We start from the raw sequence: 115,343 nt of genomic DNA, 5'->3' as shown, positions 1-115,343 counted from the left end.
AATCCGTGAGTTTTTTATGACTCACGGCAAACCAATCAAACTTAAGAAAAAAGAAGTTTTTGCCAAAAAGGGAATTCTTTCATATAGCGTTGGTTTGGTTGTTTCAGGCGGGTTTAAACTCATTTATAAACATGGGAAAAAGGAATGGATCAAATCCTTTATTTTTGAGGATGGACTTTTGGGAAGTATACCAAGTATCTTTGAAAACCAACCCATTCCTTATTCTATCATTGCAATAGAACCAAGTCAAGTGATTGTATTAATGGCAAACGAATTCAAATCAAAAATGGAAAAAGAAAATGGATATCAAAATTTTCTCATTCAATTTCTTTCCCATTTGTATTTAAAAAAAGAAGAACGGGTCGCAGATTTTTTACTCCTGGAACCGGAAAAAAGATATAAAAAGTTCATTCAGGAATATTCCGATGTTTTAAATCGTATTTCCCAAATAGACCAAGCTGCCTATTTAGGAATCACAAACGTGGCACTCAGTCGAATCAAAAAGAGGTTTTTTTTAGAGAATCCTTAAGTGCATCTAAATATAGTTTGGTGAACTCTTCTCCAGAAAATGGATTTTGTGAAGTGACTAAGTTTCTATCTCTTATGGCAAATCCACTGGCTGGAAAAATAGAAGATTCATACAACATTCCACGTTCCCTTAGTAGCTCAGAAATTTTTCGAACTTTAGGTTTTCCATTCATCACGAAGGTTTCGATAAACCATTCTTCTATTTTAGTAACAGAGTTCACACGATAACCCTGGAACAAAAATCCTTCTCCCTTAAAACGGGAAGGAAGTGTGAGTAACAAAGCCGGTGCATGGCAAACCAAACCGATTGTTTTTTGTTGTTCTTGAAATTTTAAAAGTAAAATAGTAAGATTTGGATCATACAACAAGTCAGTCATCAGCCCTTGTCCACCAGGAATGAGTAAACCCATATAACTTTGATTATTTTTAATGGCCAATTCGAGTGAGATTGGTTTTTGAAACGAAGGGAGTGAAGATAAAAAACGAATGGCTTCTTCTTTTTCTTCTTTCGAATTCCAATATTTATCTTTTAAACTTTCTGGATCCAGTGTGACTTTTTTGCCATTGGGAGTGGCAAACTCTAATGCAAAACCTGATTGATACAGACGAATGGCAGGATGGAAAAGTTCGTTTAAAAAAACTCCCGTAGGATGGTTTTGATTTTCATCTAACAAAATTATATCGGCAGCACTCATAACGATTAAAACTTTTGGTTTCGGTTCTGAGTTTGCAAAGATGGATGATTGGTAAAATACGATTGAAATGATCACAGCCATTAACAGCGTGATCATTCTAAAAAATTTTGAACGGCCGGGTTGGTATCGTTTTAAAATTTGGCAAGGGGAAAGAACAAAATGATTTTGGTTCCAAGTTGAATTCGACATGGTGATGGCTCGCGTAATTTAGATTGAATGTGTCCATTTCCAAAATGATAGGGACACTTCTAATCTAATAGAGTTCAGGAATCCTTAACTAATTTTTAACTTAAGTTAAAAATTCTAAAAATGTAAACCAATACAACTCTAGAACAAAAAATGCGATGTAAAGGATGCCTATAGATTTCAAGTATCTCTAAAACAAATCAATGGATTCAAAACCTTGTAATAACTTGATTTCAATTTTCTGTCCTTCCGATCTTTTTAAAATGGATTTCATGTTGGCATCAAAATCATCTCCCAATTGAAGATTGGGTTCCAGTGGTTCCGAAAGTGGTTTAAAAAAATTATCCCAGTGAATCGGAATTAATAATTTGGGTTTTAAAGTCTGTACGGTTTGTTTGTAATACTCATCTTGAAAGGAGATTGGCTGTAGAGAAATTTGTGCAATTCCTAAAAACAAAACATCCGCATTGAGTTTATCCAAAGCTCCTTCTACAAAGTTTGTACTACTTTTGATTAAAATTTTATTTTTTCCATGTTGGATGAAAAAATCAAAAGTCCCACCTTCGATAAAATCCATAACTTTTACAGGTTGTACGAGGGGAGAATCTATATTCGGATGATTTGGATCCGTTGCATTTGTTTTTCCAAGGATATGGAAAGCGGGGGTATGTTTGGATTCCAAAACTGTGATTTTAAACTTTCCAATGGAGATAGGTTTTCCAGGTTCAAATTTTTGCATTTGATCTATGGTAAGCCCAGCGCCCGTTCCTACATTGAGAGTAGAAGAAGAACCATATAATATCGCCTTCGTTTGTTTGGCGACAAATGGTGCATCCATAACATGATCATAATGAGAATGGCAAACAAAAATTGCCTTTAGGCGTTTGATTTTTGCTCTTTCAATAACTGACAATACAGTCTTTGGTTCTGATTCAATTTTGGAAAATGCTGTTTTCCATATAGATGGTCTTGAGAAAAATCCATCAGTTAAAATTTGAGTTTCTCCATCATCTAACAGGATAGAGGAGGTACCCAAAAACGTAGCTCTGACTTTTCCTTTTGATATGGGATTTGTTTGATTATCGTGAGGAAAGTAGGATTCGTAATTGGTTAGATTCCCGGAAGGGCGAAGAACACAATGAGAACAAAAAATCAGGAGTAAGAGAAGGATTCCAATTTTAGAAATTTTTCGAAGTTGAAATGGATTCGATTTTTGCGTCATTACCGTCAAAAATCAAAAAAACAAGTGGCGATGGCAAACCTTTTCTAGTTTGATAAAAGGTTGGATGCCAAGCGAGAGGGATTTGCAGGACTTGGTCTCTGGTGGGCACAAAGTGCACAACCAGAGACGGGAGCGAACGCGGACTCCGAAAAAGCCCGGGCCCTCTTGGGCCTCGCCCAGGCAAAAACAAACAAATCATTGTTTTGTTAGGAAAAGTTTATTTAGGATTTATATATATCTTTTAAAAAACTCAGAGTCTAAAGTTCAATATGAAATCGATCAATCCAGAATCACCAGTTGTTGTTACAGGAGGATCGGGATATATTGCGTCCTGGATCGTCAAATATTTGTTAGAAGATGGTAGAACAGTAAGAGCTACCGTTCGTAGCTTAAAAGATAATTCCAAAATTCAACATTTGTTAGATTTAAAAGAAAAGTTTAAAGATAAACTTAGTTTATTTGAAGCAGATCTAATGTTAGATGGAAGTTTTGATAAGGCAATTGAAGGTGTCGAACTTGTGATCCATACAGCGTCTCCGTTTTTTGTGGCTGGGGTCAAAGATCCAAAAAAACAATTGATAGACCCAGCATTACAAGGAACCAAAAATGTTCTTGAATCTTGCAATCGTATTTCTACTGTTAAGCGAGTTGTCCTAACATCCAGTGTTGCAGCAATTCATGGCGATAATATAGACTCGTTACAAGTTCCAAACCAAACGTTTACGGAAGAACATTGGAATATTACAAGTAATCTTACACACCAACCTTATGCTTATTCCAAAACTTTGGCTGAAAAAGAAGCTTGGGAAATTCAAAAGAGGCAATCTCGTTGGGATTTAGTTGTGATCAATCCATCTTTTGTAATGGGGCCTTCCGTTTCCAAACGAATGGATGGAACGAGTGTAGAGTTTATGAAAAATATGTTGAAGGGAGTTTTTCGCACTGGTGTCCCTGATACAAAAATGGGATATGTCGATGTGAGAGATGTTGCAAAGGCACATATCTTAGCAGGGTTTACTCCAAAAGCCGAAGGAAGACATATCACTTCTGCGGAAGTTATACCAATGTTAGGTGTCGCAAAAATCATTAAAGAAAAATTTGGGAACAAATATTCTGTTCCCACCGGAACTTTACCTAAGTTTCTCGTATATTTGATTGGACCATTTTTTGGATTATCTTGGGGATATACAAAAAATAACATAGGCCAACCGCTACACTTAAACAATGAGTATAGTAAAACGAATCTAGGTTTAACCTATCGACCGTTAACTGAAACTTTTATAGACCATGTAAATCAAATGGAAAGTGCAGGATTGTTATAAGATTTGTTTGTGAATCGATTGAAGATTTTGGCGAAACTGCGAAGTTTTCTTTAGAATTTTTGGCGAGATTCGATTTCCAAGAGACAAGAGTTAGATTTTATGGTAGGCGTTGGGCCGGGAATGAACCCCCACAAGCCCGCCTCCACCACCCATTCAGGGTGGGGGCCGAGACCGAGCGCACGAGACATAATATGCAATCCTTGCTTTCCCACCCGTTCCAACAAATTGAATTTTTACAATCGGGGAATCACAAACAACAGGACTTAGCAAAGGATTTAGACGAATGGAAAATTCTAAAATCCTTACATGGTTTCAAACCAACTCTTGCAGGTACGATTCCATTGGATATCGATACAGATTTTAGCGATGTCGATATCTTAGTGAAATTTAATAACCCTGCCCATTTACAAAAGATCTGTTATGCTAAGTTTCGTAACATGCCAAATTATAGTTTTTCTGAAAAAAACATTGCACTATGCGTCACATTAATTTGTCGATTTGAAACAAAGAAGTTTAGTTATGAAATCTTTGGGCAATCAGTAGAACCAACAGACCAATATGCGTGGATTCATATGATGGTGGAAAATCGATTTTTATCATTTGCAGATCCAACATTCCGAGAAGAAATCCGTAATTTAAAAAAACAAGGGATCAAAACAGAACCAGCATTTTGCAAAGTATTAGATTTAAAAGGAGATCCCTATCAAACTTTACTGCAATGGAATGAAAAATCGGAAGACCAGTTTCGAGAACTACTTGTTCAAAAAGGATTTCATATAATTCCAAATTGACGAAATGTTAAATTGATTCTTGGTCGTTTGATCTTCATCGCCTTAGGAAGGGAATGCAACCAATGCCTTTGGATGACATCTTTCATTAACAGCAAACTTCCATTTTCTAAATGTAATTCCACCTGCTCATTTGATTTTTTATGTTTGAAACGAAAGATTCGTTCTGCTCCCAAACTTACGGACGCAATGGTAGAATTGGGACGTAATGACGTTTCATCATCGCTATGCCAAGCCATCCCTTCACTTCCATCATGGTATAAATTCAAAAGACAGGAATTGAATTTTTCTTTGGAGGCAAATTCCACTTTTGTTTTTAATTCTAAAAGTGCAGGTGACCAAGGTAAGGCAGTTTTGGTCGTTCCCGAATACCGATAAGAAAATCCTTTTTCCGCATACCAAGCCACACTCCGTTTGGTGGTAATGTGTTTTCCATAGAGAATGGCCTCATCAGGTTTCCATACGATCCCGTCCATTAGGGAAAAATATATATCTTTGGCCTCTTCTGTGGGGAGAAAATTCGGGATGTACAACAAAACTCCGTCGTAAGGTAAAAGATTTTCTGATTCAGTTCTTTGAAATAAGTGCATGGATTTCGAAATGGGTTGCCTGAAAAAAGTAAGTCACTGTAATTTTTCACCGACTTGCCAAAGAAATCCAATGAAAATCGACACCGACTGTCAAAACCGTCTAAAATTTTAGTTGGTTTCCCTTGGAGACCAAAGAATCTATACTCGTATGACCCCAACACGCACGATTCAATCTTTCATCGACGCTAAAAAGGAAAACCAATCTCCTTCGGAAGAAGTCTGGAACTCACTCAAAAGTTATAGAAAGTGGAACGAACCAGAACTCATCGGTCTAAGAAATGCCTCTGGTTATTATCCTGATATTTATTTTGAAGAAGGGATGGATGAAACCATAGCCAAACTACTTGCAAAATTCAAAGAGAGAGTTGTTCCTCATAAATTTTAATGAATCCAAGCACCCCTAAAGTTTTATACCAAGAAGCAAATCCTTACGGTTCTTTTACTGCCTTTTTAGAAGATGATGGAAGAACCATTTACTTATACTTACAATCACATAACAACCCTGAGTGGCCGATGAAAACACTTTGGGTGCGTAACTTAATTGATGCACCTGATGCCCGCATAGATGAAGATTTTGATGTTGGCCTTGCGCCAGTTTTAACCAAATCAGAAATTACCGATCCCAAAGCACAAAGTTCACTCAGAGAAGATCAAATTCATTTCATTTGGTCAGAAGAAGGTGATGCAGTGGCATTGTTTGTGGAAGAAGAACTACAAGCTTACCTTCCCTCTTGGTCTGGGATCAAAGGGATTCATGGGTATGCGAAATTTGCAAAGGAAGAAGCTCCAACGGCATCCCCACTTGGTGATCCAGATAATGGAGTGATTGCCGAACGAGTGAAGACCAATCGTAAATTTTGGGAATCTGTTGCGGAAAAAGATCATTGGAAAAAAGCACAAAAGCTTAGATTGGAGTTTTTAGAATCAAAACTAGGGAAACATGAAAAGTATTGGTCTGCTGATGGAGGAAAGTATCCTTCACTCGGAATTGCTTCCTTTTTACCAAAGGAATTTCCTGGAATCAAAATCTTTTCTACCATAGGGATGAGTGTACAAAACCAACCATCCATTGAACTCTATCATAAAGATTATGAAAACTTTTCAAGAATCGAACTCGTATTTGCCATCCAACTTTTAAAAGATACAGAAGATAAATCAGAAACATGGATCCAACATGTACTGGGTGAGATGGTAAAGTTTCCTTGGAACACAGGAATTTGGTTTGGTCATTCTCATACGATCCAAAATCCTAGAAAAGATCCCGACCAACTCTATCTAGACTTCAACTGGTTCGTTCTACGTAACGTCACAGAGGAATTAGAGCAAGGTTTAAAGGAATCACTACCAAACCTTCACGGACTCATCACAGAGAATGGGAAACGCGCTAACTTTCTTATATTAACTCCCATCTCCACAGAAGAACGAATTTGTTTTATGCGAGAAGGTTCTGCAAAATTTTGGGAGACATGGAAAAAAGAAGGATATAGTTTCTTTCACGACAGCGAACGAAGGATGTTAGAATTCTAATTTTCTAGAATTTAATTTTAAAAAAATCCGATTCAAACTCTAAAATCTGACCGTTACTCTAAATGATATGGCAGAGACGTATACAAAGTACTTCAATTTAGAGTTTGAACCCTTTTCGTTAGAACGAATCCTCGAAGAAAGACAAGATTCTTCTGGTTTTTTCCTCTCTACCGTATTCCAAAAGCGGTTTTCAGAAGAAGTAAACCTCAAACGTCACGAAGATCAGAAACTTTGGATCCAAACAAAAAATCTGCGTTACGTTGTTTTAGATGGGATTCAGAAAATTTCTGATGAAAATGGAAGACTCGAACCAACCAATATCCTCTACTTACTTGTATTTTTTGATTTTAATTCTATTACAGAGTATGGTTTCGAAGATGTTTGCAACGTACTGATGAAACGATATGATCTGCCTTCTCTCATTTTAAAAATGCCTGATACAGACCATTTAGAGATCTGGGGTAAGGATCATTCGCGTAAAAGTTATAAAAACGTAGTGCATCCTAACATTGAATCACTGATGAAAGCACTCTTTGATTCGATCAATAAGAAGGATCATTTTCAGTTTATTGGAATGGAAAGAGCCAATTCAGATAAAAAATCGGGATTTTTGATGAGTCGCAGGGGTTTTACAAGGGCAATCGCCTAATTTTTCTCCTGTATTTACCTCTATAAATGAAAAAACCCGCAGGTTTTGCGGGTTCACACAATCTTACTTCGATAGTTTCGAAGGAAGAATCGAATCTAAGTTATTTCTTAGATTTTTTCTTTGCAGCTTTTTTCTTAGCGGCTTTCTTTTTTGCGGCTTTCTTTTTAGCAACCATTGTGATCGTCCTTATCTTTTGATTTCAAAACACGGCTGTCCTTGGCAAACAGAGAGTGAATTGATACGACATAATTAAATCATATCAATTTTAATGTAAAGAAATTTTATTTTTTGCATGAATTTTTATTCAAAATAAAAAAACAGACTAATACACATTCTACGGAACTTTTATAACAATCTTACCAATTGTTTGTCCTGATTGAAATGTACGGAGTGCATCGTGTATCGAATCAAACGTAAACTCATGCCCAATAGTTTGTTTTGGTAGTGATAACATCATTAAATCAGAAAAATGTTTTCGAAGTTCATCAATTTCATTCCACAACCATATTAAATTGAATCCCATCACTGATTTATTGTCTGAAATCATGGATAATGGATCAATTTTTGGTCTTGTGAGGTAAGAATATGCGATGGAAAACCAATTTCGGAATGAATGTGATGGTGTGAAGTTTGCACTTCCATAGGTAACAAGCCTTCCCATCGGTGCTAAGAGATCATAACTGTCCTGAAAATAATGACCACCTAAACATTCTAAAACTATTTTTAACGGATGTTCTGATAAAATTTTCTGCATCTCTTGTTTAAAATGAGGAGACCTAATGAGAAAATAATCATAACCTACGTCTTTTAAGATAGAAAACTTAACGGAATCACCTACAAGACCGATGGTGATTGCTTTTTTTTTCTTCGCAATCTGTCCTGCCATGATTCCCACACCACCAGCAGCACTATGAATGAGAACATGATCTCCTTCTTTCACTTGTCCCAGTGGGACAAGTGCATAGTATGCAGTGAGCGCTTGTACAACAAAAGCTGCTCCATCTTGCATCGACCAATCCTTTGGAAGAGAGAATACTGTTTTTTCTGAAATGTTAAGATGTGTTGTATAAGCACCAAAACGAGTCACACCAAACACAGAGTCGCCAACTTCAAAATTCTTCACTTTTTCGCCTATTTTTACGATTTTTCCCGCAAATTCCAAACCAGGAATGAAACTTCCTTTGGGTGTTGCTGAGTATAAACCATAAATCGAAAATACATCTGCGAAGTTAAGACCAATGGCTTTTACTTCAATAGTCACTTCATCACCTTCGGGCGGCCTGAGTAGTTCCGATTTCCTTAGTAGATGATCAATGGATCCGGTTTTTTCGATGCGATAGACTTCTCTTAACATAATATCTTAAAAAAAATTCAATTCCATAACGATGAAACCATTTTTCAATGGTTCCAGAGTCTGATCGAGAGAAAGCCGTGGAACTAAAACAAACCCCTTTACATAGTATTCATAAAGAAATGGGAGCCAAGATGGTTCCTTTTGGCGGATGGGACATGCCAGTACAATATACTGGAATCATCCAAGAACATTTAGTCACAAGATCAGCTGCGGGACTCTTTGATGTATCCCATATGGGTGAAATTTTTGTCACAGGAAACGAAACCGATGTTCTTTCTTTCCTAGAATCAGTCACTTGTAACACCATCACTGGTATGAAAGTGGGCCAAGTGCAGTACAATGCAGTGGTGAATGAAGCTGGTGGACTTGTGGATGATATCACCGTTTATAAATTCAGTGATTCAAAGTATATGATTTGTTCCAATGCATCCAATTATCCAACAGTCACAAAACATTTAGAAACATATAAGAAAGGGAACGTAAACATCGTTGATGATAGTAAAAACTGGCATCAAATTGCATTACAAGGCCCAAAAGCAGATGAAATCTTTTCTAAATATCTTGGTAAAGATTTAAGTTCTATTCTTTACTATCATTTTGAAGAAATGAATTGGAAAGGAGAAACCATCATCGTATCTCGCACAGGTTATACGGGAGAAGATGGATTTGAAATTTATACATCGAATGCACTCGGTGTCACTCTCTGGAAAGAATTATTAGAAATAGGAAAAGAGTTTGGTTTGGTTCCTGTAGGTCTTGGGGCACGCGACACACTAAGATTGGAAGCAAAGTACCCATTGTATGGTCATGAACTGAATGCAGAATGGACACCTGTAGAATCGGGAATCAACTTTATCGTGAAAGAAAAACCAGTCCCTTACTTGGGATATCAGCGCATCATTGCGGATAAAAAGAATGGTCCCAAACAGAAAGTTGTGGGAATTCGCCTTTTAGAACCCGGTGTTTTACGGGAAAATTTCCCCATTTTCTCTAGTGATGGGAAAGAAATTGGCAAATCTACCTCGGGAACCCACTCGCCGAGCAGGAAAGAATCTCTAGGACTTGCCATTCTCGACACCGAATTCGCCAAAAACCAGATGGAAGTATTTGTGGAGATTCGTGGGCAGAAGAAATTGGCAAAAGTGGAGACTGGCGCTTTCATCCAAGGCAGTGTTCGAAACAATCGCTAATCGAAAGTAAAAAAGAAGAGGAAAAATCATGGCAGATACACAAGCAAGAGACGGATATTATTATACTGAAAAACATGAATGGGTCAAAGTCGAAGGGGAAGTGGCTCTCATCGGAATCACTGACTTCGCACAAAATGCACTCGGTGACATTGTATTCATCGACCTCCCTAAACCAGGAAAACAAATCAAAGCAAAAGACAGTTTAGGTACAATTGAATCAGTCAAAGCAGCAGAAGATTTGTATTCACCAATTTCTGGCGAAGTGGCAGAAACAAATGCAAGTCTTGGTTCCAACCCAGCAGCAGTGAATGCGGAACCATTTGATACTTGGATGGTCAAATTAAAAAACATCCAAACATCTGAACTCGGAAATCTTTTATCCGCAGCACAATACAAAGAATACGTATCTAAATTAGATTAATAGGAGTTTTCTAAAGTGAGTTCCGCAAAACCTACATTACCTATCCATTCCCCTTACGAAGAAACATTAGAACCAAGTGATACCTTCCTCCGTCGCCATGTCGGTGTGACTGAAGAAACAGTTTCTTCGATGCTTAACACAATTGGTTACAAGGAATTGGATGCCCTGATTAATGATGCGGTTCCGGAAAACATTCGGTTAAGAAAAGTTCTAAACTTGCCAAATCCAATTGGGGAATTTGCTCTCCAAAGAGAACTAAAGAAAATTGTTTCTAAAAACAAAATCTACAGATCCTATTTGGGACTAGGTTATTATTCTTGTATTACACCTGCAGTGATCCAAAGAAATATTTTGGAAAATCCAGGTTGGTATACTGCGTACACTCCGTACCAAGCAGAAATTGCCCAAGGTCGTATGGAAGCTCTCATTAACTTCCAAACTATGATCACTGATTTAACAGGAATGGAAATTGCCAACGCCTCTCTTCTGGATGAAGGAACCGCAGCGGCAGAAGCGATGAATATGCTCTTCTCTTTAAAAGAGGATTCACAAGGAAAATCATTCTTTGTATCGCAATCAGTTCATCCACAAACTCTAGATGTGATCCGCACTCGTGCGATTCCACTCGGAATCAACATTGTCGTGGGATCTTTTAAAAAGATGGTTCCTTCCAATGATTTTTTTGGAGCGATTGTGCAATATCCATCTACCGATGGAACCATTTACGACTTTAGTGAATTTATAGAAAGCCTCCATAAAGTAGGAGCAAAAACAGTAGTAGCTGCAGATCTTTTAGCACTTACGATTTTAAAAGCACCGGGTGAGATGAACGCCGACGTAGTTGTGGGAACTACACAACGATTTGGATTGCCACTTGGATTTGGTGGACCACATGCCGGATACTTTGCTACCAAAGAAGAATACAAACGAAATATGCCAGGCCGTCTCATTGGAGTATCCAAAGACTCACAAGGAAAACCTGGTTACCGCCTAAGCCTCCAAACACGAGAACAACACATTCGAAGGGACAAAGCGACATCTAACATTTGTACAGCACAAGTGTTACTTGCCGTTTTATCTTCTATGTATGCAGTGTATCATGGGCCAAAAGGTTTAAAACAAATTGCATCGCGAGTACATCGTATGACTACGATTCTTGCCACTGGTCTTGAAAAACTCGGATACAAAATTATTTCCAATCCCTACTTTGATACCATTCGTGTAGAACTTTCTAAAATTTCTTCTGCAGAAATCATTCATTATGCAGAAGAAAGAGAAATCAATATCAGACAAGTTTCTGGTCATGTGATCAGTATTTCCCTAGATGAAACTACGAATCTAAAAGACATCAAAGATCTGTTAGAGATTTTTAATGAAAACAAACCTCTCCATTTTGATTTAGAAGATCTGACAACCAAAGAAGAATGGAAAATTCCAGAATTATTAGAGAGAAAATCACAATATCTGACTCATCCTGTCTTCAACAGTTTCCATACAGAAACAGAGATGTTACGATACATCCGTAGACTGGAATCCAAAGATTTATCTCTGACAACATCCATGATTGCACTTGGGTCTTGCACTATGAAACTCAATGCATCCACAGAGATGTATCCTGTCACTTGGCCAGAACTTTCTAATATCCATCCTTTTGTTCCTGAAAATCAAACGGAAGGGTATAGAACTCTTTTTAGCCAATTAGAAAAATGGCTTTGTGAAATCACCGGTTTTGCGGAGGTCTCTCTCCAACCTAACGCTGGTTCGCAAGGAGAATACGCAGGTTTACTAGCGATTCGTAATTTCCACCAAAGCCGTAATGATATGCATAGAGACATTTGTCTCATACCAATTTCTGCACACGGTACCAATCCCGCATCTGCTGTGATGGCTGGATTCAAAGTGGTTCCTGTGAATTGTGATTCTAATGGAAACATTGATGTAGATGACCTAAAGAAAAAAGCTGTTGAATACAAAAACAGTTTGGGTGCACTCATGGTAACCTATCCATCTACTCATGGAGTGTTTGAAGCCTCAATTAAAGAAATTTGCCAAACCATCCATGATAACGGTGGGCAAGTGTATATGGATGGAGCCAATATGAATGCGCAAGTTGGACTCACAAGACCTGCAGATATTGGTGCCGACGTTTGTCATTTAAACCTACATAAAACTTTTTGTATTCCGCATGGTGGCGGTGGACCTGGCGTTGGACCTATTGGCGTTGCCGAACACTTAGCACCTTTTCTTCCAGGACATAGTCTTGTGGAAAATGGATCGAATAACAGCCAGTGGGCGGTCTCTGCTGCTCCTTGGGGATCTGCATCCATCATTGTGATCTCATGGGCATACATTGCCATGTTAGGATTTGAAGGTTTACAATTTGCAACAAAGATTGCCATTCTCAATGCAAACTACATCGCTAAAAAATTAGAATCTTCCTTCCCTGTTTTATATCGTGGGAACAAAGGTCTAGTAGCACACGAATGTATTTTAGATATGCGTGGATTCAAAAAAGGAAGCAGTGTCGAAGTAGAAGATATCGCCAAACGGCTGATCGACTACGGGTTCCATTCACCCACCATGTCTTTCCCTGTTCCAGGAACTCTAATGGTAGAACCTACAGAATCGGAATCAAAAGAAGAACTTGATAGATTTATTGATTCTATGTTGGCCATTGCTGGAGAAATCAAAGACATTGAGTCAGGAGTTCTTTCCAAAGAAGACAACCCACTTAAAAATTCTCCTCACACGGCAGATATGGTCATCAGCGATTCCTGGAACCATGCTTATCCAAGAGAACGAGCCGCTTACCCATTGCCTTGGTTACGCACACGTAAATTTTGGCCAAGTGTGGGTCGCGTGGACAATGTGTACGGAGATCGTAACTTAGTTTGTTCTTGTATTCCCATGGAAGACTACGCGGTTTAGAAAATTAAGGAAAAGAAAAACCAATGTTTTATGAAAAACATGTTTTTGTCTGTGAAAACCAAAGGGCACCCGGCGAACGGGTGTCTTGTGGGAACCAAGGTTCCATAGAACTATTAAAACTCCTCAAACAAAGAGCTGCCAAAGCTGGAATTGAATACAAGTTTCGAGTTCAAAAATCTGGCTGTTTGGATCGTTGTGAACTTGGGCCCATCCAAGTTTCCTATCCAGAAGGCAAGTGGTTTGCTATGAAAACCGAAGCCGATGTAGAAACTATTTTAGAATTTTATCTGAAAACCAACCAACCTGAAAAGTACAACCATCTAATTGTTGCAGATGATGCGGTGGGAGAAGAGAAATAGAAAAAATAGATACTGGTTCATTGTCAGAGTTTCTAGACTACATTTAGAATCCAAAATATAGGTTAACCTTTCTCTGTTATGTAAAAGAGGAGAGTAACTGCTCCACCCACTTTTTATCCATTACCTTTAACCGATTCTTTTTTAAATTTTCTTTCACAATCCATTTGATATGTTTGTTATTACATTTTGCAATTTTTTCAAATGCGATTTTCCCCTCTTTGGGAATAGGCACAATCGCAACACTCCATCCATAACCGAGCGTTTTTCGTAAAGTAGTTTGGTTTTCAGAAAGTTTTCCATCAATTTGGTCGAAGGCCATTGTAAGCTCATAGAGGATTTTTATTAATTCAATATTAAAAGTTTTTTCCTTTAAAAGTTTTGGTTCACATAAAGCTGCCACAATTGTTCGTTTTTCTAAATCATTTCCATTCATCCATTTCTTAAGGTTAGTAAGTATTTCCACCTTGTTGTTTTCTGCAATTTCTTGGATACCAATGGCAACTGATTCTCTAATTCGCCAGCTACTATGAGAAACATATCTCCTTATGGTAGTTAATGTTTTTTTAATATTCTTTTTATTTAATATGCAATAACCTACAATTCCACACATGACCACGAATTCTTCTGGAGAATTACTCAAATCATCATTATAAAAAGATAAACATTCATTAACTTCACTTTCGTTTGTATTTTTTGAAAATGAATACAAAAGTTCCAAATTACCTCTTGGACCAGGTAGATGAGAATTCTTTAAGAGATATTCAATTTTTTTAGTCATATAGATTTAAAGGAAGCGAAACCGATTGATTATTTTTATCATAAGATGGCGATGACTCTTTAAATTCTAAGGCACTCAGGAAAACAAAACAAGTAAGATTATCTATTTAATTCCTAAGTTTGATTCACTCATTTAATTGTTCTAAAATTCAAACTATGCCATTGACTCTGCAGAGTCACTATTTGCAGTAATATGAACTTCCTTTGAGATTTTTTTTGTAAGTGATCGATGTGCTCGCAAAATTGACTGAGGTATGATAGAAGGTAGTCATTGGGTGGCGGGTCTAGTTCCCCACCCTACAATCGGGCGGGGATACAAATATCCAATCTGTACCCGCCCCAAAAACTCCCTCAAATCTCCCTTGACCAAAAACATCTTCTTTTGTCTCTTTGCTCCACCTATGAAAAAAATTTCGCGTATCCTTACCGTTACCTTTCTATCCTTAGCGAGCATTCTTGTAGTGTTAGTCACCACTATTTATACATTGAGTTCCGCTCGTATGAACAAAACGTACAAAGTGAATTCTGTATCTATTCCTAAATTTTCCAAACCAGTTGATATCATGGAAGGAAAACGTCTTTACCAGTCGCGAGGTTGTGGCGATTGTCACGACGCTAATGCAAGTGGCAAAACATTCATAGAAAATCCAGCAATTGGCACTTTATCTGGCTCCAACCTAACAACTGGTAAGGGAGGAATTCTTTCAGATCGAACTGACGAAGAACTTGCCATCGCTATCCGCCATGGAGTGGGAAAAAATGGAAAAGCTTTAATATTTATGCCTTCTACCGACTTCCAAGGTATGACCAACGAAGATGTCGGAAAGTTAATTGCCTTCTTACGTTCTTTACCTGGATTAGATAAAGCCCAAGGAGAAGTTAGCCCAGGACCATTAGGTAGATTTCTATTTTTAATTGGAGAAATCCCAGTTTTAGTTTCTGCAGAAATTATTAATCATGAAGCAACTCACCTAGCGAACATTACACCATCTGTATCCTTAGAATATGGAAAATATGTTGCATCAACATGCACAGGTTGCCATGGATTCAATTTAAAAGGAGGCCCGATCCAAGGTGCTCCTCCAGAATGGCCACCAGCACAAGACATCAGCAAAAAGGGATTAACGAATTATACGGAGTCAAACTTTATCCAAACCATCAGAACAGGAAAACGTCCCGATGGTTCAGAAATGAAATTTCCAATGCCTTGGAAAAGTTTAAGCCAACTGACAGACACCGAACTTAAGGCACTTTGGTTGTTTTTACAATCTATTGAATGATGTATCAAATTAATTGATACAATCTTATTTCTCTTTCGTAAAACTCAGTTCCACGCCGTTCTCAAAGTCTTTAACTGATTGGAACTGAGCTAAAGAATTTCCTTCTAAAGACTTAGATATTTCAAATAAAAATCCATTAGTCTTAATCGTTTGACTTCCGGGTGTCCAGGTACCGGAGAATTGACGAACATCTTTATCGTTTAACTTTAATCTTGCGGAAAAAACTTGTCCATTTCCAACAATTTCAATTTCTACCGTTTGTGGTCCTGATTTTGGATTCCAATACATAGAAGTCCAAGTTCCTACAAAGGAACTAGGTAATTCTTCCAATGAAATTGCTCTTTTCTTTACTTGGGTTTTCGGTTCATTCCAAAAGATTGAAACAAAATTGGAATCTTTCGATTCAGCACCAAATTCCGATTTAGATCGGACTGTATATAAAAACAAATCACCTCCGTTTCCTGGAAAAGTTTCACTATAGGAATTTTTTTTACCTTCTACGCTAGCAACAAATTCAAGTTTTCCAACTTTCCCTTTTCCTTTTAAGTGTTTGCGATAAATATAATATTCAAAACTATCTTTAACAGAATCCCACTTCAAAGTTACAAGTTTATCTTTACCAATAGGATTTGATGTCAACAGTTTCGGAGGATTTAGTGTCACACCACCCGCTCTTTTTGTTAGACTAGGATCTGTTTTCCCAAACACCACTTCACTTGGTTCCGCATACCCAAGATCATTTGCAGAAATGATTGTATATAAAAATTGGTCACCATTTTGAATGGATTGATCTGTATCCGTAAATGTTGTTCCTGAAATTTCAAACTGGCCGGAAGGTTCGGCTCTTTCATCAAATCGATATAAATAATAAATCTTTGCCCCAGGAGCTGCATTCCAATTCAAAATAATTTTATTAGAAAAATCTCCGTTTGTTGCTGTTAAATGAGTTACTTGATTAGGCAATAAATTTTGGTCTGCAACGTCAATCACTGCTGCGTCACTCCAAACACCAGCTTGTTTTAATTGTACAATGGCACTCACTCGATAATAATTTGATTCACCAATTTTTGGAGAAGGATCAATGAAATGGGAAGTTTTACTTGTACCTATATTTTTCCATTTTAAAGATGAGTCTGCACGTGCGATTGTATAACCACTGGCTCCATCCAATTCAGACCAACTTAAATCTACATTCGGTAGGGTTCCACTCACATAAACCAAACCAGTAAGACCTACGACTTGACCGATACTCCCGTTTGGATTTGGTTCAGCAGATGTAAATCCTTCCACATCGAAGGATACGTCAGATACTTCTTCTGTACCTATCGATACAAGTCTATACACATAGGTAGAGTTAAGTGAAACGTTTACATCGATAAAACTTGGTTTATCAGAATAAGCTAGATCATAAAATTCAGATTCATCTTTTCTTTGAATCAAATAAGCAACGGCTAAATCTTGATTTTTCCAAGTTAAAATAATCTTTGAGTCAAATTCTCCTTTTGATACTTTAATTTCATCTGGAGGAAGGATTGGTTTTTTTGTTGGTATCGTATTAAGGATTGGTGTACTTTGAGTTGGTGGTTCATCGATAATGGCATAGGTTTCTTGACTTACTTTTGCAAGCATTGAATAAGAAACCCAACCGAATCCTTTATCACCCCAATTGGTTCCCCAAGAGTTTTGTAATTTAAAGGCACCTTTTTTTCCAGATTTTGATTTTTTTTGATCATCGTATCCAACAATTGTCATGGCGTGCCCGCCATAACTTTGGCCACCATTCTCGTCATAAATTGTAGATCCTTTTAATTTATAAAAGGCATCATCTATGATCATACCTACCATCACAACATTCTTACCAGCTAATACCCGTTTAATCTCATCTGGATTTTTATAATTTAATCTAGAGAAGGATTTAATTTTGTATTTAAGTGCTTCTTTTTTTGAAGACTGTGAAGGTTGCGTGAGATAATCTTTATCAGAATAAGGCATACTACTCCAAGGAGCAGCTCCATTAGACTTTAAAAATTCCATAGTTTTATAATAGTACAAACCTTTGTCTTCTCCACCATTTTGTTGGTTGTAAATAAACGCTGGAGAAAAAACAAATTTTCCCTTTCCACCAGCAAATGGAGGATCATATTCTGGTGCCTGTCCTTTGTTTTTTAACAAATAAGATTTGATCGCATAACCAGTGGCCCATGCTACACAACTATTTTGTCTACCTTGGTTTCCGACAGGTGGCATCTGTGAAGACAAATCAATGGCTTTGGGTAATTCTTCAAAGGAATTAAAATCTCTTTTAAGAGGAATACTATCTTGGATTTCTTTGGAACTAGGAATGTATCCACATGAAAATGTTCCCGGCTGACACCCAGGCGAACGAACACTACTTGGATCAAATTCCTCTCCAAAAACAGCACTTGTCAGTAATAAACAAAGTCCTAGCCAATTCCAATTTCGTTTTAGATTCATGGTTTCATCCTCTCTATGATTTGTATGATACTATTTTTTTGTTTCCAATCCGGATTTTTTCGGTCTTCCAACTGGTAATAAAACTTTGATTTGGCGCCTCCAAATAAAAATGAGACGTAGTTATAACTTACACCTGTCAATTGTTCTTTAGGAATTTCTTCCATTGGAAGATGATTGATTTCCAATTGGAAAAGTGAATTCATCCATTTCTGATATATATGCGGTGAAATTTCATTCGAATCATTTACAATCAATTTTCCTTTCTCCACTACTCGGCGCGATAGGATGATCTTCTTTTTTTGTGTTACTAATTGGTATTGTTTTGCAAATCGAAACTCAGGAGCTACTGCACCCGAACTTTCATCCCAAACAAGTTCCATAGGTTGCCAATAGCCTTTTTGGTTTTTAAGGTGTAAAGATCTGTTTGGTTTATGTTTTGATTTCGACTCAGTTATTTTTTTTGTTTTATCTTTCTTATCTGAATTAGAAACATTGGAATGGTTTGAATCAACCTTTGGATTTGGATCTGCTTTTAAGTTTTCCCCTAACAAAACAAAGAAAACCAAAATGAGAAATATATTTACAAAAGAAAACAAAGTGGATCGATCTCATCTTGTTTTCAGAAGAAAACAAGACTTTTTTCTTATTAAAACAGTGTTCGAAAGTTTTAAAGAAATGCTTTTTTGGATAGTTTAACTATTTCCGATTTCTGCTTTCAGCCATTTTTTTTCACCAATCGACTTCTTCATATTTTCAATGAGTGCCACAGTAATGTTGGTATTCAGTTTTATCATATCAGGATCTTGTGCAACAAGAATCATTTCATCGATGATATAATCAATTAAGTTCTCAATTGACTTTCTTCCTGAAGGATCTGTCGCCATTGCTACCGTCGCTTGTGAAACCGCAGAATAAATCGTTAAACTAATTTGTCTGGTAAGATTTGCCTGCATGTCTTTGGGAAGTAACGATATTGGTTTCATATTTGCAGAAACACGTTCCGAAACTTCTGTCACTAAATTTTGAATTAACGCTTGTAAGTTTGGATTCTGAGCAGACTTAGCAATATTTTTGATCGCTACTTTTTTTAATTCATCACGGTTTTGGTCAATGGCATTCACGAGTTGGTCAAGAGAGTTACCCGACTTCACTTCATTTTGTGTTTCTGTAAGGATCTGAATCGTTACAATATCAGAAATTTCTTCTTTGATGATATTGGAATAATAGCGCAATGTTTTACTTATCAAATCATTTCCTAAAATACGGGTGAATTGATTGGTTTGTAACATCAAATAAATTTTATACACCCGAACCAAACGGAAAAAACGAAATGTTGCGATGGGAATGAGTCCCAATACATCGTACCAATGATAAATGGGATATAAAAACCAAGCGATATATGTTTTATTACGAATGGCAATCAGCCAACTAAGGATAAATTCAGCCAAAAAGAAAAATAAAAACGGTGCATCTAACAACAAATAGTTGTTAACAGGGCTTCCATCGGAGGCAATGGCTCGGTAGTAATTCAAAGCAAAATATTCTCTAAAATGAGAATTAAAAAAATCAATTTTTTGTTCGAGTGATCTATTTTGGTCTCTCCAAAACCAAGCAAAGGCCACCACCGTGGATGGAATTCGATCCCTGTTTAAAACTGGATCTAGTTCTTGTCTGAGTTTGAGATCACGAGCCTTTGTTTTATGAGTTTGGTATTCGCTTTTAATATTGGTTTGGATTTCATTCAAAAATTTTGTTTGGCCTGACATCGCAAATGGATTAGTTTCTACAATCTCTAACATCCGTTTGTCCATCTTTTGGAAAATGGACAAAATTTCTTTGGATTCGTTCGTCTCAACACTCAACCGGTTGATAAAAGCATATTTTTCTGATAGGTCACCAAGAGTTGTGATTTCATCGGTTTCTTCTAAAACGTTAAAAAAATCATTGAGTTGAACAAGAGTATCTTCTACTTTTTTTCTGCGGACTTGAGCATCTTCAATTTGAATGGCCGATTCAAAAGTAAGATATAAGAAATCAAACTTTTCACTGGATACTTGTGATTTTAGGGAAGTAAGTGTTTTATAAATTTCTTCTCTAGTAATTTTTCTTTGGTTTTCTCGGAAACTATCATCACGTAGTTGCGTTAAATATTTTAGATCATCCACCAAATCAGTGTAAGCCGTTGTTGTCCTGTGAGTTTCAATTCCTAAAATTGGTTTGTCGTAAAGTTCCAAAATTTCTGGAAACTTATGAAAGTAAAACGGTCGTAAACTCAAATAACTCAAATCAAAAATGATGAGAGCTAAGTTCCCAAGGACAACAAAAACCATCGTTATGTCCCAGAGTAATGGAATCCCCAGTTTGTGTTTTTTGATTAAATCCCAAGAAATCATAGAGTTACCAAGGATAGTTGCCCTACCCTTTCCTTTGTTTACATGTTACGGCGGTACTGACCTCCCACTTCGTACAATGCGTGAGAGATTTGCCCTAAGGACGCCACTTTCACCGTTTCCAGTAACTCTTGAAAGATATTTTCTTTCGCACGAGACACTTGTTTTAATTTTGTAATCGCAAGCTCTGTTTTGTCTTCATTTCGTTTTTGAAACGCCTTCAAATTTCCAATTTGTTGCCTTTTCTCCTCATCTGTCGATCGAATGACCTCACCTGGAATGACGGTAGGCGATCCATTTCGATTGAGGAATGTATTCACACCAATGATTGGATATTCACCTGTATGTTTTAAAGTTTCATAATGGAGGGATTCTTCTTGGATTTTATTCCTTTGGTACATCCTCTCCATCGCACCAAGCACCCCGCCTCTTTCTGTGAGTCGGTTGAATTCGGTTAAGATGGCTTCTTCTACCAAATTGGTAAGCTCTTCAATGATGAAAGCACCTTGTAAAGGATTTTCATTTTTCGCAAGACCTAACTCCCGATTGATGATGAGTTGGATGGCAACGGCTCTTCGAACGGACTCTTCTGTTGGCGTTGTGATGGCCTCATCATAAGCATTGGTATGAAGAGAATTACAATTGTCATAAATAGCATATAACGCTTGCAATGTGGTCCTAATGTCGTTAAAATCAATCTCTTGTGAGTGAAGTGATCTACCCGATGTTTGGATATGATACTTTAACATTTGGGAACGTTCATTGGCTCGGTATTTGAACTTCATTGCCTTCGCCCAAATCCTACGAGCCACACGTCCAATCACGGAATACTCAGGATCAATTCCATTGGAAAAAAAGAAAGATAGGTTCGGAGCAAACTCGTTGATATCCATCCCACGACTTAAATAATATTCTACATAAGTAAATCCATTGGCTAATGTGAAAGCAACTTGAGTGATAGGATTAGCACCAGCTTCTGCGATATGATACCCGCTGATTGACACCGAATAAAAATTGCGAACTGCATTTTGAATGAAATGATGTTGGATGTCTCCCATCATCTTTAAGGCAAATTCTGTGGAGAAGATACAAGTGTTTTGGGCTTGGTCTTCTTTTAAAATGTCTGCTTGCACCGTGCCTCTCACTTGGGACAGGGCATCATTTTTTAATTTTGCATACACATCTTTAGGTAATACTTCATCACCCGTCACACCAAGAAGCATTAGCCCCAAACCATCGTTAGTTTCTGGTAGATCTCCACCAAAACCTGGAACCCCTAGTCCTTTAGCCGCATAAATCTTTTGGATTTGAGACTTAACTTCCTCTGTTTTCCCTTCCGCACGAATGTACTTTTCACAAGCCTGGTCAATGGCAGCATTTAGAAAAAATGCAAGTACCATTGGTGCAGGACCATTGATGGTCATGGAAACCGAAGTGGAAGGATCACATAGATCAAATCCTGAATAAAGTTTTTTAGCGTCATCCAGTGTGGCAACGTTCACACCTGAGTTTCCAATCTTTCCATAAATATCAGGTCGAATGTCTGGATCTTCCCCATACAATGTCACGGAGTCAAAGGCAGTTGACAGTCGTTTGGCGGGCATTCCCGAACTCAAATAATGGAAACGGCGATTGGTTCGTTCTGGTCCACCTTCTCCTGCAAACATACGAGTTGGATCTTCCCCACTTCGTTTGTAAGGATACACTCCCGCCGTATAAGGAAAAAAACCGGGAAAGTTTTCTTGGTAAGACCAATGTAAAATATCACCCCAATCTACAAAACGAGGAGTGGCAATTTTAGGAATTTTTAAATGGCTTAAGGATACTGTATAATTATCAACTTTGATTTCTTTCCCACGAACAAAATAGGAATACTGTTCCTTACGGAAGGATTCGATTTTTTCAGACCATGTATCTAAAATGTTTCGTGAATCAAGTGACAAAGAATCCCATAACAATTGGTATTCGGATTCTAAGTCAGAAGTTGATTTTCCTTTTTTGGATAAAACAGAAATGGCACCTTTTAGTTGGTAGGCGGATCTAGCGATTTCCGCTTCTTTCGTGATCCAATCGGCATTCCTATCAATTTCTTCTTTGATTTCTGTGAGATACCGCACACGATCCGGAGGAAGCACAACAGAGGCTTCTCCACCTTTTTGATTTTTAGCTGAGTTTGTTTTCCAATCTAATTGGCACTTCTTTATCACAACGCCAATCAGATGGGCATAAAGTTCATCTGTCCCTGCGTCTTGGAACTGCGAAGCAATGGTTCCATACACAGGCATCGAATCCACGGTATCATTGAATAAATTACGAGATCTTTGGTATTGTTTTTTAACATCGCGAAGCGCATCAAGAGCCCCACGTTTGTCGAACTTGTTGATGGAAATCACATCAGCATAATCGATCATATCAATTTTTTCCAATTGGGTGGCCGCACCATACTCAGGTGTCATGACGTATAACGAAACATCGGCTACTTCCGTAATTTCGGAATCACTTTGCCCAATACCAGCAGTCTCTACAATGACGAGATCATATCCGGCAGACTTTAAAATTTGAATGGCACCTTTCACACTGCGATTGAGAGCAATGTTTGCTTCTCTTGTCGCAAAACTTCTCATATACACTCGTTCGTTAAAAATCGAATTCATTCGAATCCTGTCTCCGAGGAGTGCCCCACCGGTTTTTCGTTTAGATGGGTCAACTGACAATATCGCTATGGTTTGGTTTGGAAAATCATGTAAGTACCGACGAACGAGTTCATCAGTCAAAGAAGATTTACCGGCACCACCAGTTCCCGTAATCCCAAGGACAGGAATGTTTTTATTCGGTGGAGGAAATTCTAAATTGATGGAATAATTTGTTTTTTCTTGCAGGAGAGAAAATTCCATCTGAGTGATGGCTTGTCCTAGTGCTAAATAATTTTTATTTTGGATTTGAGACGCCAAATCTCCGTTAAATGAAAGTGGAGTAGGGAAATCAGATTTTTTGACCACATCATTGATCATCCCTTGCAAACCGAGAGTCCTCCCCTCATCTGGGGAATAAATATGTGCCACACCGTATTTATGAAGGACTTCAATCTCAGATGGAAGAATGGTTCCACCACCACCACCAAACACACGAATGTGACCTGCCCCTTCTTTTTTCAGAAGATCAATCATGTATTGAAAATATTCCACATGCCCACCTTGGTAACTGGTGATGGCAATTCCTTGTACATCTTCTTGGATGGCACATTGGACAATTTCTTGGACACTTCGATTGTGGCCCAAATGGATCACTTCCACCCCACTTTGTTGCAAAATCCTCCGCATGATATTGATGGAGGCGTCGTGCCCATCAAAGAGAGAGGCCGCCGTCACAAAGCGAATTTTGTTTTGGGGGGTGTAAGTTAAGATTTCGGTGGTCATAGAGAACAACGTTCTAGAATGATTGGTGGAGATTCAATTGTAAAATGTGACGGGAATGACATAGCTTTTGAAACTATGCCATATTTTTTCGAAAGGTCGAGACTAAAGTATGGATTCTGCCTGTTTCATTAGCTCCCTGACGCGATTTTCCAGAACTTCTGTCAGCTCTTTGGCCGCTTTTTTCTCTGGACCCGTTGGGAACTCGGTAGGAAGGATGGGTTTTCCTATCTGGTAACGAATTTTGGTTTTGAAAGCGTCTCCGGTTAAAAATGCCTTAGGTTTGGACATATTCGTCGCACCCACAATTCCGGACGGGATGATAGGGACTCCTGCGCGGATGGCAAGTTTAGCCGCCATTGCACGAAAGGACTGCAATTCACCCGTTTCCGAACGAGAACCTTCTGGATAAATGGAAAGAAGTTCCCCTTCTTTCATGAGGTCCACCATGTAGGTTTCCAGTTTTTCGTAGTAGTCCATGGCCGCCCGTTTGTCCATTTCCGAATCCTTGGCGGCGTTCCGAATGATGGGCATACTTCCCCAGTTGATTAGGTTTTTTTTCACCACACTCCCCAGGGAATTCAGTAACACCTCAATGACTGGTTTGGTTAGGCTTAAAGGGGGGTAATTAAATGGAGAGTTTTTATGATTGATTACGGCCATAATCTCTTCTTGGGGGTGAAAAAGTTCATATTTGCCTAAATAAACGATCTTTCGGTCAGCAAATGCCCCTTGCACAGGTATGTCCAAATAATCCGTATGGTTGGAGATAATGAGAGCCCCACCGGATTCCGGAATGTTTTCTGATCCAGCCACTTTGACATCGTAAATGAGCTCCAGGAGGTTACGAAGGATGGTTTTGGGAACTTCCCTGGGAATGACAAAGAGACTTTCTAAAATATCTGCGGGGTTTTGGTTAGAATCCATAGAAACATCACATATTTCAAAATAAAACTTTATGAAATCAAGTTGGATTTTCATCTTAGATGGAAATTCCTATGAAAGAACTCCTCCTCGCACAGACCTCCCTTTGGTTTTCCCCCCTTCCGCTGGATTCTCTCCATATTTGGGATCCAAGTCTCGGTGGAATCGTCCTTACTATTTCTACGATCTGCCATTATTTAGGAGGGAGTAGTTTTTTCCTCGGTCTCATTTCCTTCGTTTACATCTACTACCGGCCCAAACTCGCTTTTGAACTTTCTTTGGGACTACTCACTTCCGCAGTGATGGTATCTTTATTAAAATTTTATTTAGAAAGCCCAAGACCTTTTCCTTATCCAGAGGCATTTGATGAAAAAGCTTTTGGTTTGCCTTCCGGTCATGCTTATTCGGCAGTTGTCGTCTGGGGACTGTTAGCTTATCGAATTCCCAAACTATGGTTTCGAGTACTGTCTGCTTTGATCATTCTTTTTATGCCATTTTCCAGAATGTATCTCAAAGTGCATTACTTAGGCGATGTGAGTTTGGGTTTTGGATTAGGAGTGGTTCATTTACTGATTCTTTTATTTTTACTCGAACGATTTTATAAAAAAGATTCTGTACCAGCATTTCTACTAACTAAAAATTATCGTACACTTAGTCTGTTAGGAATCGTAGTCACTTTGTCACCGATCTCATTAGACTCTCCCTTTCTTTCCATAGAACATCACCATAGTTTGTCGGGAGTTTTAACTGCAAGTGGTGCCCTGGCAGGTTTTTGGCTTGGAATTCTGTTTTATCCAAGATTTAGTAAACCAGAGTTTTTAGATTGGTCTCTTCCTAAATGGGATTTCACTATCGGAACTAAAAATTTTAACAATTTTTGGATTACGGTTCTTATACGATTGATAGTATTAGGGATATTGATCTTATTACTCTATATAATCCCAGGAATAGTAATCAAAAATACTATATGGAAAGATGATTTGTTTTTAAGATACATCCGTTATTTAGTAGTTGGATTTACATTGGTGTTTTTTGTTCCATTGGTTCTGCAAAAAATCCAAAAAGGAAAGTTTTTGCAAAACTAATACATGCAAAAATTAAAAAAAATATTTCAACTTTTAAAAGTAGAGTTATTAAAAGAAGGAGTTCTCAAAAACTCTTTTTTTGTTAGTAGCTCAAAAGCTTTATCCGCCATCACCAATTTAGTGTTTATGATTTATTCCGTAAATTTGTTAAGCAAAGCGGAAAATGGAAAACTCCAATACTTTTTAGGTTTTTTGCCAGTTGTTTTGGCTGTCGCAGAATTTGGACTACCCAATGCACTCATCAAATACATTTCTCCTATGGCAGAGAAAAAAGAAAATCCAGGTGCCATACTGAGTGCATCATTAAGAATCAAATTTTATTCGTTTTTATTTTTATCGATAGTTTGTTTAATCACTTATCTCACCAGTGATGAAAATTTCTTTGTCTTATTACTTTTGTTATTTGGTGGGATTATCATTTCATTTATTTCCTATTTCGAAAGTTTATTTGTTTCGTATAGAAAATACAAATCTCTTTCTCTCTGGAATCCGCTTCCAAATGTAGTTCGACTTTTATTGTTAATTTATTTATCTGAGTCCAGTATCCATCCGCTTACATATATGGATATACTAGCAATTTTTTGTATCGCACCTATATTTGTTTTATTTTTGTTTTTTTTCTTTTTTGGCAAAGAAGAGATCTCTTTCACCGCAGAACCTGCGGAAGTTCGAACTAATGAAAAAAAACTATTACTCTTTAATCTTTGGGCCTTTGCAGCATCAATTTTTGCTATCCTTTCTGACCGATTGGAAATTTTCTTTTTAAACCAATTTCATCCACCAGAAATTGTTGCCGATTACGGAACCGCCTTGCAATTGTTTAGTGGATTCATCATCATTCTTGCTACTTTTAATTCTATTATTTTTCCAAAACTTGCTCGACTCGCCGAAACAGATGAATTCCCGAACGTCCTAAAAAAGTCAGTATTTTTAGGTGGAATGATAGCAATCGCCTTATCACCCGGAATTTTACTCGCAGAACCCATCTTGACACTGTTATTTGGAACAAAATACACTAACTCAATATCAGTATTTAAAATTTTATATCCAAACTTTTTACTTCAATTGGTTTTTGCACCATTAGGGACGGCGCTGTTTGCTTTGGGATTGCCAAGACTTCTAGCTGGCCTTGCTTTACTTCGTTTGTTATTCGGAGCTATATTCGATTATTGGATCATTCCTGATTGGGGCGCCAACGGTGCCGCCATTTCATTGTTTCTTGGTCAAATAGTATCTTGGCTGTTATTAACCGGTTATTTTATGGCTTATTTTCGGAAGTAACAAACTCATATATTTTTTTGTAATTAGTTTCTAACAATTCCCATTCATTTGGAGATGTATCACCTTCATATATTTTCAGATAAGACTCTTTAACAGATTTTCCAGCTGCCAATGATTCTTTTAATTTCAAAATGACCATCTTCAATTGGATCGAATCGTTTTGGATGTCATAATTCCGATTGATTTTAGTACCTGAAGACATTTCAAATTCACGAACAAACATTTCAGACAAACTCAAAATTCCATATCCACGTGATAAATTAGATTGGAACTCCGATCTGGTTTTTGCCCATGCTAATAAAAACAATGATGAATTTGGATGGTATCCACCTAACAGAGTACCATCGGGGAATTGTAATTTTTGTGAGAATCTAACAATGGCTCGCGAAAGTTCTTTTCTTCTACGAACAGAAAATTTCGTTTTCTCCGCTTCGGTCAAATAAACATAAATGACTGCTTCTTCTTTACTATGATCAGTCTTTTCAAAAAACCGACTCAAATCATGAGAAAAACGAGTGTCAGCTTCCCCATAAGAAAAAATAACCAACAAAAGAGGGAAAATGAGAAGAAATCCATGTCTGTATTTCAAAAGTATTTTCTTCATCCCTACAAGTATCGGGATACTTTCCCTTCTCTTAGTTTCTTTTTTTTCTAATCTTTTTGCTGAGTCCTATTCTGACTCTATTTTTGATGATGACCGGGCCAATCGACATTTCGGACGAGTGGTAGTCAAAGAAAGATCCCAATCGATTCCAACGGGACCAGAGGCGAAGGGATTTGGTTTCCAATCAAATCTCATATCTGGAGGCAAATTCCAATCTCAAAAAGGAGGGTTAGATTCGGAAAAGGCAAATCGTTATTACACACAAGGAATCCTAACTACTCCCAGTTTGTTTTATTATTTGAGCCAAGGATGGAATTTAGCAGTCCTCGTTGCACCAAGGGTGGGAGTCTCCGAAGGAAGGATTGTTGGTAAGGAAGTGAGGACAATTTATGATTCCGAAATCACTGCCCTCGCCTCAAAAGAAATTTCAGGTATCCAAGTGGCCTTGGAAGCGGGTCGTGGATTCAATCGGTTGGACCGGTTTGGATTCTTTTTTGTGGGAATGGCAAATTATGGATCCGTTTCCTTTTTTCATTCATCCGGCCTTCGCATAACAGGGATTCGTTTAAATGCCAAACCAGAATGGGAAAACTGGTCTGCACCTCCTTGGAGCGGATACCGTAGAGAAATTTATGGAGGTCTTCTCAGTTCTGAAAAAACTTTATTTTGGGAAGAGTTTCGTTTTTTTCATTATGTATATACAGATCCCAACCATAATACAAACGGACAAATTCTTTCTGGCCAAAGGGTCTTTGGCCGTTATTCCTACAGTGGAATGGAGTTCCTATCTAAAAAATTTTGGGAAACATGGGCTTTGGATTTGGTGGGCATTCGGCTTCTTGGCGAGTCAAAATCATCCTCGGCTCCCTGGTCTGAAAAACAAATTGCAACGAATTCTTATTTGGGGTATTTGTCTCTTCACTCCCAAGGTGAAAAATTTAGTTTTGCTTTATCAGGCCTTGTGACCAAAAAAGATTCAAAAGATAGGTTAGATTCAAATAGCAATGGTTATGCGTCCAATTTCGCAGAACCAAGAGTTCTCGGTGGATATTCTTCATTTTTATTATATCAGACTTTGGATTTAGTAAATCCACCTCAGTTTCGAGATGTACCCACACGAGAAAATCCCAACTTTGAAAACAAAGGAAATCGAATTTATGGAATCCAAATGGGTATGGATTGGAATTCTTTTTTCCGCACAGATTTATTTTTAAATCGGTCCGATTCTGCATTAGGAAAAGGAAATGAGATCATCGGGAAAGTTAGTTTTTTATCGAATGAATTCGGTAAGTTATTTGCACAAGCGAGTGCTTCTTATGCGGTGATGGATCCTCGCAAAACCCGTGTATTGATTACAGAACCATTTACAGAGGAAGAACCAAAAAAAGAATACCTTCGGTTTTACCTTTCCTTAGGGATCCAGTTTTAATTGGATTACATTAGTTTGTACCAAGTTTTGAAAAACCTAACTTCATTACCTTTTTCATTATAAACAATAGAATCAATATTCATCTTTGCAAGAAAGATCCCCCTTCCACTGACTAAATTGGCAGCAGGATTCACTACAGGATTTGGTATTTGGCTAACAGCAAATCCAGTCCCTTCATCACGAATCACAATTGTAATTCCAACGTCATCCATTGAAATTTCTACAAATACAAAAGAATTGTTTTCTGCGCAGCGTGCATCGACTAACTTAAAATAGTCTTCGTTGGCTTCTAGACACTCTTGTTTTTCAGCATAACTCACACCAGCTACACCGTGTTCTATGGCATTTGCCAATAATTCATATAAAACAATTTTAATGGAAATCAAATCCTCATGAGTCGCTAAGGGAGAATTTAAAATTTGTTTTACGATAAAAGCAATATAGGAATTTAATTTTTTAATTTGTGGGCGAAGTTTGATTCTACAATCAGCACTAAACTGAATGATTTCACCACTATTAAAGAGAAGACTTAAATCAATGTCTGCATTTTCAAATTTTTTGATCCGTGAACGAAGCGCTTCCATTCGGAAAGGCTTCAGGAAAAAGTCAACTGCTCCCATTCTAAATACGTCGATAGCAATTTGAATGTCACTATCGCCTGTAATCACCAAAAAAGGGGTTTGATTCCCGTCCGCCCTCAGTTTTTGAATGAATTGAATTCCATTTAATTTTGGTAAGCTGATATCAGAAATAATGAGATCAAAAGTATTCTGATTCGAAATCGCAAGTGCCTCCAACCCATCGGAAGCAAGGGTGACATTAAATTCATCTTTGAAGTATTCCCAGAACAATTCGCGGATTGTATCTTCGTCATCAACAAAAAGGATTTTCATAGAGTGGAGTCTTAGAGTAAAGGGAACTCCAATCTATAACAATTGTAAATCTATTTTTAAGTTTTAGTCTTCTAAGTTGTAGGCACGGCCCAATTTATAAGTCAGTTGCAATTCTTGTTGGAGATCCAAAATTTCCCTACGCGTAAAAAATGCGATTTTTCCACCGGACAGCTCAAACGCATAATAGGTGGTCTCTTCCGACTGGAGCAGGGTTTTTAATTGGCTAAGAGACGTAACTCGTGTTCCATTTACCTTCTCTAATACCAAATCCTGAAATTCTTGGTATCCTAGGTTCCCTTCTAGGGGAAAAACACGACTTAAAATCACGATCTTTTCCCGAACAGGGTGCACTTTCTTCTGGTAGTAGTCGGAAAGATAAACTAGTTTTTTTTCCGACTTCACTCGGTATTCGGAACCAAACTCTTTTAAATACGCATTCGTAAGTTCCGTAAAGAAAAATCCACCAACAATCAAATACAATGGTTTTCTTTTTTTGGCTTCTTCCGGAATTAAAAAATCATTCGAATCGTAAGCTCTCAAATCATAAATTACATTCTGGTTTTGGAAATTTCTATGGAGTTTCAACTGAACAGTTTCACCTAACTCACGCAAAGTGCCATTTGGTTTTCGCAAAATCAAATCATATACTTTATCTGTACGATCCCAATCATCAATCTTTGAAAGAGGACTTGAATTGATTTCTGTGATTAAATCACCAGGAAACAAATTGTAAGCAGGGCCAACACCAGGTACCACCTCAGTCACTAAAAGTGGGTTGGTATTATTTTTTGAATAATACTCACGTTCTGATGGAGTTAAATTCACATCAAATACCAAACCTGGGTGTGGAAACGGTTTTCCCTCTGTCCGGTAAAATGCTTCCACATATTCTGTTGGAATTAAAAATTCAGCAACAGTTACACCACATAACACTTGATTTTTGAAAAGAAAGTCAGATTCTTCAGATGTTTTTTTCTCAAGTAAGAATACTTTGATTGGCGTTTTAGAAAATGGGAGAAATACATAACGAGACTTACCCGTTGGGCAATGTTTGGCGGCTGATTTGGAATCCAAAACCACAGATTTAGGGAGTTTAGGAACCTCTCTGGTTTCCAAAAGAATAAAACCTGATTCTTCATCATAAGATTTGATTCCTAACTTGGGAACTGAATAATCGAAAGATTCAAATTCAGCAAATACGGGATTTTGTTTTGGTAACGTAACTCCAAAAAAAAGGCCTTTGCCTAAATAAATTAAATTTAACTTTCTAGAAAAAGGTTCTCCTACAAGCCAAGGATTTTGGTGGCTTGTTTTTTGGAATGTAATCCTAGATTCGATAACTCGTTTATCTTCGAAATCCTCAGCACCAAGCGAAAATAAGGTGGTAACAATCGAAAAAATTACAAAAATAAATTTAAAACTCTTCATAATTTGCACCATATCTTTTTTTCACACGTTGGTTCATTTGGTAAATAGACTCTGGCCTAAGCACAATGGGCAAATCCATCCCTCGAAACCTGAGAACAATAAAACCTTTTTTTTCATTTTTCCAAATAGTTTTAAATTCATTTAAATCTTTCGGTACTTTTCCGTTAATCGACTCAACAACTTTGTATTTATACTTTTTATACTTTGAAGTTTCAGGATCATTGAATGTATAACTCAACACTATATCCCGAGTGGTATATCTGTATAATAAATCTTGAATGAAATAACTATAATGATATTTTAAAGAACTATCCAAGTCCCCATCTTCCGAATGAAAAAAAGACCTCGTAATTGGCTGAAAAACAAATCCAGCCTGTAAAAAATAATCTTCCGTAGAGTCCCGATATAAATCCAAAGCATAGTTTTTCTGAAGGTTCACTTCCGCATCGTAACGTTTGCCTGCTCTGTAATAGCTTACCGCCACTTTGGTATTTAATTGTTTGTTTTCGATCCAATCGATAATGAATTCTTTTTTATTTGACTCAGTAATTTCCCCATCATTCGAAAGAGATAAATTATCAACTGCAAAGACAAAATCCTTTTCTTTTAAAACCTTTGAAAACGTAGAAGAAGGATAAATTCGATTCACAAAGATTCCGGTTTGGTTGGCAGGAACCTTCATGGCTTGTTTCAAACTTTTTGGATTTCCATTTTGAAAAGTAAATCCTATGTTAGGAAAGCCATCATATTTTCCGTCATTGATATCTTCTAAAAAATGACGAATGATATCATTTGATATCAGATAAGCAATTCCTTGTTCTAAAGTACTAATTTGAAATACAAGACCAACCACTTTTCCATTTTGAACGGCAGGGCCACCTGAATTTCCTGGTTGGATATTTGCGTTGATCTTTAAAACATTTCGATAATCTAACCCAGAGTAAGTATAACGATTTTTTTCAAAACGAAGGATAGATCCTTTTTCAACTGACAAACTATCATTTCCATTTGGAAAACCTAATAGTAATACATCCGAACCTAAATTTGGAATTCCTTCTAAAAAGGAAAGAGTAGTGGTTTGTTCCGAAAATTCAGGATCGTTTACTTGTAACAAAGCCAAATCACAATCATAACCAATATATTTAACATCAGCTATATATTCTTTTTTAGTAAAACTGCTTCTGATTAAAATTCGTTTGGCATCGCGAACGACATGTGCATTTGTCAAAATGGTTTGGTTTGGTAAAACTAATCCAGATCCAAACCCCGTGTACAAATTCTTTTTCATCCATGGTTGAGTTTTATTTTCTGTATTAAATCCTTCATTACGAATAAGAACCACGGAACGAAAAATAGAATCAACAGCTGGTTCAGGATCTACCTGTGCCAACAAAGAATAACTCATAAGAAAAAAGAAAAAACTGAATTTAATTAATTTATTCATAATACAAAACGATTTTCTCCCAAAAGGTTTGCGTTTCGGTAATTTTTTTCAAAACGGCATTTCCTAAAACTCGATCACCAGGTTTTGGATCTTTCCAAATCGTATTTGAAGTTACCAAATCACCAGATGAAGTTGATGGCACGCGAATCAAACTATATACTGAATCGCGAATACACGTAATACGAAACACATAAGATACCGTTTGGTCCCAATAAAAACTCTCATCCTTTTCGATAAACTCCAGTGGACAAGAAGAATCAAAAAACACTTCAATATTGGAAGGAACTTCTTTTCTTCTTTTGGGATTTTGAGATATAGATTTAAAATAAAATAAATTAGGATTCTGAATGGGTTTGTATGAGTTGATCGTTTGTTTGTTTTCCGTGACAACAGGGATCTCTTTTTTTGGAGGATAATCCAATTCGGTATCATCCGTATTCAATCTGGCCAGTGTTTTTGCTTCACCCACTACAAGACCGGTTTCAATTTCTAAATACTGTTTTTTTCCGATATGATGGATGGCTCTCAATTGAAATTTCCCAACTTCAAGTTTCCTTTTTTGATTGGATTGGAATTGGATGAGTAGAGGTTCCGAATCAGTTTGACAACTGAATCGAAAGTATGTGACGGATGAAATACGGGATGCAGGTACAATTTGACAAGTTCCATCATCCATCAGAAACCTTTGATGCGAACGTATTTGTTTTTTGATTTGGGAGGATGGTTTTTTTTCCTTCCATGATTCCACTTCCATCTTTAGCGATTGCAACGAAAGATAAGTCTTTGTGCGGTCCGCAAAAACAACTTCTGTTGCCAAAAAAAACAAAATCAATCCAAAGTATATGTGCAGCTGCCTAATCATGAAATACCGATTACAGTGATTATCGGCTGGTCTACCCAGTAGAATCAACTGGCATCCAATTGATTTCTTTTCTCATTATGTCTCAAACCAGAGATGAACTTTTTTTTTGGTTTTCAGACTTTCAAAAATTCGAGGGGTGGAAAAGTAATGTAAGAAATAGGAGAATACTTTTTTGAACTGGAACTTTCTAAAAACCGAAATAGAACCTGGTGACTTCCTCATCGATTGTCGTTCCCAATCAGCATATGAAGAAGAAACTTTGGAAGGTGCTTACTACTATCCATTTATCAAAAAAGCATTCGGATCTGATCCAGAATCACAAAAGAAATTGTACGGACCAATGGTAGCCGTAGTACAAGAATTTCAAAAATCAAAAAAAACACGAATCATCGTTTTCGACGAGGGAATGGGAATGTTTTCCACTCGGATGGTGTATTTACTTCGTGGGATGGGCATCAAGGATGCCTATGTTCTTGGGCAAAAATGGCCTGCCACTGGAAAAAAGGCCAAAGGCGATCTAAAAATAGAACCTCCGATCGCAGACAAAGTAAAACCCATTGAAGGCGTTGTAGACAAAGCCTTTATGGAACGAAATCTTACTAAACTCCAAATTTTTGATGCGAGGACCATGGACGAATATGAAGGCCGATTGCCTCGCCTCACTGCTCCAGAAGAAGGAACTCTTTGCGGACGTTTGCCTGGGGCATTTTTATGGGATTGGAGAAACTTATACGATGGAGAGGCAAATCTTATCGAACGCTCTCTTTTCAAAAAACGCCTGAATGGATTTCCTTTTATGCCAGAACGACCTACTGTGATTTACGATTACAATGGCGCTCGCTCTTGTTTACTTGCTCTGATGTTACGTGAAGCCGGTTATATTGATGTCACTACTTACCAAGGTTCTTGGTTTGAATGGAGAAAATCTAGCCTACCAAAACAAGCAGTGGCTGTTTTTGGCGCCAAACAAGGGGCGGCGGCGGCACCTCGTGTTGGTGGAGTCGATCGCAAGAAAGTTTAAAAAAGAATTTACGAAACCTCAAACCATCGATCCACTAATCTCTGCTCCTGGAGGGGTCGATGGTATTTCGTTTGATTTCTTTATCTCTATCACTGTTCTTTTTGGAATGTGCCTCTCGCATCATTTCTAGTCTTCCGATTTCAGAAGAATCTTATTCCCTCACTCAAAAAGTCCAATGGATTCAATCAAGAAATGAATTCACATTAAGAAACCAATCGCAGGGAAGAGACTTTATCAAACTTTCCCTTGAAGAGCCATTTCTTTTGTCATACACCAAAGAAACGATATCCAAATACCGAATGGCTTCCTTTCAATTTAAAGAAAGTCTACTAAAATCTTGCACTAAACAATCCATAGACGAAATCAAAAAAGAACCTGGGAGAGTTACCATTAAAGGGAAGTTAAGTGGTAAAGACTGTTCCACTGATTACCAAATTCTTTTCCAAACTAAATCGGATAACGAAGTGGAATTTAAAATCTCGCTTTCTGATCCCACCTTAAACAGAATTCAGTTCCAATACGGTTCTTCACCTGATGAAAAAATCTTTGGTTTAGGAGAACAATTCACTTATGATGAACTCAAAGGAAAAACTCCCTTTTTATTTACAGAGGAACAAGGAGTAGGACGGGGAGACCAACCGATCACTGCCGGAGCAAATCTTATGGCTGGTGCCGGTGGAAACGCATACACAACTTACGCTCCCATCCCCCACTACATCACTTCCGAAAACCGTTCGGTTTTTTTCGAAAACAGCGGTTATGCGAATTTTGATTTTACTAATTCTAAAAAAACAAAAGTGGAATTTTGGGATTTCCAATCCGAAAAATCACTAACCGGAACCATTTGGATTGGAACCTCTTCTAAATCACTCATCGAAGCATATACTAAAAAAACAGGTAGATTCCCAAAACTCCCTGATTGGGCTTACGGAACTTGGCTCGGTGTCCAAGGGGGAACAGAAAAAGTTTCTGCCATCGTCAAACAAGCAAAAGATGCAGGTAATCCTGTCACGGCTCTTTGGATCCAAGATTGGTGTGGACGCCGAGTTACCAATTTTGGCGACCAACTCAAATGGCGGTGGTATGCGGATGATTCTTTGTACCCTGATTTTAAAAAATTTGTAAAGTCAATGAATGACCAAAACGTACAAGTATTAGGTTATATTAATTCCTTCTTAGCCGATACCGATCCTAAAAAACCGGGAGATGATTTTACAAACCCGCTTCTAGCAGAAGCAAAATCAAAAGGATACTTGGTCAAAAATTCCAATGGTGAGGATTACCTTATCCAAACCGTTGGGTTCCCCGCTTACCTCATTGACTTGACCAATCCTGCGGCCGTTCGTTGGACGAAGGATCTCATCAAAAAAAATATGATCGGAATGGGTCTATCTGGTTGGATGGCCGATTTTGGAGAATGGTTACCGTATGATGCAAAATTGTATTCTGGAATTGATGCCAAAATCTATCACAACCGTTATCCAGTAGATTGGGCAAAAATCAATCGAGAGGCCATAAAAGAAGCAGGAATGGAAGGAAAAATTGTTTTCTTCACAAGAGCTGGATACAGTTATTCCAATGCCCACTCCACTCTCTTTTGGGAAGGAGACCAAATGGTAAGCTTTGGTACCAATGATGGCCTTCCTTCTTCCATCATCGGACTCACAAGTTCGGGTATCAGCGGTTATGCGTTAAATCATAGTGATATTGGTGGATACACAACCATTTCCAATCCACTCAGAAATTACCATAGATCCAAAGAACTTCTATTACGATGGGCAGAAGCCTCAGCTTTCACACCTGTTTTCCGCACTCATGAAGGAAATAAACCTCTCAAAAACTGGCAAGTGTATACTTATACCAAACCGGATGGAACCAAATCTCTTAGTGATGACGATACAGTTGCCTTATTTGCAAAAATTGCAAAAATCCATTTTGCTCTAAAACCATATATTCAAAGTTTGGTGGAAGAAGCTTCAAGAACAGGAATCCCAGTAGTCCGACACAATTACCTAGTCGAACCAGAAGATAAAAATTTGTTAAAATACAAATATCAGTTTTTTTTAGGAGACGATCTTCTCGTGGCTCCTGTGGTGGAAAGTGGAGAAATTGTTCAGGAAGTATATCTTCCTCGTGGAAGATGGTTACATCTGTGGACTGGAACGACTTATGATGGCTACAGAAAGATCCAAGTTTCGGCACCCGTTGGAAAACCTCCTGCATTCGTACGTATTGGTGGAAAGTCAGAAGACCTCATTCGTAATTCCATTAGTTCCATTCGCAATAAAGATTAAATAAGGAGACAAACTCAAATGAAATTTGCATTGATCGGTGACATCCACGGATATTGGAACCAAAAAGATATCGCATACTTCAATGCTTCTGATTATGATTGTTTGTTTTTTACAGGAGACCTTCGTGGAAATCCAAAACTTGGAAAACTTTCTTTCCAAGGTCTCACCAAACGTGCGTATATGATACCGGGAAATTGGGACGGGATGAGTTTAACATCTATCATTGGAGAAGTGATCCAATCCAAACTCCTGATCCAAAGTGGGCAAATTGGCCAAATCAGAAGGATGAAAAAACTTTCTAACATGGTAAAACCAATCAGCTTACTTGGATACAGTTCCCTAGTGTTGTCTCAAGAATTGGATTTGAGTCTTATCGTTGGTCGACCTCATGCGATGGGTGGGGGACTCAGTTTTGCACCTTATATGAAAAAAACCTATATGGTTTCTAATATCGTAACATCGATCGATAAATACAAACGTCTGATCGATGGAACCAAAGAAAAAAATTTATTCTTTCTTTCGCATAACGGGCCCTTTGGTTTGGGTGCTGCTAAAAATTCAATTTATGGAGCAGAATTTAAAAAAGAAGGTGGGGATTGGGGAGATATGGATCTCACAGAAGCCATTCATTACGCAAAATCCATTGGGAAAAAAGTTCCTTTGGTTCTTTCGGGTCATATGCACCACTCCATTAGCAAAAAGAAAGAACGAGAAACCCATGAATACGCAGGCGGAACTTTTTATGTAAATGGAGCAAAAGTCCCAAGGATCCAAGAAGGAAAAAATTTCCATACAAAGATCGAATGGGACGGTGGTTCTGCCACAGTCATCCCACTTTGGGTTTAGCAATCATTCACTAACCCAGAAAGGTTTGAATTTCAATTTTTCCCGAAAGAATTTTATGAATCGGACAAGCATTGGCAACCGCAAGTAACCTTTCCCTTTGTTCTGTGCTTAAATTTCCAGAAAGAATCACAACTCTTGTAAATTGATGGTCTTCGGACGATCGTTTATCGATTGTTACATGAACTTCCACAGAATCCAAAGGATATTCTTTTTTATCTGCATACATTCTTACTGTGATGGAAGTGCATGCACCTAAAGAAGAAGCAAGTAATTCTGTAGGCATTGGCCCGAGGTCCGTACCTTCTTTTTCTTTTGGCTCATCAGAGATCCAATGATGTTTTCCTGCGCTAATTTTAGTTTCATACTTTGTTTTGGCTGTGGATACGACCACCTTATCTTCAAACACTGCTGTCATTGGGATTCTCCTTTATGAATTCTTTCTGCTTCCAAAATCGCACGGTTCCGATTGTTTAGCATAGCATCTTCCACCTTTAGACGTATCTGTTCAAACTCTTCTTCATTTAAATTACGAGGAACAGAAATGGGTTCTCCATAAGATACGACAAAGGTTGTGAAGGGTTTAGGAACTCTATGTTTGTCCCAAGCTCTTTCTAAAATCCACTGCCTGCTACATTCATAATGAAAGGGAACAATGGGAACTTGAGTGACCTGCGCTGCTGCAATGATTCCTGGTTGGAGAATGAAGGCGGGTCCACGCGGGCCGTCAGGCGTAAAAGCTGCAGGTAGTCCTTTTTTTAAATGTTGGATCACAGCCTTTAATGCTTTTGATCCACCTTTGGAACTACTACCCCGAACACTTGTGTTTCCAAACCTATGAACGACTTGGTTGATATAATCCCCGTCTTTGGATTCAGAAATCAAAACAGCAACGTTTTTCCCCCGATGCAAATACGGAGAGTACAAAACGTTCGTATGCCAAATGGAATAGATAAAAGGTTTTTTGTTTTTGAATAAATCTTCGTATTGTTCGTTTGTCAAAAAACGAAACCTGGAAGTAAGGCCAATCAAACGTTGGAACCATACTACGATGAGTGGCAACAACCAAACTAAAATTTTACGTTTCAATGATAGTGTGACTCCCTAGAGCTTGGCTCCAGAGAAACTTAAATCGAAAGAAAGATCAAGTTAAGTTTTCTTTTTGAACAAATCACCAAGTTTACCCAAATCTTCTGGTTTGATATTGGTTCCGGCTGCTTTTTTGTTTTCTTCCTGAATTTCTTTATATACTTCTGCACGATGGACAGAAACATTTTTGGGAGCTTTGACACCAATCTTGACTTGGTCACCTTTGATATCGACAATCACGATTTCGATATCATCACCAATCATAATGGACTGGTTGCTTCTCCTCGCAAGAACTAACACGAGCTATACCTTTTCGGAAGACATCTCTTCCATAGATTCAATGATGTTTTTTCGAATGGGATGATTTTCGTCCCGAGAAATACATTGTTTGCCCTTCCCCTCTTTTCCATTCAAAATGATAGGGCCCTGCAAATTAGCGGTCATTCCTTTGGGATTGTCATGAGGAATGGTAACAATCAAAAAAATGAGACCTTCCTTCCATGAGGTAAGACCAATGTCGTGTAATTCCTCATCAGAAACGGCTGGTTTATAATCATTCATAAACAGTTCTGGTTGGATGACGATAAACGCAAGGCCTGATTCCTTAGTGGATTGTAACCATTTGAATGGACTTTCTGGACTTTCTTCGATGAGAGCATATTCATCAAATTCATCAAATCCAAGTAACCCTTGTGGGAATTTTAGAATTTGTTTAGAGTCCACTTGGATAGTTCCGAAAGGTTTTGTGTGAATCGTTACCGACATTCTAGTTCCTGTACTTTCTATTCTTTCTAATATAACCGTCATTTAGTTTCCGTTACCGAAGGAAATCCATAAGAGTTGGTTTGATGATTTTAGAACCGACATTGAGCGCATAACTATGAATTGTTTCTAACCACTTCATATTCATAATTGTTTCCGGGAAATCGATTCCTTCATTTTTAGCAAGAAGTTCTGTCATATACATCTTATCGTAAGAAACACGTTCTTCATGTTGTTCCAAACGATTCATACGAGCACCAATGGTTGACCGGTGGCGGAGGATATTTTCCAAAGCCAAATCCAAATCACCCAAATCCCTACCACCAATTCGTTCTTGGTCTTTTTGGATTAAGTCATTTCTTAGTTGGATGAGAACATCAAATACAGAAAGTCCAGTGACTGTTGCCGACTTAGAAAAGTTATTCGGTGGTTCGCTGGCACTTGGTTCAATCAGACCAATGTCACGAAGTACAGTTCCTCCATCCACATCCTCCAACCAAATTTGGTGAGGTGCAGTGGAAGAAATCGAAATGTTATCTTGGGCCAGTTTACTTGCTTTGACTTCGAGTGGAGAGTTATTGATTTTATCAATCACATCATCAATCGTATCACCGACAGAGATATGAATCTCCACCCCATCAATTTTGAACTTTTGGTCGGAAGTGGCTTGGTAAGCCGAGTTATCCACTTTGGAAGTGACACTGACGTTGGTTCCCCAAAACACTTTATTTCCAGGAATCGTGATGGGAATGTATTCGCCCTTTTCGATTTCACGGAGTTGTTCACCGATATCACCGCGATACTCAACGCCCACATATTGGTTTTTGAGTTCTAGGCCTTGCAGACCCTTAATTTTAGATTCAATTGGTTCAAAAGGTGGTCTTTCGATCACATGACCACCAAACAAAGGTTGCCCGGTAGCATCACGAGCATTCGCAAGATCCACAATGGCACGTAAATGTTGGTCGATCTCTTTACCAATCGCCACTTCCAATTCAAATCCCTTGTCCCCTTGATAAATTCCGTTTCCGGCCTGAACTGTAAGGACACGAGCCCTTTGGAAAATTTCTCCCATTTTGTCTAGAACACCATCAATCTGTTGTAACCTTTGGTATCCGTCCCCAATGTTTTCTTCATATTGGGAAAGTTCGTTCAGGCGAGAACGAAAGTACATTTGGTTTGTGGCCGCACCCGGATCATCGGATGGTTTCCGGATTTTTAATCCTGTACCGAGTTGGGTTTGGGTTTCGTCCATCGCCACTTGGTGGCGGTTTAAGTTCCGCACCAAGGAATTATTTTGCATCATGTTAGTAATTCTGATCATGATTATACACCTAACCTATTGATGACGAGATCCAACATTTCATTGAGTGTGGAAATCATTCTTGCGGAAGCATTATAGGATTGTTGGAACTGAACCATATTGGCCATCTCCTCATCCAAGTTCACACCCATCACCGACTGACGCATGTTTTCTAGTTCCACCATCAGTTCATTTTGAGTGGTATACTCTTGTTTTGCTTCTCGTGCCTCTGTTCCAAGTCTTGAGATGAGTGAGTTATAAAAATCATCCGTTGTTTTGGAATAATCAAACATCACCGGTTTTTCACGTAGGGCCGCTGCGATGAGAAGGGCATTCGATCCATCTTTTTGCCCATTAGGCGAATTGTAATCGCCAGATCCATTTACATCTTTTCCACGAGCGGCCGCAATGTTTGCCGGATTGTTTCTCACATCCTCAGACATTTTGAAGAATGAAGAAGGATGATACATCGGTGTGAGAGTGATGTCCTGGGCATTAGCTTGGAATTTGTTGATCTCACCTACTTTTCGGTAATCAAAAGATCCAGCCACTCCCGTCGCCGTTAGAATTCCTGTAAGGCCCACAAGAAGTTCCCCTGAATCTTCCAAGTGACGAATCATAAAGTTTTCTTTTTTATCCAGCGGGTTCGTGGTTGCTTTTAGCGCCAACTGGTTGTCATGCGACATATAAGCCACAACACCAGTTTCCGAACGATTGATTCGTTTGATGACTGCATTCAAAGTATCATCTTTGGAGTAAGGAACTAAAATTTCAGTTTCTCCCCCAGGACTTGCTTTTAGAAAACGCATGGTTCCGGAGATTCCAATCGGACGATCGGCATCAATTGATGTGCGACCTGTCACACGAAACACAGCCGTTTTATCATTTAATCCATCCCCATCGGTATCAATTTCACCAAAGGTATTGGTGGCAAGGGCTCTGCTTTCAAAAAAGTTAAGATTGGTTTTTCCATTCAAACCAAATCCATCTTTATGGATTTCGTTGATCACATCCATCGCATTGATGGCAAGGGCATCCACCGCATTGATTTTTTCGACAAGGATTCTGTCTCTGATTTCGTATAAAGCTTGGATACTTCCCTTTCGAAGAAGGACTGTATCACCAGTCTCAGACCATTTTAAATCCAGAAGGCCATCGTTATTTGGATTTCCGACCAAATCAATTTTATGAACCTTTTGACCTTGGACAAGAATCTGTTGGCCAATAAAAACCATTAGTTCGTCTTCATCACTGCGACCAATGGTAATGTCTGCCATTCCCGCAAGTTCTTGCAAAAGTTCATCCCTTCTGTCTAAAAGGTCATTGGGATTATCACCTAATGCTTGTGATTTTGTGATTTTCTCGTTCAGAGATTTGATATTCTCTGCGACTGTATTCAAATGATTTACTTTGGATTCGATCTCACGATTGGACTGGTCACGTAAGAGAGAAAGTTTGCGATACACATCTTCCATTCTGGAACCAAGGGCTTCCGCCTTTTCTTGGACCACGGCTCTATGTGCGGTTTCTTCAGGATAGTTAGAAAGATCTTCCCAAGAAGACCAAAACTGATCCATCATAGAACGAAGTGTTGTTCCTGTTGGTTCATTAAAAACAGTTTCTACTTGGTATAAATAATCATTCTTTTTTCCCCAATATTCTTTGAGAGAAGAAGAATCAATGATACGGTCATCAATGAAATTATCACGAACTCTTTCGATTTCGGAAACTTTGACCCCTTGTCCAATTTGTCCCGGAACCTCAGCTCTGTTGAACGCAGGTTCATAAAGAGGATCCATACTGTTCATGACGACTCGTTGGCGAGCATAATGTTTGTTATCCGCATTGGATATGTTATGACCTGTAGTTTGGATCGCTTGTTGGTGGACCGAAAGTCCTCGTTTTCCTATTTCAATTCCTTGGAATGTTGATCCCATACGATTCTCCTAGGCAGTCGCGTTCAAAATGATCGCGCCTTTTTGGCCCTGCCCACGCCTTGTCGGTTGTTTGTGTGAGGTATAAACTTTTTCTCTGGATAACTCTTGCAAAGAGTCAACTGTTGTTTGCAAAAACTCTTTTCTTGTTTTTAAGAGTTTATCGTTTGTGATGATGGCATCTTTCAGATCCGCCACGACCTTCTTTAATTCTAAAGCAAAGGTTTTGAGTTTAAAATTGGATTCACGATCCATTTGGTTTAAAAAACTAGTAAGTGTGATGGAAGATTCGTCTTTTGTGAATTTTTCCTTTTCGTACACATCTTCGATGGCCTTCATTCGAATTCGTTCCAATTCGGAGGCTTCTACCATAATATGATAACTATCTTTGACAAGGGACTCGAGGGCTTTTCCGTCCGCAGAATGGATGGCCGCTCTTTTTTTGCCTTCCAATTCCAGAAGGCGCTTGTAACAGTCTATTTCATTAGTAAATAAACTTCTAAGTGATTCTACCCAATCCAACATGCGAATTCCTTTTCCCTTATGGGAAGGATCGACGGATTCCCAAACTAGCTTAGGAAAATTTATAAAAATTTACTATTTTCAGGCCTATGTCACTAAAATCGCCTTGTACCAAAGTTTGTATGATGGACCCAGATTCAGGGCTCTGTGCGGGCTGTTTTCGAACCATCGAAGAGATTGGAAATTGGTCTAGGATGACCGAGGAAGAGAGAGAAATAGTTTGGAGTGAGCTCCCGCATAGAAAGGCGGGAAACTCTCTCAAATAAATCGGTTACTTAGAACCTTTATCAATCTTATTGCGGTGTTCTTCGCACAATCTATAGAGTTGGTCTGTAGATGGATTCTTCTTTGTGACTTTTTTTCCGCATACAATACACATCCCTTGGGCTCTTCTTCGTTTGTATAACAACTGAACTCGCTCGGCACCGGAAAGATTGTATTTACTGATTTGAAGGCGAACCCCTTTGACCAAATAGCTTCCAATAGCAGACTCTTCGCCTTTTTTAAGTTCGGCAAAAATCTTGCTCAGCTCATCCGGTTTAATCGATTTAGGTTTCATACATTCTCCTGCTTTCTTTGTAAAATTAACTCTCTGTTAGATTCTAAATGTTAATGCACATTAGTCAGTACCCACTAACGCGCAACACAAATTTGAAATCATATCCGAATTATCGAATATAGACGAAAAAACTAGGGATAAACTCTAAGATTAGAATCATTTTTGTCTTGGCAAAGTACAATTATTGATTAAGATCAAGTGTAAGGAGTCATACATGGAAAAGAAATACAAAACACTCAAAGATTTTTTCCCTTTTTATTTAGAGGAACATAGCCATCCGTTCAATCGTGCACTTCACTTTGTTGGATCAAGTCTAGCGTTAGGATGTATCCTTGGATTTTTATCTACAGGTAAATTTTATATCTTAGCCTTTGCTCTTGTTAGTGGGTATTTCTTCGCATGGATAGGACATTTTTTTGTGGAAAAAAACCGTCCAGCTACCTTTACCTATCCATTTTATTCTTTTATCTCCGATTGGATCATGTATTTCAAAATGTTAACCGGTCGCATTGATGTAGAATTTGCCAAAATTAAGTCAAATAAAGGATAAGATGAAACTTGTTCTCAATTTATTTGTAACTGTTGTTTTGTTCATTGGTTGCCAATCGAAAGATGTTTCTAAACAAGAGATCACATCACTCCGAGATGGGAACCATGAAAATTTACCTAGTTTTGCGAATCTTGTTTTACCAAAAATATTAGGACAAGAATTCAAACGATTCGAAACAGAAATAGACAAAGACCAAAAACACGAAGCACAGATCATCTATGGAAGTAATTCAGCACTCACATTCAATGATGCATCGGATTACAGAAAAACAAATACTGAATACCATAGTTTGGTGCTCCTTCGTATTGGTTATGCTTTGGCACTCCACCAGTTCCACAGACTTTCCTTAAGTCTTTCTAAACCTTTTTTCATTCAGGGAGAAAACAATCCTGATGCAGAAATCCAAGAAGCCGAAATTTTTAGAACCACCATTTCCAAAGCTGATTTGGATCTTTTTTGGGAAAAGCATCCTAATTTTGATCCCTATCGCGCTCCGAAGTTAGGTGAAAAGGAATGGAAAAGTGTTACCGGCGAAGTTCAAAAATTGTGGAAAGTGGAGTTGGATGAATTTAGTCGTGTGAAGGTGGAATGATCCAAGGTTCACATTCACCTAATGCACGTTCCAATCGATCCAAATAAGATAGTTTAGGAATTTCATACGCACCCAATTGCCAAGTTACATGATTGAGCTGTTGGGTGTCAAAAAGTTCAAATTGTGACTGGTTTAATTTTTCGAATAAATGAAATAAACCCACCTTTCCTGCATCGGATTCAAAGGAAAACATACTTTCCCCTGCAAAAAATTTGCCGATTGCAACTCCATAAACTCCACCAACCAAAACATTCTCTGAGTTCCAAACTTCTACTGAATGCGCCCAACCTAACCTGTGTAACTCTGCATAACCTTCGATAAAACCAGGTGTGATCCAAGTATTATCTTTTTCTCTATATGAACATGCTTGCATCACAATCGAAAAGGCTTCGTTATAACTGATGCGAAACTTATTTTGTTTTACTTTTCTCTGAACGGTTTTAGAAAAATGAACTCTTTTTAAATCAAAAATAGCACGAGGGTCTAAACAATACCAGCGGACAGGATCTTCCGACCAGGGGAAAATTCCGTGTTTGTATGCATATAACAAACGTTCTACAGAAAAATCCCCACCGACTGCCACTAAATCATCTTTCCAGGTCCTTGGGTTTTTAAAAAATTGATCGAAAGTCCTTTGTGTCAAGGTTCCAAAACTTCCTTAGGATAATCATAAACGATTTTTACTTTCAAACTTTTACCATTCTCATCATTGATATTGGAAAGTCCTTCAAATTGTAAAATCCTCCTGGTCCTGACATCATAAACTAAAAGAAAAGGTTTCACAACCTGTTTCAAAAGAAAATTATCAACCTCTAGTCGTAGATACAAAGCTGATCTTCCTTTCCATTCTCCATCTCGAATTTTTTCCACTGCGAACTTATAATCATCCAACTGAATGGGAGCAATAAAATGAAATGCCATCCTTTCTCCTTTTGCGAGAGGTTCCCAATTGTTTCTTACAAAATAATCAAAACCACCATCCATCACCGCAGGAGACTTTGGTGTGTAGGTTCTTTCAGAAAGAGAATCTTCTTTTTTCCGTTTGGAAAATAAACGAACTAACTTTCCTTTTACATCGGCACCTTCTATATATCCATCTCGAAAGTCCTCGGTTTTAAAAGTAGGTACTTCGGAGTTTTTATCGAACTCAATATGTTTCGTCCCAAAAACTTTTCCTTCAGCATCTTTGTACTGGATATCTGAATAGATGTGTTTTCCATTATTATAATATTCTTTATGATTGTCTGAATATATATACTTCCCATTACTCAGATCGTATGCCTTTCCGTAGTATTGGTATTTAGCTTTTTCTGCCCATAAAGGCAAAAATGATGGAAAAACTATGGCAAAAAATAGAATTTTACGTATCATACTGCTTAGACCATGAAAAAATACCGACTGACCGACCAAAGGACTGTTTTGGGAATCGTTTCCAAACTAACAACAACAGTTCTCCAAGACAAGGATACCAAACAAAAGTTTACTCTCCAAAATCCTATGGCTGTCAATGATATCCTCAAATCGGTCCACATCACAATCTCTACTACAGAACCGATCCTGCAGAAACCAAAATCCCTAGTTTGTGTTCTCAAAGAAAATAGAGTCGAACTCCGAGTCAAACCTGTCAATCCCTACCAAGATGATTTACTTCAAGTCTATGAAATTCTCATCGAACCACTAGAGAGGTCTGCCAAACGAGCATCCATCGAAGACATTTCCGCTTATGAATTGAAGATGGCACTAACCGCCGATTTGGGGACAGTAATTTCAATTTACGGAAAAACATCAATCATCAACCAAACATTGAACCAATGGCAAATCCACCTGGAACAAATTCTAACAAACAATGGCTACTTTATCAAAAAAATTCAAATTGGATTTTATTATGCAGCTGACACCCAACTTATGGAAGCCCTTGCTACTTCTAAAGCACCATATTACGTGCGTGATGCGAATCGTAGGATTTTTTATACAGACAGAGGTTTTTTTAGTCCCAAAAAACTTAGCGAAATTTATATTCGATCCTACTTAGATTCACTTCTTTTGAATAATGCAAAATCTACTTTGATTTTTCCCTTTTTCTCAAATGCAAAAGTTTTGCTTGGTTATTTTGAAATTATCAGTAATTTACCAGATTTAGGGAATGCTACTTTACAATCTAATATCGAAGGCCCAGAAGGAATTGGTCCCTTACTTAATTTTTTAGACCAAAAAGCAGAAGAATTCGTTTTTCAATTGGAATTCGCCTATGCGAAAGATTGGGAAACGATCATTCGCACAACACCCGTTAGAGATATTAGCCAGGATGGGCGTGGAATTGGGATGGCCTTACCTGTTGGAACTAATATTGAAAATCGAACATTAGGTTCTCCTGTGTCTTTCCAGATGGTCATCAATTCTTCACCTTATACTTTTTACGGAAGTCTCAGAAGTCTAAAAAAAGGTGATTCCGATACAACAAATATAGGATTACAAATTTTCCAATGTGACAAACCAGAAGGGATGTCTCTACTGAGTACATATGCATCTAATTTAATCGGAGAAGCTGTGTATGACTCCAGAACAATATGAAACAATTATAAGTTTATTAACAGAAATCCAAAAAGCTGGGGGATCCGATCCTTACCGTTTGGTTTTGTATTTAGTTCCCAATGTGGGAATCATCTTTGGTACCACACTTTTGTTTTTTTTGTTTCAGTGGTGGCATAAACAAAAAATGGCACTCATTCAATCAGGTCAGTACAAACCTTGGAGTTTTGACATCAGATTGTATTCATTTTTCCTAGGTCTTTTGTTGACATTCACTGGTTTTGCCTTATCGTTTGTATTTATACTCGTCTTAGGAAGTTCTATGGCGATGTTAGGAGGGTTAATCCCATTCGCAATTGGACTCGGTCTATTGACCTTCTACAAAATGTACCGGTAGAGTCGGTGCAACGAATCTGCAATGAGGAAGATTGGAATTCTATCCAATCGATCTTACGAGGAGACGTGTCCCAATTCGAAGTTCTAATGAAACGATACCAAGGTATGGTATTTTCCCAAGCCAAAAAAGCCTTCCTCACCGATGAAGAAGCTGAGGATTTCACTCAAGAAGTATTTTTACAAACTTATGAATCTCTCAGTAAGTTTCGTGGTGAATCACAATTTTCCACTTGGTTATTTCAAATTGCAAGATTTCGCCTAACAAAAGTTTTTAAAAAGAAAAAACTACCAATTGTCGACTGGCAAGAAGATATCTCAATTGTTGCAGATAAGACCGGACCTTCTGTTATTGAAATTTTAGATAAAGAAGAAACAAGCCATACTTTACGTTCACTCATTTCGAAATTGCCAAAATCTTACCAAATGCCGATTCTCCTACATTACTTTGAAAACAAACCTCTCAAAGAAATCGCATCCGACTTAAATATTAAACTTGGGACAATCAAAAGCCATATTTCTCGAGGGAAGGATCTTTTAAGGAAATGGTGGTCACATGAAATCGAAGTTTGATTCCAAATCGAAAAGCGGAATCCAAGTATTTCGCCATCCAGATCCATTTTTAAAAAATTCCGATGCCCCACAGGTAATCCGCTTGCGAGTGTTAGGACAAATTTTGCCTCTTAAGTTTTTATTTTCCTCTGTTGGTCTTTCTATTTTGTTATTTATGATCCCAATGGGAACTATGTTTTTATCTGTTTTTTATCATGAAAATACAGGATTACTTTTACCAATTTTGATAAGTTCCAGTTTGTTTTTCTGTTTTTATTCTCTGGTGCTTGGCTTTTTACTCCTCAACACAAGAATTCCTTTTCTGAATGAATGGAAAGAGAAACTTGGATTTGAAGAGGTCTAAAGTATTCGTGAAAGGTTTATTGGTTCTCCCATTTCTTATTTTTGCCGTTTCTCTTTCTGCCGAGGCGTTGCCATCTGCGGATGAATTTTTAAAAATGGATTTGGATAAGGCACTCCCTCTCATCGAATCCCTATCAAAAGAAGATTCAAAAGTCCTGGTTTCAGACCTCCGTACAGAAATTAAAAAATCCTACCCCAAGGCAGACCATTTTTACTTTCTCATCTCCCACTTGGAAGAAATCCAAGCCATCGAAAAAGAACAATCCCGACTTCGCTCCCTACTTTGGGTGTATGGACTGGCCTTCTTTTTGTTTTTTGGATTCCTAGGTTTTTTGTTACTCAGACAGCGCCAGGCCATCCGAGACATCAACCAAATGCTCGACAAGTAGATATATCGTTTCTTTGTAATCATTTTGTATTCTTTTTGTAATGAATCCCTGTTACTTTTGGATTAATTCATGAAAATACTAATTGTAGATGACGAAGAAGACATTGCAGGACTCATCCAATTCCATTTAGAGGAAGAAGGATTTCAGACTGAAGTTTGTCATAATGGGATGGAAGTCCTCCCACGTTTAGAAAAAAACTTACCCGACGGAATCATCTTAGATTTGATGTTACCAGGAATTGGTGGGATGGATCTTTGCAAACGGATCAAAGAAAAATACCCTCATATTCCTATTTTAATGGTAACAGCAAAAACTGGAGAAACAGATGTAGTTCTTGGCCTTGAGCTTGGTGCAGACGATTACATTCGTAAACCATTTAACATTCGCGAACTTGTTGCTCGAGTAAGAACCGTTACTCGAAGGACTACGGAACCTGGCCAAGAAGTTCAAGGAACCATTTCCACAGGAAAAATCCAAATCAATCCAACTGCACACAAAGTATTTGTGGAAGGCACTGAAATTGATCTTACTTTAATCGAATTCAAACTTTTACAACTATTCGCAGGAAATCCTGGAGTTGCTTTTTCTAGGGACAAACTTCTGGATCGAATTTGGGGAAAAGATGTTTTTGTAACGGACAGAACTGTTGATGTGAATATCAAACGTTTACGTGACAAATTGCTTTCCGAAAAAGAAAGATTAGAAACCATTCGCGGGGTCGGTTACCGATTCCGAGATGCGTAGTTTTTTTTCTACATTACTGTTACTCAACTGGGGTCTTTTACTTGTTTTACTGACCCTAGCCTTGGGTGTGTTTTATATCTACGATCTAGTTGTACCCGCAGTTCGCCCGCTCATCCTTTTTGGTTTTGTTTTAATATCTATTTTTGGTACTTTCTATATTTCGACTAACATTGCGATGCGAATCACAGATCCGCTGGCAACTGTCGAGAAAAAAACAAAGGAAATCAATGCGGGAGATTTTGGTGTTGAACTTTCTTCACCTGACATTCGAGAACTTGCAACTTTAACTTCTTCTATCAATGAAATGGCAAGACGACTCAAAGTGCAATTTTTGGACCTGACAGTTGAAAAAGAAAAATTTAATTATTTATTACAAAATTTAAAGGAAGGTGTATTTGCGATTGATCGAAATGAAAAATTTTTATTTTTAAATCGTAATATTTCTGACACCTTAATCCAGAAAAATTCCCAATTCAAAGACTATGTTCCTGCCATCAAAAATAAAGAACTCCTTAGTTTCATTAAGGATAAAATTCATCATGGTGTAGAAGGTAAAACAGAGTTCCAAGATGGACTTCATTTTTATACAGCTCGAATTTATCCAATCAAATCGGATTCTATGATCCAATTGTATATAGGAGTTTTGTCTGACATTACTGAAGATAGGCAAAACCAACTCATTAGAGAACAATTTTTTCAAAATGCTTCACACGAATTAAAAACCCCCATAACATCGATTAAAGGTTATGCAGAAACTTTGGAATATAAATTAAAACTTCCACAAGATTCAAACGAACGAAAATTTTTAGATGCCATACTCAGAAATACAGACAGGCTCATTCGAATTGTAGAAGATATGTTGACTGTTTCTCGGTTGGAAAATCATAAAACCGTTCTAAATCTCACTGAGTTTTCACTTTTTGATTTAGTAAAAAATGTATCAGAATCCTTAGGTGTCATTTACTCCCAGAAAAAACAAAATTTAGTTTTAGACATTCCTTCCGATTTTCGAGTAAAAGCAGACCGTCTCCTACTTGAAGATCTTTTGGTGAATTTGATATCCAATGCCTCTGCGTATAGTCCGGAAGGTTCCAATGTCGTTGTAAGGTCTTCTTCAACAGTTGATAAAAATCAAATCCAAGTGGTGGACCAGGGAATTGGTATTTCGGCAGAAGACGCCGAAAGAATCTTCGAACGTTTTTTCCGTGTGGATACCAACCGTTCCAGAAAAGAAGGTGGAACAGGCCTTGGACTATCTATTGTCAAACACATAGCTAGGCTCCATTCCGGAGAAGTTTCTGTAACTCCCAATCCCAAGGGTGGTTCTATTTTCACCTTTGAATTCCCCAAAAAATAGATTCTCGTAAGAGAAATCACTGGATAGAATATTGGTATCCGGTAGGTATTTATGAAGTTTCCATTGGGATTTTATTCCTTCGGCAAAAACATAGGGATCAAAGACACAAGTTTAGATTTTGCAGTCATTTATTCAGAAAATCGATGTCAGGCGGCGGCTGTGTTCACACGGAATAATTTTCCTGGTGCACCCATTTATGTTGGCCGTGACCATATCAAAGATGGGTATTTGCAAGCCATAGTCATCAATTCTAAAAACTCCAACGTTGCTACAGGTGAACAAGGAATCCAAAATTCCTACCAAATTTGTACGGAACTTGGCAAATCTTTAAATATACCACCAAAGGACATTCTCCCTTCCTCAACAGGAGTGATTGGAGTTCCGCTTCCTATTGAAAAAATACTTAATGCTTGTTCTACGGCAAAGGCAGATTTAAAACCAGGAAATTTAGATGAAGTGGCGGAAGCCATTATGACAACCGACACTCGTAAAAAAATCTCCTATCGCACGATCACAAACCAAGCTGGTGAAGGAGTGATGTTTGGAATTGCCAAAGGGGCAGGCATGATCGAACCGAACATGGCTACCATGTTGTCATACATTCTTTGCGATTATCTTCCTGAATCTGGTGACCTCCAAGGAATTTTGAAACGAGTAGTTGATGTAACCTATAATTGTGTTACCATCGATTCTGATACTTCCACAAGTGATACGGTAGTTCTTATGTGCTCTGGTGTACTTGGATCGATTCCTGATGATGTGTTTGAATCACACTTAAAAGAAATTGCAACTGATCTTTCCAAAATGATTGCCCGCGATGGAGAAGGTGCTTCCAAACTCATTGAACTAACTGTTTCCCATGGAAGAGATGATGGACAAGTGACAAAAATTGGGAAGTCTATCCTCAATTCTCCACTTGTAAAAACAGCAATTTACGGGGGAGATCCTAATTGGGGAAGGTTCGTAATGGCAATCGGAAAAGTATTCGATGAACCAATTCCATACGATTCTTTAGAAATCCAACTGGGCGGAATTTCAGTGAAAGGAGCAGACACAGACACCAAGTCAAAGTTAGCTGACTATCTAAAATCAAATGAAGAAATTCATATCTCCGTAATTTTAAATACGGGATCCTTTCAAAAAACTTTTTGGAGTTGTGATTTTACCGAAGGTTATATCCAGGAAAATGCTTACTACACAACATGAATTTTAATAAGTTCAAAAGTGCTTTCAAATATTTTTTACCGTCGAGTTATCAATTAAAACTTTCGGTTACAAATATCTTTACACGCACTTTGTTTATTTTTTTAGTTTATGTTTCGTATTTTCTAATTTTATCACAAATTCCTGATCAAATGTCTTATCATTTGGAACTGGCATTACTATTAACAAGTGCATTTGCACTTATCTTATATCTTCCTATTATTGAAAGACTCACTCGTTACATTCGCACCCGATTTTTATCAGAGTATTTAACAGAAGACGCTGAATCCTACCGACAGGCAATCAAACGGTTTAACTTTGATGCACTCATCAAAAACGTTTTTCCCGATATGGTAAAAATCACGGGAAGTCATTCTGGAACTATGGCTGTTCTCACACAAAATGGAACCTTTGCGTTCCACTCGTACTTTCGGGGCCGTCAAAAAAAATTAAGTCCAACAAAAGACATTATAGTCAAAACTAGTTTCCAATCCTTTTTACTCAGCAAAAGAAATGGGGCTTCGGTTGCCGAAACCTTTTCGCACGAAAATATAAACAATGACTTTATGGAACTACATGCGAATTACATTTACCCATTTATATTTAGGGAAAAATTATTTGGATTCATAGCCGTTTCAAACATTCCAAATGCAGATGCAACCCATAGTTTGTCCCTGCTAGCTGGACAATCGGCATTAACCATTCACAATCATATCCTTTCCTATCATATTTCAGAGAACAAAAAATACCAAAAGGAAGCTGCATATGCGGTGCGCGTACAAAACCTTTTAGAAACAGGAACCATTCCACAATTGATGGGTTGGAAAATTACTGCGTTCAAAAGAACCAACAGAAATCTAATCGAGTTTTTTCAAGTAGAAGATGGAAGTTGGTTTTTTGTGATCCTTAATACAGGAAAATCCTACCAACACATTGGTATTATACTTTCATATATATTAGGCGTTGTTTATTCACAGTCAAGACTTCGTATCTTAAAAGGTTTTTCTGATATAAAAACCTTAATACAATCCACCTTTCAAAAGTTAGATTGGAAAGAAAATTACGAAATGATTATAGGAAAAATTGGATATTCAGAACTATATATAGTTCAGGAAGGAAAACAATTCCGAATTACCAGAAATTCTGAAGAAGTTGTGGCCAGTATGGGTTGGAAAAATATGATCAATATGGATAAGGGCCCAATCATCATCCAACAACGCGGCGAACCTGTACTCAAATTTAGTTTCGAAGAGCCTGAAATCAAATGAGAGAACTTGCAATCACCATACTATCTTCTCTTTTGTTTTTTTTGATTCTTCTATTTTCCTTTATAGGGTTTCAAAACAATACAAAACGATTGCCGTTTTATCATTATCCATCAGGGCTCATTGTAAATATTGGTGATGAGAACCATACCCACTGGGGAAACTCGGTGATCCAGGAAGATTTAGAAAAATTTGAATCAATCACCGATTTCTCAAATATAAGTACCTTTCGGTTACATATCAAAGACCACAAAGGTGAAATTTATGAAGAAGAATTCAAACTAAAAACCATTCGCAAAACAGATGTTCTTGGAGTATTTTTTTCTGATTTATTTTTGGCATTTTTTAGTTTAGCCATCGCAGTTTATTTTTATTATTCCACAAGAGATGCATTAATCTTTGGTTTTTTCTTTAATTTTGGACTCGTGATTCTTTCTAATGTTTTTGTTTTAACATTTAATAATTCAATTTTCTTATTTGTTTTAACCTTATATTTAGGTAGTTTTTTACAATACCACTTGATCTACAGACTTCGAGGAAAAGAGATCAACTCAAAATGGCTTTTGCCTCAAATACTCATTTCCTTTATTATGGCAATGATCGCATCACAAGAAAAATATGATACGTTGCTAATTGAAAGAGTAGTTTTGGTAGCACATGCAATCACAGTTTTATTTGGCTCCATTAATATCTTTGCCAATGTTTACGACATCATCAAATCAAAACCGCAAGAAGAAGCTCTAGTCAAAAGAATTGTTTTGGTGTTTTCGATTTTTCTCTATGTAGCTCTTCCAATCAGTATTCTGTTTTTTGATGGTTATCCTTGGTTTTTTGTACATAGATCATTTTTTATCATTACATATCTCTTGTTTATTCTCTCTTTTTTTTATGGGACATACCGCTATACTTTTGTCCCTTCATTGGTCATTTTTACTCCGAGTATTGTCACTTTAATCCTAGTTTCTATCATTTTAGGAACTTACATCGGCTCTATATTTATTTTAGATTATATTCTTCCCATTCGATACCTAAAAGATCGTTGGGTTTTTAACCTCATTTATCTTTTTTTGGTTACTGCTTATTTGATTCCACTCAAACTCAGGGTGAAGGAATTATTTGATTACTGGTTTTTTGAACAAAATCCAAAACTCAGCGAAGGGATCAATAAAATCACCGGGCTTTTGTCTTCGCCACTTTCCATGCGAAAAACAATTCTCACTATCAATCGAACGGTAAAAGAAACTGTTAACATTTCTAATATAATTATTTTGATTCCTGGTGACCAATTCGCAAGTACCGATTTAAAAAACATCAACTTCGTAAGGATCTCTCCTCAATCAGAAATATGGAATTATTTCAAAAGTACAGATCGAGTCACTGTCACTTCCCATCTCGAATATGGAATTGGATTACGTGAAACCTTGTATAACTTTCTAAAAGGTTTAAATGTTCAATTAGCATTTCCGGCTTACGATTCTTCTTCTAACAAAAAGAACATCCAAGCAATGATTCTCATTGGAGAAAAGTTAGATAAAAAATATTTTTCAATTGGAGAACTTAAATTCATCAATGAAGTTGTAAAAATTTCCGGAATGTTACTCGAAAACTATAGTTTGTTAGAAGATGAAATTCAAAAACGAAAAATCGTTAGAGACATCCAAACGGCATCCATTGTTGACAATACACTCAGACTCATTTTACCAAGTGAAGTTAAGGGAATTGATTATGGATATATATCTAAACCAGCGGTTGGAATTTCTGGAGATTATTTAGATATCATTCCTGTTTCTCAAACAAAAATGATCGTTTTGTTAGGTGATGTTGCTGGACATGGACTCGGTACTGGTTTTTTAGTCAGTGCTATCAAAGGAATTGTGAGAGAACAACTTAGAAATGGTACTTCCCTTGAAGGATTATTTCGTGAGATCAATTCGTTTTTTCGAGCACGTTATAAAGGAAATGAGTTTATGACTCTGCTCGGTGGAATTTTTGATTCAAAAGAAAATATTTTTAAGTACGTGAATGCCGGTCACCTTTCGTTAATCGAAATGCGGGCCGATGGACAAATCAAATTACATTCGAAAACACAAAGGGTACTTGGAATTTTAGAAACCGATTACCACGCCCAAGAACTCAAATTAATCCCCGGAACTAAGCTTTTTCTTTATTCCGATGGAATCACGGAAGCATTCAGTGAAAGAGACGAAATTTTTGGTGAAGAGACGTTAATCGAATTTTTACATTTCAATGCGCAAAAAACCGTTAAGGAAATCCCGGCACTATTAGATGCCAAGATGACAAATTTTCGTGGGAACCGCGAACAATCGGATGATATTACATTTATTGGTCTTTCTTTTACACCCAATTAGCCGATATTTAAATCGATGATGGCAGAAAAACCAGTTAAGTTTGTCATTTTTCTTTCTTTGATTTTGAGTTTGGTTGCGTTTTGGGATCACCAATTCACATCTTACCTCAAAGAATTTGTCGTACTCATTCATGAAATTTGTCATGCCACGGCAGCTTTGTTTAGTGGTGGAGTTGTCAAAGGAATTGCCCTCCACGGAAATGAAGGTGGGGAAACAATAGCTGTTCCTGCTTCTTTTCGCGGTTCTTTCATTCTAGTTGTTTCTGCCGGATACATTGGTTCCTCCCTTGTTGGAGCATTTTTATTACGGCTTGGTTTTCAAGGACGACATGCTCGCCAAACAATGATTTTGTTAGGATTGTTTTTGATCTCCGTTAGCGTATTGTATTCCAAATTAGGCGAACTTGCTTACCTTACCGGAATTTTTTGGGGAGTGGGAATTCTTGTCACAGGAATGTTAGGCGAAACAATTTCAATTCTTTCCTTAGTTTTTTTAGGAACCAGTATTTCTCTCTATTCTTTATATGACCTCTCTGATTTTGCAGAAAGACTGACGGAAACTGATGCAGGAATTTTGGCATTTTGGATGGCTGGCCTTGGCCCCGAAGACTTACAAAATCAAGAAGTTCCGACAGTAGTTGTGGTGCTAGGATATATGATTGCCACCCTTTGGTCTCTTCTCAGCATCGGGATCATATTTATGTCTCTCCGAAGTTCTCTCAGCCACGAAGAGTCGCATGATTATCCACCGATGGAAGAAACATTTGAGAGGTTCCCCGGCGACCTTTCTCCAGAAGCAAAACTCTGGTTGGAAAAAAGGGGTGTCGATCCTGAAAGTGGCATCGTTTTGCCCCCCAATTTGTTCCAAGACTTCCCTCCCAAAGACAACAGTCCCTAGGCCTTCTCGCAAATTTTCATTTGCCGAGGACACAGACTTCATAAATATAGAATCTCAATGGCAAAAAGAATCCTTATCACAGGTGGAGCCGGATTCATCGGTTCCCATCTTGCAGAAACACTTCTAAATGAGGGAAACCAGATCATCGTGTTGGACAATTTCCATACCGGACGAAAGGAAAATCTGACACACCTTTTGGTTAATCCGAATTTTGAACTGATCCGCCATGATATCACGGACCCCATCAAATTAGAAGTAGACGAGATCTACAATATGGCTTGCCCAGCTTCGCCCGTACATTACCAAAGTAATCCCATCAAAACCATCAAAACAAATGTTTTAGGTATGATGAATATGCTTGGTCTTGCCAAACGAGTGAAAGCACGGATTTTGCAAGCCAGTACTTCCGAAGTTTATGGAAATCCACTTGAGCACCCTCAAACAGAATCCTATTGGGGAAATGTAAATACCATTGGGATCCGAAGTTGTTATGATGAAGGAAAACGTGTGGCAGAAACTTTGTGTTTCGATTACCACCGCCAACATGGAGTAGACATTCGAGTCATTCGTATTTTTAATACATATGGACCAAGGATGATTCCTGATGACGGTCGTGTGGTAAGTAACTTTATCGTACAGGCATTACGTGGAGAGAACATTACCATTTATGGTGATGGAAGCCAAACCCGTTCTTTTTGTTATGTGGATGACTTAGTTCGTGGAATCATTAAAATGATGAACACGGAAAATTTTATTGGACCAGTCAACTTAGGAAACGAAGGCGAATTTACCGTAAAGGAATTGGCAGAACTCGTGATCAAAGAGACAGGAAGTAAATCCAAAATCATTTACCTTCCTCTTCCACAAGATGATCCTACAAGAAGAAAACCAAACCTAAGTTTGGCGAAAGAAAAATTGAATTATTCAACGACCGTCCCGTTAGTGGAAGGCGTAAAAAAAACCATCGAATATTTTAGCAAAAGAGTATAAAATGAAAATAGGCGTAATCAAAGAACCATCTTATGAAAACAGAGTGGCAATCACTCCAGACGTAGTTGACCCACTTAAAAAGTTAGGTTTCACTGTTTCAGTGGAAACAACCGCTGGGGATAATGCATTTTTTTCCGATCAAGATTTTAAAGATGTTGGAGCAACAGTAGAATCAAGAGATTCAATCCTATCAGGATCAGACATTGTTGTTTCTATCCATGCATTGGATGAAGCAAGTGCCAAAAAAATTGGAAAAGATAAAATCTATATTGCTACACTATCTCCTCTTGCTTTTCCAAAAAAAGTAAAAGAAATCGCAAACGCATCTTTCAAAATTTTCTCTATGGATACGATCCCACGAATTACTCGTGCCCAGTCTATGGACGTACTCAGTAGCCAAGCAACTGTTTCTGGTTACAAAGCAGTTTTACTTGCGGCTTCTAATTACAGCCGATTTTTCCCAATGTTGACAACTGCAGCAGGGACGATCACCCCAGCAAGAGTACTCATCCTCGGAGCAGGTGTTGCAGGCCTTCAAGCCATTGCCACTTCTCGTCGGTTAGGCGCAGTCGTAGATGTATTTGATACAAGACCCGAAGTAAAAGAACAGTGTATGTCACTTGGTGCAAAATTTGTGGAAGTAGAAGGAGCAGCCGATGCTTCGAATACTGGTGGTTATGCGGTTGAACAATCGGAAGATTACCAACGCCGTCAAAAAGAAGCCATTGCCAAGTATGCAGAAAAAGCTGACATCATCATTACAACAGCTCTCATTCCAGGAAGAAAAGCTCCTCTACTCATCACAAAAGAAATGGTCGATAAAATGAGACAAGGTTCGGTGATTGTTGACTTAGCAGCTGTAAACGGTGGTAACTGCGAAGTTACCGAAAACGATAAAACAATCGTTTATAAAGGAATTACAGTCATTGGAAATTCCAACCTTCAAAGCACTCAACCGATGGATGCAAGTAAAATGTATGCAAAGAACATTGTGAACTTTCTAAAACTTTTTGTGAACAAAGAAAAACAGTTCAACATCAACTTAGAAGACGAAATCATCAATGCATGTATGATTGCTGAAAACGGACTGATTCGTCACAAACCCACACTTGCACTTCTCGGAGAATAACTCCGAGATTTAAGATTGGCATAGAAAGATTAGAATTTCACTTTTAGATTTTTAATCTTTCTATTGCTGATTGTTTTCGATGGCTTGCGGCTGGGTTCTCCATCGACGGTGGACCCAAAAGTACTGCTCTGGAAACAACTTAACTTCCCCTTCCAACGTTTTCGTCCAGAGTTCTGTATAATGCCGAATCACATCGTCTTTGGAAGGAAAAAGTTTTTTATCAACAAATCCCAAATCCTTAACCCGAACAATTACCTTTCCACCATCACCAGCTAACACAGAATAGTATAACATTTTTGCACCGGTTAGGTAGGCCATAAGTGCTGGGCCGACAAAAGTAGAAGCTTGTCTGTTCATAAACGGAACAAAAATTCCTGCTTTGCCAGCATTTTGATCGGCACCAAATCCAATCCAGTAACCTTGTTTGAGAAGTTTGATCACTTGAGTGGACTCTTGCACAGGAACTAAAACAACTCCGTTTTTAGAACGCATCCGTCGAAGTAATCGGTCGACAAAAGGATTTCTTACTTTTTTGTAAATTCCCCCGCCCTTCATTCGGATTCCTAAAAACTGAACTAAAATTTCCCAAGTGCCAAAGTGACCAGAAATCAAAATCACTCCTACTCCTTGTTTTTTAGTTTCCTCTTCGATTTGTAAACTTTCAGCATCAACAATTAAGTTTTCGTCCAGCCATTTTTTTGTCATCCGAGGTGCCCAAAGTGTATGTGCGAGAAGGATACCCAAATGACGATAATGAGCCTTAACTAAGTTGAAAATTTGTTCCTCTGTATAATCAGGAAAGGCAAAACGAATGTTATCAGCAGCAACCTTTCTGTGTTTTTTATCAAAAGGGTAAATGAGTTTAGTCAAAAAAATTCCATACGCCAAACACCACTTATACGGAAGAACCTTAAATGGAAAATAAAACAAATAAACAATTAAAAATGAAATAAAGTATCCAATCTGTTTCATAAAGTTACACAATATGGCCAAAGATAATAGTGAACTAAAACTGCTAAGAGTCCAATTCCAAAACCAATGACCCATCCTCCCACAATATCACTCACAAAATGATGTAAGGTAACAAGTCGACCTACACCTGCAAACAAACTGAAGAAAAAGAAATACGGAGTTTCATGAAAAGCAAAAACTAAAATTGTCGATACAACAATGGAATTTGCACTATGTGCAGAAGGAAAAGAATGTTTCATATCCGGATTTGAATCCACTTTTCCCATAACACTGACTAAGGGACGTTTTCTAGCGAAGTATTTTTTTAAAACCAGAACCAAACGATCAGTTAAGTAAGTAAAAATCAAAACAAAAGGCAAACTAATATAAACCGGTTTGTAGAGATCACTTAAAAACATAAGTGGTAACAAAACGAGTGCAAACATTTCCCCACGATTGACACGTGATAAAACCCAACTCAAACGTGGATGGTGGAGATTTTTTTGAATCCAAGTTGAAAACTTTAAGTCAATCGAAGAAATCAAATTCATTTAGAAAGCTCTTCTTTTATCTTTTGAAGTGCTTCCGAAAAAGAAGAAGTCCATTGGTTGCGTGTGGCCATATCTTTTAAAGTTACAGTACCCGCTTTGATTTCGTCTTCACCACGAAGTAAAATCCAACGGTACCCTTTTTTTTCAGCATAGGAAAGTTGTTTTCCCATTTTTTGAGAAAGTAAAGATACCTCGACAGCAATCTTTTCTTTTCTTAGTTCCCTAGCAAAGTTATGATTTTCCGCAAATGAAGATTCATCCAAAAGAGGAATGTAAACCGTAGAATCATTAGCAAAATTTGGTAACAAATTATGAGCAGTTAAAAAATTCTGAAGAGTTACGTCACCGAGTCCAAATCCAATTCCTGAAAGTTCTTCGTTAGAAAATAATCCAATTAAATTATCGTACCTTCCACCACCGTATAGCGAACGTTTGTTCTGCGGAGAAGTATCAAAAATTTCAAAAATAAAACCAGTATAATAATCAAAACCTCTTACCACCGAAGGATCAAAATACACAATATCATCTAATCCAATGGTTTTTAAGTCCTCAAACAATGTTTGGATTGTTTTTAAAGTTTCTTCTTTGATTCCAGGAATTTGGCTGAGTGTTTCTGTAGTGGCCGCTAGAAACAAGTTTATTTTTGATACTGCAGTTGGGTCATTTGGTATGGTTTTCGAAACAAGAGCAACGTATTCCTCTTCCGTAATTTTGTTTTTTTTGTCCAAAATTTTTGAGACTTCATGCGCTTGGTTCGGACTTACCTTCAGACCGTCTAACAAAAATTCGTCGAGAAGTGATCTATGGGATATTGTTACTTTGAAACTATTTCTTTCTGCCCCAAACGCAAAAAGAATATCACATGCTAAGGATAAAATTTCTAATTCAGCTCTCTGGCTTGTCACACCAAACATGTCCACATTCAGTTGCCAATGTTCTCTGAGACGACCGTGACCTGGTTGTTCGTATCTCCATAAATTAGGAATAGAAAACCAACGAATGGGGCGAGGAAGGTCTCGGAGTTTTTTGGCCACCATCCTAGCAACTGTAGGCGTCATCTCTGGTCGAATCGCCACTTCACGATCGCCTTTATCAATAAAATTATAAATCTGTTTTCCTACAATTTCTTCCCCGGTTTTGGCTCTATACAAATCCAAGGACTCAACCATCGGACCATCATACTCTTCATATCCGTAGGATCTGGCGACGTCTTTCATCACCGAAAATAAATAGTTACGAAGGCGCATATCCTCAGGATAAAAATCTCGAGTGCCTTTATAGTTTTCTGTTGTTAGTTTTTGTTCTTTCAATTTTGGCCCCTATTGAACCTGCGAAGTTTAACCAAAAAAATCAATGAGACTATGGTAAATCTCTTTGGCTTTTTTATCTCCGCTGACACCTGTGATCCTTCCACCCAATCGATAAAAATCATTCACCTCTTCTAGATGACGTAACTCTATCGCCATCCGAATAGGTGCCTGCAATTTGAAATTGATATCCAGGGTAAATGTTGGTTTCACTTTCAGTGCTTTGATAATTTCCATATCATTAACTTCCAAGGCAACTCCACCCCTGGAAACGTTGAGTACGTTTTGTCTGATATCAAGAATATGGGTATTTGAGTCCATAATTCTTTCTTGAAACGTACGTTCAACCTCTTTAAACAAATCCAAAACTTCACCTGGAATACCGGGTCTTTCAGTTTCGAGGGAAAGATATGCAAAAAAATGCATATCTTTCATTTGTATAAATAGAGGGTAATAAATAAAAGAGCCGATCTTTTTCTTTTTGTATTCTTGAACTTTATCATCCAACAAAAACTCATCTTCAAAAGTTTTTTTAGGATCAAATACATCTGGCGAAGGATAAGATTCGAATGTTTCCGTATCTAAAATAAAAATTGGTTTTTTATGTTCCTTCATCAAATCAATTTCATCGCTATGAATTGAAACAGAAAGAAAGACAACCTTTGACTGCGGATAATTTTTTAGAACCGTTCGTTGGATGTCAGAAAGAATCACCTGTGAACTAACTCCAGTTAGTTTCGAAAAATCTATATTTGTTTTTGCAACTAAAAAATTTGATGCAACCACATTCCCACGAACCTTTTCATTTCGAGGATCTTGTCTAGTCGCGAAAGTTTGCCTACGATCAATGATTTTACCAAGTAGCAGATTATCTTTTTGGTTGATCAGTTCATAATCCACTTCGACGTGAAAACTAGGTGTTGCTTGGACAGTAAAAATTGTTTCAATAAGTTCTGGAATCGTTTCCAATTCCCAAATATGCGCACCATCGGGACGTTCACCTTTGAACCTAACCCGAATGGGCGTATCGTAGCCTTTTAGAAACAATCCATTTCCACCCATCATTTGTTTAAAAAACTCAGGTAAAGTTTGTACTGCCTCTAAGGGGAGATATTCTCTATCTTGGTCGAAATGAATTTTTACACGGTTGATCATAACTAGTCTATTTTTTTGAAATTCACACGTCTATTTCGTGATCTTCCTTCCTCTGTTTCATTTTCTGAGATTGGCTGCGAATAATGATAAGCTTGCACTTTCATTCTTTCTTTAGGAACACCTTTCAATCTCAGATATTGATACACAGAAAGAGCTCTGTCTTCACTCAAACTGATATTGTATTCCTTATTCCCTATATTATCAGTATGTCCACCAATTTCTACTTTTTCATTCTTATGTTGGATGAGGAAGTCCGCAAAAAGATCTAATTTTTTCTTATCTTCATCACTCAATGTTCGTTCGTTGAACGGGAAATAAATAATTGTATTGTACAGATTATCAAAATCATTTAGATTTCTAAGATAAAGGACCGTTTCCTTTCCCTCCATAGAAATAATTTTGTCTTTGGCAAACAGGAAAGTCTCTTCTTTAAACCCCTTGGCTCTAACCAAAATCTCAAAATCCATAGTGGGTGATTTTTCTAAATCAAAACGGCTATCTTTCGATTCTAAAGATTTTCCTTTCCGAATGAGGTCATCAAAGTAATAACAAATTGCATTGGGGATTACCAAATCCGTTTTCCTATCTTTGACTATGAATCGAATTCCTTGGATAGTTTTATCTGGTCGTTCGTCTTTCGTAGGACGAATCGGTTGTAAAATGATTTGAGAATATTGTTCTTTATCCTTTCCGACATTCCCCCGCAAATCCAAAAGTAATTCGGTAGGATGGAATCCGGGTGAGGAAACTTCCACTCGATAGAGTTTTCCTGTTTTTATTGTTGTTCTAAAATTTTCGGCATCGGCGAGAGAAAGATCTCCTCCAATTCGTTTAGAAGTAATCACTTGGATGGGTTTTGTATCGTCGTAAATTTTTAATGTCGAATCAAGTCCGATCATAATGGCTTCGGAACCATCTAGGACAAGGCCGCGAAATACAAATTCATAAGTTCTACGTAAATCTTCCGGTACCATAGTTCGATAAATATCAAATTGACCTTCACCACCTGGCCTGTTCGAAGAAAAATAAAACCACAAATCATCAAAGGTAACAGAGATCCCTTCATTATCACTTTCTTCCCAAAGACTATAAGTCGAATAATCAGCAGGTGTATCAAATGGAAATCCAGTAGATTCGCCTGACAACTGTTGATTGGTATTAAATGGAGATCCTAATAAAACTGGAGATTCAAAACTATTTTGTAATTCATTGTATTCACTATAATAAAAACTAAACTTTCGGTTTTTATCACTTCGATTTGAGCTAAAATACAATCTTAGTCCATCCCAATGAAAGGTAGGACTAATTTCATCATCTTTTGTATTGATCGAAGTACCTATGGAAACAGGTTTTTGCCAAACGCCATCCCTACATTTGATTTTCGGTTTGTCTGGGTTAATTTCTTTTGTTCGGGTGCTCGGTTCTCGTTTGGAGATCCAAAGGTCAAACCCACCCAAACCTCCTGGTCGATTGGAAGAAAAGACCATAGAACACCCATCAGGTGAAATGGCAGGCATCTTATCTTCGAACTGTGAATTGATTTCACTTACATGAATCGGAATTGCCCAAAGACCAGTCCTTACATTGATTTTTGTATAATAGATATTTAAACCATCATACCCTTCTCGATTTTTTTTGGGATCTGCCTGTGTTTTATCACGAACAGAAGTAAAATAGAGTTCATATGGCTTTTCTTCTTCATCAAAAAGAATCGAAAACATTCCTTCAAAATTTGTTGTGTTCAGTTCACGAAAATTTTTTGGAGGAGACCAAACTGGTAATTTCATCCGGTCTGGAAAACTTAAGTTTTCAGAAATCCAGATATCCATACCCCCTTCTCCGCCAGGCCTATTGGATTGGAACACGAGGTATCTTCCCGTAGGAGAAATAATGGGGTTATACTCTACGTTTTGAGTATTCAGTGGCTGGTAAAACCTTACATCCTTCACCTTCGGTAAAGGCTGCGCCAGGATTGGGAGTGCCGAAATGATTAAAGATATAAGGATTTTTTTCATCTGCCGTCTCTCCTATGTATCGACCAAATGGAAATTTCTGCCAAGGGAAAAATAAGGCTTTTAGGGGTGAGTTTACCGATAATCCTTTTCATTCATGGCAGAAATCTTCGGAATCTTAAACATAACTGCAGACTCATTTAGTGACGGGGGAAAATTTCTTAACCCTGACGATGCCATCAGCCAAGGGACGAAACTCCTCCAAGAAGGTGCCGATTGGTTGGATGTTTCAGGCCAATCATCGAACATTGAAGCAACCTTAGTCTCTGAAGAAGAAGAATGGAATCGTGTGGAACCAGTCATTCGACATTTTGTGCCTAAGGGAGTTCGGATCAGTTTGGATAGTTTTCGACCTGAAGTACAGAAGAAAGGAATTGAAGCTGGAGTTCGTTGTATCAACGATATCACTGGATTCACGTATGAAGGTGACCGTAGTTTTCTCAGATTCTACATTCAAAAATTCACAGAGTTAAAATTGATTATCATGCATTCGCATAACAAAAATATTGCGAAATATAAATCTGACCTTACACCTGAAAAAGTCATTAAAAAAATCCAAATCTTTTTTAGAGACCGTCGCTCTGAACTCCTTGGAATGGGAATTCCTGAATCGGCTCTGCATTATGATCCTGGAATGGGATTTTTTTTGAGTGAGGACCCAATGGTTTCATTTCGAGTTTTGCAAGAATTGGAAATCTTAAAATTAGAATTCCCACAATTAATGGTCGGAGTTTCGAGAAAGTCGTTTCTTGGGAATGTACTTGGAAATTTGCCAACAACCGAAAGAGAGTTTGCAACCTTAGCATGTGAACTTCACCTTCTAAAATATAAAATCCCATTTATTCGAACGCATAACGTTTTGAAGTTGAGACAGGCGGAAAAAATTTGGAATTTATGCCAAGAATTAGAATGAACTATTAAAACAAAATTTCAATTTATTTTGTTTTAACTTCTTCCGGAACGAGTAGCCTTTCTGATATCTTTTCCCTCTTTCGAAAGAGTAGGGAAAAAAACAGATTCAGGAACAGCATATCCTTTTTCCACCGCCTTACGGTAGTAAGGTAAAAGATTGTCCCATTTTGGATTGTCTTTTAATACTAATAAAGTATCTCGCCAAATTTCTAAAAAACTAATCTGTGTTTTTTCGCTAACAGTTGCCGATTCTGCCCATTTCAAAGCTTCTTCATAACGACCTAATTCGTAATTTGCTTTGATAAAATAAAAATGAAATTCTTTATTTTTTTTGGCAGCTACTTCCAAAGATTTTGCGTAATCAAGTAAACTATACCAATTGTTTTTTTGTACTTGAACGTCAGCCATTCCGTATAATGCATTCTCATGAAACGGAACAATTTCTAAAATTTGGTTAAAATAACCTTCCGCATAAGCATAGTTACCAGTTTGCAAATAATAATTTGCCAACTCTTCATAAGAATACAATTCCCAACCTTTCACTCGAGAAAGGGCATCTAATAAGACGACTCGTTCATCGCTTCGCAAACGAAGATCCAGTTCTTTTAAAATATTTGTATATGTAACAGAAGAACGAGATGGGGCTTCCTTCGCAATTTTTTGTTTCAAAGTTTCATACTCATCCAACAAAAAATAAAATCTTAGTCGGTTCAAGTGAACTACAACTTCATTTGGATTGGTTTGGATGCATTTGTCCCAAACAACCTCAGCTTGGTCTAACTGAATGGTTTTTGACAATCGGATCCCTTCTGCATTGCACTCAGCAGCTTTGGAACCTGAAAGTTCCAAAAACAAAGTGTCAGATTCTAATTCATCTTGTTTTGCGATTGGATAACGACATTCCAATAGAATCAAAGTGTGGCAAAGGAAAAGAATATAAAAAATGCGAGATTTCAATCTAAGATAACCTGTCTGGTTCTGTCTTTTCCTTCATCTTTTGAGCAAATACCAAATATTGCATCGCTTTTTCAGGGTTTCCATTGAAAAGATACAACAAACTTAAATCTAACGCTTCCTGTGCATCAGGGGGAGAAAACTCTTCTGGATTTTCTTTCGATAGTTCTAGTTTAGTTTGAAATTCTTTTAACTTCAGTTTTGCTTTCGATTGGATTCGAACCAAACTTTCATGGACCACTTCATCTTCTTCTTTCCAAGCGGCTTGCAAACTTTCGTTAAAATTTGTGAATCCCACATCTTCTTTCACCATTGCTGAAAGTAAAGTGGCAGATGCTTTATAATTCCCTTGTTTTGCGAGGATTTCTGATTGAATAATTTTTAATTGAGCATTTCCAGGATACAAAATCAAATAACGCTCAATCATCTTTAAACTTTCTGGAAAACGATTCCTTTCGTAATAAAACATCGCAAGCCCTCCTAAAGCTGATTTATGGTTTGGTTCGATTTTAATTACATTATTGAGATATACTTCAGTTTTCTCATCATTGCCTAACTTCTGATAGGCTTGAGCGAGTAATAGATGCGCAGAAATAAACTTTTTTTCAAAGGTCAAAGTTTGTTTGAGAAAACTAATCGCTTTTTCCGTTTCCTCATGTTTGTAAAGAGAAACAGCTAAGTTATAAGAATTTTTAACATTCGCATGCAGTTTATGTGCTTTGGAAAATAATGGAATGGCTTCTGCATGTTTTCCTTGTTTTGCATAAACCACTCCCAAATTCTGCAATGCCAAATGGTAATTAGGATCTTTCTCAAGTAAAAGTTTGTATTGCGATTCGGCACGATCCAACTCCCCATTTCGTTCCAAACGAACTGCTTCATTGAATAAAGTTTGGATTTCTTGTGCCATACACAGCGATTATCGTTTCAGAAACGAATCTCCCCTTAGAAATTTTATCATGTGAATGGAAAAACCTTCCGAAAGGTACACACAAGAGTCCAGAGGAAGGGGAAAGTTATGCAAAGACTCATACTTTTATCCATAGTATTGTGGCTAGTGTCCTGCAGTTCAGCAGATGCCACCCGTAGAGATTATAGCGCTTCCGGTGATCCGGAGGATATTTTTTTTGAACGTTCTGGGAAGTCAAAACCAGCAAGTAACACCAAGTCTGAAGACCCAGTGGCTCGCTCCATCATTGACGATTTAGATTCCAATGCAAAAACAGCTGCGCCTACTGTTGCAGCCATCCCAACAAAAAAGCCGACAACACAATTTGATGAAGTCGGTTTATCTTCTTGGTATGGGCAAAAATTCCAAGGTCGCCCTACTGCGAGTGGGGAACCATTTGACCGCATGAAAATGACAGGTGCTCACAGAACGCTTCCCATTGGTAGCGTGATCAAAATCCAAAACCTAGAGAACAACAAAGAAGCCGTTGTTCGTATCAATGACCGTGGACCATTTGTGGATGAACGAATTGTCGATGTATCTGAAAAAACGGCAGAGATTCTCGAATTTAAGGACAAAGGGGTTACCAAAGTTGGAATCAAAGTTCTTAAAAAAGGAGAAGATGATTTGGGTGATGACTTGGATGATGCTGATCTTTTAGATGATGCTCCCGCTAAACCAGAAAAATTGACTCCAGTTAAACCCGGTTCTGTGAAACCTGTTGCTACTGGTAAAGGGTTTACTGTACAAGTTGGGGTATTTCAAGAGAAAGAGAGAGCCATAAAATACCAAGAAAACATGAAATCTGAATACAACCAATCCGTGTTCGTCACTCCTCGAGATGGAAAATTTGTAGTTCAAGTTGGTGATTTTGCAGACCGTGCGAAAGCAGAATCTCTCAAATCAAAATTGAAATACGATGGGATTGATTGTTTTATCGCCAATCGTTAGTTTTAACCCTTCCACCGGGCAAATGGCAACCTTGCTGATTTGCTCGAGACGGTAGGAAAATGAATTGATTTCGCATTTCTTGCCTGTTACGATTTCGTATTAAATTAGCAACTAGAAGACCCTATGAGTGAAAGCATAATATCCGTTGACCACATACTAACAAATTATTACACATTCGGTAGTTTAATTGTCACTGTCCTCCTTGCGGTCTTGACTACATTCTTTTTCTCTTTAAAAGACAGAACAGTCGCAACCAAACATATGGGGCTTGCTTGTTTATTCTTATGTCTGTTCCAATTTGGATACCTATTAGGGGCTTTTTACTACCATCCTATTGCTTCTTACCACCGTTGGATTACCGGGGGATTCATTATCTTCGGAATCATCCATTTCGGTCAGTTCTTCTTTCGATTTCCTGACAATGAAAGTCCTAAAGCTGCATCCATCATGCTCGGAATCCTCTATGCCATCGCGATTGTCGTTGTATTATGGTTTCTTGTTACGGTTTCCCAAGGGGAAAGAAAATACCATTTTACTGCCCACCTTTGGGATTTCAATTCAGAAGGTGCGAGTCTCATCTTAAGTTTATTTATAGTTGGTTTTTCATTTATCAACTTTCTTGTGATGCCCGGATATCGATTGTTCCATGTTGCTAAAGAAAAACGCGGTACATTGATCATCATGCTCATTGCTGCCTTAATTGCAGCTATTGTTCCTAACATAACTAACGTTATGAGTCGCGATGGAGCGATGGAGCGATCTACTTACCTCACAGCCCTCGTATTACTTTTTACTTTTACATTCTTTATCATTACTATTTCCTTTATCAACAACAGTAGCGAAAGAACGACGTTTATGGTTAAGATTGTAGGAATCTCATTTGTAACAATCTTACTCATCATGCAGGCTTTTAGTTACTTAGTAGACCAAGAAAAGGAAACCTCATTTGATAATACAGCCATCCAAAAGGCACTTCGTGTTGCAGAAGGTGGAGAACGTTCTAAAGATATTTTATTTGTAATTGAATCGGATTCTACAGGACAAAGTTTAAAAAAAACCTACTTACCTTCTACTGTGAATGTTGATCTACCTTTAGTCCAAGCAGATCTTTATAACACAGCATTGTATGATGAAGTTGTTAATATAGGTGAAGCCGAATACCGAAAATCGCTCAAAGCAAGTTTAACAAAAACGCCTTATTACTTTGAAGGTTATAAAAATGCGATCATTCAGTTCTTGGAAGAAAATCCTGATGCAGAAGGTGCAGAATTAAAAGCTGAAGTTTCCAAATTGATTGAAAAACTCAATCGTAGAACCTTTATCAATACGAACAAACTCGGTGACATTTTACCTGATCAGTTTTGTGAAGAAGGTGTCAAATACGTTGAAAAAGTTAAAAACGTAGACACCTTTCGTGATGCAATTCTCAAACATGTAAACGATTGCAAATGGGACGGAAAAGAAATATCTGGTGCCGACCTTCGCGTGGAAATGTTGAAATTTTTTCGATATTTCAAACCAGACTTAACAAGACACTATCGAAAAGATTTGGATGGTGTTTCGCATTACATTGCTTACATGGCATATGATTCGAAAAATAAAATTAACACAGAGGTTGGTTTTAATTATCGAGATTACCGTGCTTACATGCACAAGTCAGCAAAACTCGAACTTGTCATTCTTGCGATTGTCATGTTCGTGTTATTAGTAGTATTTCCACTTTTTTTTCGGTCAGCATTAGTCAATCCGCTGTATGCGCTTCTTGCTGGAGTTGAAAAAGTAAATCAAGGAAATCTAGAAGTAGAAGTTCCGATTAAGGTAAATGATGAAATTGGTTATCTTGCAGAATCATTCAACGGGATGGTTTCTTCCATTCGAGACGCAAGACGAGAACTCCAAGATTATGCAGAAAATCTAGAAGAGAAAGTAAAAGAAAGAACCAAAGAACTTCAAGAAAAAATGGATGAGATCCATCGATTGAAAGTACAACAAGATGGTGACTACTTCCTTACTTCATTACTTGCAAAACCATTATTTTTTAACGCAAATAAATCAGATAATATTCGTTGCGACTTTTTTGTTCACCAAAAGAAAACTTTCGAATTCCGTAATAAAACCGGAGATCTCGGCGGCGATATTTGTATTACTGGAAATTTAAAGTTAGGAAAACCAGATGATTTCCATCGTTATACCATGGTGATGAATGGAGATGCAATGGGAAAATCCATGCAAGGTGCCGGTGGTTCCTTGGTAATGGGAGTGGTCATGAATTCCATCATGGCTCGTTCTGCTGGTAACAAACGAATTCTCAATCGAACTCCAGAAGAATGGTTAACAGACGTTTATGAAGAAGTAAACGCGGTTTTCAAATCTTTTAGTGGAACCATGGTTATCTCTGCTACAGTGATGTTGATTGATGACGATTCAGGAAAAATCTGGTATTTCAACGCAGAACACCCTTACAGTATCCTTTACCGAGATGGAAAAGCTAGTTTCATCGAAGACGAATTAAAACTTCGTAAACTAGGATTGGATTCTGAATATCCATTCGAAGTACAGACTTTCCAACTACTACCTGGAGACCAATTGATTCTTGGTTCCGATGGCCGAGATGATATTGACTTAACTCCAGATGAAGATGTAAGAACCATCAATGAAGATGAAACAATGGTTTTACGATTTGTGGAACAAGCTGATGGCGATATCTATGAAGTAGAAAAATTGGTAAAAAAAACCGGTGATGTTACAGACGATATCTCCATGCTCAGTGTTGTTTTCAAAAGTGAAAAAGCTCCAGTTCATCATATACCGGAAAAGGATGATCTTTCCCACCAACCTGTTGATGACTTTTTTGACACTCCAGGGGACGATTGGGATGAGGCACTCACTACTTCTGGCGCATTCGAAGAAGGAAAAATTCTCTATCAAAATGGTGAGATAGAAAGAGCCATTACCGTAATGAAAAAAGCTTTCCTTGGTGATCCAACCAACCAAAAACTAAATAAGTTTTTGGGTCTTGTCAGTTACAAGGGAAAGGAATACGATATTGCAGCAAAAGTTCTTACTGAATTCCTAAAGGAAAATGAAGGTTCAGGTGAGTATTGGTATTACTTAGCAATGTCGGAAAAAAAACTAGGAAATTACGAAAGCGCACTCAAAGCAGCTCAAGAAGCACTTAAACATGATCCTGAAAATTTCCAAAACCTAATTAACCTTGCGGACGTTAGTCGATTGTTAGGAAATGTTGACCGTGCCGTTACCTATGTTACAAGGGCGCAATCCATAGATCCAACAAACAAAAATGTTCTTAAACTTTCAAAGTTACTAGAAAAAGCGACTAGCCTCAATTAATTGAGGTTAGTCCCTGATCTTCCATCGTTTTGATTTCTAAATACTGAATATAGGAATCGAATATTTTACTGAGTTCTATAAATTGTTCTTGTAACCTAGATCTTTCTTGTTTAACTTTCACCATATCATTTTGAACGATCGCTTCTTTGATATGGATGGCACAAGAATGCAATTCACGATGGGGTATTTCCAACTGATCATGGATGGCTTTTTGTTTTGCATCCAATACTGAACTTTGATAATACCACAATCCCATTTTACAAAGCATATGGTTTAGCTGAGGAAATAGATTTACATTTCCAGTTGCAATTGCTTGGTCAACTGCCTGTACCCAATGGATATGATCTAATCTCCTTTGGAATATAAATTCCAATAGCCAAACCGAATTTTGATTTGTAATCAATTTTACAGTATTTTCAATTTTGGCAAATATCGCTTCAAAATCAGTTTTTGTTCGAACACTATGATCAGAAAGTACATGAACTTGGTTGGATATACTTGTAGAATCATTAGCAATATTTTGAGAAGCAACCCCGACTTCACGAAGTTTAAATTCCAAATCATGAAATTGAGTAATCAAAATTTGAATTTCGTTTAAATTTGTTTTTGATTCTTTTCTATTAAAGACAACAGAAGATTCAATGGCTTGGATTTTTTCTATGATTTCAATGAGAACAGAAGTTCTAGTTTTTGAATTTTCTTGGAATTCCAAAAACCGAGATCTAATATGTTGAGCAGATTCTTGAATTGTTTTGACTGCTACTTTGGTGTTTTCGGCTAACTTGGAAACCCCATCCGCTACCACGGAAAAACCTCGCCCTTCTTCTCCTGCACGGGCAGCTTCAATGGACGCATTGAGTGCCAGTAGATTTGTGCGATCCGAAATATCTTTTACCAATTGAATATTTTCGTTAATTTTTTGAAGATCGTTATACAAAAGTTGAATTTCGACTTCATTTTTTTGGTTTTCAACTTTCACCCATAACGATTGTTTAGCGATCGTTTCAATCTCTTTTGTTGTTTTTTCTAAACTATCAACTAATTCAATATTTCTTTGTCCCGTTGCATCAAAGGTTTTTAGTGTTTCTGAAATTTGAAATGAAACAGAATGAATCACTGCATCTAATTCTTCCGCACTACTGGCTAGATTGGCTGAAATATCACTAAAATGCGAAAGCCCCGATACAAATTGGGATTGTAAATGTTCAATGTTTTTAAGGTTGGTTGAGGTTCCGAGAATAGAAACAGCAATTTCATCAGCAGAGGATGTAATCAAACCTCTTAATTTTCGTTGTAATTCTAAAAGATCTACAATCTCAGAATCATTCGATTTCTCAATGGAACTATTACGAATGATATGTTCACGGATCGATTTACGATTCCGTATTAAAAACTCTTTTGTAGAGTCGTTTGATCTAAAATGAAACATAATACTTTTATCTTTTTATTCGCATCGTTTCTATATACTATTTTCTGAATTGTCACAGAGTTTTTCTAAAAACCAGCTTGCCAGAGGTAAAAATTCTGTCAGAATGAGCGAATCCAATTTTATAGAATAAGGATCTTTATGAATCAAAAACTTGTTTTAAGTGTATGGACGGCAATTCTTTTCGCCGGAAGTTCTCTACTTGCCCAAGAGGCAGACGTTGCTGTAGGCCGATATTTACCCCCTGAAAAAGACTCAGTCATTGAAATTTTCAAATGTGGTGATAAATACTGTGGTAAAACGGTTTGTATCAAAGACAACGCTTACCCTGAAAAAGAAAAAGATAAAGGTGTTCCAGGCACTCCTTACCTCGATCACAACAATGAAGATCCAAAACTACGAAATCGCCCAAACTTAGGTATGGTTTTTATTACTGGATTTGACTATGTTGGAGAAGGAGTTTATAAAAACGGAAAGATTTACAACCCACGTGATGGTAAAACCTACTGTGGAAAATTTACTTCTTTGGAAGGCGGAAATCGCTTAGATCTAAAGGGTACCCTTTGTTCCATTACCTTTATCGGAAAAACAAACAACTGGGTAAAACTCGGTGGTGTGAATCTTGATGACCCAAAATGGGACTGCACATTCAAAGCTAAAAAATAAATGTAATCATGAAGCACCTGCCCTCCCAATTGGAGGCAGGTTCTTGTTAAAATAGTTCTAAAAAAAATTGAACCTATTTCTTTTCAAAGTCTTTATACAACAAAGAAGGTTGGATGCCTTGGTTGGCTTGGTACTTTCCTGATTTGTACTCGCTGATTTCCCCTTCCACAGTATGATAAAAAATCTGACATATTTGAACACCTGCATACACGCGCAGTGGATGCGTTACTTGAATTTCTAAAGTCCAAAATCCTTTAAAACCAACATCCCCAAATCCAGCAGTGATATGAACAAACATTCCAAGTCGCCCAATAGAAGAACGACCTTCTAACATAGGTACTAAGTTATGTGTTTCAGTAAATTCAATGGTTCTACCTAAGTATAATTTTCCTGGTTCCAATAACAATCCGTCTTCTGGTATCTTTAAAGTCTGTACTGGATTGGGTTTTTTCATATCCAAAGGGAATTCTGAATATATCAACAGGTCTTCATGTAATCTTAAATTATATGAATTTGGATTCAATAGGTTCGCATCGTAGGGTTCGATTTTAATATCGTTACCCAGTCTTTTTAAAATTTCTTTTCCGGTTAAAATCACGGATTATTCTCCCTTAAAATTAGGTTTTCTTTTTTCAGCAAACGCCTGCAAGGCTTCTAATCGATCTTTTGTTCCAATCGTTTCAAAATAACACAACCTTTCCCACTCTAGTGCAGATTTCATGGGCAATCCAAATCCACCACGTAATGCTTTTTTGGCAGCAGAAACAGCAATAGGTGCAGATTCCGATATCTCCCGTGCCAAGGCAAGAGAAGATTCCCGTAAATGGTCAGGTTCAAAAACTTGAGAAACCAAACCTTTGGACATTGCTTCCTTTCCTGTTAGCTTTTTGCCTGAAAAAATCCACTCCATAGCGGTGGATTCTCCTACAATTCTAGAAAGCCTTTGTGTTCCCCCTGCTCCGGGAATGATACCAAGTTTTGTTTCTGTTAGCCCCATTTGTGCTGACTCATTCGCATAACGAATATCACATGACAAAGCTAATTCCAATCCACCTCCAAAAGCAAATCCATTGATTGCAGCGATTGTTGGAATGGATAGATTTGATAGTTCATAAAAACAAAGATTGATATCTGTTAGGAATTGTTTTACCTGCGAGTCCGACATGGATTTCCGTTCTTTCAAATCTGCCCCGGAACAAAACGAATCTCCGTTACCAATGATGACAAGAGAACGTGCCTTACCTTGTTTTACCTCTTGGATCTTTTCTCTTAGTTCCGCAAGGAGCTGCAGGGAAATGGCATTTTTTGCCTCTGGTCGGCTTAATTCTATCAATGCTACATAAGTATGGTGGGTTTGGAGCGTGACAGTGTTCATAGAATTTCCTCCGAACGAAAAAATAGAAATGAAAACAGTTTTGGTTTTCCGATAATGGAAGCAGCAGTCATGAGAAGGATTTTATACACGATCGGATTCTCGCTAGTACTTGGAAACAGTTTTTCATGCAAAACTTCTTCCAACGACGATCCTCTTGCAGCTCTTTTAACGTCGCCACCGGTTGTTTCTTCTGTAACACCACAAATTGGAACTCCTGCCCAAAACAATTTAAATGCCGCCTATGCTGCCACAGAAGTGGTGATTAAAGGAGAAAACTTTGGCATCGATCCAGTCATCAGATTTAACGACGTAATTGCGACAACGACGCTGAATACGGGAACTGAACTATATACGCGAGTTCCTGACGGGGCATTTTCTGGTTTTATCACTGTTTCAAAGTCAGGTGGATCTTGTTTACCAAATTCAAAAACTGGTGTTAATTGTGCCGGAATGGAATATTTTATCGACTGTTATACGGTTACAAACAAACAATACGGTCCGGAAATTGAACTAAAACAAGGCCATAGTCTTTCTGTTGAATATGATGGGCAGGAAACTAAAGCATTCCATACTGATACCTTGTTATCATCCAGAAATCTAACAATTGGATGTGAAAGTACAGTTACAGTTAGAGTGTTTGATAGGTCATGCAGAGCGACAGATTATGTTTTACAAAACGATCCTGTCATTTCATTTCCCGCAGGTGTTGCAACACAGTTTTACCTTACAGCTCAATCTGCAACATGCAGTTTAGTTCTTTAGAATGATTTGTTTTTAACAAATCTTTTAAATATAATAATGTTAGCTGCTCCCATCCACTCATTCATATATTCCCTAAATATGAGTTCTCTCGGTTTTGAGTTTTTTATTTCCTCGTCCAGTTCGTCATACTTTTGAATTGTAAGTTTAGAAATCTCTATATATTTCTCTTCTATCATTTCTGTTAACTTTTTCAATAGTGCCAGGTTGTTCTTTTCTTCACCGACGTTTGGTAAAATCGTTTCATTCCAATAATCAATCACATGTTTTTTGACATATTCTCCTGGAATCACACGATTTACTTTTTTTCCATCAGCACCACGAGAGTGTATATATCCTGTGTTTACTTCCATTAAAAACTTTTTTGCGATCATATAAAAATGCGATGGTCCCAAATGAAATAAAAACACATATTTCACCTGATTCGGAATCATCATATTCATCAAAATTATGTTTTCACAAAATTGAAAAAACTGTTTTAAAAAATTTTGATATTCGACTTCAAAATCTTCTGCAGATTTATTTTTCTTTTCTGTACTTGTCATAGACCGGATGAGTTCAGCACGAAGTAATTGTTCGTCCGCACCAAGGTGTAAATCCAAACTAATGGCTGATTTAAATAATGCTTTTTCTGCCAAATATTTATCCATTTCATATCTGAAAAAGTAATGTTGGTCAGAATTCCAAGTGTACTTCCCATATGCTTGGATATAATTTGTATTACCTTCTTCCTTTGGTTTAGGCTTTTGATTTTGTAATTGTTTAGTTTTATCAGACTCCTGTATTTCATTTTGAATCACCTCTTCTGATTTATAAACGATATCGGAATCTTGTGGCTCTAGTGCTTCCGGTTTATCATATAAGGTTTCATCAAAAACAGATGACAAACGATAGATTACGCGATCGCGAAACTTAGGTTTGGTTGGTTTGTATTCAGTTAAAAAATTTTGATTGTTAACTTGTAAAATAAAACTCATTCGTTTCAGAAAAATTTCAAGATGATATAATCTTTCTAGAGCAGGTAAGATACGATAGTTTAACAGACTGTTGGTTTGAAAATCTTGATCACTGAACTTAGTATTGGTCACAACATCGCGTAATAAAATCCAGCCTTCGTAGCTTTCAATATAGAAGTAACGTAACATTTCAAAAATTAAATGGAATTGGATAAAATCATAACGACTTGATTCATCAAGTTGGCTTGAGAAATAACGGGAGTATTCCTTTCTCACTTGAGCATACATATGTTTTTCATCTAAGTTAAAGATGATTTCTTTGATTTTCTTTTGTGATTTGTCTAACTCTTGGTCGAGGTTTTTGCGAAAGGAAAGAATTTCTCTTTTGTTAGTCTCAGTAAGCCCTGAGCTTAGAAATTGAAGAAAACTACCAACTAAGCTCTGAAACCCAGTCAGAAAGTATACATAACCTTTTTTGAAATCGGTGAGTAGGTCTGTTTCATTCCCACCCTCTTGGTTCGTTGCCGACATACCAAGAGGATCGTAAGTAAGAATTTTAAAAAATCAACAGGATTTAGTTGGAGTAGAAAATCTCGATTAAATTTTGGCTTGGATCTGCAAAAGTTAGGCTCTCTCCAGAGTCTGTACCTTCTGGTCCTTTGATGATCTTCACATTCTTTTCCTCAAGTTCACTGATGGCTTCAGTGAAATCATCCACATCCATCACAAAACTTAGGAGAGGAAGGGATCTGTCAGATACTTCTGCCTTCACCAATCGGATGCGAAAGGAATCCAGAGAAAGAATTGCCTCAGTAGCCTTCTTTGTCTCCACTTCGAAGTCAAAAATGTCCCTGTAAAAATCGATAGAGGTGTCGAGTTGGGAGACGGGGATACTGACGTGGCCAATGCCTTCTACAATAATCATAATGGAATTACACCTTCGTGAACTTTTCTGTCATCATGCTTGAAAAACCGGCTTTGTCGAGAAAAAAGCAATCTCCTCAAACAAACTCGAAACTAAAATTTGAATTCCAATTCCAACTTAGGAAAAAAGAATCAAAATATGAATGTATTTCGGATTTCACTCATCGTTTTAGCCATTTTGGCCCTTTCTTGCAAGGAAGAGGTCGTTCCTTTTGAAACTGCCCACCAAAACTTAGCGGCAAAACTCCTCGCAGAGAACCAAATCCTTCTCGAAGAGTATCTAAAAGACAATCCTAAGCCGAATTGGAAAATATTTTCAGAAACATTGGATGCGATGGTGGCCAGTGGGCATCCAAAATTAAAGTCTTGGGCAGAAGGTTTGCGCCCAATCCTACCAGTTTCAGGTGCCGATTTAGATTCTAGTTATGAAAAAATTTCTAAAATTCAGGAAATATTGATCCAATTGAAAACAGAAGTTCCAAATCAATCTCAGTACAATCGTTTTTACTGTCCTATGGTAGATAAATCTTGGTTAATGACGGGAAGAGAAGTTAAAAATCCCTATGCTCCCGAAATGAGAGACTGTGGAGAATTATTACAGTAATTTATGCCAAAATGTTTTCTAGGTACATCTTTATATGAAGCCTGCCCTCCGAGTTGCAGGCATTCATTCGCTAAACAAGACGTAGATGAAGATTGTATTGCGAAAAATAAACTAGAAGCATTTTTACAAGACAGAGTCACTTTTAAAATTGGGTTTTCTGCTTTTTCACAAATTCCCGCAAAAACTCTCGAAAAGTTCATTTGGATTTCAAAAGACAATTTAGAATTAATTTCTTATTTTTTATATATCGGTGAACCGACTCTTGTTCGTGAAATCATAGAATCATTTTCAAACCACACTTTAAGTTATCTTTTTAAATGTGATTTTGAAAATTATATGAACATTCGCGAATCCATCAAGAGAGAAAAATCTGTTAAACATATGTTTGATATTCGAAGTTTCAAATATTGGACATTTGTTAGTTATTTAAGAATCTGTGATTTAATTCAGTATTTCGTTCGGTATTTGAAAGAACCCGAATATGCCTGCCAATTTATTGTGATTTTACCATCCGAAATCGTATCCAACCTTAACAAATATACTGGTTTGGATTTTGAGGAAGAAAAAACCTTATACAATGCTTTGGGTGATTCCATCTACGAATTGCCATTACAATCGCCAAAAATCTATGGACACATGATGCAATTATTTGTCGATGATCCTGAAGTTTCAATCATCCTTTCCACAATGGAAGGCCTGATTGAAAGACAACAATTGATTTTAGAAACCACCGAAAAACTAATCAATTTCATTGGGGAACATAGAATTGATAAAAATTTTCAATTTATATTTTCTGAAATGGCCGGAATGGAAATTGGAACTGCTTCTGAAATTTTAAACCAATTGTTAGAACGAAAAATGATCACCTCATCTCAAAAACAAATGATTATCGATTTCCTTAACACCGGAAAATTAGAATTATAGATCAAACTAACCTTCGCTAGTTTAATCTATAATTAACTAAAATTACCCAGCAATTTTTATTTTTTTAGCTAAATAAACACTAAACAACAAACTAAATACCGAAATCATACCCACTAGTTCATAATTCAATAATTGGTTATCTGCCGATTGCACTAAAATGAGTCCTGCTACATACGAAGCAGCTCCAGAAGAAATCTGTTGGATGGCCGAATTCACGGACATAAAACTTCCACGAATTCTTGGTTCTACTGCCGAAGTGATCATAGCAAATGCAGGAACCATTCGTCCAGAAACCAAAATCATAAATAAAGTTGTGACTGTAAGCACGACAGGCAATGAAGTTTTTGTTAGAGATACAACAATCACTATGGGTATAACTGCGATGATTGAAATGAGTTGGTAAATTTTTAGTTTTCCATATCTGTCTGAGAGTTTTCCGATAAGTCGGCTTGTAAAAAAAGTAAAAAGTCCACCAAAAAAATAAATATATGGAAGTTCACTCACCGCTAAACCAACGTTAGAAACTAAGAATGGACTAAGGAAAGGGATAACTGTAAATCCACCAAACATTAAAAACACCATAAAAATAAAGGGAGCAAAATGATCTTTTTTAGTGATTACTTGTTTTAAGGATTTTAACTGTGATTGTTTTGGATGAACATCTGAATCCAAATGATAACGAATGGATGGTAACACTTTGTAACCAACAGGCAAAATTAAAAATCCGGCAATTGCCAAAGAAAGAAAAGGGAAATGCCATCCATATTGATTCGCCAAAGATAAACCAATCGGAATTCCAATCACAGAAGCTACTGAAAAAGAACTCATCACAACGCCAGTGGCTGTCCCTCTCCTAAAAACAGGGATGATATCTCCAATAATAGAAAGAACCGTGGCTCCAATCATTCCACCGAATCCACCTGCGACAACCCTTGCAAACAGTAGAAATCCGTAATTAGGAGCAAAAGCACACAACAAGGTTCCAAAAGAAAACCCAAAAAACAAAACAAGAAGGCTCATTTTACGATCATAAGAATCTAAAAATAAGGCTCCAATCAGTCCAAAAACTCCTGCGCTAATGGAATAAGAAGAAACAAGCAAACCAAATGCTGCCGAATCAATTTTGAAACTCTCCATAAAAACTGGTCCGAGAGGCATCATGATGACAAAATCCAGGATGTGTAAAAATTGGAGGGCTGCTAGGATAAAGATAATGGCTCTTTCTTTTTGGATGGTATGAAGCGGATGGGTAAGAGGTTGGCTCATAAAACTAATATTGACCGGGCGTTCAAAATTTCCAAAACTATTTAGTTTCGAATTGCCAACTTTCGCATAGAGTCATAAATTTCCCTCTATGAAATACGCGTTAATTACAGGTGCTTCCACTGGACTTGGAAAGGATTTTGCTTTGGCTTTGGCAGAAAAGGGTTACACTCCCGTTTTAGTTGCAAGGAGTGCCGATCGATTAAAAGCATTGGCCACAGAAATTAAAAACAAATTTGGCCTACAAAGTGTTGTCATTAGCCAAGATTTGGCAAAACCAAAATCAGCGGAAGTTTTATACAAAGCGGTAAAAAAGCTAAAGATATCGATTCATTGTTTGGTGAACAATGCAGGTTTTGGTCTCAATGGTGAGTTCCATAAAAATTCCTTTGAAAGTGAATCCCAATTGATCCAATTGAATGTGACAACACTTGCAGAACTCTGTCATTTATTTCTTCAAGATATGGTAGCAGCAAAAGAAGGGTACATTCTCAATGTTGCTTCGACTGCGGCTTACCAACCAGGTCCATTAATGTCAAATTACTATGCATCTAAGGCTTATGTTCTTTCACTCAGTGAAGGACTTGCCGAAGAAGTGAGAGATTACGGTATCACAGTGACTTGTTTTTGCCCTGGACCAACACAAACTGAATTTTTTGAAAGAGCGAATATGACTAAAATTAATTTAGTAAAATCTTCCTTTCTCATTATGAAATCAAGAGAAGTGGTGGATATAGGACTTGATGCTTTATTTAGTAAAAAAGTAATCAAAATCCCAGGTTTCGCAAACTTTCTTTTGGCTCAGTCAGTTCGCATCTCTCCAAGATTTCTCGTTCGTAAAATTGCAAAATTTTTACACCAAGCAGCATAAATTTGAGAGAATCTCAATTTTCATTTTCAAATCGATTTCATTTGTTAGGTGACTTGGACCAAGAAAACCAAATTTATCAAACAAAACAAAATCTTGAAAGTTCTGGAATTGAGATTCTTGACCTTACAAATTCCAATCCTACAAAATTAGGATTGGAATTCCCTCCTTCAGCTTTATCTCATATATTTTCCAATTTAGATATCAGCGAATACGAACCAATTGCTGAAGGTTTAGAATCAACAAGGAGATCCATTGTCACGGAATATGAAAAACGTGGTATCCCAATCACACCATCAGATTTAATTCTTACGGCAAGTACTTCCGAAGCATATTCCTATTGTTTCAAACTTTTTACAAATCCTGGAGATGAAATTCTTACACCAAATCCTGGTTATCCGTTGTTTAGCTTTTTAGTTGGTCTTGAAAATCTGAAGGAAGTACACTACCCACTAAAAGAAGAAATGGAAACAGGAACTTGGGCTTATTCAGTAGAAAGTATAGCAAATTGTATAAGTACGAAAACTAAACTCATAGTCCTTGTGAGTCCCGCAAACCCCACAGGCTCTCGGACAACGGAAAAATTTTGGAAAGATTGGGAGGAATTGGGAATCCAAATTCCAATTATAGTTGATGAAGTCTTTGTCGGTTATGAATTTTCAGGGGAACCTCACCAAATTCCAATCACACCAAATTTCCCACTTCTTGTTTGTAATGGCCTTTCCAAAATGTTAGCACTCCCTGGACTCAAACTTGGGTGGATCCTAATCAAAAGTCCTGAACCCTATCGTTCCCAAATTTATAAAAATTTAGGTTTCATCGCCGATACTTACCTTTCAGTCAATTCGCCGGTACAACTTGCCATACCGGAACTAATTCCCTGGAAAACGATGGTTCAGAATCGTATCCGAACAAGAATTATGCGAAACTTAAACCGATGTATTTCTTTTGTTGAAGATTGTCCGAAAATTTTAAATACTCCAGGATTTGAAGCTGGTTGGTATTTTCTATTTGAATTTGATTTAGAAAAGAAGGATGAGGATTTTGTTTTAGAGATTTTGTCAAAAATTAATGTTTTTTTTCACCCAGGTTCCTGGTACGGACTTTCGCATAACCGCTGCTTTCTTATCGTAAGTTTGATTTCCGATGAAGAAACATTACAACGTGGTTTAGAGGCTCTTCAAATTTATCTCAGATAATCGATGATTGCACTTTTTTGAGCCAAAGCATCCGCCTTTCCTAATTCGAATGTTTCTCTGACACCTTTTGGGTTGGTGTAATCAAAGGAAGTGATTGGCAAAGGTTTAGAGGGAGTAATTAAATAAGATTTAGCCAATAGTTCTGGATCTTTTCCGACAATCGTATTTGGTTCATAGTGGATACCAATAATCTTTGCGTTAGGCGAAAAAGTTTCAATGACCATATTATTCGTTAGCCCCCCATCCAAATAATACTCATCATCCACCGATTGAAAGTCAACAATAGGAGGAATAGAAGAAGAATTCATAATAAACTGTTCTATGGTTTCTGGGTTTACAAAGTCTTTTTCAGTAAAGTCGACATCGACCATATTCCATTTTTTAATCATCTCCGCAGTGCGATTCGCAGGAATTCCTTCCGATCGGTCCCGATCATCTAAGATAAAAGCTCTTCCCGTTTCTGAAATCAAACGTGCCAAACGGAATTTATTCTTTAAAGAATCTTCCTTTGGGTGAGCCTTCACCGAATGAATCCATACTTTTGAGCCTGATTCTAAAACCTTATCAAACTTCATCCCAAACCGAATGGTTCTGCGGTACATGTCCTCATGAGGGAAGGTAGACTCTCCTCTCAAAAGGTTTGAAAAATGGAAATTCCTTGAATTTCGTTTTGTGATTTCTTCAAAGTATTCTACAGACTGTTCTTCTGTCTGGGAAAGAATACACAAGGCCATAGCAGCACCTGCAGACACACCGGATACTTCTGTAAATCGGACTCCCCACTCTCGAAGGGTTTTTCCAACACCCAAAGCATAAAACGCCTTACAACCGCCACCAGCAATCGCAAGGGACGCATCATAAGATGGAAAAATTTTTACTAATGTCTGTAATACTTGTTCTCTAACGCCCATAAGATTGACAAATTCTAATCCCCTTCCCAACGAAAGCATAGAGTATTATTCTCTCCTAAGAATCTGTCAAAGTATAAACTTGCACGACAATCATCCTCAGTCGCAAGAAAGAAATCATACCCACCTGCTGGATATTTGATTTTACAACATCCCTTTTTGTCTTTACGATCAGGAGGTTGCCTTACTGATTTGTCTTGGCCTTTCAAATCTCCAAGAGTCGGAGGCAATTCTTGTCTCGAATCTGCAAAACTTTCTGATGCGATTATGGCACCAAAAAAGAAAAAGGTAAGAAGAGTTCGCATTCTGTAAAAATAGACTTGGCTAATGCTACACAAGTTCGGTGATTCCTAAAAAAGTCATGAATTGGGTTCAATGGTACGAATTGTATTTCTAATGGATAGGAAATATTTTTCTTTACCCAATTGTTTACTCTTTTTAAACTCTCCCCACTAAACCTTTGGGGACACCAATGAACAATACAAGACTACAATACCACGCTACGGGAGGACAGCTTTTCGGAATTTTACTGAAGAACATGTTTCTGACCGTTGTAACTTTGGGGATCTATAGCTTTTGGGCCAGAACCAATGTACAAAAATTTATGGCTGAGAATTTAGAATGGGCAGGAGAACGTTTTTCCTTTCACGGAACAGGAAAAGAAAGATTCATTGGTTTCCTCAAGGCATTGGGAATTTTCATCGTTCTTTACATTGGAATTTATATCATCCAAACCATTCTTGCTTATATTCCCATCCCATATTTCGGAATGATTGTAGGATATCTTCTGACACTTGGTGTTTTTCTTGCACTTGTCCCAATCATTGTGGTGGGAGGAAGGAGGTATTTAACATCTCGAACAGGTTACCGTAATTTACGATTTGGTTTTGATGGTAAAATCTTGGAAGTGGCTAAACTTTATGGAAAAGGAATTCTTCTAACAATTGTTACGTTAGGTATTTATTATCCATGGTTTTTTGCAGAAAAAGAAGCTTACATCCAAAGCAAAACTAGATATGGAAATACAAACTTTGGATTTTCGGCAGAAGGAAAGGAAATCTTTTTCTTATATTTAAAGGGATTTCTTCTGAGTATTGTGACCTTAGGAATTTACTATTCTTGGTTTTTAGCAGACATCCAGAACTACATTTGGAACAGGACCAGCTTTCAGGGAAAAAATTTCCGATCTGATATCACTGGTGGAAAGATTTTTGGAAATTTTATCATCGCTTATTTAATCATCATATTTACCTTAGGGATTGGATTTGCATGGGCTGTAGTTCGTTTGACCAAACTATTCTTAGAGTCGATTAGTTTAGAGGCAGAGGTTGATTTTTCTACTATCTCAGCTCAGACGGATACAACTGCCAATGCGACTGCGGAGGGATTGGAAGCACTAGCTGAAGCTTTGGAAGGCTTCCTTTCATAAACATTGTTTCAAAACCAAACATTTACGTCCCGGTATTTTAACGGAGTATCAGCAGTCCCTGAAGAAGGGACTGTTCTGATTCACGGCCAAACCATCGATTTTTCATCTGCAGACACAGCACATAAGCTAAACCTTTCTCAATTCACTGAAATTTCACTGACGCATAAAGGTTGTAAGTTGGTATTACTCCCCGATGAAGCCAGAGAAAGTCCTGTTTTGGAAATTCTTTGTACTAAAGGGGACGCAAAAAAATTAGAATCACTTTGGATTCAATCAAAGAAAAACCAAAGTCACGCTCATGCTTTTTTTTATTCCATCAGAGAAATGAACCCTCTTGTCCTTGGAATTCTATCCATTGCGATTGTAACTTTGATCGGTTTTTTCTATTTTAAAGGTTTGGATTTGGTGATCAACTTTATCCCGGTTTCAATGGACAAGTCTCTGGGAGAATCGGTCCAAGCGAGGATGGATGCTCAATTTCAAGAATGTAATACGAAAGCAACAGACAAGTTCTTTGCTGAAGCTTTAAAAAAAATCGTTCCCAAAAATAGTTCCCACGAGTTCAAAGTTTCGGTGATTGGATCAACCATTCCCAATGCCTTTGCTCTTTCCAATGGAAGAATTTATTTTTTTTCTGGTTTGTTAAACGATGCTAAATCGCAAGAAGAAGTCATAGGAGTTTTGGCACATGAAGTGGCTCATGTGGAAAAAAGACACCATATGAGAAATCTTGTGAAAGCTGGCGGAACGTCTCTAGCTATTTCATTAGTCGTTGGACCAGGTTTAGGTAATATGGAATTTCTTGAGACTTTTACAGAACTTGGCTCAACGATCCTTGTTCTAAAATTTTCAAGAGATTTTGAAACAGAAGCGGATATTACTTCCATTGAATATCTCAAAAATCAAAATCTTTCCCCTTCTGGCCTCCTCACTTTCTTTCATCGGATGTTAGAACTAGAAAAAGAGATGACTAAATCAGAAAAAAATCCTAAAGATGCAAACGCAAAAGAAGATCAGGTCGTTACAAAATCTCTTACAGATTTTCTAAGTACACATCCTGCGACAGAAGAAAGAATGAAAACATTGGAAAAATTGATTCAATCCGGTAAAAAAGGTACAATCAAAAAAATTGTTTCAGATAAAACTTGGAAAGAAGTTCAATCCGTTTGTTTAGATTTCAAAAATTCCGATTCTAAGTGATTGTAAATTTGACGAAGAGTTTCGCTTAAGCTATGTTTGTTTTTCCAACCAAGCGCTTTTAATTTAGAATTATCTCCATACACCTTGGATGTTTCAGAGGCTCTTACGCGTCCAGCATCTACTTCAAATTTGATATCATGTCCTGAAATTTTTACTAACTCTTCTACCATATATTGAATACTTCGTTCTTCTCCAGAACAAATATTGTAAATTTCGCCGGATTCCCCTTTTTCAATTAATGTCAAATAGCCATTGATAATATCTTCCACATGGGAAAAATCTCGAGTTGGAGCTAAATCACCAACAGCAATTGTTGGTTTTCCTAAATGTTTGGCTTCAATGATTTGAGAACAAAAATTAGGAATCACAAACTCCTTACGTTGGCCAATTCCAATATGATTGAAAGGGCGAGCAATGACAATGGAAACAAAAGGGCTATATGCCGCGTATTGGCGACAATAGGATTCAGCAGCCAATTTACTTCCCGCATAAGGATTCACAGGATTGGGCAAAAGTGATTCCTTTAATGGGAGAAGAGATAAGTTTTGTTTCCCATAAACATCTGCTGAAGAAACGTACAACATTTTGCAAGGCCTTTGCATTCGATGTAAAAATTCGATTAAATTTAGAGTTCCGCCCACATTGATTTCTTCGGTTTCCCAAGGATTTTCAATGGCTATCGGAACAAAAGCTTGGGCTGCCAAATGGATGAGGATGTCTGGTTGGACCACTTCCAAATTTTTTGCCACTACCTCTCGGTCACGAATGTCACCTTGAAAACAATGGATTTGGTATTCACCAAGCGATTCTAGAGCGGGAATGAGATAACTTCCGACAAATCCACTGGCTCCGGTGACTAAAGTTTGTTTTTTTTTCATAGAAAAGGGAAATTTCCGATTCGGCTCTAAGATTTAGTTGCCATTCTTCCAATTTTTCAAATCCTCTCAACAAAAGAAAGAAAACTGTGGAAGACAAAAAGAAATTCAATCCATCCCCCTTTGTCGAAGTAAGAGACCCACAGTTGAATGTATCCGAATTGGTCCAGAAAATCGAATCTAAAATCCCTCTCGATCCAGGACAAATTCCTAATTGGCAAGAACTCACAAAGATCAGTTATAAACCAGAATCTCCACAAGGGTTTCGTAAATTTGATCCAGCTGGTACTGCACATCTATTCGAAAAAGGAATTTCAAGTCCCAAATTTTCAAATCCCAAATTTTGGTTCATCAAAGGACCAATTAAGTATATTGTTAATCGCCTAATTTCTGTTTATGGACTCATCGACAAAAAATTATCTGAGAATCGAATTCGTGCATTCTTTTCGGTTCTACATGAACTAGTTCGTTTGAGCAAACGAATTGAACAAATAGAAAACCGTTTTGATGGTTTTTACCGTGATCACCTATTAAACAATCATTCTGACGAGTTGCCTAACTTTGGTTGGGCGGCTAATTCATATTTTATAGATTCAGGTTCTAACCCAACATGGAAAATTGCTTTGGAAGATATTTCAAAGACAAAGGCAATAACCGTTTTATTTCCCGAATGGGGAGATATTTTAAAACAACTTTCGATTTTAAAAGTTCCTTTCCAATGTATAACTTCTTTTGAAAATGAATTTCAATTCATACAAAGTAAAATTACTGCAACCGTTCAGTTGGAAAAAAAACTTTTCCCACTAAACCAAATACTCAAAAAACCCACTGACATATTGGTTTACCTACCACTCAATCGTTTTCCATCATTCTGGATTGAAAGGATATTTGCTGAAATTTCAAATTCCATGATAAATGGTAACAATTTGTATTTTTCCGTTTCAACAAAACCAAGTGACACCAATCGCCCGTTCCGAGATCTTCAGGTTTCAGAAATTGACTTAGAGTGTTTGCCGAGTTATTTAGAGACTCTCGGTTTCAATCAAGTTCGAGATCTTTCTACGACGGAAGATACAAAAGTATACAAATACACAAAATTTGAAAAATGAATGTTTTTCAACATTTAGATGAACTAAAGGATTCGGATGGAGTCGGAAATGATGCAATTGGACTTGCAGAAGTGTTTGTTTCACTTGGATTCAAATCACATTTCATTACCAGATTACCAAGAAAAGGTAAATCATTAAGTAGCCAGTTTCATTTTGTTAATTCTTTTGACCATCCAACATCCGCTGAGGATATTCATATTTTACATTATGGTGGCTCAGGTTACCCATACCAGCTTTTCCAAAACCTCCCTGGTCGTAAAATACTCAGATTTCACAACATAACTCCCGCTAGTTTTTATAAAGATACTACAACATCAGATATTCATTGGGCTATGGAAAAGTTTGAATCACTTTCATATTTAGAAATTGCAAGTTTATCTATTTTTTGTGATTCTATTTGGTGTGACTCGGAATATAATTTCCAAACAATCTCTGGATACCAGTTTCGAAATCCTTATATCATACCTATTTGCAAATCTTACGAAACAAATTCAATACAAGATGCTGATTCAAAAAACCACTCGTTGGTTTTTGTGGGTCGTTATTCTCCCCAAAAAAAATGGGAAGATTTGATCGAACTTTTTTCTGAATGGGTCAGGGACTTTCCAGATGCTCAGTGTTTGTGCATAGGTTCCATAATTGGAGCTTTTGATGGATACTATGAAAAGTTAACAGAACTTGTGCAAAGAAAACACTTAGAAGAAAAAGTTCTTTTTTTAACAGGGAAAACCGACTCGGAAGTGATTTCAATTCTAAAACAATCTGCTGCATTTGTCTCAATGAGTGAACATGAAGGTTTTTGTTTACCCATCCTTGAAGCATTCGGTTGCGGGATTCCTGTATTTGCATACTCTGCCGGTGCCATTCCCGGAACAATGAGAGGAGCTGGTTTTCTATTTCAAACAAAAAATTACCCGTTACTCGTAAGACTGATGAAGGAAAATTTGTATCAAACAGAAAAGTCAAATTCTTTGTTAAACAATCAATACCAAACATTAAAATTTTATAATCAATTTCCATTCCAAGAAGTGATTGCGAACATTCTTAAATCGGGTATCCAATGAACATCCATCAATTTTCCGCAGGATTCCAATTAGGTGATGCAATTTCCCAAGAAATGTTGGAAATTAAACGGTTACTGTCCAAAGAAGGATACATTGGAAAAATATTTGCTGAAAACGTATTTTCACATGACCGCAAATATGCCGAAAAACTTACAAAGGCTGCAATCAAACCAGATGATGTTTTGGTTTACCACCATTCCATTCATAGTGAAGCATTAGAATTTATCTTAAAATTCCCAAATCAAAAAATTTTAATTTATCATAATGTAACTCCCGAAGATTTTTTTACAGGTTATGATCTCAAATTTTCTTATTTGCTACGCAAGGGTAGAGAAGACTTAGAAATGATCCGTGATATCTTCCATCATTCATTTGCAGTTTCAAATTTCAACTTGGCTGAACTCCAGGAAATTGGATTTAAAAACGCAAGATTACTTCCACTACATTTGAACTTTCAAAAATGGAAGGATGTTCCAAGAGATTTAAAACTTAAATCATTTGCCAAACCTTCGTTTTTGTTTGTCGGTCGTATCGCCCCCAACAAACGTCAAGATGATTTGATTCGTTTTGCAAGAACTTGGAAATCCAAAATGGGAAATCAATTTTCTATGAGAATGCTCGGTTTTTGTAATCCAAACCAACAGTCATACTTGGATGAATTGAATTTTATGATTCATCATTTGGATCTTTCAGAAGAAGTAAAAATCATTTCTTATGTAGATGAAACTATGTTAAAGAAAATTTATTCAGAAAGTAACATGTTTTTGTCAATGAGTGAACATGAAGGATTTTGTGTTCCGCTTATGGAAGCAATGTATTTTCATTTGCCTGTTGTTGCATTTGCAGCAGGAGCAATTCCTGAAACGCTAAATCATTCTGGTATTCTTTTTAATTCTAAAGACTTTGATTCCCTTGTTCTTTTAGTTGATTCTGTTTTTAAAAATTCGGAATTCCGTAATTCCGTCATTGGGGCCCAGAATATCAGGTTAGATGATTATTTACAATCTACGAGCATTCTCCCCATTCTCGAAGTAGTGAGAAATTAAAATTGGCAAAAATATTAATCATCACAGCACGATTTTTACAAAATGCATCTGGCGGTGCAGAGAAATTAGCTTACGATTATGCGTCAATTTTATCTGAATCAAATGACGTTACTGTTTGTACATCTTCTGCAAAGGATTATGTAAGTTGGAAAAATGAATTTCCGAAAGGTGATAGAATAGAAAATTCAATTCGCGTTTTAAGATTTCCTGTGACTCAAACAAGAAACATGACTAAAATGAATCACATCTTAAACCAATGTTTGGAAAAAGGTGAATCAGTTTCAGAAAAAGAACAATGGGAATTTCTAAAAGAACAGGGACCTTATTGCCCTGACTTAATTAATTACATAACAAAAGAACAAAATTCTTATGATTTAGCGATTTTAATTGGATACCTTTATTATCCTGTTGTGGCAAGCATTCCAAATTTGAAAATACCTTTTGTCATAGTTCCAACCTTTCATGATGAACCTCCATTTCGACTTCCCATGTATAAAAAAGTATATTCAAATAATTTTATATATAGTTTTAACGCTCCTGAAGAAATGTCCGTTTACGAAAGTTATACAAAACAAAAAGTTAGTTCTTATTTTTTAATTGGAACTTATCTTGTTGATCATTTTGTTCCGGAGAAATTCACAATTTCAAAATCGAATCAATTGATTACCATAGGCCGAATTGAACCGGCAAAAGGATATCCTGAACTTTTTCAATATTTTGAAAATTGGCAATTATATTCTCATCGGAAAGACATCAGTTTAAAATGTTTGGGCTCCGTTTCATCATTGGAAATTCCAAAAAATCCATTAATTAATTTTACTGGTTTTGTAAGTGAAGAGGAAAAAATTTCTGAAATTCAAAAATCATTTCTTTTGTTAAACCCATCTGCTTTTGAAAGTTTTTCAATTTCTATTATGGAAGCTTGGATTCAGAAAAAACCAGTTTTGGTCAACGCCAATTCATCCGTAATGCGAGGCCATTGTTTAAGAAGCCAAGGAGGATTGTATTATTCAGATTCTCTTTCTTTCCAAAGGACTTTGGATTTTCTATTGGAAAACCGAGAAATTGCCACCCGACTGGGTCGGAATGGCAGAGAGTATGTTCTGAAAAATTTTAGTAAAGATGCGATCCGTAAAAAACTAAATCAAATGGTTAATATACTACTCGGTTGATTTGTCCTTCAAATTCAGCTAACAAATATTCATGCACAAAACCATTAGTTGCAAGTAAACTCGGAATCAAAATTGAAAAATCATTTCCATCCATTGACGTGATTTTTCCTTTTGCTTCCAAGACAATCAAGCCAGCAGCAGCCATGTCCCAAGGTTTTAATCCAAGTTCATAATAACCCTCAAATTTTCCTTCGGCTAACCAACATAAATCGAGAGTTGCTGCACCTGTTCTGCGAATTCCACGGGATTTTTGCAAAATAGATTTATAGTATTGCATAAGCGTATCTAAAGATAAATTTCTATCGTAAGGAAATCCTGTTACAAAAAGAGAGTCTTTCAGTGAACTTGTTTTGGAAACTTGGATAGGAGTTTTTTCTCTGAATGCTCCTTGGCCTTTGATTGCATGATAATAAGTATTTAACTCAGGAAAAAAAACCATTCCAATCAGGGGTGTCATTGTTTCTGTTTCTACGACCCCAACGGAAACTCCATACAAAGGCAAACCATGAGTATAATTTGTAGTTCCATCCAATGGATCCACAACCCAAGTATAACCCGACTTACCATCAATCGTTCCACGTTCTTCGGATAAAATTCCATCGAGGGGAAAGTTTTTTTGAATTTCATCCAGAATCATCGACTCTGCTTTTAAATCTGCTTCAGTGACGAGATTGTACAGACCCTTTTCATCTACTTTAAGTCCTGATTCTTTATGTTTTTGAACCAAAAAATCAGCAACATTTGGAAGAAAGTTTAAAAAATGATATGATCTATCAAGTAATTCAGATTGCATCAATACCCACCAAATTCGATGTTTTTCTTCATTGCGGTGATCTCAACATCTAAATTTAGGGTTTCATCTGCTTTCAATTTATTTCTAACCTGTTCTGTCGTTTTAATGACTTCGCTCAGCAACGAGTTTAATTCTGTTTTTCTTTTTTCAGATTCTGCTGAATTAACTTCTGAATTCAACTGATTGTATTGGTTTAAAATTTTAGAAACAGTCTCAGGGAAGTAATTTAAAAATTGTTTTGCTTTTCGATACGAAAGTGGATCTTCTGCAAGTTTTACACGTAGGTCTGAAAGCGAATGTAAATATTCTGTACACAAACCTTGTAAGGTTAGATCAGTAAGAGATTTGGATTCTTTTTCGGTTTTACTTCGGAATTCATCCAACTTTTCCATTTGCGATTTGTATTCGCTAAACTCTACTTTGTCTTCGAATTTTTTCTTAAGTTCATTCCAATTCTCTTTTGTTTGATTGGAAGAAAAAAGAAGTGGGAAAAAACTAAATGGATAATGATGCGCTTTTCCGATGGTCGTACGATAAATGGCGATTCCCAAAAAAACAACATGTAGGAATGCCATTAATACATAAGAAAACACCAGCAAAACTCGATCATCACTAAACTTAGCTCCAAATCCAAAAAATCCAAGAGATAACAATGCCTGTAAATAAATTGCCTCTAGCGATTGTTTGGCGGAGTATGAGGACTTATTTCTAGAAAGCCAAAGTACAAAAGGATAAACCATTGCACCAAGTGAAGAGATAAAAAAAGGAAAAGGCAATAATGCCATAGGATAAGTTAAAATTGTAGAAAGATGGGCACGCCTTGCCCATTTCCTTTCTTCTTGATTTTGTTCCAACTCTAGTTCTGACATTCTATTTTGATTCCAACAATTTTTGTTTGATTTCAGATTCTATTTTGATCATTTCTTGTTCTGCAGATTTTCGTTTTTGACGTCCATCTTCTTGAATTTTCAAAGTTTCAGTAATGGTTTCGATTAATTTTTGATTCACAGATTTTAATGTATCAATTTCAATGATTCCTTTTTCCGATTCTCTAGCAATTTCAACTGTTCCTGTCTTTAACATTTCGGCATTCTTTTGAATCAAATCGTTTGTTGTTTTGGAAACTTCTTTTTGTGCCTCTAAAGCTTTTCTTTGACGTAACAAACCTAATGCGATCACGATTTGATTTTTCCAAAGTGGAATTGTGTTTAAAATGGAACTTTGAATTTTTTCAACAAGGACCTGGTTGCCGTTTTGGATGAGTCGGATTTGTGGCCCAGTTTGTAAGGAAAGAATCCGAGTGAGTTTTAGATCATGAATTTTTTTCTCAAATCGATCTACCATTTGCACCATATCTTGGTACTGTTGTGAAGCCAAAGTGTCCCCTTGGGCTTTTGCCTTTTCTAACATTTCGGGTAGGATTTTGTCTCTTAATTCTTTTACCTTTTGGTCACCAGCAGCAATGTACACTTGGATTTCTTTAAAATATTCCAAATTTTTCTCATATAACGCCTGCAACAATGTTATGTCTTTTGTTAGGTTCGTGCGTGCAGTGTGTAACTCATCTACGATTTTTTCTATTTGCGATTGTAAATCTTCAAATTTTGCCAGGAATTTCCTGGAAGCATCAAAAAGACCACCAATGAGCGGAATTTTAGATAAAGTCCCTCCCTCACCAGCAAAACTATCCAAATTTAAGTCTTTTATTTTAAACAACAGGTTATTTAATAATTCGCCTGCATAGCCCGAATCCTTTGTTTTAATTTCTGATAGAACTTTGTCGGCAAATTCAGATACCTTGGCCTGGGCTGAGGCCCCATAAGATACTACATCATTCGGACTATTGAGTTTAATTTGTCCTGTAAGTTCTTCAACTTTTTGTAAATCTTCCTTTGTCAGTTGGAGTTCCGGGTCATTCGTTTTCAGTTCCAAAGCGTCCATTCCGTGTTTGTCCTTTATCGTTTCTCACAAAGATAGGATCGTTTTTAAAATATGAATCAAGCAGAAAATGGGAAGGTGCGAAAACATGAACTAGTAAATTTATTTCTTAGGAAAATCGATCCAAAACCACAGTTTGGTGACAATTTGATTGCATGGATTGTTATAACTGATACATTCCTGCGAGAAAATTATATGCTAAATAAAGATTTGAAATTACCGGCCCTCCTCCCACAAGTTCTGACAGTTGATGTGACAACGCTTGACAACCGTTTGATTGACCAATCAGAAATACGAACTCTGTTGTTGCGACTCCGGTACCGGAATTACCACCACTACTTAATCATTAAGTTTTTGGTTTGCACTGGTCTTTCACTCCCGGAGCTCATCCATCTTAAGGTATCAGACTTCAACTCTGAACGCACCATCTTTAAATTAAAGAACGGTGGTCGTTTGCAAAGAAGGAAGATCTTTCTTGAACCCAACCTAGCTTTGGAACTCTATCGTTATTCATCAGAATTTTCACCGACTGATTATCTGTTTCCAGGTCGTTATGGAAAGTTACGGACAAGAACCGTTCAGAAAATTCTAAAGAATGCAAGTAACCTCATTTCAAGAGAAATACATATTCCGTTCCTTCGTGATGTGATCGCATTAGATCTTTTCAAAAAAGGTTTTCCTGTTTGGGAAATCCAAGAGTTTTTGGGACATAGATCCACACGTTCCACTAAGCAAAGAATATTATTGCACATTCCGGTCGAAGAACGAACAGATCCGCGACTTTTTAACCGAAACAAAAACCAAGCAGCGTAAAAATTTCTTGAACCTTTGGTGTTTTCAGAGATTCTAGTCACCAAGTAGGCTCGCTTTGGAAATAAAGACCAAAAAAATCGGAAAGCACACACTCGTTCACCTTAATGGTCGTTTGGACATTACCCATTCGGATGAAGTGGAGGCCAAATTGGCCGATGACGTGCAAAACGGCGAGGGTGATATCATCATCAACCTAGAGCTTATCTCCTATATCTCTTCTTCTGGGATTCGCATCTTTGTTGGGATGGTTCGAGAATTGGACAAACAAGGCAGAAAGTTAAAACTCTGTTGCATCACTCCTCCTGTCAAAAAGGTGTTCGATGTAGTGGAACTTTTGGACTTGTTCGAAGTTTTTGAAACGGAACAAGAAGCCGTTAACTCGCTTTCCAAATAAAATCCACGTGGCTTATGCCTCGTTTTTCATAATCTCCGCAGTATTTTTCTTCCAGGTTTGGATCAACCTGGATCTCTTCCCTGTTGTATGGCCCGATGAGGTTTTGTTTTTCTCACCATCCCTTTCATTTGCAAACGAAGGCCATTTAAAAACCGATGTTTTGAACGGTCTCATTCCCGGTATGGAATCCAAGACATTGTGGATGCCTCCCTTATATTTTCTTTTCTCTGGCTTCACTCTCTCTGTTTTTCCTGATTCAATCACAACTGTTCGCATTGCAAATGCCTTCATTGTTTACCTAACCGGGTTGGGTTTTTATTTTCTATTGCGAAGGCAGTCCATTTCGGAGTTTGCCAGCCAAATCGCTTTGGCCAGTTTATTGTGGGAACCTTTGCTTTTTCGTTTTGGTACTGCGGCTAGAATGGAAGGCCTAACTGCATTTTTCTTTATTCTAAGTTTACTGTTTGCAACTAACAAAAGATTTACGAAATTTTCGTCCCCTTTTTTAGCTGGGTTCGCACTTTCCTTATCTTCGTTATCACATCCAATCGGTGCTTCCTTTGGATTAGTGACTCTATTTTTAGTTTATAGAAACTTTGGGTTCAAATCTCTACCTTGTTTTATTTTCGGGGGAATACTACCTATTTTAGGTTGGTTATATTATATCCATCCCAACTGGGATTGGTTTGAAATCCAATTTGGTGCTCAACTCACGCGCAAACGAAATTTACTTCAAACATTTACACTCATTGACAAACTAAAAGTTTTTTCATTTGGATTTGGATTTTCTAAATTACGTTTGTTGTTGATTACGCTAGAACTATCAATGTTAGCATTTTTGACATATCGATCGTATAAAGAATATAGAACATTGCACCAAAGATGGATCTTATTTTGGATTTGGATTTTTTCAGTTCTTCTCTCCTTGTATACTTCTTCCGAAGGATGGTATGTTTTTCATATTTTGTTCCCGCTGTCTCTTGGGATGGCGTTGCTATATGACTCCAAAAGTTTCAATTCGAAGTTAGCATTTTTGGGAATTGTATTATCTCTTTCCAGTTTACTTTATACAAATCATATCCATTGGTTTCAAACTGATTCCAAACAAATTCTTGAATCCCACTTCCAACATTTGGAAATGAGTTTAAAAAATTCTAAATTTGTTTATTTGCAGGCACTTCCTGATCCGTATTTTGACTTACGAAAAAAAAGACCCGATTTGAATATTTTAGAATTCATTCCGGGAGAACTAGACATTCCTTCCGATGCGTACATTAAAACCATTCAAACGCGAGATAGTTTTGTTTTTTATGATGACCAGCTCATCAATCATGTGATCAAAGATTTTTTAAAAAAATCCGCATGGAATCGAGAAGAATGGGAAATTCCTGTTCCCGGCAATCACTGGTTACATTACAAAACAATTGTATATACAAAAAAATGAAAGATTGGATTTCCAACAAAACTATTTTGTTTCCATTGTTTGGTTTTCTTTTTTGTATAGGTTGTTATCATTCAGATAAATCAACAAACCAGTATTTATCTCTTTTGGGAGGCGTATCATTGGAACGACGTATAACAATTGTTGGAGATTCTCTTGGCCAATGGTCTGATGGTTTTGGATTAAAAACAAAACTTCCAAAAGAGTTCACAGTGAAAGACATTTCCGTTGCAGGTTATACAACAGAAGATTGGCTACAGAATCAAAACAGGATGAATGAAATCCCAACTGACCTTTGGATCATTGAATTGGGAACCAACGATGCTATGGTCTATGGAACTAATGGATTTGAATCAAGATCTATAGAGTTAATTTCTATTTTACAATCTTCACAAAATACTAAAATTCTATTTACAGCCCTACCCCTTACCAATATGTCTTCTATTCGCGAAATCATTCGTTCCAATAACCAAATCCTTCGCAATTTAAAAGCTACAAAAACCAATGTTGATTTTGTAGAAATCGAATCTATTTTTGAATCATATACTGGCGGAGTTCCTTTGTATCCAGCTTCTGATCCCATTCATCCCAATCAAATCGGGTATGAACTTATGGGTGAGGCATATCGTAAAAAAATTTTAGGAATTTAGATCCGCAAGAATTTTTAACCCTTTCAAAGTCATCATCGGATCAATTTCATCGAAAACCTGGTTATGCGAAGCATGAATCGTAGTGACGAGGCCACCAGTTCCCACAACAACATAATCCCCTGGATGTTCTTCTTTAATCGCTCTTACAATTTCTTTCAAAAGTCCAATCCAACCAAAGAAAAATCCAGCTTGGATAGATTCCACCGTAGATTCGCCTAACACGCGACTAGGAGATCCAAAAACAATGGGAGGAAGTTGAGCTGTGTTTCGAGTTAATGCATCCATAGATATTTTTAATCCAGGAGCAATCACACCACCAACATATTCTGGTTTTTCACTAATCACACAAAAAGTGGTAGCGGTACCCAAATCCACAAGGATTGCTTTTTTTCCTGGATATGTTTTTGCGCAGTAAGCAGCGTTTACCAGTCTATCGGCACCAATCTCAAAGGGACGCGGATAACTAATTCCAAAATTGAGTTTCATTTGATAATGAACACGTAATGGATTTACATTAAACCAATCCTCTAACATTCGCTCAACGATTGGATTCAAAGAAGGAACAACACTCGAATAAATAGCCATTTTCACTCGATCTGCTTTTACATTTTCTTGTGTTAAAAACCCTTTCAAAAACAATCCAAGTTCATCGGATGTTCGATCCCGACGTGTTACCGTTCTTTTATGAAAGTCAGGAGTGTCCTCTCCCTCACGAAAAACTCCAAAGACGGTGTTTGTATTTCCTACGTCGATGACTAATAATAATGGTGATTCTGACATTTATATAATCCGAAATTTTGGTGATGTGTCCATAAGCTCAATCTTTTCACCGGTTTCCGTCATGATGAGAAGGAATCCTAATTCATCAATTCCCAAAACACGGCCGCGTACCATTCTAGATTGCCATTCAGTTTCAATCACCTTGTGTTTGAGTAAAGAATGATCTTCGATCCAAACTAAATCTTTTAAGATTTGTCCTTGGTCAAGTAATGAAATTACAGCTTGGTTGATGTCTACAATCAACTGATTAACAAATCTTTCTAAAACTCCTTCTTCCAGTGGTTGGTCACATAAAAAAGCGGCCTTGTCTTTCAGTGTTTCAGGAATATTTTTTCCAAAAAAATTAAGACCGATTCCAATGACAACATCGAAGATTCCATTCGTAAATTCAGACTGTACTAAAATCCCAGCTACTTTTTTATCTGAGCGGTAGATATCATTCGGCCATTTGACAGTTGTATCTTGTTCACGTTCAGGGAAAAATTGATAGATTGTTTTTAAAACAGCTGATGAAACAAATAAGGATAACAAAGGAAGGGAAATTTCCGCAGCAGATAACCTAATTTTCCCAGAAAATATCAATGGATCTTCACCTAACGTTTGCCATACATTTTGTCCGCGACCTTTTCCAGCGGTTTGTTCATCAGCAATTACCCATGAACCAAAAGGAATTTTTACATCACGAATCCATTCGTTGGTTGAGGCAACGGTGGAAAGCCTATGACCCAATTCTGATTTTAACAATCTATATTCCATGCGTCTATTTCTCCTTCGATTCCGATTGACGAAAGTAAAAAATGTATTAGATTGAGAGTATGAAACTATCGGGAAATACAATACTTGTCACTGGCTGTGGTATGGGAATCGGTGCTTTAACAGCAGAACGATTAGCCAAAGAAGGAAATGATATTATTGGCGTAGATATCAAGCTACCCATCTTAAAAGAAATCCAAACCAAAGTGGAATCACTAGGAAGAAAATTTTATGGGTTTGCTTGCGACCTTTCTAAAGAGTCAGAAATCGAATCTCTTATCAAACAAATCCAAAAGAAAAAACTTACTTTCCAAATTCTAGTCAACAATGCGGGAATTGCACCCAGTGGCTACTATGAAGGCAAAGAATTTTCCGTTTGGAGCAAAGCCATTCAAATCAATGTGGCCGCGCCAATGAAGTTGGTTTATCTTTCCCTTCCTATTTTGCGGGAACAAAAAGAAGCAGCAATTATCAATTTGGCAAGTATAGCTGGTAAATTTGGTACAGAAGGAACTGTAACTTACTCTGCAACCAAACATGCTATGGTTGGATTCTCCCAAGCATTAAAAATGGAACTTTATGATACTCAAATTGGCGTTAGCTGGATATGTCCAACTATGGTCAATACGAGGATGATAAACGGTGTCAAACCTTCCCTTTTCACCCCTGTGATCGAGCCTTCTCAGGTTGCAGATGCGATTCTCAATGCGATCAAAAAAAACCCAGGGGAAGTTTTGGTTCCATCTTATTTACGAGCCTCTATAGTGATCCTTCCTGCCCTATTTCCTAAATTTTCACTCTGGTTGGCGGTAAAAACAAAAGCTTCAAAAGGTTGGCTCTTGGCTAACAAGGGACTTGAGAAAAATATTCCTCTTTAGAGGATAGGTTTTATGCATATTTCTCAGGTCCTAGGTAAAAAACAAACAACCATCAGCTTCGAATTTTTTCCTCCAAAGAATGCCGAAGCTTCCGAGGATTTGTTCCGAAACATCCAGGAATTGTCTCAAATGAACCCAGCCTATGTCAGTGTTACCTATGGTGCTGGGGGATCCACGAGAGACCTCACTCACGATTTAGTAGTCAAACTACAAGAAGAAACAGGTTTAACGATCGTTAGTCACCTTACTTGTGTCGGCTCTACAAAAGATGAAATTCGAGAAATTTTGAAACGATATCAAAAAAGTGGAATCCATAACATTATGACGCTTCGTGGAGACCCACCCAAAGGCCAAAAGGAATTCCATAAAACAGAAAATGGATTTGAATTCGCCGGTGAACTAGTCGGGTTTATTAAAAAAGAATTTCCAGAGATGGGGATTGGAGTCGCTGGTTTTCCAGAAGGACATCCCTCTACTCCTAATCGTTTAAAAGAAATTGAATATTTGAAATGGAAAGTAGACCAAGGTGTTGATTACATTTGTACTCAAATGTTTTTCAACAATAACTACTTTTATGATTTTGTAGAACGATGTGAAATTGCAGGTATCAAAGTTCCCATCATCGCAGGAATTATGCCAGTCACTTCCAGAAAAGGAATGGCGAGAATGGCTGAGTTATCCTTAGGAACTAATTTCCCTGCAAAATTATTGAACTCTCTTTCTCGAGCAGAAGATGATGAATATGCTGAGAATGTGGGTATACATTGGGCAACCGAACAAGTCCGAGATTTGTTAGATCACAAAGTAGCTGGCATACATATGTATACGCTTAACAAATCAAAGGCGACTCGGAAAATTTACGAATCACTCGGGGTTAGAAATTTCGACAGCATTGGTTGAAGAGGCAGATGTCGGTGTGATACCTATCCACCGACTATTTTTCCAAATCCCCTCTAATACCAAACTTCCTTTTGCATTGACAATTCTTGATTGACCTTGTAACTCATTGTTTTCCCAATTTCCCTCTAATATCAAACCATCAGAAAAACGATATTTCCCAAATCCATTACGTTTTCCTTTTTGATAGACACCTATGAATTGGTCGCCATTCGCATAACGATAAATACCTTTTCCTTCCTTATAACCAAATTGGTATTCACCTTCAAAAATATCGCCATTAGAATACTTATAGATACCCGAACCATGTTTGACATCTTCAAAAAAATCTCCGTCAAAATAATCACCGTTTTCATACTGAACCTGAAATTTTCCGTTCCTGCAATTTTCTCCTTCGCAGATTTTTTGGTTCGACTTGCAGAGGCAAAAAAGGGATAAAAATAATAATAATAAATATTTAGGTCGCATGATTGGCTGAGAGTTGGTTTTTTTTCCGTCAATTAATAGGTGCAATCTCATATATAAACTAGTTCGGAATTAAGGCAATACATATGTCACAAAAAAAAGCACTGATCGTAGACGATAGCACTGTTACGCGTTTAATGATCCGAAAAATTATTTTAGATAAATACCCAGAATGGGAGATCTTAGAGGCAAGTACGGCCGATGACGCTAAGGGATTATTGTCTGAAAACCAAGATATAGATTTTTTCACCTTGGATCAAAATATGCCAGGGATATTATCTGGTTTGGATTTAGCTGATGAACTCAAAAAAAATTATAAAATTGCCAAAATCATTTTAATCACTGCGAATATTCAGGATGCAATCAGGAATCGAGCAAAGGCAATTGGAATTGATTTTATAGAAAAACCAGTCACTGCAGAAAAAATAATCCCACATTTGGACTAATTATGAACTTTTTAACCGAGATAGAAAGAGATTCCTTATGTGAATTATTCAATATTAGTTTGGGTGGAGCCGCAAAACTAATGAGTGAGATGATTTCTGATGAAATTTTGCTCACTGTCCCAAGTTTAAAACTAATCAGCACAGAAGAAGCCAAAAATATAGAATATCTCTCTGAGCAAGACGTATGCACCATAGAACAAAAGTTTGTTGGTGGAATTGGAGAAGGATCTGCATTTCTATTATTTCATAAAAGCGCAAGTTTGGAAATTGTCAAAATGATGATGAAGGACTATGTTGCTCTCAATGAAGTTTCACAATTTGAAAAAGATGCATTGAGTGAAATTGGCAACATTATTCTAAATGCAATTTTATCAAACTTAGCAAAAATGTCGAATTATAAAATAGAAACTCATATTCCTGAATTTTTTGAAGGAAAGTATGAAGACCTTCTACTTAGAAGAAATCCAAAAAAAGACAATTCAATACTTTTGGTTTTTATTGATTATAAACTTAGCGGCAAAGATATCAAAGGATACATATTTTTCATTCTTAATTTTGAAAGCATCAAAAACCTTTCTAGAGTACTCATTGAAAAGTTGAAGTAGTGAATACTCTTAGTGAAAAGCATTTACTAACAATTATTAAAAAATCTGGAATTGGAATTCTTATTCTAGATCAAAACCTTAATATCGTATTAGTAAATACCTGGTTTCTTAAAAACTCAGGCTGTAAAGAGTCAGATTTAGAAAACTCTTCTTTTTTAAAAATTTTTCCTGAACTCAGGAATACACGAACTTATAAATCAATCGAATTATGTTTGGAATATTCTCAATACTCTATATTAACTCATACACTAAATCCATTTCCATTTCCTCTTTATGATAATGAAAAAAAAAGAGAATCCGGCGAAAGAATTTATCAATACTTACATATCATCCCTATTTCCATTGAAGATGAAACGAATCACTTTTGTATGATTCAAATTTCAGATGTTTCACAGCAAGTAGTTCGTGAAACACTTTTACGGGAACAAATGAACTTAGCAAACCTAAGGGAAATAGAAGCACAGAAAGCCTCACAAGCAAAAACTGATTTTTTAGCTTCAATGAGCCATGAAATCAGAACTCCACTCAATGCAATTCTTGGTATGACTGATACTTTAAATGAAACAGAGTTAACTGAAGAACAACAAGAATATCTTACTGTCCTTCGAAACTCAGGAAAGGCTCTATTTAATATTATCAATGACATTCTGGATTTATCTCGAATTGAATCCGGGAAATTGGAAATGGAACATATCCACTTTTCGTTAAGAGACCTAATGAGCGAAACAGTTTCTTTATTCTATATGAAAGCAAAAGCAAAAGGTATAGAAATAACATTCTATGTGGAAGATGAAATTTCGGAAAGTATTGCGGGAGATTCTACTAGGTTACAACAGGTACTAATTAATTTATTAGGCAACGCAATGAAGTTTACGGAAAAAGGAAAAATCACCGTAAACTGTTCGTTAAGCGAAAATAAAAAGAGTTTAAAAATTTCAGTCGAAGATACTGGAATTGGTATTCCTTCCGAAAAACTAACATCCATTTTCGAAAGTTTTACTCAAGTTGATAGTTCTACGACAAGGAAATACGGCGGAACTGGTCTTGGTTTAACAATTACGAAAAAGCTAATCCAACTGATGGGTGGAGATATTTACGTTCACAGTCAAGTTTCTGTAGGCTCCAAATTTATTTTTGAAATACCCTATGAAGGTTTTATCAAACGTATCTCAGGAATCCACCAACATTGGCTTAATTTAGAACTACCTGAACCAGAAAATTTTCCAGTATGCAAAGTGCTTTTAGCAGAAGATTCAGATGAGAATGTTTTTATTATCAAAACTTTCTTTCGCAAATATCCAATTGAAATAATTACTGCTTACAATGGAAAAGCTGCACTAGAAAAATTTAAATCTGAGAAATTCGATATTATTTTGATGGATATGCAAATGCCCGAAATGGATGGATTAGAAGCAACTAGAGAAATCAGAAAAATAGAGCAAGCAAATCAGATACGTGCAAGTGATTCCATTCCAATTATTGCTATTTCTGCGAATGTGCAAAAAGATGATATTAGCAAAAGTTTTTTAGCAGGAATCACTTCTTACCTTTCCAAACCAGTTAGAAAACAAGAAATTTTGAAATTAATGTATTTCTATCTAGCTATGTAGCCAAATTACTCTAGTGATGCGAAGATTATTTCAAACTTTTTTCAACAGCCGTATCTGGATACGCTTCCAATACATTTGGTTCAGATAGAATTCCATTGGCTTTTTCCAAAGATACAAATCCTGGATCTGTTTGAAAACTTACTAAACGAGGCGAAAATTGATTTTGGATTTGTACTCCATATTTTTTTGCAATTCGTTCCAAAGTTTCTTGTGATTGGTCTATAGAAAATGTGACTATTAAAAGTCCGGGTAACACAATGTGCGGACCCATACCTACGCCTGTTGAATAAACTTCAGTGACTTTTGTTGTTGTTGCCGACTTGGTTGATTTAGGGAACAACTCTTTTCCTGTTGGCCGAACATTCCAACCAGTTTTAATTCCTTTTTTTCCCTGCAAGTTTTGTTGGGTGTCTTGTGTTTGTTTTTGGTCAACAAATTCAGCTACTACATTGGGGTTACGATAAAATGTTTTAATGACTCCGCCTTCGACAAATGTAATCGAATTTGGCGGGTCTTTCGGTTCTGCCTCCAATGGAAAAAAGAAAGTTCCTGAACCTACAAACACCATATAAATAAAAAGAATTGTTTTGTTTTTCTGATTCATTGGTTACCTTCCATAAATTCTTAGTAGAACAGAGTTGACTGATCCAGTATCCGTAGCGCTTGCATCAAAAACTTTGATGGTCCAAGTTCCATTTGGATTTTCTCCCAAATTCCGGGCCAATCCAAATCGATAGGTCGAGGAACCTGTCATAGATGCGATGGAAGTATTGCCGGTTGCACACAAATTACCACTATATGGATTTGCGCAAGCATGAGCCTCTGTCAAAAAACTTGATGTACCACTTGGTGAAGTGATACGTATGAACAATTCAGGAAAATATGTATGATTGGAAGTAAACTCAACATCCACATATTCGATATAAGTAATACTTGATGTTACATTATAATTAATAGTAGCGCCAGTTACTAGATCATTATCAGGAATAGGTGTATTTGGTGACAATAACGGTTTTGTATCTATAATTTGCGTTTTGGTTATCGGAGTCCAAGTTCCAGCACTAGTGAGTAGATTAGTAGCATCGACTACTCCGAATCCGTATTTATGATTGATATTCAAACCTGCTGCATTGGTTGTCCAATCTGTATCTGTAGAATCGTTTTTGCGAGCAGAATAGGCAACTAACTCACGTACATCGCGCCAGGTCAATTCTGGATAGGAACCCAATAGTAAAGAGATAACACCTGCGGCCAATGGTGTGGCTGAAGAAGTTCCATTGAATTTTTTTGTATAATTTGCAAACGAATAATCACCTGATGTACCACCAGCATTAATTCCAGATGTACCCGTGGCATCTGTTGTGGTAATTGCAGTGGTGTATGCTGTAGTACTGTTTCCTTGCGTATGTGCTACAACCCATAAGTTAGCACCTGATTCCGAATAGGCTGCTTTTTTTCCGTTCTGTCCAATTCCACCAATAGCCATCACTCCGTAAAAATTTGCCTGACCATCGTAGTTAGCGTTATCAACTAGGATTGGTGCCGTAATGCTACCACCGTTGGCTCCATTCCCAGCTGCCCAAACGTAAACAGTACCTTTTCCAGATTTTCCAGTTCGGATGCCTTCGTTGATACCTTGTTGCCAAAGTGAACTTGAAGGCCAAAGCCATCCATACCCATCTGGCGACCCCCAACTATTATTAGAAATGGAAACACGAGAAGCTTCGTTGACCATTGCCCTGTATTCATCTGATGTATAAATTGTAGATTTTTCTAATATGTTCACCCCAACTAACTTAGCACAGGGGGCAGCACCGCGGACACCAACACTATTCCCACCTCGAGCTGCGATAACACCACCTACGGCAGTTCCATGGAAACTATTGGAATAAGTATGGTTTGGATAAATGGTACTGTTTAAAAGATTTAGTCCTCTTGCTGTGACAGAAATATTTGCAGAAAGATCTTCATGCCTTGTGTCGAGACCGTCATCAACAACACTGACAATCACCCTGTTTCCGGACATGTCCTGGTTCCAAACAGGATAAACATTTGCGTCTTCGCCTACCGTTCCTCCCGATTGACCAAGGTTACGTAAATGCCATTGGTCATTAAAAAGTGAATCAGAACTGTTGGGAGAAAAACTACAATTTTCTTCCTGGGCATTGCTTATCGCCTGAAATAAAAAAGCATAAAGTAGGGCATCACTGAAAGGATCATTTTTATTGACTGGATTACAATTTCCAAAGAAAGAACCTACAAGAGTTAGAATGGAAACTGTAGTTTTCAATTGATTCATCTGAATAAAATTCCTGACCTACTTTTTATAACAGTCGAACGGCTGGAATCAATCGAATTCCATAGATATTTGGAATCTTTTTTATGCCTTTGCTTCTGCTAGTCGCTTCGACCGATCCTCTTGGACCAATGCATCAATCAATTCATCCAAATCACCTTCCATAATTGCGGGCAAATTATGACTCGTAAATCCGATTCTATGATCTGTACATCGACCTTGAGGAAAATTATAAGTTCGAATTCGTTCTGATCTGTCTCCAGACCCAACCTGGGCTTTTTTGAGAGCATCCGCACTTTGTTTTGCAGCATCAGCCATCTGGTCTATGATCCGCGCGCGTAACACACGCATCGCTTTGTCACGGTTTTTGATTTGAGAACGTTCTTCTTGGGAAGCAACTACAATCCCAGTGGGAATATGTGTAATCCGAACAGCTGAATCTGTTGTATTGACGTGCTGCCCACCAGCGCCTGACGAACGATAAACGTCGATCCGAAGGTCACTTTCCCTAATTTCAACTTCCTTTTCTTCAGCTTCTGGAAGTATTGCAACTGTTACTGCAGAGGTATGAATCCTACCACCAGATTCTGTTTCCGGAATTCTTTGTACACGGTGAGTGCCAGATTCAAATTTAAACAAGTCATAAGCTTTATCATCATCTAAAGAAAAAACAATCTCTTTAAAACCGCCAATTCCAGTTGGACTTGCATCTATGATTTCAGTGCGAATTCCTTTTTTATCAGCATACTTATTGTACATACGAAATAAATCGGCACAGAACAATCCAGATTCTTCCCCACCCGTTCCAGCTCGAATTTCAACCAAAATACTTTTGCCTGAGTTTGGATCGGGAGGTAATAACATAATTTCGAGTTCTTTTGCTAACTCTTCTAATTTTTTTTCGCCTTCTTCCACTTCCGATTTTAACATGGTATGCATGTCTGGGTCACTTTCCGATTCGAGAAGTAATTTTGCGTCTTGGCAATCTTTTGTAATTCTTAAATATTCGTCTGCTTTTGTATATACGGGCGTTAGGCGAGATCTTTCTTTCGATAGATTCTTCAATGTATCAGATGCGGTGGCCTTGGCGAGCTCGTCCTCGATACGCAGGTATTTTTCTTGAATTTTTTTCAATCTATCTATCATGTCTATGGAAAGGATATAGAATGCCTGTTTTTGATAAACTAAAATCTAAAGAGGAATTCAGAAACCCGTGAACGAAACACCATCTCAGGCCCAATCCGAAGGTTTTTTAGACGGCATTATCGAATTATTTGCCGGCTTAGAGGACTATAGAAGTCCTTATGCACCGACGATTCAACCTCCAGACGGTCTAATTCGGGAACTGGTTCAAAATGCTTCCTTCAAATCCGGCCTAATCAGTGCTACCTGCTCGTTGCCACCTGGCCCTCTGGGGATTCTCAGTATCCTCCCTGAATTACTCTTTATGTATAGAATCCAAGGTCATTTGATTTTAGACATAGCGGCACTTTACGGAAAAGAGGTACAAGTAACAAAAGAACTATTACTTTATTGCCTTTTCAAACATGGAGGTGCCCATGTTTTTCGTAAAATTATAAAGGAATCATCTTTAAAAATATTAATTCGCCCAACAACCGTTAGAGTATTCCAGACTATGTTGGAAAAGTTAGGATTACTTATTACCAAATCAATCATTCGCAAACAATTTGCCCGTTGGATCCCAATTGGCGGTGCTGTGGTCACAGGAACCTTTGCCTACTATGACACAAAACGTGTTGGCCAAACAGCAATGGATCTTTTTTCTAAGGAAATCCATGCGGAAGAAATCCGAGAGTTATTGGAGTCTCAGTGAAATTTTTTTCTTTTTTAATCCCTTTAGTCCTAATACTTTTCTCTTGCCAATCAAAACATGAATCGTTAGTTTCTGAAATAGAAGATTTAATCTCAAAAGAAAAATACGAAAAAGCACTGGCCTTATTACAAGATAGACTTTCCGCTAATCGATCAACATCAGAAATACTTTCTAAAAACAAACCCAACCAACCTCGATTATTTGCTCTTTCAGAAGACCGAACCAAAATTGTTTGGACAGAAAACAAAACTTTATTCTTCAAAGATTTAGTTAATGATAACAGAAATTCCATAGAATTAAAACTTAGACCCGATTCCATTCAGATATCAGCTAATGGAAATTATGTGGCTGTTCAATATCCATTAAAACAGTATGGTGGATGTGCTCTATTTGGTTATTCCACTTCAGATTCTTCCCTCGAACATGAATCCATTGTACATATCCCATGCAAAACGGGAATGACCATTACCAATTCGGGTGATCTTTTGTTATATTTTTTTGAAAACCAACTTTTTGTGGAAAAAACTGGAGATAGTTCCAAACCAGAAAGATTTATTTCGGGAGAAATGTTTCCCACTCCTTATCCAAAATTAAAAACTCACTACCATATCACTTCTATTGGAAACGAATTTCTTGTTTGGTCAGGAATTGGAGGTTCTTATAATTTATTTTTTTTAAATATGGAATCCAAAAGAGTTACTCTACTTTCGAAGGATATAGTATTACCAAGATTTTATTATCACAATGGGAATTCTGGATACGTTGTGGGTGGAAAAGTGGGAGATCTATATTTGAAAGAAGTCGTTTACCACCAAGGTAAAACTCCTTCTATCAATCGAGGAATTCCCATCGTAACTCGTGAAGCCTTCTCTTGGCGTCTCAGCGGAAAAGATGAATTCATCGCTACCAATCAGAACGATCCTAACCAACCGATGAAATGGAAGGTTTCTGGTAAAAAAGAACATTTCCCATTTTTTATCGAAAGACTATGGGGTGTTGCGGGAGACAAAATTATCTATGAAAGCAAACGAGGGGAACTTGTGTTGGATGACCTAAATTTTTCAGCAGAAGATTGGATGATTTATGACTACTTTAAAAAAGTGAGAAAAATGAATGATGGCTAAGCAGCCTGTTCTTTTTCCTTTTTGGCTGAAAAGATATCACATGTTTTGTATGTATCAGTAATGCAATGAGAAGTGAGTCTTTCCAGATCCTCAGTTTGTAAACGATCTTTGGCACTAGGACAAATCGAAAGTCCTTTCGTATACAAAGGGCATTTTACATAAAACTCATTTTTAGGAAGGGACTTCTGTGCCATAACTCTGAAAATTTTTGTGGAAAGGAATCCCCTGTCAAATCGATTTTAGGCCCGAACCCAAAATTAGAAGTTTAAAATCTAGGTCCATCAACCAAAATTTAAAAATACAAATTTAAGATCGTAGGTGTTTCAACCGACTCCACCTGGTCCTCATTCGAAAAATCGCGAAGATTAAAAGTTTTTCCGTTCCAATTTTTGCCATATAACTGCCCACCAAGAAACACTTGTACAAGGTCTTGTGCTTTGGTAGACTTAATGTATTTTGCTAAACCTTCTTGTTTCCATATATTAGAATCTTCTAAATTTAGAGATTGCCATTTCATATCGGAATAAGATGCAGATGGTGAAATCAAACCATCAACTGGTCTACCAACCAAACGATTGTAAAGATTAACATCAAACACTTCTTGACCAATAAAAATTGCAACCTTCCAACCTGGCACAACCCAAACTCGATCTTGAGTTGCATCACCTGGTGAAAGAATTTTTAATTCCTCTTCCGTTAGTATAGTTTTTTTAACAAGGGGATCCATTAGTTTTCCATCAGCAGAAAAAGGAATGGCAACATTATAAAGTGGACCTTTGGAATCGAGAACAAGACTACCTTTTACTATCTTTGGATTTGGTAAAATAATAGTACCGGCCAAAATAGGAACATTATATTGTTTTGCTAATTCAGAAAAAGTACGAACATAAACTTCAGCCATTTTCTCAGCTTTTAAATAAAACAAATCTGAAATTGTGAAATTATCTCCTTTTGTTTTTAAAGCCGATTCAAAAGAGTCTGCATTTAAAAATCTAGATTTTTCATCTAAAAATAATAATCCAGTACCTGTATGTTCCGGAAGAATAACAATTGTTTTGCGATCAAAAATCCCCGACGATTTACCTTTTTTCAAAGTTTCTTCGATTCGTTCTCGCCACCATTCTTCTTTTACGAAGTCTTCCGGTTTCAGAACCAATTGTATTCCAACTAAATTCCCATACTTTCTATCGACGCCATTGGTCTGAAGATTTACTTCACTCCAAGAATGAAGAGGTTTCGAAATTTCTTCATCTACTTCTGGTTTCGTAAAATTAAAATCAAATTTAAAATCAAAACTTAACTCAGGTGTTGGGATATTGAATTTAGGTAATGCAGTTTGATCGTCTTTTAGAATCGATGCAGAAAAATAACCAATGCCAAATAAAGCCACGAAGGTGAGAATTTTGTATGGTGGAACATATAAATTATGCATATTTTTTTAAATAGAGTTGGACTGCATCCAACATATACTCCGAAAAAAGATTGGTTGGATTAAACTTTGTTATATCAACCCAGTCCATGTAGTCATGTTCATCAGATAACTGAATTTTTCCGTCCAATAATTTGGCAGAATAGGCAATGATGACGCAAGGGAAATTCCCTTCATTTACCCTATGTTTATGTATAAAAATCGGTTCTGGATTTACATCAATTTTAATTTGATCGCCAAGTTCTTCGTTAACTTCTCGATAAATACTATCTTTCCAATCTGAAAAAAATTCATCCTCGTTCATACGTCCACCAGGAAGATCTCCATGTCCAGATTTCCTATCTCTAAGGACTAACAATAGGTTTCCATCACGTAGAAACAACTTTTGAGTGATTTGAAAAAAGCCGTGGTTACTCATAAAAATCTTCCCCAAACATCAATTTGGTGATCAACTGCATATAAATTTGGTTCTGGAAGTTTCTTTGTCTTATAGAAATTCACCATACCTAACGATACACTTGCAAGTTGAGAAATGATTGGATCCATTGATTCAGTGGGAACACCAAAAAATAAAAAGTTTACCGGACTTCCATCACTAATTAGAAAAACTTCTTTTTCGATTTGTTTTTTATTGATTTTAAATATAATTTTTGACCCTAAATCCATTTGAGTTTGTGGATCCAAAATTCTTCCAAAGGAAATAGTAAGATCCTCACCATCTAACTTTGGGTTATCCGATAAATTTAATTCATTGATCCATTTAATAAAATCAGAAAACTCTACTGTTTTTGTGGACCCAGAAGCAATAAACAATTGTTTGTGTTTGCTTGTTAAAATCCAAGATTCCCAAGTTTTTGACGAAATAATGGATTCACCAGTAACACCGATGATTAAATCGATTTCTGCAAATTCCGAATTCGAAACATTTCCAAAATTGGATTTGCGGAATCTGGATTCAGAATCAAACTTTCTGTCTACCTCTAAAATATCCAAATTGGTTTCATGAAGAAATCCACCGATGAGGTATTGTTTTAAAAATCTTCCGATGTTTCCATTGGAGCCAAGTAAAAGTACCTTTCTTTTGGAAAGCACCTTCCCAATCCCATGTAAAGTATTATCTAGTGCATTCAGAATGGAACGGGCAACTTCCTTAGATTCTTCCTGTGTTTTTTCATTAGAAATTGCGATAGAAAAGGAAGGTAAAATCAAGTTCGTTTTCTCAGCCTTCACTTTCACTAAACGATCATAACCATTTCTTGTATGTTCAACTGTTCCGATGACAAAAGTTTTTAATACTTCAAAAAATGGTTTTACTCTAATCGATTGATCTTTGGATTCCACCCAAAATTCGTCAAGGACTTCGCCAAACGACAAACCATCTAACGCACGCTCGTTTAAAACTGGCGCTACATAACCACCATCTTCAATTAAAATTATCTTTTCATTTTTCTCAATTAAAGTTAATAATTTGTTTAGGAAAAGAAATACCGCCAACTGCCTCATGGCATCAAAAAAACCAAGTTTTGCATCTTCTAATTTATGTCGGAATGTTGAATGAATTTCAAAATCGCTATATAACGGGGACACACCATAATAGGGAGTATTGTTTTTTGTGAGTTTGAATTCTAAACCAGCCATAAAAAACATTTCCGTTGGAATATCTAATAAAATATCTAAATAAACCGGGGGAATGTTCCCACCATACTTTACAAAGGCGACATCCAAGGTGTTAACTTTTAATCTTCGAAATGTTTCAATGAGAGAAATAATTTCTGATGTAATGTGGTGAATTAAAAAAATATGAACTCCCTCGAAATTGAATGAATGTCCATTGGAATTTGCAATTTGTTCCAACATTGGCATTCGCTTCAAATAAAAAGATGAATCGAGCAAAGTTCGTTTTTGGTTTATACTAAAATTCAGTACACGATCTAAACGTGAAAGATCAACATAAACAGAAACTTTTCCAATTATGGCGCGAATGGTATTTCCTTCTTTTATTTTTTTGGATGCCGAAGAATCTTCCAACAAAAGGAAAAGTTTTTTGAGAATAGATAAAGAAAAACTTGGGTCAGAACTTAAAATTAAATTTCTGTATTGTTCTTCCCAGTAAAAATTAATATTCGTTAGTTTGCCAAGAGGTGTTTTTTCGATTTGAGAAAATACTTTGCTAAAGTGGCTATTTTCTTCCTCGTAAAATGTTTCCCCTTTTTGGGCCGCATTGATCATTCCATTACTGAGGGACTCACTAATTTTAGAAGCTCCGGCAATGTAAGTTCTTGTATGTGCATCACTTATAATCTGATGTTTGATATTTGATAAGTTTAAACATCCATCTTCTTGTGAATCAATTGTTATGCGAAGAAAAAAATCACCAATCCTATTTTGACTGGATACTCTCTCCATTAAAATGTAATAACCCGAAGGGTGAACAAATTCTGCCTCAAAAGGAAAAAGTAAAGCAACCGAAGAATTCCGATTTGGATCTTCGCCATAAAACTCGGGATGTATCTTTTTAGCCACGGATTGTTGTTGAAAGGAACCAAAAACAAAACGTAAATTTTCTTCAAATTGTTCTCGAAACAATACCCAATCTTTCAAAATTCCAGCTCTGGCAAATACTTGTACATGTTGGATATGCATATCCACTAATTCATGATTTATGTTTGGATTTATTTTATAAGTAAATGATAAATCACCTGGTAACGAATGTAATTGGTTACCAATCTCTTCTCCGATAGTCCTAGAAAGAATTGAAAGTCCAAAAAAAATCCTTAAGTGGGAAAGATCAATCTCCCAAAGTCCATCTTCTACGGGAACTAGAACTGGACCTAAGGAAGTATGTATCTGTTTATTTTCTGTCATAACTATTTAAAATCAACCACTACCTTCACACTTGAAGGATCTTTGGCAGTAGCATATGCCTCTTCCAATTGGTCTGAAGAAAAACGATGCGATATCAAATTGGTTTCCAAAGCATAGGTGATTTCCGGATTATCACGTAAAAGTGAAATTGCCATATGAAAATCTCCACAACGCGAACTATGAATTTCCTTTTGTTTGACAAAAAAATTGGCCACCAAACGAGCATCATCTGACCATTGATCCATACTTGTAGTATCAACGAGGATGGCCCCACGTGGACGAACCAAAGAATTTTCATGTTTAGGATTTGGTCGAATCGCTAAACTTAATTCTTCTGGATTAGATACCACTACTAAATCAAATCGAGGCAAATGATTTAAAAAAGTATCAGAATTTAAAATACTCTCAGCATCTGATGAACTACCTTCGAATACTTTAAATTGTTTTTCTAAATTCTCTTTAATGACTTTAGAAACTCCGTTAAAAACAAATACGTTTTGGTTTTTACGATTTTCCTTTTTCCAATGAAATGAAATATTCTCTTCTGAATACGGAAGAATTGAAAGTTCATCTACGACGAGTTCTGTTAAATGAGCAATTCCAGCCATCACTTGGCCATTCGTGGTTTTGAGGTGAACTTCCCGTTTAGCAATTTCTAAAGCAGATTCAAAGCCAGAAGTTGTGGAAGTTGTATCATAAACAATATCAAACTTATCTTTTATGGCACTAAGCTCTGTTTTACGAAGATCAATTACCTCATCGGCTCCCATCGCTTTGGA

Annotated in this window: 114 protein-coding genes (2 of these 114 cut by a window edge); 59 read left to right on the top strand and 55 right to left on the bottom strand. The window is 37.2% G+C overall.

What is annotated here, in order from left to right; all coding sequences use genetic code 11:
- A protein-coding gene (locus CH364_RS10920) for a Crp/Fnr family transcriptional regulator (RefSeq protein WP_100743931.1) crosses the window boundary here: on the top strand, positions 1 to 529 show its 3' portion. The gene continues 38 nt to the left of window position 1, outside the view; 529 of the gene's 567 nt are visible here — the last part of the coding sequence; its start codon lies off the left edge, out of view; its stop codon occupies positions 527 to 529.
- Here the strand turns inward: CH364_RS10920 and CH364_RS10915 are convergent.
- Both CH364_RS10915 and CH364_RS10910 read right to left on the bottom strand, forming a co-directional pair.
- Positions 498 to 1,412 (bottom strand): type 1 glutamine amidotransferase domain-containing protein, encoded by a 915-nt coding sequence (locus tag CH364_RS10915; protein ID WP_100743930.1) that lies wholly within the window; start codon positions 1,410 to 1,412, stop codon positions 498 to 500. The genes CH364_RS10920 and CH364_RS10915 overlap by 32 nt on opposite strands.
- A 187-nt stretch (positions 1,413 to 1,599) precedes the next feature.
- On the bottom strand, positions 1,600 to 2,631 hold the full coding sequence (locus tag CH364_RS10910) for an MBL fold metallo-hydrolase (protein WP_100744736.1): 1,032 nt from the start codon (positions 2,629 to 2,631) through the stop codon (positions 1,600 to 1,602).
- Positions 2,632 to 2,900: 269 nt separating this feature from the next.
- Here CH364_RS10910 and CH364_RS10905 point away from each other — a divergent pair, with 269 nt between their 5' ends.
- Positions 2,901 to 3,953, top strand: coding sequence for an SDR family oxidoreductase (locus CH364_RS10905; protein WP_100743929.1), 1,053 nt, complete (start codon positions 2,901 to 2,903; stop codon positions 3,951 to 3,953).
- A gap of 191 nt (positions 3,954 to 4,144) precedes the next feature.
- Positions 4,145 to 4,744: a DUF4269 domain-containing protein gene (locus CH364_RS10900; RefSeq protein ID WP_100743928.1), complete on the top strand. Its 600-nt coding sequence runs from the start codon at positions 4,145 to 4,147 to the stop codon at positions 4,742 to 4,744.
- Here CH364_RS10900 and CH364_RS10895 read toward each other — a convergent pair.
- Positions 4,726 to 5,331, bottom strand: coding sequence for an alpha-ketoglutarate-dependent dioxygenase AlkB family protein (locus CH364_RS10895; RefSeq protein ID WP_100743927.1), 606 nt, complete (start codon positions 5,329 to 5,331; stop codon positions 4,726 to 4,728). The two genes, CH364_RS10900 and CH364_RS10895, sit on opposite strands and share 19 nt — an antisense overlap.
- 148 nt (positions 5,332 to 5,479) lie before the next feature.
- Between CH364_RS10895 and CH364_RS10890 the strand changes: the two genes are divergently transcribed.
- The 3 genes from CH364_RS10890 (at position 5,480) to CH364_RS10880 (ending at position 7,507) form a co-directional block, all read left to right on the top strand.
- On the top strand, positions 5,480 to 5,716 hold the full coding sequence (locus CH364_RS10890) for a hypothetical protein (protein ID WP_100744735.1): 237 nt from the start codon (positions 5,480 to 5,482) through the stop codon (positions 5,714 to 5,716).
- Positions 5,716 to 6,858, top strand: coding sequence for a suppressor of fused domain protein (locus tag CH364_RS10885; RefSeq protein ID WP_100743926.1), 1,143 nt, complete (start codon positions 5,716 to 5,718; stop codon positions 6,856 to 6,858). The genes CH364_RS10890 and CH364_RS10885 overlap by 1 nt, the downstream gene beginning before the upstream one ends.
- Positions 6,859 to 6,925: 67 nt before the next feature.
- Positions 6,926 to 7,507, top strand: coding sequence for a hypothetical protein (locus tag CH364_RS10880; protein WP_100734930.1), 582 nt, complete (start codon positions 6,926 to 6,928; stop codon positions 7,505 to 7,507).
- 334 nt (positions 7,508 to 7,841) lie between these two features.
- On the opposite strand, the gene CH364_RS10875 is transcribed toward CH364_RS10880, so the two are convergent.
- Positions 7,842 to 8,861, bottom strand: a complete 1,020-nt coding sequence (locus tag CH364_RS10875; RefSeq protein WP_100743925.1) for a synaptic vesicle VAT-1 family membrane protein — start codon at positions 8,859 to 8,861, stop codon at positions 7,842 to 7,844.
- A 47-nt stretch (positions 8,862 to 8,908) separates the two neighbouring features.
- Between CH364_RS10875 and gcvT the strand changes: the two genes are divergently transcribed.
- The 4 genes from gcvT to CH364_RS10855 are packed head-to-tail and all read left to right on the top strand — an operon-like array spanning position 8,909 to position 13,759.
- Positions 8,909 to 10,051, top strand: a complete 1,143-nt coding sequence (gene gcvT / locus CH364_RS10870; protein ID WP_100743924.1) for a glycine cleavage system aminomethyltransferase GcvT — start codon at positions 8,909 to 8,911, stop codon at positions 10,049 to 10,051.
- A 28-nt stretch (positions 10,052 to 10,079) separates the two neighbouring features.
- A complete protein-coding gene (gene gcvH, locus CH364_RS10865) occupies positions 10,080 to 10,472 on the top strand; it encodes a glycine cleavage system protein GcvH (RefSeq protein ID WP_100743923.1) in 393 nt (130 codons plus the stop codon).
- A gap of 15 nt (positions 10,473 to 10,487) precedes the next feature.
- On the top strand, positions 10,488 to 13,400 hold the full coding sequence (gene gcvP / locus CH364_RS10860) for an aminomethyl-transferring glycine dehydrogenase (protein WP_100743922.1): 2,913 nt from the start codon (positions 10,488 to 10,490) through the stop codon (positions 13,398 to 13,400).
- Between the two features lie 23 nt (positions 13,401 to 13,423).
- Positions 13,424 to 13,759, top strand: coding sequence for a (2Fe-2S) ferredoxin domain-containing protein (locus tag CH364_RS10855; RefSeq protein ID WP_100743921.1), 336 nt, complete (start codon positions 13,424 to 13,426; stop codon positions 13,757 to 13,759).
- A 76-nt stretch (positions 13,760 to 13,835) separates the two neighbouring features.
- Here the strand turns inward: CH364_RS10855 and CH364_RS10850 are convergent, their stop codons facing one another.
- Entirely contained in the window at positions 13,836 to 14,477 is a 642-nt protein-coding gene (locus CH364_RS10850; protein WP_244280410.1) for a hypothetical protein, read from the bottom strand.
- A gap of 559 nt (positions 14,478 to 15,036) precedes the next feature.
- Between CH364_RS10850 and CH364_RS10845 the strand changes: the two genes are divergently transcribed.
- A complete protein-coding gene (locus tag CH364_RS10845) occupies positions 15,037 to 15,816 on the top strand; it encodes a cytochrome c (protein ID WP_100744734.1) in 780 nt (259 codons plus the stop codon).
- A 24-nt stretch (positions 15,817 to 15,840) separates the two neighbouring features.
- On the opposite strand, the gene CH364_RS10840 is transcribed toward CH364_RS10845, so the two are convergent.
- From CH364_RS10840 to CH364_RS10815, 5 genes are all read right to left on the bottom strand, one after another.
- The gene (locus CH364_RS10840; protein ID WP_100743919.1) at positions 15,841 to 18,291 is read right to left on the bottom strand and encodes a C1 family peptidase; all 2,451 of its coding nucleotides are present in this window, start codon (positions 18,289 to 18,291) and stop codon (positions 15,841 to 15,843) included.
- Entirely contained in the window at positions 18,288 to 18,887 is a 600-nt protein-coding gene (locus CH364_RS10835; RefSeq protein WP_207762261.1) for a permease, read from the bottom strand. Before CH364_RS10835 ends, CH364_RS10840 begins: the two co-directional genes overlap by 4 nt.
- A 96-nt stretch (positions 18,888 to 18,983) precedes the next feature.
- Positions 18,984 to 20,684: a hypothetical protein gene (locus tag CH364_RS10825; protein WP_100743918.1), complete on the bottom strand. Its 1,701-nt coding sequence runs from the start codon at positions 20,682 to 20,684 to the stop codon at positions 18,984 to 18,986.
- A 38-nt stretch (positions 20,685 to 20,722) separates the two neighbouring features.
- Entirely contained in the window at positions 20,723 to 24,097 is a 3,375-nt protein-coding gene (locus CH364_RS10820) for a methylmalonyl-CoA mutase family protein (protein WP_100743917.1), read from the bottom strand.
- A 102-nt stretch (positions 24,098 to 24,199) separates the two neighbouring features.
- Complete coding sequence (locus CH364_RS10815; RefSeq protein WP_207762286.1) at positions 24,200 to 25,021, bottom strand: lysophospholipid acyltransferase family protein; 822 nt, start codon at positions 25,019 to 25,021, stop codon at positions 24,200 to 24,202.
- A 71-nt stretch (positions 25,022 to 25,092) separates the two neighbouring features.
- On the opposite strand from CH364_RS10815, the gene CH364_RS10810 reads away from it, so the two are divergent.
- Entirely contained in the window at positions 25,093 to 26,103 is a 1,011-nt protein-coding gene (locus tag CH364_RS10810) for a phosphatase PAP2 family protein (protein ID WP_244280409.1), read from the top strand.
- A 3-nt stretch (positions 26,104 to 26,106) separates the two neighbouring features.
- The gene (locus CH364_RS10805; RefSeq protein ID WP_100743914.1) at positions 26,107 to 27,384 is read left to right on the top strand and encodes an oligosaccharide flippase family protein; all 1,278 of its coding nucleotides are present in this window, start codon (positions 26,107 to 26,109) and stop codon (positions 27,382 to 27,384) included.
- Here CH364_RS10805 and CH364_RS10800 read toward each other — a convergent pair.
- A complete protein-coding gene (locus tag CH364_RS10800) occupies positions 27,362 to 27,988 on the bottom strand; it encodes a hypothetical protein (RefSeq protein ID WP_100744730.1) in 627 nt (208 codons plus the stop codon). The genes CH364_RS10805 and CH364_RS10800 overlap by 23 nt on opposite strands.
- Between CH364_RS10800 and CH364_RS10795 the strand changes: the two genes are divergently transcribed.
- Positions 27,945 to 29,417: a hypothetical protein gene (locus tag CH364_RS10795; RefSeq protein WP_243401349.1), complete on the top strand. Its 1,473-nt coding sequence runs from the start codon at positions 27,945 to 27,947 to the stop codon at positions 29,415 to 29,417. The genes CH364_RS10800 and CH364_RS10795 overlap by 44 nt on opposite strands.
- A 5-nt stretch (positions 29,418 to 29,422) precedes the next feature.
- Here the strand turns inward: CH364_RS10795 and CH364_RS10790 are convergent, their stop codons facing one another.
- The 4 genes from CH364_RS10790 to CH364_RS10775 all read right to left on the bottom strand — a co-directional run bounded on the left by CH364_RS10790 (position 29,423) and on the right by CH364_RS10775 (position 34,008).
- The gene (locus CH364_RS10790; RefSeq protein ID WP_100743913.1) at positions 29,423 to 30,310 is read right to left on the bottom strand and encodes an ATP-binding response regulator; all 888 of its coding nucleotides are present in this window, start codon (positions 30,308 to 30,310) and stop codon (positions 29,423 to 29,425) included.
- A gap of 63 nt (positions 30,311 to 30,373) precedes the next feature.
- Entirely contained in the window at positions 30,374 to 31,738 is a 1,365-nt protein-coding gene (locus CH364_RS10785; protein WP_100744729.1) for a PDZ domain-containing protein, read from the bottom strand.
- Positions 31,725 to 33,182 carry a S1C family serine protease gene (locus tag CH364_RS10780; RefSeq protein ID WP_100743912.1) on the bottom strand — a complete coding sequence of 486 codons (1,458 nt, stop codon included), beginning with the start codon at positions 33,180 to 33,182 and terminating at the stop codon, positions 31,725 to 31,727. The genes CH364_RS10785 and CH364_RS10780 overlap by 14 nt, the downstream gene beginning before the upstream one ends.
- Positions 33,175 to 34,008, bottom strand: a complete 834-nt coding sequence (locus CH364_RS10775) for an LIC11113 family protein (protein ID WP_100743911.1) — start codon at positions 34,006 to 34,008, stop codon at positions 33,175 to 33,177. The genes CH364_RS10780 and CH364_RS10775 overlap by 8 nt, the downstream gene beginning before the upstream one ends.
- A gap of 208 nt (positions 34,009 to 34,216) precedes the next feature.
- On the opposite strand from CH364_RS10775, the gene CH364_RS10770 reads away from it, so the two are divergent.
- The 3 genes from CH364_RS10770 to CH364_RS10760 are packed head-to-tail and all read left to right on the top strand — an operon-like array spanning position 34,217 to position 38,205.
- Positions 34,217 to 35,065 (top strand): sulfurtransferase, encoded by an 849-nt coding sequence (locus tag CH364_RS10770; protein ID WP_100743910.1) that lies wholly within the window; start codon positions 34,217 to 34,219, stop codon positions 35,063 to 35,065.
- Between the two features lie 59 nt (positions 35,066 to 35,124).
- On the top strand, positions 35,125 to 37,359 hold the full coding sequence (locus CH364_RS10765; RefSeq protein WP_100743909.1) for an alpha-glucosidase: 2,235 nt from the start codon (positions 35,125 to 35,127) through the stop codon (positions 37,357 to 37,359).
- Positions 37,360 to 37,377: 18 nt separating this feature from the next.
- Positions 37,378 to 38,205 carry a metallophosphoesterase gene (locus tag CH364_RS10760; protein WP_100743908.1) on the top strand — a complete coding sequence of 276 codons (828 nt, stop codon included), beginning with the start codon at positions 37,378 to 37,380 and terminating at the stop codon, positions 38,203 to 38,205.
- A gap of 10 nt (positions 38,206 to 38,215) precedes the next feature.
- On the opposite strand, the gene CH364_RS10755 is transcribed toward CH364_RS10760, so the two are convergent.
- The 7 genes from CH364_RS10755 to flgN are packed head-to-tail and all read right to left on the bottom strand — an operon-like array spanning position 38,216 to position 43,815.
- The gene (locus CH364_RS10755) at positions 38,216 to 38,620 is read right to left on the bottom strand and encodes an OsmC family protein (RefSeq protein ID WP_100743907.1); all 405 of its coding nucleotides are present in this window, start codon (positions 38,618 to 38,620) and stop codon (positions 38,216 to 38,218) included.
- Positions 38,617 to 39,291 carry a lysophospholipid acyltransferase family protein gene (locus CH364_RS10750; RefSeq protein WP_100743906.1) on the bottom strand — a complete coding sequence of 225 codons (675 nt, stop codon included), beginning with the start codon at positions 39,289 to 39,291 and terminating at the stop codon, positions 38,617 to 38,619. Before CH364_RS10750 ends, CH364_RS10755 begins: the two co-directional genes overlap by 4 nt.
- Before the next feature lie 60 nt (positions 39,292 to 39,351).
- The gene (gene csrA / locus CH364_RS10745; RefSeq protein WP_012390131.1) at positions 39,352 to 39,591 is read right to left on the bottom strand and encodes a carbon storage regulator CsrA; all 240 of its coding nucleotides are present in this window, start codon (positions 39,589 to 39,591) and stop codon (positions 39,352 to 39,354) included.
- Between the two features lie 3 nt (positions 39,592 to 39,594).
- Positions 39,595 to 40,056 carry a flagellar assembly protein FliW gene (fliW, locus tag CH364_RS10740; protein WP_207762285.1) on the bottom strand — a complete coding sequence of 154 codons (462 nt, stop codon included), beginning with the start codon at positions 40,054 to 40,056 and terminating at the stop codon, positions 39,595 to 39,597.
- Positions 40,057 to 40,108: 52 nt separating this feature from the next.
- Complete coding sequence (locus tag CH364_RS10735) at positions 40,109 to 41,374, bottom strand: flagellar hook-associated protein 3 (RefSeq protein ID WP_231292547.1); 1,266 nt, start codon at positions 41,372 to 41,374, stop codon at positions 40,109 to 40,111.
- Between the two features lie 5 nt (positions 41,375 to 41,379).
- The gene (gene flgK / locus CH364_RS10730) at positions 41,380 to 43,293 is read right to left on the bottom strand and encodes a flagellar hook-associated protein FlgK (RefSeq protein ID WP_100743904.1); all 1,914 of its coding nucleotides are present in this window, start codon (positions 43,291 to 43,293) and stop codon (positions 41,380 to 41,382) included.
- A gap of 9 nt (positions 43,294 to 43,302) precedes the next feature.
- Positions 43,303 to 43,815: a flagellar export chaperone FlgN gene (gene flgN, locus CH364_RS10725; protein WP_100743903.1), complete on the bottom strand. Its 513-nt coding sequence runs from the start codon at positions 43,813 to 43,815 to the stop codon at positions 43,303 to 43,305.
- Positions 43,816 to 43,901: 86 nt separating this feature from the next.
- Here flgN and CH364_RS10720 point away from each other — a divergent pair, with 86 nt between their 5' ends.
- A complete protein-coding gene (locus tag CH364_RS10720) occupies positions 43,902 to 44,078 on the top strand; it encodes a DUF1289 domain-containing protein (protein WP_100743902.1) in 177 nt (58 codons plus the stop codon).
- A gap of 5 nt (positions 44,079 to 44,083) precedes the next feature.
- On the opposite strand, the gene CH364_RS10715 is transcribed toward CH364_RS10720, so the two are convergent.
- The gene (locus CH364_RS10715; RefSeq protein ID WP_100743901.1) at positions 44,084 to 44,371 is read right to left on the bottom strand and encodes an LIC10235 family protein; all 288 of its coding nucleotides are present in this window, start codon (positions 44,369 to 44,371) and stop codon (positions 44,084 to 44,086) included.
- 214 nt (positions 44,372 to 44,585) lie between these two features.
- Between CH364_RS10715 and CH364_RS10710 the strand changes: the two genes are divergently transcribed.
- Together CH364_RS10710 and CH364_RS10705 are read left to right on the top strand one after the other, a co-directional pair.
- A complete protein-coding gene (locus CH364_RS10710) occupies positions 44,586 to 44,921 on the top strand; it encodes an Mpo1-like protein (protein WP_100743900.1) in 336 nt (111 codons plus the stop codon).
- 1 nt (position 44,922) lies between these two features.
- Positions 44,923 to 45,513 carry a hypothetical protein gene (locus CH364_RS10705; protein WP_100743899.1) on the top strand — a complete coding sequence of 197 codons (591 nt, stop codon included), beginning with the start codon at positions 44,923 to 44,925 and terminating at the stop codon, positions 45,511 to 45,513.
- Here the strand turns inward: CH364_RS10705 and aat are convergent.
- A complete protein-coding gene (aat, locus tag CH364_RS10700; RefSeq protein WP_100743898.1) occupies positions 45,491 to 46,156 on the bottom strand; it encodes a leucyl/phenylalanyl-tRNA--protein transferase in 666 nt (221 codons plus the stop codon). The two genes, CH364_RS10705 and aat, sit on opposite strands and share 23 nt — an antisense overlap.
- The gene (locus CH364_RS10695; protein WP_100743897.1) at positions 46,153 to 46,884 is read right to left on the bottom strand and encodes a hypothetical protein; all 732 of its coding nucleotides are present in this window, start codon (positions 46,882 to 46,884) and stop codon (positions 46,153 to 46,155) included. The genes aat and CH364_RS10695 overlap by 4 nt, the downstream gene beginning before the upstream one ends.
- A 12-nt stretch (positions 46,885 to 46,896) precedes the next feature.
- Here CH364_RS10695 and CH364_RS10690 point away from each other — a divergent pair, with 12 nt between their 5' ends.
- The 13 genes from CH364_RS10690 (at position 46,897) to CH364_RS10630 (ending at position 59,693) form a co-directional block, all read left to right on the top strand.
- A complete protein-coding gene (locus CH364_RS10690) occupies positions 46,897 to 48,084 on the top strand; it encodes a hypothetical protein (protein ID WP_100743896.1) in 1,188 nt (395 codons plus the stop codon).
- The gene (locus tag CH364_RS10685) at positions 48,065 to 48,439 is read left to right on the top strand and encodes a hypothetical protein (protein ID WP_100743895.1); all 375 of its coding nucleotides are present in this window, start codon (positions 48,065 to 48,067) and stop codon (positions 48,437 to 48,439) included. Before CH364_RS10690 ends, CH364_RS10685 begins: the two co-directional genes overlap by 20 nt.
- Positions 48,440 to 48,504: 65 nt before the next feature.
- On the top strand, positions 48,505 to 49,008 hold the full coding sequence (locus CH364_RS10680) for an RNA polymerase sigma factor (RefSeq protein WP_279306199.1): 504 nt from the start codon (positions 48,505 to 48,507) through the stop codon (positions 49,006 to 49,008).
- Positions 48,992 to 49,351, top strand: coding sequence for a hypothetical protein (locus CH364_RS10675; RefSeq protein ID WP_100743893.1), 360 nt, complete (start codon positions 48,992 to 48,994; stop codon positions 49,349 to 49,351). The genes CH364_RS10680 and CH364_RS10675 overlap by 17 nt, the downstream gene beginning before the upstream one ends.
- Positions 49,352 to 49,358: 7 nt before the next feature.
- The gene (locus CH364_RS10670; protein ID WP_100743892.1) at positions 49,359 to 49,739 is read left to right on the top strand and encodes a hypothetical protein; all 381 of its coding nucleotides are present in this window, start codon (positions 49,359 to 49,361) and stop codon (positions 49,737 to 49,739) included.
- Between the two features lie 69 nt (positions 49,740 to 49,808).
- Complete coding sequence (locus CH364_RS10665) at positions 49,809 to 50,483, top strand: response regulator (RefSeq protein WP_100743891.1); 675 nt, start codon at positions 49,809 to 49,811, stop codon at positions 50,481 to 50,483.
- On the top strand, positions 50,476 to 51,840 hold the full coding sequence (locus tag CH364_RS10660) for a HAMP domain-containing sensor histidine kinase (protein ID WP_100743890.1): 1,365 nt from the start codon (positions 50,476 to 50,478) through the stop codon (positions 51,838 to 51,840). The genes CH364_RS10665 and CH364_RS10660 overlap by 8 nt, the downstream gene beginning before the upstream one ends.
- 51 nt (positions 51,841 to 51,891) lie before the next feature.
- Positions 51,892 to 53,046 (top strand): bifunctional glutamate N-acetyltransferase/amino-acid acetyltransferase ArgJ, encoded by a 1,155-nt coding sequence (gene argJ / locus CH364_RS10655; protein WP_100743889.1) that lies wholly within the window; start codon positions 51,892 to 51,894, stop codon positions 53,044 to 53,046.
- Complete coding sequence (locus tag CH364_RS10650; protein WP_100743888.1) at positions 53,043 to 54,311, top strand: hypothetical protein; 1,269 nt, start codon at positions 53,043 to 53,045, stop codon at positions 54,309 to 54,311. The genes argJ and CH364_RS10650 overlap by 4 nt, the downstream gene beginning before the upstream one ends.
- The gene (locus CH364_RS10645; RefSeq protein WP_100743887.1) at positions 54,308 to 56,677 is read left to right on the top strand and encodes a PP2C family protein-serine/threonine phosphatase; all 2,370 of its coding nucleotides are present in this window, start codon (positions 54,308 to 54,310) and stop codon (positions 56,675 to 56,677) included. Before CH364_RS10650 ends, CH364_RS10645 begins: the two co-directional genes overlap by 4 nt.
- 18 nt (positions 56,678 to 56,695) lie before the next feature.
- Positions 56,696 to 57,574: a M50 family metallopeptidase gene (locus CH364_RS10640; protein ID WP_244280408.1), complete on the top strand. Its 879-nt coding sequence runs from the start codon at positions 56,696 to 56,698 to the stop codon at positions 57,572 to 57,574.
- 57 nt (positions 57,575 to 57,631) lie between these two features.
- On the top strand, positions 57,632 to 58,564 hold the full coding sequence (locus tag CH364_RS10635; protein ID WP_100743885.1) for a UDP-glucuronic acid decarboxylase family protein: 933 nt from the start codon (positions 57,632 to 57,634) through the stop codon (positions 58,562 to 58,564).
- A gap of 1 nt (position 58,565) precedes the next feature.
- Positions 58,566 to 59,693: a Re/Si-specific NAD(P)(+) transhydrogenase subunit alpha gene (locus CH364_RS10630; RefSeq protein WP_100743884.1), complete on the top strand. Its 1,128-nt coding sequence runs from the start codon at positions 58,566 to 58,568 to the stop codon at positions 59,691 to 59,693.
- Positions 59,694 to 59,753: 60 nt separating this feature from the next.
- On the opposite strand, the gene CH364_RS10625 is transcribed toward CH364_RS10630, so the two are convergent.
- The 5 genes from CH364_RS10625 to CH364_RS10605 are packed head-to-tail and all read right to left on the bottom strand — an operon-like array spanning position 59,754 to position 65,672.
- Entirely contained in the window at positions 59,754 to 60,665 is a 912-nt protein-coding gene (locus CH364_RS10625; RefSeq protein ID WP_100744728.1) for a lysophospholipid acyltransferase family protein, read from the bottom strand.
- Complete coding sequence (locus CH364_RS10620) at positions 60,662 to 61,195, bottom strand: phosphatase PAP2 family protein (protein WP_100743883.1); 534 nt, start codon at positions 61,193 to 61,195, stop codon at positions 60,662 to 60,664. The genes CH364_RS10625 and CH364_RS10620 overlap by 4 nt, the downstream gene beginning before the upstream one ends.
- Positions 61,192 to 62,505 (bottom strand): histidine--tRNA ligase, encoded by a 1,314-nt coding sequence (gene hisS, locus CH364_RS10615; RefSeq protein WP_100743882.1) that lies wholly within the window; start codon positions 62,503 to 62,505, stop codon positions 61,192 to 61,194. The genes CH364_RS10620 and hisS overlap by 4 nt, the downstream gene beginning before the upstream one ends.
- A 27-nt stretch (positions 62,506 to 62,532) precedes the next feature.
- On the bottom strand, positions 62,533 to 63,657 hold the full coding sequence (locus tag CH364_RS10610; RefSeq protein ID WP_100743881.1) for a DUF1577 domain-containing protein: 1,125 nt from the start codon (positions 63,655 to 63,657) through the stop codon (positions 62,533 to 62,535).
- Positions 63,658 to 63,659: 2 nt separating this feature from the next.
- On the bottom strand, positions 63,660 to 65,672 hold the full coding sequence (locus tag CH364_RS10605; protein WP_100743880.1) for an OmpA family protein: 2,013 nt from the start codon (positions 65,670 to 65,672) through the stop codon (positions 63,660 to 63,662).
- Positions 65,673 to 65,766: 94 nt separating this feature from the next.
- Here CH364_RS10605 and folP point away from each other — a divergent pair, with 94 nt between their 5' ends.
- Positions 65,767 to 66,582 (top strand): dihydropteroate synthase, encoded by an 816-nt coding sequence (gene folP, locus CH364_RS10600; protein WP_100743879.1) that lies wholly within the window; start codon positions 65,767 to 65,769, stop codon positions 66,580 to 66,582.
- 32 nt (positions 66,583 to 66,614) lie between these two features.
- Here folP and CH364_RS10595 read toward each other — a convergent pair whose 3' ends face one another.
- A complete protein-coding gene (locus CH364_RS10595; RefSeq protein WP_100743878.1) occupies positions 66,615 to 67,538 on the bottom strand; it encodes a tetratricopeptide repeat protein in 924 nt (307 codons plus the stop codon).
- Between the two features lies 1 nt (position 67,539).
- Positions 67,540 to 68,445, bottom strand: coding sequence for a tetratricopeptide repeat protein (locus CH364_RS10590; protein WP_100743877.1), 906 nt, complete (start codon positions 68,443 to 68,445; stop codon positions 67,540 to 67,542).
- 108 nt (positions 68,446 to 68,553) lie between these two features.
- On the opposite strand from CH364_RS10590, the gene mpl36 reads away from it, so the two are divergent.
- Entirely contained in the window at positions 68,554 to 69,435 is an 882-nt protein-coding gene (gene mpl36, locus CH364_RS10585; RefSeq protein WP_100743876.1) for an RlpA family plasminogen-binding lipoprotein MPL36, read from the top strand.
- Positions 69,436 to 69,558: 123 nt separating this feature from the next.
- Complete coding sequence (locus CH364_RS10580) at positions 69,559 to 72,786, top strand: SpoIIE family protein phosphatase (RefSeq protein ID WP_100743875.1); 3,228 nt, start codon at positions 69,559 to 69,561, stop codon at positions 72,784 to 72,786.
- Here CH364_RS10580 and CH364_RS10575 read toward each other — a convergent pair.
- Positions 72,779 to 74,215: a methyl-accepting chemotaxis protein gene (locus tag CH364_RS10575; protein ID WP_100743874.1), complete on the bottom strand. Its 1,437-nt coding sequence runs from the start codon at positions 74,213 to 74,215 to the stop codon at positions 72,779 to 72,781. The genes CH364_RS10580 and CH364_RS10575 overlap by 8 nt on opposite strands.
- A gap of 138 nt (positions 74,216 to 74,353) precedes the next feature.
- On the opposite strand from CH364_RS10575, the gene CH364_RS10570 reads away from it, so the two are divergent.
- Positions 74,354 to 74,878: a DUF2147 domain-containing protein gene (locus CH364_RS10570; protein ID WP_004785397.1), complete on the top strand. Its 525-nt coding sequence runs from the start codon at positions 74,354 to 74,356 to the stop codon at positions 74,876 to 74,878.
- A gap of 73 nt (positions 74,879 to 74,951) precedes the next feature.
- On the opposite strand, the gene dcd is transcribed toward CH364_RS10570, so the two are convergent.
- Both dcd and CH364_RS10560 read right to left on the bottom strand, forming a co-directional pair.
- The gene (dcd, locus tag CH364_RS10565; RefSeq protein WP_100743873.1) at positions 74,952 to 75,476 is read right to left on the bottom strand and encodes a dCTP deaminase; all 525 of its coding nucleotides are present in this window, start codon (positions 75,474 to 75,476) and stop codon (positions 74,952 to 74,954) included.
- 3 nt (positions 75,477 to 75,479) lie between these two features.
- Positions 75,480 to 76,253: an enoyl-CoA hydratase-related protein gene (locus tag CH364_RS10560; RefSeq protein ID WP_100743872.1), complete on the bottom strand. Its 774-nt coding sequence runs from the start codon at positions 76,251 to 76,253 to the stop codon at positions 75,480 to 75,482.
- A 69-nt stretch (positions 76,254 to 76,322) separates the two neighbouring features.
- Between CH364_RS10560 and CH364_RS10555 the strand changes: the two genes are divergently transcribed.
- Positions 76,323 to 77,015 carry an LIC10067 family putative lipoprotein gene (locus tag CH364_RS10555; protein ID WP_100744727.1) on the top strand — a complete coding sequence of 231 codons (693 nt, stop codon included), beginning with the start codon at positions 76,323 to 76,325 and terminating at the stop codon, positions 77,013 to 77,015.
- Here the strand turns inward: CH364_RS10555 and CH364_RS10550 are convergent.
- Both CH364_RS10550 and CH364_RS10545 read right to left on the bottom strand, forming a co-directional pair.
- A complete protein-coding gene (locus CH364_RS10550) occupies positions 77,012 to 78,499 on the bottom strand; it encodes a hypothetical protein (protein WP_100743871.1) in 1,488 nt (495 codons plus the stop codon). The two genes, CH364_RS10555 and CH364_RS10550, sit on opposite strands and share 4 nt — an antisense overlap.
- Positions 78,500 to 78,542: 43 nt before the next feature.
- Positions 78,543 to 78,893 carry a VOC family protein gene (locus tag CH364_RS10545; RefSeq protein WP_004784589.1) on the bottom strand — a complete coding sequence of 117 codons (351 nt, stop codon included), beginning with the start codon at positions 78,891 to 78,893 and terminating at the stop codon, positions 78,543 to 78,545.
- A gap of 99 nt (positions 78,894 to 78,992) precedes the next feature.
- On the opposite strand from CH364_RS10545, the gene CH364_RS10540 reads away from it, so the two are divergent.
- Together CH364_RS10540 and CH364_RS10535 are read left to right on the top strand one after the other, a co-directional pair.
- Positions 78,993 to 79,496 (top strand): DUF3347 domain-containing protein, encoded by a 504-nt coding sequence (locus tag CH364_RS10540; RefSeq protein WP_100743870.1) that lies wholly within the window; start codon positions 78,993 to 78,995, stop codon positions 79,494 to 79,496.
- A gap of 3 nt (positions 79,497 to 79,499) precedes the next feature.
- Positions 79,500 to 80,420 carry a hypothetical protein gene (locus CH364_RS10535; RefSeq protein ID WP_100743869.1) on the top strand — a complete coding sequence of 307 codons (921 nt, stop codon included), beginning with the start codon at positions 79,500 to 79,502 and terminating at the stop codon, positions 80,418 to 80,420.
- Between the two features lie 42 nt (positions 80,421 to 80,462).
- Here CH364_RS10535 and CH364_RS10530 read toward each other — a convergent pair whose 3' ends face one another.
- A complete protein-coding gene (locus tag CH364_RS10530; protein WP_100743868.1) occupies positions 80,463 to 81,686 on the bottom strand; it encodes an MFS transporter in 1,224 nt (407 codons plus the stop codon).
- An 88-nt stretch (positions 81,687 to 81,774) separates the two neighbouring features.
- Here CH364_RS10530 and CH364_RS10525 point away from each other — a divergent pair, with 88 nt between their 5' ends.
- Both CH364_RS10525 and CH364_RS10520 read left to right on the top strand, forming a co-directional pair.
- Positions 81,775 to 82,554, top strand: a complete 780-nt coding sequence (locus CH364_RS10525; protein WP_100743867.1) for an SDR family NAD(P)-dependent oxidoreductase — start codon at positions 81,775 to 81,777, stop codon at positions 82,552 to 82,554.
- A gap of 2 nt (positions 82,555 to 82,556) precedes the next feature.
- Complete coding sequence (locus CH364_RS10520) at positions 82,557 to 83,750, top strand: pyridoxal phosphate-dependent aminotransferase (RefSeq protein WP_100743866.1); 1,194 nt, start codon at positions 82,557 to 82,559, stop codon at positions 83,748 to 83,750.
- On the opposite strand, the gene CH364_RS10515 is transcribed toward CH364_RS10520, so the two are convergent.
- Positions 83,738 to 84,700, bottom strand: a complete 963-nt coding sequence (locus CH364_RS10515) for a patatin-like phospholipase family protein (protein WP_100743865.1) — start codon at positions 84,698 to 84,700, stop codon at positions 83,738 to 83,740. The two genes, CH364_RS10520 and CH364_RS10515, sit on opposite strands and share 13 nt — an antisense overlap.
- Positions 84,676 to 84,963, bottom strand: coding sequence for an LIC_11321 family protein (locus tag CH364_RS10510; RefSeq protein ID WP_243401346.1), 288 nt, complete (start codon positions 84,961 to 84,963; stop codon positions 84,676 to 84,678). Before CH364_RS10510 ends, CH364_RS10515 begins: the two co-directional genes overlap by 25 nt.
- 167 nt (positions 84,964 to 85,130) lie before the next feature.
- On the opposite strand from CH364_RS10510, the gene CH364_RS10505 reads away from it, so the two are divergent.
- Entirely contained in the window at positions 85,131 to 86,087 is a 957-nt protein-coding gene (locus CH364_RS10505) for a YjgN family protein (protein WP_100743863.1), read from the top strand.
- Between the two features lie 3 nt (positions 86,088 to 86,090).
- On the top strand, positions 86,091 to 87,287 hold the full coding sequence (locus CH364_RS10500) for a M48 family metallopeptidase (RefSeq protein WP_100743862.1): 1,197 nt from the start codon (positions 86,091 to 86,093) through the stop codon (positions 87,285 to 87,287).
- On the opposite strand, the gene CH364_RS10495 is transcribed toward CH364_RS10500, so the two are convergent.
- Positions 87,245 to 88,165 carry an NAD-dependent epimerase/dehydratase family protein gene (locus tag CH364_RS10495; RefSeq protein ID WP_100743861.1) on the bottom strand — a complete coding sequence of 307 codons (921 nt, stop codon included), beginning with the start codon at positions 88,163 to 88,165 and terminating at the stop codon, positions 87,245 to 87,247. The two genes, CH364_RS10500 and CH364_RS10495, sit on opposite strands and share 43 nt — an antisense overlap.
- An 86-nt stretch (positions 88,166 to 88,251) precedes the next feature.
- Between CH364_RS10495 and CH364_RS10490 the strand changes: the two genes are divergently transcribed.
- From CH364_RS10490 to CH364_RS10475, 4 genes are read left to right on the top strand one after another with little or no spacing between them, the layout of a single operon-like run.
- On the top strand, positions 88,252 to 89,271 hold the full coding sequence (locus CH364_RS10490) for an LIC_10202 family protein (protein WP_100743860.1): 1,020 nt from the start codon (positions 88,252 to 88,254) through the stop codon (positions 89,269 to 89,271).
- Positions 89,268 to 90,335: a glycosyltransferase family 4 protein gene (locus tag CH364_RS10485; RefSeq protein WP_100743859.1), complete on the top strand. Its 1,068-nt coding sequence runs from the start codon at positions 89,268 to 89,270 to the stop codon at positions 90,333 to 90,335. The genes CH364_RS10490 and CH364_RS10485 overlap by 4 nt, the downstream gene beginning before the upstream one ends.
- On the top strand, positions 90,332 to 91,381 hold the full coding sequence (locus CH364_RS10480; RefSeq protein WP_100743858.1) for a glycosyltransferase family 4 protein: 1,050 nt from the start codon (positions 90,332 to 90,334) through the stop codon (positions 91,379 to 91,381). Before CH364_RS10485 ends, CH364_RS10480 begins: the two co-directional genes overlap by 4 nt.
- Before the next feature lie 2 nt (positions 91,382 to 91,383).
- Positions 91,384 to 92,553, top strand: a complete 1,170-nt coding sequence (locus CH364_RS10475; protein ID WP_100743857.1) for a glycosyltransferase family 4 protein — start codon at positions 91,384 to 91,386, stop codon at positions 92,551 to 92,553.
- Here the strand turns inward: CH364_RS10475 and CH364_RS10470 are convergent.
- From CH364_RS10470 to CH364_RS10460, 3 genes are read right to left on the bottom strand one after another with little or no spacing between them, the layout of a single operon-like run.
- Positions 92,534 to 93,346, bottom strand: coding sequence for an inositol monophosphatase family protein (locus CH364_RS10470; RefSeq protein ID WP_100743856.1), 813 nt, complete (start codon positions 93,344 to 93,346; stop codon positions 92,534 to 92,536). The two genes, CH364_RS10475 and CH364_RS10470, sit on opposite strands and share 20 nt — an antisense overlap.
- Positions 93,346 to 94,215, bottom strand: coding sequence for a magnetosome magnetite crystal formation protein family (locus tag CH364_RS10465; protein ID WP_100743855.1), 870 nt, complete (start codon positions 94,213 to 94,215; stop codon positions 93,346 to 93,348). Before CH364_RS10465 ends, CH364_RS10470 begins: the two co-directional genes overlap by 1 nt.
- A gap of 1 nt (position 94,216) precedes the next feature.
- Entirely contained in the window at positions 94,217 to 95,287 is a 1,071-nt protein-coding gene (locus tag CH364_RS10460) for a toxic anion resistance protein (RefSeq protein ID WP_100743854.1), read from the bottom strand.
- Between the two features lie 51 nt (positions 95,288 to 95,338).
- Here CH364_RS10460 and CH364_RS10455 point away from each other — a divergent pair, with 51 nt between their 5' ends.
- From CH364_RS10455 to CH364_RS10440, 4 genes are read left to right on the top strand one after another with little or no spacing between them, the layout of a single operon-like run.
- A complete protein-coding gene (locus CH364_RS10455) occupies positions 95,339 to 96,097 on the top strand; it encodes a site-specific integrase (RefSeq protein WP_243401345.1) in 759 nt (252 codons plus the stop codon).
- A 55-nt stretch (positions 96,098 to 96,152) separates the two neighbouring features.
- Entirely contained in the window at positions 96,153 to 96,491 is a 339-nt protein-coding gene (locus tag CH364_RS10450) for an STAS domain-containing protein (RefSeq protein ID WP_002975971.1), read from the top strand.
- Between the two features lie 7 nt (positions 96,492 to 96,498).
- A complete protein-coding gene (locus tag CH364_RS10445) occupies positions 96,499 to 97,935 on the top strand; it encodes an ArnT family glycosyltransferase (protein ID WP_100743853.1) in 1,437 nt (478 codons plus the stop codon).
- Positions 97,932 to 98,582 (top strand): SGNH/GDSL hydrolase family protein, encoded by a 651-nt coding sequence (locus CH364_RS10440; RefSeq protein WP_243401344.1) that lies wholly within the window; start codon positions 97,932 to 97,934, stop codon positions 98,580 to 98,582. Before CH364_RS10445 ends, CH364_RS10440 begins: the two co-directional genes overlap by 4 nt.
- On the opposite strand, the gene CH364_RS10435 is transcribed toward CH364_RS10440, so the two are convergent.
- The gene (locus CH364_RS10435) at positions 98,571 to 99,362 is read right to left on the bottom strand and encodes a type III pantothenate kinase (protein ID WP_100743852.1); all 792 of its coding nucleotides are present in this window, start codon (positions 99,360 to 99,362) and stop codon (positions 98,571 to 98,573) included. The genes CH364_RS10440 and CH364_RS10435 overlap by 12 nt on opposite strands.
- Positions 99,363 to 100,118 carry a biotin--[acetyl-CoA-carboxylase] ligase gene (locus CH364_RS10430; RefSeq protein WP_100743851.1) on the bottom strand — a complete coding sequence of 252 codons (756 nt, stop codon included), beginning with the start codon at positions 100,116 to 100,118 and terminating at the stop codon, positions 99,363 to 99,365. It lies immediately after the preceding gene.
- Between the two features lie 59 nt (positions 100,119 to 100,177).
- Between CH364_RS10430 and CH364_RS10425 the strand changes: the two genes are divergently transcribed.
- Together CH364_RS10425 and metF are read left to right on the top strand one after the other, a co-directional pair.
- A complete protein-coding gene (locus CH364_RS10425; RefSeq protein WP_100743850.1) occupies positions 100,178 to 100,993 on the top strand; it encodes an SDR family NAD(P)-dependent oxidoreductase in 816 nt (271 codons plus the stop codon).
- 12 nt (positions 100,994 to 101,005) lie between these two features.
- On the top strand, positions 101,006 to 101,893 hold the full coding sequence (gene metF, locus CH364_RS10420) for a methylenetetrahydrofolate reductase [NAD(P)H] (RefSeq protein ID WP_100743849.1): 888 nt from the start codon (positions 101,006 to 101,008) through the stop codon (positions 101,891 to 101,893).
- Here metF and CH364_RS10415 read toward each other — a convergent pair.
- Positions 101,858 to 102,358, bottom strand: a complete 501-nt coding sequence (locus CH364_RS10415) for an MORN repeat-containing protein (RefSeq protein ID WP_207762284.1) — start codon at positions 102,356 to 102,358, stop codon at positions 101,858 to 101,860. The two genes, metF and CH364_RS10415, sit on opposite strands and share 36 nt — an antisense overlap.
- An 83-nt stretch (positions 102,359 to 102,441) precedes the next feature.
- On the opposite strand from CH364_RS10415, the gene CH364_RS10410 reads away from it, so the two are divergent.
- From CH364_RS10410 to CH364_RS10400, 3 genes are read left to right on the top strand one after another with little or no spacing between them, the layout of a single operon-like run.
- Complete coding sequence (locus CH364_RS10410) at positions 102,442 to 102,801, top strand: response regulator transcription factor (RefSeq protein ID WP_100743848.1); 360 nt, start codon at positions 102,442 to 102,444, stop codon at positions 102,799 to 102,801.
- 2 nt (positions 102,802 to 102,803) lie between these two features.
- On the top strand, positions 102,804 to 103,406 hold the full coding sequence (locus CH364_RS10405) for a chemotaxis protein CheX (RefSeq protein ID WP_100743847.1): 603 nt from the start codon (positions 102,804 to 102,806) through the stop codon (positions 103,404 to 103,406).
- Complete coding sequence (locus tag CH364_RS10400) at positions 103,406 to 105,016, top strand: ATP-binding protein (RefSeq protein ID WP_100743846.1); 1,611 nt, start codon at positions 103,406 to 103,408, stop codon at positions 105,014 to 105,016. The genes CH364_RS10405 and CH364_RS10400 overlap by 1 nt, the downstream gene beginning before the upstream one ends.
- A 25-nt stretch (positions 105,017 to 105,041) precedes the next feature.
- Here the strand turns inward: CH364_RS10400 and CH364_RS10395 are convergent, their stop codons facing one another.
- The 3 genes from CH364_RS10395 to prfA all read right to left on the bottom strand — a co-directional run bounded on the left by CH364_RS10395 (position 105,042) and on the right by prfA (position 108,458).
- A complete protein-coding gene (locus CH364_RS10395) occupies positions 105,042 to 105,620 on the bottom strand; it encodes a hypothetical protein (RefSeq protein ID WP_100743845.1) in 579 nt (192 codons plus the stop codon).
- A gap of 3 nt (positions 105,621 to 105,623) precedes the next feature.
- On the bottom strand, positions 105,624 to 107,315 hold the full coding sequence (locus CH364_RS10390; RefSeq protein ID WP_100743844.1) for a S8 family serine peptidase: 1,692 nt from the start codon (positions 107,313 to 107,315) through the stop codon (positions 105,624 to 105,626).
- A gap of 81 nt (positions 107,316 to 107,396) precedes the next feature.
- Positions 107,397 to 108,458 carry a peptide chain release factor 1 gene (prfA, locus tag CH364_RS10385; protein ID WP_100743843.1) on the bottom strand — a complete coding sequence of 354 codons (1,062 nt, stop codon included), beginning with the start codon at positions 108,456 to 108,458 and terminating at the stop codon, positions 107,397 to 107,399.
- Positions 108,459 to 108,525: 67 nt separating this feature from the next.
- On the opposite strand from prfA, the gene CH364_RS10380 reads away from it, so the two are divergent.
- Together CH364_RS10380 and CH364_RS10375 are read left to right on the top strand one after the other, a co-directional pair.
- Positions 108,526 to 109,146, top strand: coding sequence for a hypothetical protein (locus CH364_RS10380; protein ID WP_100743842.1), 621 nt, complete (start codon positions 108,526 to 108,528; stop codon positions 109,144 to 109,146).
- Positions 109,143 to 110,270 carry a hypothetical protein gene (locus CH364_RS10375; RefSeq protein ID WP_100743841.1) on the top strand — a complete coding sequence of 376 codons (1,128 nt, stop codon included), beginning with the start codon at positions 109,143 to 109,145 and terminating at the stop codon, positions 110,268 to 110,270. Before CH364_RS10380 ends, CH364_RS10375 begins: the two co-directional genes overlap by 4 nt.
- On the opposite strand, the gene CH364_RS10370 is transcribed toward CH364_RS10375, so the two are convergent.
- From CH364_RS10370 to CH364_RS10350, 5 genes are all read right to left on the bottom strand, one after another.
- A complete protein-coding gene (locus tag CH364_RS10370; RefSeq protein WP_100743840.1) occupies positions 110,267 to 110,464 on the bottom strand; it encodes a hypothetical protein in 198 nt (65 codons plus the stop codon). The genes CH364_RS10375 and CH364_RS10370 overlap by 4 nt on opposite strands.
- 98 nt (positions 110,465 to 110,562) lie before the next feature.
- Positions 110,563 to 111,702: a carbon-nitrogen hydrolase family protein gene (locus tag CH364_RS10365; protein ID WP_100743839.1), complete on the bottom strand. Its 1,140-nt coding sequence runs from the start codon at positions 111,700 to 111,702 to the stop codon at positions 110,563 to 110,565.
- Positions 111,695 to 112,117, bottom strand: a complete 423-nt coding sequence (locus tag CH364_RS10360) for an NUDIX domain-containing protein (protein WP_100787863.1) — start codon at positions 112,115 to 112,117, stop codon at positions 111,695 to 111,697. Before CH364_RS10360 ends, CH364_RS10365 begins: the two co-directional genes overlap by 8 nt.
- Positions 112,114 to 114,564 carry a hypothetical protein gene (locus CH364_RS10355; protein ID WP_100743837.1) on the bottom strand — a complete coding sequence of 817 codons (2,451 nt, stop codon included), beginning with the start codon at positions 114,562 to 114,564 and terminating at the stop codon, positions 112,114 to 112,116. The genes CH364_RS10360 and CH364_RS10355 overlap by 4 nt, the downstream gene beginning before the upstream one ends.
- 2 nt (positions 114,565 to 114,566) lie before the next feature.
- Positions 114,567 to 115,343, bottom strand: the 3' portion of a protein-coding gene (locus tag CH364_RS10350) for an MDR/zinc-dependent alcohol dehydrogenase-like family protein (protein ID WP_100743836.1). It continues 666 nt past the right edge of the window; only the last 777 of its 1,443 coding nucleotides appear in the window; its start codon lies off the right edge, out of view; it ends in the stop codon at positions 114,567 to 114,569.

It is taken from the genome of Leptospira harrisiae, from assembly GCF_002811945.1.
In the GTDB taxonomy this organism is placed as follows: domain Bacteria; phylum Spirochaetota; class Leptospiria; order Leptospirales; family Leptospiraceae; genus Leptospira_A; species Leptospira_A harrisiae.
The sequence above is the reverse complement of the archived record's forward strand: the minus strand, read 5'-3'. Positions and strand labels throughout refer to the sequence as shown.

Bases quoted from the DNA above. Each gene is read 5' to 3' on its own strand.
- CH364_RS10405 (WP_100743847.1), top strand. From the start codon at position 102,804: ATGAACTTTTTAACCGAGATAGAAAGAGATTCCTTATGTGAATTATTC.
- CH364_RS10510 (WP_243401346.1), bottom strand. From the start codon at position 84,963: ATGCGAACTCTTCTTACCTTTTTCTTTTTTGGTGCCATAATCGCATCA.
- flgK (WP_100743904.1), bottom strand. From the start codon at position 43,293: ATGGGATCAACATTCCAAGGAATTGAAATAGGAAAACGAGGACTTTCG.
- CH364_RS10620 (WP_100743883.1), bottom strand. From the start codon at position 61,195: ATGAATTTGATTTCTTCGATTGACTTAAAGTTTTCAACTTGGATTCAA.
- CH364_RS10840 (WP_100743919.1), bottom strand. From the start codon at position 18,291: ATGAATCTAAAACGAAATTGGAATTGGCTAGGACTTTGTTTATTACTG.
- CH364_RS10755 (WP_100743907.1), bottom strand. From the start codon at position 38,620: ATGACAGCAGTGTTTGAAGATAAGGTGGTCGTATCCACAGCCAAAACA.
- CH364_RS10760 (WP_100743908.1), top strand. From the start codon at position 37,378: ATGAAATTTGCATTGATCGGTGACATCCACGGATATTGGAACCAAAAA.
- CH364_RS10550 (WP_100743871.1), bottom strand. From the start codon at position 78,499: ATGTCGGCAACGAACCAAGAGGGTGGGAATGAAACAGACCTACTCACC.
- CH364_RS10625 (WP_100744728.1), bottom strand. From the start codon at position 60,665: ATGAAACAGATTGGATACTTTATTTCATTTTTAATTGTTTATTTGTTT.
- CH364_RS10665 (WP_100743891.1), top strand. From the start codon at position 49,809: ATGAAAATACTAATTGTAGATGACGAAGAAGACATTGCAGGACTCATC.
- CH364_RS10815 (WP_207762286.1), bottom strand. From the start codon at position 25,021: ATGGATTCTAACCAAAACCCCGCAGATATTTTAGAAAGTCTCTTTGTC.
- CH364_RS10390 (WP_100743844.1), bottom strand. From the start codon at position 107,315: ATGAATCAATTGAAAACTACAGTTTCCATTCTAACTCTTGTAGGTTCT.
- CH364_RS10470 (WP_100743856.1), bottom strand. From the start codon at position 93,346: ATGCAATCTGAATTACTTGATAGATCATATCATTTTTTAAACTTTCTT.
- CH364_RS10425 (WP_100743850.1), top strand. From the start codon at position 100,178: ATGAAACTATCGGGAAATACAATACTTGTCACTGGCTGTGGTATGGGA.
- CH364_RS10645 (WP_100743887.1), top strand. From the start codon at position 54,308: ATGAGAGAACTTGCAATCACCATACTATCTTCTCTTTTGTTTTTTTTG.
- CH364_RS10360 (WP_100787863.1), bottom strand. From the start codon at position 112,117: ATGAGTAACCACGGCTTTTTTCAAATCACTCAAAAGTTGTTTCTACGT.
- CH364_RS10570 (WP_004785397.1), top strand. From the start codon at position 74,354: ATGAATCAAAAACTTGTTTTAAGTGTATGGACGGCAATTCTTTTCGCC.
- CH364_RS10640 (WP_244280408.1), top strand. From the start codon at position 56,696: ATGGCAGAAAAACCAGTTAAGTTTGTCATTTTTCTTTCTTTGATTTTG.
- CH364_RS10545 (WP_004784589.1), bottom strand. From the start codon at position 78,893: ATGATTATTGTAGAAGGCATTGGCCACGTCAGTATCCCCGTCTCCCAA.
- CH364_RS10575 (WP_100743874.1), bottom strand. From the start codon at position 74,215: ATGTTTCATTTTAGATCAAACGACTCTACAAAAGAGTTTTTAATACGG.
- CH364_RS10395 (WP_100743845.1), bottom strand. From the start codon at position 105,620: ATGAATCAGAAAAACAAAACAATTCTTTTTATTTATATGGTGTTTGTA.
- CH364_RS10915 (WP_100743930.1), bottom strand. From the start codon at position 1,412: ATGTCGAATTCAACTTGGAACCAAAATCATTTTGTTCTTTCCCCTTGC.
- CH364_RS10715 (WP_100743901.1), bottom strand. From the start codon at position 44,371: ATGAAACCTAAATCGATTAAACCGGATGAGCTGAGCAAGATTTTTGCC.
- CH364_RS10820 (WP_100743917.1), bottom strand. From the start codon at position 24,097: ATGACCACCGAAATCTTAACTTACACCCCCCAAAACAAAATTCGCTTT.
- CH364_RS10855 (WP_100743921.1), top strand. From the start codon at position 13,424: ATGTTTTATGAAAAACATGTTTTTGTCTGTGAAAACCAAAGGGCACCC.
- CH364_RS10560 (WP_100743872.1), bottom strand. From the start codon at position 76,253: ATGAACACTGTCACGCTCCAAACCCACCATACTTATGTAGCATTGATA.
- CH364_RS10650 (WP_100743888.1), top strand. From the start codon at position 53,043: ATGAATTTTAATAAGTTCAAAAGTGCTTTCAAATATTTTTTACCGTCG.
- argJ (WP_100743889.1), top strand. From the start codon at position 51,892: ATGAAGTTTCCATTGGGATTTTATTCCTTCGGCAAAAACATAGGGATC.
- CH364_RS10825 (WP_100743918.1), bottom strand. From the start codon at position 20,684: ATGATTTCTTGGGATTTAATCAAAAAACACAAACTGGGGATTCCATTA.
- CH364_RS10900 (WP_100743928.1), top strand. From the start codon at position 4,145: ATGCAATCCTTGCTTTCCCACCCGTTCCAACAAATTGAATTTTTACAA.
- CH364_RS10430 (WP_100743851.1), bottom strand. From the start codon at position 100,118: ATGGAATATAGATTGTTAAAATCAGAATTGGGTCATAGGCTTTCCACC.
- CH364_RS10705 (WP_100743899.1), top strand. From the start codon at position 44,923: ATGAAACTTGTTCTCAATTTATTTGTAACTGTTGTTTTGTTCATTGGT.
- CH364_RS10800 (WP_100744730.1), bottom strand. From the start codon at position 27,988: ATGAAGAAAATACTTTTGAAATACAGACATGGATTTCTTCTCATTTTC.
- flgN (WP_100743903.1), bottom strand. From the start codon at position 43,815: ATGTTGGATTGGGTAGAATCACTTAGAAGTTTATTTACTAATGAAATA.
- CH364_RS10805 (WP_100743914.1), top strand. From the start codon at position 26,107: ATGCAAAAATTAAAAAAAATATTTCAACTTTTAAAAGTAGAGTTATTA.
- CH364_RS10790 (WP_100743913.1), bottom strand. From the start codon at position 30,310: ATGAAAATCCTTTTTGTTGATGACGAAGATACAATCCGCGAATTGTTC.
- CH364_RS10675 (WP_100743893.1), top strand. From the start codon at position 48,992: ATGAAATCGAAGTTTGATTCCAAATCGAAAAGCGGAATCCAAGTATTT.
- CH364_RS10495 (WP_100743861.1), bottom strand. From the start codon at position 88,165: ATGAAAAAAAAACAAACTTTAGTCACCGGAGCCAGTGGATTTGTCGGA.
- CH364_RS10480 (WP_100743858.1), top strand. From the start codon at position 90,332: ATGAACATCCATCAATTTTCCGCAGGATTCCAATTAGGTGATGCAATT.
- folP (WP_100743879.1), top strand. From the start codon at position 65,767: ATGGCAGAAATCTTCGGAATCTTAAACATAACTGCAGACTCATTTAGT.
- CH364_RS10515 (WP_100743865.1), bottom strand. From the start codon at position 84,700: ATGCTTTCGTTGGGAAGGGGATTAGAATTTGTCAATCTTATGGGCGTT.
- CH364_RS10505 (WP_100743863.1), top strand. From the start codon at position 85,131: ATGAACAATACAAGACTACAATACCACGCTACGGGAGGACAGCTTTTC.
- CH364_RS10875 (WP_100743925.1), bottom strand. From the start codon at position 8,861: ATGTTAAGAGAAGTCTATCGCATCGAAAAAACCGGATCCATTGATCAT.
- CH364_RS10780 (WP_100743912.1), bottom strand. From the start codon at position 33,182: ATGAATAAATTAATTAAATTCAGTTTTTTCTTTTTTCTTATGAGTTAT.
- CH364_RS10660 (WP_100743890.1), top strand. From the start codon at position 50,476: ATGCGTAGTTTTTTTTCTACATTACTGTTACTCAACTGGGGTCTTTTA.
- mpl36 (WP_100743876.1), top strand. From the start codon at position 68,554: ATGCAAAGACTCATACTTTTATCCATAGTATTGTGGCTAGTGTCCTGC.
- CH364_RS10630 (WP_100743884.1), top strand. From the start codon at position 58,566: ATGAAAATAGGCGTAATCAAAGAACCATCTTATGAAAACAGAGTGGCA.
- gcvH (WP_100743923.1), top strand. From the start codon at position 10,080: ATGGCAGATACACAAGCAAGAGACGGATATTATTATACTGAAAAACAT.
- CH364_RS10365 (WP_100743839.1), bottom strand. From the start codon at position 111,702: ATGCATAATTTATATGTTCCACCATACAAAATTCTCACCTTCGTGGCT.
- CH364_RS10695 (WP_100743897.1), bottom strand. From the start codon at position 46,884: ATGATACGTAAAATTCTATTTTTTGCCATAGTTTTTCCATCATTTTTG.
- CH364_RS10555 (WP_100744727.1), top strand. From the start codon at position 76,323: ATGAGAAGGATTTTATACACGATCGGATTCTCGCTAGTACTTGGAAAC.
- CH364_RS10720 (WP_100743902.1), top strand. From the start codon at position 43,902: ATGTCACTAAAATCGCCTTGTACCAAAGTTTGTATGATGGACCCAGAT.
- CH364_RS10435 (WP_100743852.1), bottom strand. From the start codon at position 99,362: ATGTCAGAATCACCATTATTATTAGTCATCGACGTAGGAAATACAAAC.
- CH364_RS10580 (WP_100743875.1), top strand. From the start codon at position 69,559: ATGAGTGAAAGCATAATATCCGTTGACCACATACTAACAAATTATTAC.
- CH364_RS10605 (WP_100743880.1), bottom strand. From the start codon at position 65,672: ATGAAAAAAATCCTTATATCTTTAATCATTTCGGCACTCCCAATCCTG.
- CH364_RS10465 (WP_100743855.1), bottom strand. From the start codon at position 94,215: ATGTCAGAACTAGAGTTGGAACAAAATCAAGAAGAAAGGAAATGGGCA.
- CH364_RS10810 (WP_244280409.1), top strand. From the start codon at position 25,093: ATGAAAGAACTCCTCCTCGCACAGACCTCCCTTTGGTTTTCCCCCCTT.
- CH364_RS10910 (WP_100744736.1), bottom strand. From the start codon at position 2,631: ATGACGCAAAAATCGAATCCATTTCAACTTCGAAAAATTTCTAAAATT.
- CH364_RS10590 (WP_100743877.1), bottom strand. From the start codon at position 68,445: ATGGCACAAGAAATCCAAACTTTATTCAATGAAGCAGTTCGTTTGGAA.
- CH364_RS10895 (WP_100743927.1), bottom strand. From the start codon at position 5,331: ATGCACTTATTTCAAAGAACTGAATCAGAAAATCTTTTACCTTACGAC.
- gcvT (WP_100743924.1), top strand. From the start codon at position 8,909: ATGGTTCCAGAGTCTGATCGAGAGAAAGCCGTGGAACTAAAACAAACC.
- CH364_RS10355 (WP_100743837.1), bottom strand. From the start codon at position 114,564: ATGACAGAAAATAAACAGATACATACTTCCTTAGGTCCAGTTCTAGTT.
- metF (WP_100743849.1), top strand. From the start codon at position 101,006: ATGCATATTTCTCAGGTCCTAGGTAAAAAACAAACAACCATCAGCTTC.
- CH364_RS10440 (WP_243401344.1), top strand. From the start codon at position 97,932: ATGAAAGATTGGATTTCCAACAAAACTATTTTGTTTCCATTGTTTGGT.
- CH364_RS10535 (WP_100743869.1), top strand. From the start codon at position 79,500: ATGCCAAAATGTTTTCTAGGTACATCTTTATATGAAGCCTGCCCTCCG.
- CH364_RS10485 (WP_100743859.1), top strand. From the start codon at position 89,268: ATGAATGTTTTTCAACATTTAGATGAACTAAAGGATTCGGATGGAGTC.
- CH364_RS10710 (WP_100743900.1), top strand. From the start codon at position 44,586: ATGGAAAAGAAATACAAAACACTCAAAGATTTTTTCCCTTTTTATTTA.
- CH364_RS10885 (WP_100743926.1), top strand. From the start codon at position 5,716: ATGAATCCAAGCACCCCTAAAGTTTTATACCAAGAAGCAAATCCTTAC.
- CH364_RS10845 (WP_100744734.1), top strand. From the start codon at position 15,037: ATGAACAAAACGTACAAAGTGAATTCTGTATCTATTCCTAAATTTTCC.
- CH364_RS10530 (WP_100743868.1), bottom strand. From the start codon at position 81,686: ATGAGCCAACCTCTTACCCATCCGCTTCATACCATCCAAAAAGAAAGA.
- CH364_RS10690 (WP_100743896.1), top strand. From the start codon at position 46,897: ATGAAAAAATACCGACTGACCGACCAAAGGACTGTTTTGGGAATCGTT.
- CH364_RS10455 (WP_243401345.1), top strand. From the start codon at position 95,339: ATGAATCAAGCAGAAAATGGGAAGGTGCGAAAACATGAACTAGTAAAT.
- CH364_RS10890 (WP_100744735.1), top strand. From the start codon at position 5,480: ATGACCCCAACACGCACGATTCAATCTTTCATCGACGCTAAAAAGGAA.
- CH364_RS10410 (WP_100743848.1), top strand. From the start codon at position 102,442: ATGTCACAAAAAAAAGCACTGATCGTAGACGATAGCACTGTTACGCGT.
- CH364_RS10795 (WP_243401349.1), top strand. From the start codon at position 27,945: ATGAGAAGAAATCCATGTCTGTATTTCAAAAGTATTTTCTTCATCCCT.
- CH364_RS10765 (WP_100743909.1), top strand. From the start codon at position 35,125: ATGGTATTTCGTTTGATTTCTTTATCTCTATCACTGTTCTTTTTGGAA.
- CH364_RS10370 (WP_100743840.1), bottom strand. From the start codon at position 110,464: ATGGCACAGAAGTCCCTTCCTAAAAATGAGTTTTATGTAAAATGCCCT.
- fliW (WP_207762285.1), bottom strand. From the start codon at position 40,056: ATGTCGGTAACGATTCACACAAAACCTTTCGGAACTATCCAAGTGGAC.
- prfA (WP_100743843.1), bottom strand. From the start codon at position 108,458: ATGATAGATAGATTGAAAAAAATTCAAGAAAAATACCTGCGTATCGAG.
- CH364_RS10785 (WP_100744729.1), bottom strand. From the start codon at position 31,738: ATGAAGAGTTTTAAATTTATTTTTGTAATTTTTTCGATTGTTACCACC.
- CH364_RS10905 (WP_100743929.1), top strand. From the start codon at position 2,901: ATGAAATCGATCAATCCAGAATCACCAGTTGTTGTTACAGGAGGATCG.
- CH364_RS10415 (WP_207762284.1), bottom strand. From the start codon at position 102,358: ATGCGACCTAAATATTTATTATTATTATTTTTATCCCTTTTTTGCCTC.
- CH364_RS10525 (WP_100743867.1), top strand. From the start codon at position 81,775: ATGAAATACGCGTTAATTACAGGTGCTTCCACTGGACTTGGAAAGGAT.
- CH364_RS10460 (WP_100743854.1), bottom strand. From the start codon at position 95,287: ATGGACGCTTTGGAACTGAAAACGAATGACCCGGAACTCCAACTGACA.
- CH364_RS10610 (WP_100743881.1), bottom strand. From the start codon at position 63,657: ATGATCAACCGTGTAAAAATTCATTTCGACCAAGATAGAGAATATCTC.
- CH364_RS10685 (WP_100743895.1), top strand. From the start codon at position 48,065: ATGACTCCAGAACAATATGAAACAATTATAAGTTTATTAACAGAAATC.
- CH364_RS10880 (WP_100734930.1), top strand. From the start codon at position 6,926: ATGGCAGAGACGTATACAAAGTACTTCAATTTAGAGTTTGAACCCTTT.
- CH364_RS10635 (WP_100743885.1), top strand. From the start codon at position 57,632: ATGGCAAAAAGAATCCTTATCACAGGTGGAGCCGGATTCATCGGTTCC.